117 protein-coding genes, 1 other RNA gene, 1 pseudogene and 1 riboswitch (1 of these 120 running past the window's edge) are annotated in these 110,039 nt (G+C 74.6%); of the genes and pseudogenes, 64 read left to right on the forward strand and 55 right to left on the reverse strand.

All coding sequences use genetic code 11. The annotated features are described in order from the left end of the window. Positions 1 to 50 carry the 3' end of a Uma2 family endonuclease gene (locus EV188_RS19375; RefSeq protein WP_208114285.1) on the forward strand. The gene continues 508 nt to the left of window position 1, outside the view, so 50 of the gene's 558 nt are visible here — the last part of the coding sequence; its start codon lies beyond the left edge, outside the window; its stop codon occupies positions 48 to 50. Position 51: 1 nt separating this feature from the next. Here EV188_RS19375 and EV188_RS19380 read toward each other — a convergent pair whose 3' ends face one another. Further along, a complete protein-coding gene (locus tag EV188_RS19380) occupies positions 52 to 3,135 on the reverse strand; it encodes a bifunctional [glutamine synthetase] adenylyltransferase/[glutamine synthetase]-adenylyl-L-tyrosine phosphorylase (RefSeq protein WP_133827936.1) in 3,084 nt (1,027 codons plus the stop codon). Between the two features lie 57 nt (positions 3,136 to 3,192). Between EV188_RS19380 and EV188_RS19385 the strand changes: the two genes are divergently transcribed. Continuing rightward, complete coding sequence (locus EV188_RS19385; protein ID WP_133827937.1) at positions 3,193 to 3,399, forward strand: DUF4177 domain-containing protein; 207 nt, start codon at positions 3,193 to 3,195, stop codon at positions 3,397 to 3,399. Here EV188_RS19385 and EV188_RS19390 read toward each other — a convergent pair. Continuing rightward, on the reverse strand, positions 3,396 to 4,739 hold the full coding sequence (locus EV188_RS19390; RefSeq protein WP_133827938.1) for a glutamine synthetase family protein: 1,344 nt from the start codon (positions 4,737 to 4,739) through the stop codon (positions 3,396 to 3,398). The genes EV188_RS19385 and EV188_RS19390 overlap by 4 nt on opposite strands. 59 nt (positions 4,740 to 4,798) lie before the next feature. Beyond that, a complete protein-coding gene (locus EV188_RS19395; protein ID WP_208114286.1) occupies positions 4,799 to 6,391 on the reverse strand; it encodes an alpha/beta hydrolase in 1,593 nt (530 codons plus the stop codon). A 213-nt stretch (positions 6,392 to 6,604) separates the two neighbouring features. On the opposite strand from EV188_RS19395, the gene panB reads away from it, so the two are divergent. Next, on the forward strand, positions 6,605 to 7,441 hold the full coding sequence (gene panB / locus EV188_RS19400) for a 3-methyl-2-oxobutanoate hydroxymethyltransferase (RefSeq protein ID WP_133827939.1): 837 nt from the start codon (positions 6,605 to 6,607) through the stop codon (positions 7,439 to 7,441). Between the two features lie 50 nt (positions 7,442 to 7,491). On the opposite strand, the gene EV188_RS19405 is transcribed toward panB, so the two are convergent. Both EV188_RS19405 and EV188_RS19410 read right to left on the reverse strand, forming a co-directional pair. After that, complete coding sequence (locus tag EV188_RS19405) at positions 7,492 to 8,316, reverse strand: alpha/beta fold hydrolase (protein WP_133827940.1); 825 nt, start codon at positions 8,314 to 8,316, stop codon at positions 7,492 to 7,494. A 62-nt stretch (positions 8,317 to 8,378) separates the two neighbouring features. Beyond that, a complete protein-coding gene (locus EV188_RS19410; RefSeq protein WP_166659972.1) occupies positions 8,379 to 11,168 on the reverse strand; it encodes an ATP-binding protein in 2,790 nt (929 codons plus the stop codon). Positions 11,169 to 11,193: 25 nt separating this feature from the next. On the opposite strand from EV188_RS19410, the gene EV188_RS19415 reads away from it, so the two are divergent. Then, complete coding sequence (locus EV188_RS19415; protein WP_133827942.1) at positions 11,194 to 11,532, forward strand: DUF3140 domain-containing protein; 339 nt, start codon at positions 11,194 to 11,196, stop codon at positions 11,530 to 11,532. 60 nt (positions 11,533 to 11,592) lie between these two features. Here the strand turns inward: EV188_RS19415 and npdG are convergent, their stop codons facing one another. Then, the gene (npdG, locus tag EV188_RS19420; RefSeq protein WP_243741836.1) at positions 11,593 to 12,294 is read right to left on the reverse strand and encodes an NADPH-dependent F420 reductase; all 702 of its coding nucleotides are present in this window, start codon (positions 12,292 to 12,294) and stop codon (positions 11,593 to 11,595) included. A gap of 50 nt (positions 12,295 to 12,344) precedes the next feature. After that, positions 12,345 to 13,295, reverse strand: coding sequence for an alpha/beta hydrolase (locus EV188_RS19425; RefSeq protein WP_133827943.1), 951 nt, complete (start codon positions 13,293 to 13,295; stop codon positions 12,345 to 12,347). A gap of 271 nt (positions 13,296 to 13,566) precedes the next feature. Between EV188_RS19425 and EV188_RS19430 the strand changes: the two genes are divergently transcribed. Beyond that, positions 13,567 to 13,872, forward strand: coding sequence for a hypothetical protein (locus tag EV188_RS19430; protein ID WP_133827944.1), 306 nt, complete (start codon positions 13,567 to 13,569; stop codon positions 13,870 to 13,872). A 116-nt stretch (positions 13,873 to 13,988) separates the two neighbouring features. Here the strand turns inward: EV188_RS19430 and EV188_RS19435 are convergent, their stop codons facing one another. Further along, complete coding sequence (locus EV188_RS19435) at positions 13,989 to 14,726, reverse strand: hypothetical protein (RefSeq protein ID WP_133827945.1); 738 nt, start codon at positions 14,724 to 14,726, stop codon at positions 13,989 to 13,991. Positions 14,727 to 15,046: 320 nt separating this feature from the next. On the opposite strand from EV188_RS19435, the gene EV188_RS19440 reads away from it, so the two are divergent. From EV188_RS19440 to EV188_RS19455, 4 genes are all read left to right on the forward strand, one after another. Continuing rightward, entirely contained in the window at positions 15,047 to 16,174 is a 1,128-nt protein-coding gene (locus tag EV188_RS19440; RefSeq protein WP_133827946.1) for an alpha/beta fold hydrolase, read from the forward strand. 97 nt (positions 16,175 to 16,271) lie between these two features. Next, positions 16,272 to 16,721 (forward strand): DUF6918 family protein, encoded by a 450-nt coding sequence (locus tag EV188_RS19445; RefSeq protein ID WP_133827947.1) that lies wholly within the window; start codon positions 16,272 to 16,274, stop codon positions 16,719 to 16,721. Between the two features lie 93 nt (positions 16,722 to 16,814). Then, positions 16,815 to 17,111, forward strand: coding sequence for an EthD family reductase (locus EV188_RS19450; protein ID WP_133827948.1), 297 nt, complete (start codon positions 16,815 to 16,817; stop codon positions 17,109 to 17,111). A gap of 75 nt (positions 17,112 to 17,186) precedes the next feature. Next, positions 17,187 to 17,819, forward strand: a complete 633-nt coding sequence (locus EV188_RS19455) for a class I SAM-dependent methyltransferase (protein WP_133827949.1) — start codon at positions 17,187 to 17,189, stop codon at positions 17,817 to 17,819. Between the two features lies 1 nt (position 17,820). On the opposite strand, the gene EV188_RS19460 is transcribed toward EV188_RS19455, so the two are convergent. Beyond that, a complete protein-coding gene (locus EV188_RS19460) occupies positions 17,821 to 18,486 on the reverse strand; it encodes a biliverdin-producing heme oxygenase (RefSeq protein WP_133827950.1) in 666 nt (221 codons plus the stop codon). Positions 18,487 to 18,712: 226 nt separating this feature from the next. On the opposite strand from EV188_RS19460, the gene EV188_RS19465 reads away from it, so the two are divergent. Continuing rightward, entirely contained in the window at positions 18,713 to 19,000 is a 288-nt protein-coding gene (locus tag EV188_RS19465) for a putative quinol monooxygenase (RefSeq protein WP_133827951.1), read from the forward strand. Between the two features lie 279 nt (positions 19,001 to 19,279). On the opposite strand, the gene EV188_RS19470 is transcribed toward EV188_RS19465, so the two are convergent. Continuing rightward, complete coding sequence (locus tag EV188_RS19470) at positions 19,280 to 19,729, reverse strand: MarR family winged helix-turn-helix transcriptional regulator (protein WP_208114287.1); 450 nt, start codon at positions 19,727 to 19,729, stop codon at positions 19,280 to 19,282. 136 nt (positions 19,730 to 19,865) lie between these two features. Between EV188_RS19470 and EV188_RS19475 the strand changes: the two genes are divergently transcribed. Both EV188_RS19475 and EV188_RS19480 read left to right on the forward strand, forming a co-directional pair. Continuing rightward, positions 19,866 to 20,045, forward strand: a complete 180-nt coding sequence (locus EV188_RS19475) for a hypothetical protein (RefSeq protein WP_133827953.1) — start codon at positions 19,866 to 19,868, stop codon at positions 20,043 to 20,045. Positions 20,046 to 20,086: 41 nt separating this feature from the next. Beyond that, positions 20,087 to 20,578: a pyridoxamine 5'-phosphate oxidase family protein gene (locus EV188_RS19480; protein ID WP_133827954.1), complete on the forward strand. Its 492-nt coding sequence runs from the start codon at positions 20,087 to 20,089 to the stop codon at positions 20,576 to 20,578. Between the two features lie 2 nt (positions 20,579 to 20,580). On the opposite strand, the gene EV188_RS19485 is transcribed toward EV188_RS19480, so the two are convergent. Next, positions 20,581 to 21,441 carry a polysaccharide deacetylase family protein gene (locus EV188_RS19485; protein ID WP_208114288.1) on the reverse strand — a complete coding sequence of 287 codons (861 nt, stop codon included), beginning with the start codon at positions 21,439 to 21,441 and terminating at the stop codon, positions 20,581 to 20,583. A gap of 109 nt (positions 21,442 to 21,550) precedes the next feature. Here EV188_RS19485 and EV188_RS19490 point away from each other — a divergent pair, with 109 nt between their 5' ends. The 3 genes from EV188_RS19490 to EV188_RS19500 are packed head-to-tail and all read left to right on the forward strand — an operon-like array spanning position 21,551 to position 22,653. After that, the gene (locus EV188_RS19490) at positions 21,551 to 21,907 is read left to right on the forward strand and encodes a peptidase associated/transthyretin-like domain-containing protein (protein WP_243741837.1); all 357 of its coding nucleotides are present in this window, start codon (positions 21,551 to 21,553) and stop codon (positions 21,905 to 21,907) included. A gap of 39 nt (positions 21,908 to 21,946) precedes the next feature. Further along, positions 21,947 to 22,414 (forward strand): DUF2975 domain-containing protein, encoded by a 468-nt coding sequence (locus tag EV188_RS19495; protein WP_133827955.1) that lies wholly within the window; start codon positions 21,947 to 21,949, stop codon positions 22,412 to 22,414. Further along, positions 22,411 to 22,653, forward strand: a complete 243-nt coding sequence (locus EV188_RS19500) for a helix-turn-helix domain-containing protein (RefSeq protein ID WP_133828090.1) — start codon at positions 22,411 to 22,413, stop codon at positions 22,651 to 22,653. The genes EV188_RS19495 and EV188_RS19500 overlap by 4 nt, the downstream gene beginning before the upstream one ends. On the opposite strand, the gene EV188_RS19505 is transcribed toward EV188_RS19500, so the two are convergent. Continuing rightward, positions 22,650 to 23,450 (reverse strand): GntR family transcriptional regulator, encoded by an 801-nt coding sequence (locus EV188_RS19505; protein WP_166659973.1) that lies wholly within the window; start codon positions 23,448 to 23,450, stop codon positions 22,650 to 22,652. The two genes, EV188_RS19500 and EV188_RS19505, sit on opposite strands and share 4 nt — an antisense overlap. A 186-nt stretch (positions 23,451 to 23,636) precedes the next feature. Here EV188_RS19505 and EV188_RS19510 point away from each other — a divergent pair, with 186 nt between their 5' ends. Together EV188_RS19510 and EV188_RS19515 are read left to right on the forward strand one after the other, a co-directional pair. After that, on the forward strand, positions 23,637 to 25,172 hold the full coding sequence (locus tag EV188_RS19510) for an APC family permease (protein ID WP_133827957.1): 1,536 nt from the start codon (positions 23,637 to 23,639) through the stop codon (positions 25,170 to 25,172). Beyond that, on the forward strand, positions 25,156 to 26,286 hold the full coding sequence (locus EV188_RS19515) for an agmatinase family protein (RefSeq protein ID WP_166659974.1): 1,131 nt from the start codon (positions 25,156 to 25,158) through the stop codon (positions 26,284 to 26,286). Before EV188_RS19510 ends, EV188_RS19515 begins: the two co-directional genes overlap by 17 nt. A gap of 7 nt (positions 26,287 to 26,293) precedes the next feature. On the opposite strand, the gene EV188_RS19520 is transcribed toward EV188_RS19515, so the two are convergent. The 3 genes from EV188_RS19520 to EV188_RS19530 form a co-directional block, all read right to left on the reverse strand. Beyond that, entirely contained in the window at positions 26,294 to 26,608 is a 315-nt protein-coding gene (locus EV188_RS19520) for a DMT family transporter (protein WP_133827958.1), read from the reverse strand. A gap of 12 nt (positions 26,609 to 26,620) precedes the next feature. Further along, positions 26,621 to 26,691, reverse strand: a riboswitch (guanidine-III (ykkC-III) riboswitch). A 61-nt stretch (positions 26,692 to 26,752) separates the two neighbouring features. Further along, on the reverse strand, positions 26,753 to 27,106 hold the full coding sequence (locus EV188_RS19525; RefSeq protein ID WP_133827959.1) for a VOC family protein: 354 nt from the start codon (positions 27,104 to 27,106) through the stop codon (positions 26,753 to 26,755). A gap of 70 nt (positions 27,107 to 27,176) precedes the next feature. Then, positions 27,177 to 27,437 carry an RNA-binding protein gene (locus tag EV188_RS19530; RefSeq protein ID WP_133827960.1) on the reverse strand — a complete coding sequence of 87 codons (261 nt, stop codon included), beginning with the start codon at positions 27,435 to 27,437 and terminating at the stop codon, positions 27,177 to 27,179. A gap of 132 nt (positions 27,438 to 27,569) precedes the next feature. On the opposite strand from EV188_RS19530, the gene EV188_RS19535 reads away from it, so the two are divergent. Beyond that, positions 27,570 to 28,211, forward strand: coding sequence for a TIGR03085 family metal-binding protein (locus tag EV188_RS19535; RefSeq protein WP_133827961.1), 642 nt, complete (start codon positions 27,570 to 27,572; stop codon positions 28,209 to 28,211). A 4-nt stretch (positions 28,212 to 28,215) separates the two neighbouring features. Here EV188_RS19535 and EV188_RS19540 read toward each other — a convergent pair whose 3' ends face one another. Together EV188_RS19540 and EV188_RS19545 are read right to left on the reverse strand one after the other, a co-directional pair. Then, complete coding sequence (locus tag EV188_RS19540) at positions 28,216 to 29,373, reverse strand: FAD-dependent monooxygenase (RefSeq protein WP_133828092.1); 1,158 nt, start codon at positions 29,371 to 29,373, stop codon at positions 28,216 to 28,218. Between the two features lie 81 nt (positions 29,374 to 29,454). Then, a complete protein-coding gene (locus EV188_RS19545; RefSeq protein WP_133827962.1) occupies positions 29,455 to 30,048 on the reverse strand; it encodes a mycothiol transferase in 594 nt (197 codons plus the stop codon). A 33-nt stretch (positions 30,049 to 30,081) separates the two neighbouring features. On the opposite strand from EV188_RS19545, the gene EV188_RS19550 reads away from it, so the two are divergent. Continuing rightward, a complete protein-coding gene (locus EV188_RS19550; protein ID WP_208114289.1) occupies positions 30,082 to 30,561 on the forward strand; it encodes a tautomerase family protein in 480 nt (159 codons plus the stop codon). Positions 30,562 to 30,600: 39 nt separating this feature from the next. On the opposite strand, the gene rnpB is transcribed toward EV188_RS19550, so the two are convergent. Further along, an RNA gene (gene rnpB, locus EV188_RS19555) (RNase P RNA component class A) lies at positions 30,601 to 31,003 on the reverse strand. Positions 31,004 to 31,051: 48 nt separating this feature from the next. Between rnpB and EV188_RS19560 the strand changes: the two genes are divergently transcribed. Then, the gene (locus tag EV188_RS19560) at positions 31,052 to 31,810 is read left to right on the forward strand and encodes a sulfite exporter TauE/SafE family protein (protein ID WP_133827964.1); all 759 of its coding nucleotides are present in this window, start codon (positions 31,052 to 31,054) and stop codon (positions 31,808 to 31,810) included. Further along, entirely contained in the window at positions 31,807 to 33,042 is a 1,236-nt protein-coding gene (locus EV188_RS19565) for an SLC13 family permease (RefSeq protein ID WP_166659975.1), read from the forward strand. Before EV188_RS19560 ends, EV188_RS19565 begins: the two co-directional genes overlap by 4 nt. 9 nt (positions 33,043 to 33,051) lie before the next feature. Here the strand turns inward: EV188_RS19565 and EV188_RS19570 are convergent, their stop codons facing one another. The 3 genes from EV188_RS19570 to EV188_RS19580 all read right to left on the reverse strand — a co-directional run bounded on the left by EV188_RS19570 (position 33,052) and on the right by EV188_RS19580 (position 34,928). Beyond that, the gene (locus EV188_RS19570; protein WP_133827966.1) at positions 33,052 to 33,453 is read right to left on the reverse strand and encodes a nuclear transport factor 2 family protein; all 402 of its coding nucleotides are present in this window, start codon (positions 33,451 to 33,453) and stop codon (positions 33,052 to 33,054) included. Positions 33,454 to 33,607: 154 nt separating this feature from the next. Next, a complete protein-coding gene (locus tag EV188_RS19575; RefSeq protein ID WP_133827967.1) occupies positions 33,608 to 34,003 on the reverse strand; it encodes a nuclear transport factor 2 family protein in 396 nt (131 codons plus the stop codon). 73 nt (positions 34,004 to 34,076) lie between these two features. Beyond that, on the reverse strand, positions 34,077 to 34,928 hold the full coding sequence (locus tag EV188_RS19580; protein WP_243741839.1) for a helix-turn-helix domain-containing protein: 852 nt from the start codon (positions 34,926 to 34,928) through the stop codon (positions 34,077 to 34,079). 101 nt (positions 34,929 to 35,029) lie between these two features. Here EV188_RS19580 and EV188_RS19585 point away from each other — a divergent pair, with 101 nt between their 5' ends. Both EV188_RS19585 and EV188_RS19590 read left to right on the forward strand, forming a co-directional pair. Beyond that, positions 35,030 to 35,881 (forward strand): oxidoreductase, encoded by an 852-nt coding sequence (locus EV188_RS19585; RefSeq protein WP_133827969.1) that lies wholly within the window; start codon positions 35,030 to 35,032, stop codon positions 35,879 to 35,881. Positions 35,882 to 35,937: 56 nt separating this feature from the next. Then, positions 35,938 to 37,056 (forward strand): DUF2332 domain-containing protein, encoded by a 1,119-nt coding sequence (locus EV188_RS19590; protein WP_166659976.1) that lies wholly within the window; start codon positions 35,938 to 35,940, stop codon positions 37,054 to 37,056. On the opposite strand, the gene EV188_RS19595 is transcribed toward EV188_RS19590, so the two are convergent. Continuing rightward, a complete protein-coding gene (locus EV188_RS19595; RefSeq protein ID WP_133827971.1) occupies positions 36,962 to 38,278 on the reverse strand; it encodes an MFS transporter in 1,317 nt (438 codons plus the stop codon). The two genes, EV188_RS19590 and EV188_RS19595, sit on opposite strands and share 95 nt — an antisense overlap. A 158-nt stretch (positions 38,279 to 38,436) precedes the next feature. Here EV188_RS19595 and EV188_RS19600 point away from each other — a divergent pair, with 158 nt between their 5' ends. After that, positions 38,437 to 39,189, forward strand: coding sequence for a helix-turn-helix domain-containing protein (locus EV188_RS19600; RefSeq protein ID WP_133827972.1), 753 nt, complete (start codon positions 38,437 to 38,439; stop codon positions 39,187 to 39,189). Here the strand turns inward: EV188_RS19600 and EV188_RS19605 are convergent. From EV188_RS19605 to EV188_RS19615, 3 genes are read right to left on the reverse strand one after another with little or no spacing between them, the layout of a single operon-like run. Next, positions 39,175 to 39,840: a histidine phosphatase family protein gene (locus tag EV188_RS19605; RefSeq protein ID WP_133827973.1), complete on the reverse strand. Its 666-nt coding sequence runs from the start codon at positions 39,838 to 39,840 to the stop codon at positions 39,175 to 39,177. The genes EV188_RS19600 and EV188_RS19605 overlap by 15 nt on opposite strands. Next, positions 39,837 to 40,577, reverse strand: coding sequence for a zinc ribbon domain-containing protein (locus EV188_RS19610; RefSeq protein ID WP_133827974.1), 741 nt, complete (start codon positions 40,575 to 40,577; stop codon positions 39,837 to 39,839). The genes EV188_RS19605 and EV188_RS19610 overlap by 4 nt, the downstream gene beginning before the upstream one ends. Beyond that, positions 40,574 to 41,410 carry a Nif3-like dinuclear metal center hexameric protein gene (locus tag EV188_RS19615; protein WP_133827975.1) on the reverse strand — a complete coding sequence of 279 codons (837 nt, stop codon included), beginning with the start codon at positions 41,408 to 41,410 and terminating at the stop codon, positions 40,574 to 40,576. Before EV188_RS19615 ends, EV188_RS19610 begins: the two co-directional genes overlap by 4 nt. Positions 41,411 to 41,653: 243 nt before the next feature. Here EV188_RS19615 and EV188_RS19620 point away from each other — a divergent pair, with 243 nt between their 5' ends. From EV188_RS19620 to EV188_RS19635, 4 genes are all read left to right on the forward strand, one after another. Next, positions 41,654 to 42,118 carry a hypothetical protein gene (locus EV188_RS19620; RefSeq protein WP_133827976.1) on the forward strand — a complete coding sequence of 155 codons (465 nt, stop codon included), beginning with the start codon at positions 41,654 to 41,656 and terminating at the stop codon, positions 42,116 to 42,118. A 75-nt stretch (positions 42,119 to 42,193) separates the two neighbouring features. Continuing rightward, complete coding sequence (locus EV188_RS19625) at positions 42,194 to 42,655, forward strand: low molecular weight protein-tyrosine-phosphatase (RefSeq protein WP_133827977.1); 462 nt, start codon at positions 42,194 to 42,196, stop codon at positions 42,653 to 42,655. Positions 42,656 to 42,699: 44 nt separating this feature from the next. Continuing rightward, the gene (locus tag EV188_RS19630) at positions 42,700 to 43,449 is read left to right on the forward strand and encodes a fructosamine kinase family protein (RefSeq protein WP_133828093.1); all 750 of its coding nucleotides are present in this window, start codon (positions 42,700 to 42,702) and stop codon (positions 43,447 to 43,449) included. Positions 43,450 to 43,458: 9 nt separating this feature from the next. Beyond that, positions 43,459 to 44,301 carry an SURF1 family cytochrome oxidase biogenesis protein gene (locus EV188_RS19635; protein WP_133827978.1) on the forward strand — a complete coding sequence of 281 codons (843 nt, stop codon included), beginning with the start codon at positions 43,459 to 43,461 and terminating at the stop codon, positions 44,299 to 44,301. A 45-nt stretch (positions 44,302 to 44,346) separates the two neighbouring features. Here the strand turns inward: EV188_RS19635 and EV188_RS19640 are convergent, their stop codons facing one another. Beyond that, positions 44,347 to 45,354, reverse strand: coding sequence for a cobalamin biosynthesis protein (locus tag EV188_RS19640; protein WP_424922937.1), 1,008 nt, complete (start codon positions 45,352 to 45,354; stop codon positions 44,347 to 44,349). 51 nt (positions 45,355 to 45,405) lie between these two features. Between EV188_RS19640 and tenA the strand changes: the two genes are divergently transcribed. Beyond that, entirely contained in the window at positions 45,406 to 46,062 is a 657-nt protein-coding gene (tenA, locus tag EV188_RS19645) for a thiaminase II (protein ID WP_133827979.1), read from the forward strand. Here tenA and EV188_RS19650 read toward each other — a convergent pair. Together EV188_RS19650 and EV188_RS19655 are read right to left on the reverse strand one after the other, a co-directional pair. Continuing rightward, a complete protein-coding gene (locus EV188_RS19650; protein WP_133827980.1) occupies positions 46,059 to 46,379 on the reverse strand; it encodes a hypothetical protein in 321 nt (106 codons plus the stop codon). The two genes, tenA and EV188_RS19650, sit on opposite strands and share 4 nt — an antisense overlap. A 29-nt stretch (positions 46,380 to 46,408) precedes the next feature. After that, a complete protein-coding gene (locus EV188_RS19655) occupies positions 46,409 to 46,756 on the reverse strand; it encodes a hypothetical protein (RefSeq protein WP_133827981.1) in 348 nt (115 codons plus the stop codon). A 126-nt stretch (positions 46,757 to 46,882) separates the two neighbouring features. Here EV188_RS19655 and EV188_RS19660 point away from each other — a divergent pair, with 126 nt between their 5' ends. The 4 genes from EV188_RS19660 (at position 46,883) to EV188_RS19675 (ending at position 51,117) form a co-directional block, all read left to right on the forward strand. Then, a complete protein-coding gene (locus tag EV188_RS19660; RefSeq protein ID WP_133827982.1) occupies positions 46,883 to 47,122 on the forward strand; it encodes a hypothetical protein in 240 nt (79 codons plus the stop codon). A gap of 46 nt (positions 47,123 to 47,168) precedes the next feature. Then, positions 47,169 to 47,708 (forward strand): GNAT family N-acetyltransferase, encoded by a 540-nt coding sequence (locus EV188_RS19665; protein ID WP_208114290.1) that lies wholly within the window; start codon positions 47,169 to 47,171, stop codon positions 47,706 to 47,708. A gap of 511 nt (positions 47,709 to 48,219) precedes the next feature. After that, positions 48,220 to 49,635 carry an MFS transporter gene (locus EV188_RS19670; protein ID WP_133827983.1) on the forward strand — a complete coding sequence of 472 codons (1,416 nt, stop codon included), beginning with the start codon at positions 48,220 to 48,222 and terminating at the stop codon, positions 49,633 to 49,635. A gap of 57 nt (positions 49,636 to 49,692) precedes the next feature. Next, entirely contained in the window at positions 49,693 to 51,117 is a 1,425-nt protein-coding gene (locus EV188_RS19675; RefSeq protein ID WP_133827984.1) for a glucose-6-phosphate dehydrogenase, read from the forward strand. Positions 51,118 to 51,164: 47 nt separating this feature from the next. On the opposite strand, the gene EV188_RS19680 is transcribed toward EV188_RS19675, so the two are convergent. Together EV188_RS19680 and EV188_RS19685 are read right to left on the reverse strand one after the other, a co-directional pair. Beyond that, on the reverse strand, positions 51,165 to 51,932 hold the full coding sequence (locus EV188_RS19680; RefSeq protein ID WP_133827985.1) for a bestrophin-like domain: 768 nt from the start codon (positions 51,930 to 51,932) through the stop codon (positions 51,165 to 51,167). Between the two features lie 60 nt (positions 51,933 to 51,992). Further along, positions 51,993 to 54,368 (reverse strand): xanthine dehydrogenase family protein molybdopterin-binding subunit, encoded by a 2,376-nt coding sequence (locus tag EV188_RS19685; protein ID WP_133827986.1) that lies wholly within the window; start codon positions 54,366 to 54,368, stop codon positions 51,993 to 51,995. 140 nt (positions 54,369 to 54,508) lie between these two features. Here EV188_RS19685 and EV188_RS19690 point away from each other — a divergent pair, with 140 nt between their 5' ends. Further along, positions 54,509 to 55,417: an SCO6745 family protein gene (locus tag EV188_RS19690; protein WP_133827987.1), complete on the forward strand. Its 909-nt coding sequence runs from the start codon at positions 54,509 to 54,511 to the stop codon at positions 55,415 to 55,417. Position 55,418: 1 nt separating this feature from the next. Here EV188_RS19690 and EV188_RS19695 read toward each other — a convergent pair whose 3' ends face one another. Both EV188_RS19695 and EV188_RS19700 read right to left on the reverse strand, forming a co-directional pair. Then, positions 55,419 to 57,464 carry an NAD(+) synthase gene (locus tag EV188_RS19695; RefSeq protein ID WP_133827988.1) on the reverse strand — a complete coding sequence of 682 codons (2,046 nt, stop codon included), beginning with the start codon at positions 57,462 to 57,464 and terminating at the stop codon, positions 55,419 to 55,421. A gap of 67 nt (positions 57,465 to 57,531) precedes the next feature. Then, positions 57,532 to 57,825, reverse strand: coding sequence for a PspC domain-containing protein (locus EV188_RS19700; protein ID WP_133827989.1), 294 nt, complete (start codon positions 57,823 to 57,825; stop codon positions 57,532 to 57,534). 278 nt (positions 57,826 to 58,103) lie between these two features. Here EV188_RS19700 and EV188_RS19705 point away from each other — a divergent pair, with 278 nt between their 5' ends. The 4 genes from EV188_RS19705 (at position 58,104) to EV188_RS31780 (ending at position 60,817) form a co-directional block, all read left to right on the forward strand. Further along, positions 58,104 to 58,559, forward strand: coding sequence for a hypothetical protein (locus tag EV188_RS19705; protein WP_133827990.1), 456 nt, complete (start codon positions 58,104 to 58,106; stop codon positions 58,557 to 58,559). Next, on the forward strand, positions 58,559 to 60,058 hold the full coding sequence (locus EV188_RS19710; protein ID WP_133827991.1) for a multicopper oxidase family protein: 1,500 nt from the start codon (positions 58,559 to 58,561) through the stop codon (positions 60,056 to 60,058). Before EV188_RS19705 ends, EV188_RS19710 begins: the two co-directional genes overlap by 1 nt. Positions 60,059 to 60,132: 74 nt before the next feature. Continuing rightward, positions 60,133 to 60,468 carry a hypothetical protein gene (locus tag EV188_RS19715; RefSeq protein ID WP_133827992.1) on the forward strand — a complete coding sequence of 112 codons (336 nt, stop codon included), beginning with the start codon at positions 60,133 to 60,135 and terminating at the stop codon, positions 60,466 to 60,468. A gap of 205 nt (positions 60,469 to 60,673) precedes the next feature. Further along, positions 60,674 to 60,817, forward strand: coding sequence for a hypothetical protein (locus EV188_RS31780; protein WP_166659977.1), 144 nt, complete (start codon positions 60,674 to 60,676; stop codon positions 60,815 to 60,817). Between the two features lie 12 nt (positions 60,818 to 60,829). On the opposite strand, the gene EV188_RS19720 is transcribed toward EV188_RS31780, so the two are convergent. Then, positions 60,830 to 62,368: a serine/threonine-protein kinase gene (locus EV188_RS19720; protein ID WP_166659978.1), complete on the reverse strand. Its 1,539-nt coding sequence runs from the start codon at positions 62,366 to 62,368 to the stop codon at positions 60,830 to 60,832. Positions 62,369 to 62,657: 289 nt separating this feature from the next. Between EV188_RS19720 and EV188_RS19725 the strand changes: the two genes are divergently transcribed. Continuing rightward, entirely contained in the window at positions 62,658 to 63,842 is a 1,185-nt protein-coding gene (locus EV188_RS19725) for a fatty acid desaturase family protein (protein ID WP_133827994.1), read from the forward strand. 4 nt (positions 63,843 to 63,846) lie between these two features. Here the strand turns inward: EV188_RS19725 and EV188_RS19730 are convergent, their stop codons facing one another. Further along, on the reverse strand, positions 63,847 to 64,866 hold the full coding sequence (locus tag EV188_RS19730; RefSeq protein WP_133827995.1) for an NAD-dependent formate dehydrogenase: 1,020 nt from the start codon (positions 64,864 to 64,866) through the stop codon (positions 63,847 to 63,849). 67 nt (positions 64,867 to 64,933) lie between these two features. Further along, positions 64,934 to 65,446: a hypothetical protein gene (locus EV188_RS31785; protein WP_166659979.1), complete on the reverse strand. Its 513-nt coding sequence runs from the start codon at positions 65,444 to 65,446 to the stop codon at positions 64,934 to 64,936. A gap of 200 nt (positions 65,447 to 65,646) precedes the next feature. On the opposite strand from EV188_RS31785, the gene EV188_RS19740 reads away from it, so the two are divergent. From EV188_RS19740 to EV188_RS19760, 5 genes are all read left to right on the forward strand, one after another. Then, positions 65,647 to 67,611, forward strand: coding sequence for a molybdopterin oxidoreductase family protein (locus EV188_RS19740; protein ID WP_133827996.1), 1,965 nt, complete (start codon positions 65,647 to 65,649; stop codon positions 67,609 to 67,611). Positions 67,612 to 67,614: 3 nt separating this feature from the next. Further along, entirely contained in the window at positions 67,615 to 69,546 is a 1,932-nt protein-coding gene (locus EV188_RS19745) for an NAD(P)H-dependent oxidoreductase subunit E (protein ID WP_133827997.1), read from the forward strand. Further along, complete coding sequence (locus EV188_RS19750; protein ID WP_243741841.1) at positions 69,543 to 70,721, forward strand: 2Fe-2S iron-sulfur cluster-binding protein; 1,179 nt, start codon at positions 69,543 to 69,545, stop codon at positions 70,719 to 70,721. Before EV188_RS19745 ends, EV188_RS19750 begins: the two co-directional genes overlap by 4 nt. A 143-nt stretch (positions 70,722 to 70,864) precedes the next feature. Then, positions 70,865 to 71,089, forward strand: coding sequence for a hypothetical protein (locus EV188_RS19755; RefSeq protein ID WP_133827998.1), 225 nt, complete (start codon positions 70,865 to 70,867; stop codon positions 71,087 to 71,089). Beyond that, positions 71,086 to 71,502 (forward strand): hypothetical protein, encoded by a 417-nt coding sequence (locus EV188_RS19760; RefSeq protein WP_133827999.1) that lies wholly within the window; start codon positions 71,086 to 71,088, stop codon positions 71,500 to 71,502. Before EV188_RS19755 ends, EV188_RS19760 begins: the two co-directional genes overlap by 4 nt. Here the strand turns inward: EV188_RS19760 and EV188_RS19765 are convergent, their stop codons facing one another. Continuing rightward, the gene (locus tag EV188_RS19765) at positions 71,503 to 72,150 is read right to left on the reverse strand and encodes a hypothetical protein (RefSeq protein ID WP_133828000.1); all 648 of its coding nucleotides are present in this window, start codon (positions 72,148 to 72,150) and stop codon (positions 71,503 to 71,505) included. Positions 72,151 to 72,225: 75 nt separating this feature from the next. Then, positions 72,226 to 73,194, reverse strand: coding sequence for a ferritin-like domain-containing protein (locus EV188_RS19770; RefSeq protein ID WP_208114291.1), 969 nt, complete (start codon positions 73,192 to 73,194; stop codon positions 72,226 to 72,228). A gap of 216 nt (positions 73,195 to 73,410) precedes the next feature. On the opposite strand from EV188_RS19770, the gene EV188_RS19775 reads away from it, so the two are divergent. Beyond that, on the forward strand, positions 73,411 to 74,112 hold the full coding sequence (locus EV188_RS19775) for a DUF4383 domain-containing protein (protein ID WP_133828001.1): 702 nt from the start codon (positions 73,411 to 73,413) through the stop codon (positions 74,110 to 74,112). 3 nt (positions 74,113 to 74,115) lie between these two features. Here the strand turns inward: EV188_RS19775 and EV188_RS19780 are convergent, their stop codons facing one another. Both EV188_RS19780 and EV188_RS19785 read right to left on the reverse strand, forming a co-directional pair. Further along, positions 74,116 to 75,045 (reverse strand): DUF389 domain-containing protein, encoded by a 930-nt coding sequence (locus EV188_RS19780; RefSeq protein WP_133828002.1) that lies wholly within the window; start codon positions 75,043 to 75,045, stop codon positions 74,116 to 74,118. 9 nt (positions 75,046 to 75,054) lie between these two features. Beyond that, on the reverse strand, positions 75,055 to 75,807 hold the full coding sequence (locus EV188_RS19785; protein ID WP_133828003.1) for a HemK2/MTQ2 family protein methyltransferase: 753 nt from the start codon (positions 75,805 to 75,807) through the stop codon (positions 75,055 to 75,057). A 254-nt stretch (positions 75,808 to 76,061) separates the two neighbouring features. On the opposite strand from EV188_RS19785, the gene EV188_RS19790 reads away from it, so the two are divergent. Then, complete coding sequence (locus EV188_RS19790) at positions 76,062 to 77,048, forward strand: iron-containing redox enzyme family protein (protein ID WP_133828098.1); 987 nt, start codon at positions 76,062 to 76,064, stop codon at positions 77,046 to 77,048. On the opposite strand, the gene EV188_RS19795 is transcribed toward EV188_RS19790, so the two are convergent. The 6 genes from EV188_RS19795 to EV188_RS31790 are packed head-to-tail and all read right to left on the reverse strand — an operon-like array spanning position 76,979 to position 81,338. Next, positions 76,979 to 77,251 carry a CDGSH iron-sulfur domain-containing protein gene (locus EV188_RS19795; protein WP_133828004.1) on the reverse strand — a complete coding sequence of 91 codons (273 nt, stop codon included), beginning with the start codon at positions 77,249 to 77,251 and terminating at the stop codon, positions 76,979 to 76,981. The two genes, EV188_RS19790 and EV188_RS19795, sit on opposite strands and share 70 nt — an antisense overlap. 9 nt (positions 77,252 to 77,260) lie before the next feature. Next, complete coding sequence (locus tag EV188_RS19800; protein WP_133828005.1) at positions 77,261 to 77,998, reverse strand: alpha/beta fold hydrolase; 738 nt, start codon at positions 77,996 to 77,998, stop codon at positions 77,261 to 77,263. 53 nt (positions 77,999 to 78,051) lie between these two features. Beyond that, the gene (locus tag EV188_RS19805) at positions 78,052 to 79,053 is read right to left on the reverse strand and encodes a LacI family DNA-binding transcriptional regulator (protein WP_243741842.1); all 1,002 of its coding nucleotides are present in this window, start codon (positions 79,051 to 79,053) and stop codon (positions 78,052 to 78,054) included. A 10-nt stretch (positions 79,054 to 79,063) separates the two neighbouring features. Further along, positions 79,064 to 80,221: a galactokinase gene (gene galK, locus EV188_RS19810; protein WP_133828006.1), complete on the reverse strand. Its 1,158-nt coding sequence runs from the start codon at positions 80,219 to 80,221 to the stop codon at positions 79,064 to 79,066. Then, a complete protein-coding gene (gene galT, locus EV188_RS19815) occupies positions 80,218 to 81,204 on the reverse strand; it encodes a galactose-1-phosphate uridylyltransferase (protein ID WP_133828007.1) in 987 nt (328 codons plus the stop codon). Before galT ends, galK begins: the two co-directional genes overlap by 4 nt. Further along, positions 81,201 to 81,338 carry a hypothetical protein gene (locus tag EV188_RS31790; RefSeq protein WP_166659980.1) on the reverse strand — a complete coding sequence of 46 codons (138 nt, stop codon included), beginning with the start codon at positions 81,336 to 81,338 and terminating at the stop codon, positions 81,201 to 81,203. Before EV188_RS31790 ends, galT begins: the two co-directional genes overlap by 4 nt. Before the next feature lie 93 nt (positions 81,339 to 81,431). On the opposite strand from EV188_RS31790, the gene EV188_RS19820 reads away from it, so the two are divergent. Together EV188_RS19820 and EV188_RS19825 are read left to right on the forward strand one after the other, a co-directional pair. Then, complete coding sequence (locus EV188_RS19820) at positions 81,432 to 83,093, forward strand: sodium:solute symporter family protein (protein WP_133828008.1); 1,662 nt, start codon at positions 81,432 to 81,434, stop codon at positions 83,091 to 83,093. A 10-nt stretch (positions 83,094 to 83,103) separates the two neighbouring features. Next, positions 83,104 to 83,382 (forward strand): hypothetical protein, encoded by a 279-nt coding sequence (locus EV188_RS19825; protein ID WP_243741843.1) that lies wholly within the window; start codon positions 83,104 to 83,106, stop codon positions 83,380 to 83,382. A gap of 1 nt (position 83,383) precedes the next feature. Here EV188_RS19825 and EV188_RS19830 read toward each other — a convergent pair whose 3' ends face one another. Beyond that, a complete protein-coding gene (locus EV188_RS19830) occupies positions 83,384 to 83,746 on the reverse strand; it encodes a VOC family protein (RefSeq protein ID WP_243741844.1) in 363 nt (120 codons plus the stop codon). A 423-nt stretch (positions 83,747 to 84,169) separates the two neighbouring features. Further along, a complete protein-coding gene (locus EV188_RS19835) occupies positions 84,170 to 84,571 on the reverse strand; it encodes a PadR family transcriptional regulator (RefSeq protein WP_133828010.1) in 402 nt (133 codons plus the stop codon). A gap of 85 nt (positions 84,572 to 84,656) precedes the next feature. On the opposite strand from EV188_RS19835, the gene EV188_RS19840 reads away from it, so the two are divergent. After that, positions 84,657 to 84,962, forward strand: a complete 306-nt coding sequence (locus EV188_RS19840) for an NIPSNAP family protein (protein ID WP_133828100.1) — start codon at positions 84,657 to 84,659, stop codon at positions 84,960 to 84,962. An 18-nt stretch (positions 84,963 to 84,980) separates the two neighbouring features. Beyond that, the gene (locus tag EV188_RS19845; RefSeq protein WP_133828011.1) at positions 84,981 to 85,457 is read left to right on the forward strand and encodes a YbaK/EbsC family protein; all 477 of its coding nucleotides are present in this window, start codon (positions 84,981 to 84,983) and stop codon (positions 85,455 to 85,457) included. A gap of 9 nt (positions 85,458 to 85,466) precedes the next feature. Here EV188_RS19845 and EV188_RS19850 read toward each other — a convergent pair whose 3' ends face one another. From EV188_RS19850 to EV188_RS19855, 3 genes and pseudogenes are all read right to left on the reverse strand, one after another. Beyond that, positions 85,467 to 86,105 (reverse strand): hypothetical protein, encoded by a 639-nt coding sequence (locus EV188_RS19850; RefSeq protein WP_133828012.1) that lies wholly within the window; start codon positions 86,103 to 86,105, stop codon positions 85,467 to 85,469. A 67-nt stretch (positions 86,106 to 86,172) separates the two neighbouring features. After that, the gene (locus EV188_RS33105) at positions 86,173 to 86,409 is read right to left on the reverse strand and encodes a carboxypeptidase-like regulatory domain-containing protein (protein ID WP_424922942.1); all 237 of its coding nucleotides are present in this window, start codon (positions 86,407 to 86,409) and stop codon (positions 86,173 to 86,175) included. Positions 86,410 to 86,478: 69 nt separating this feature from the next. Beyond that, positions 86,479 to 87,921 (reverse strand): annotated as a pseudogene (locus EV188_RS19855) (MDR family MFS transporter); the annotation flags it as partial. Positions 87,922 to 88,051: 130 nt separating this feature from the next. Here EV188_RS19855 and EV188_RS19860 point away from each other — a divergent pair. From EV188_RS19860 to EV188_RS19875, 4 genes are all read left to right on the forward strand, one after another. After that, positions 88,052 to 88,942: an aminoglycoside phosphotransferase family protein gene (locus EV188_RS19860; RefSeq protein ID WP_208114292.1), complete on the forward strand. Its 891-nt coding sequence runs from the start codon at positions 88,052 to 88,054 to the stop codon at positions 88,940 to 88,942. Between the two features lie 81 nt (positions 88,943 to 89,023). Beyond that, positions 89,024 to 89,764, forward strand: a complete 741-nt coding sequence (locus EV188_RS19865) for an SDR family oxidoreductase (protein WP_133828013.1) — start codon at positions 89,024 to 89,026, stop codon at positions 89,762 to 89,764. Next, on the forward strand, positions 89,761 to 90,360 hold the full coding sequence (locus EV188_RS19870) for a TetR-like C-terminal domain-containing protein (protein ID WP_243741845.1): 600 nt from the start codon (positions 89,761 to 89,763) through the stop codon (positions 90,358 to 90,360). The genes EV188_RS19865 and EV188_RS19870 overlap by 4 nt, the downstream gene beginning before the upstream one ends. A 151-nt stretch (positions 90,361 to 90,511) precedes the next feature. Next, entirely contained in the window at positions 90,512 to 90,694 is a 183-nt protein-coding gene (locus EV188_RS19875; protein WP_133828015.1) for a hypothetical protein, read from the forward strand. Between the two features lie 59 nt (positions 90,695 to 90,753). Here EV188_RS19875 and EV188_RS19880 read toward each other — a convergent pair whose 3' ends face one another. Then, positions 90,754 to 92,532 carry an ABC transporter ATP-binding protein gene (locus EV188_RS19880; protein WP_279536759.1) on the reverse strand — a complete coding sequence of 593 codons (1,779 nt, stop codon included), beginning with the start codon at positions 92,530 to 92,532 and terminating at the stop codon, positions 90,754 to 90,756. An 89-nt stretch (positions 92,533 to 92,621) separates the two neighbouring features. Here EV188_RS19880 and EV188_RS19885 point away from each other — a divergent pair, with 89 nt between their 5' ends. After that, positions 92,622 to 93,035, forward strand: a complete 414-nt coding sequence (locus tag EV188_RS19885) for a MarR family winged helix-turn-helix transcriptional regulator (RefSeq protein WP_133828017.1) — start codon at positions 92,622 to 92,624, stop codon at positions 93,033 to 93,035. 1 nt (position 93,036) lies between these two features. Here EV188_RS19885 and EV188_RS19890 read toward each other — a convergent pair whose 3' ends face one another. Next, a complete protein-coding gene (locus EV188_RS19890) occupies positions 93,037 to 93,906 on the reverse strand; it encodes an alpha/beta fold hydrolase (protein WP_243741846.1) in 870 nt (289 codons plus the stop codon). Positions 93,907 to 93,970: 64 nt separating this feature from the next. Next, positions 93,971 to 94,444: a MarR family winged helix-turn-helix transcriptional regulator gene (locus EV188_RS19895; protein ID WP_133828018.1), complete on the reverse strand. Its 474-nt coding sequence runs from the start codon at positions 94,442 to 94,444 to the stop codon at positions 93,971 to 93,973. Between the two features lie 77 nt (positions 94,445 to 94,521). Here EV188_RS19895 and EV188_RS19900 point away from each other — a divergent pair, with 77 nt between their 5' ends. Continuing rightward, complete coding sequence (locus tag EV188_RS19900) at positions 94,522 to 94,914, forward strand: DUF5313 family protein (RefSeq protein ID WP_341770778.1); 393 nt, start codon at positions 94,522 to 94,524, stop codon at positions 94,912 to 94,914. Here the strand turns inward: EV188_RS19900 and EV188_RS19905 are convergent. After that, positions 94,893 to 96,410 (reverse strand): MFS transporter, encoded by a 1,518-nt coding sequence (locus EV188_RS19905; RefSeq protein WP_243741847.1) that lies wholly within the window; start codon positions 96,408 to 96,410, stop codon positions 94,893 to 94,895. The genes EV188_RS19900 and EV188_RS19905 overlap by 22 nt on opposite strands. A 140-nt stretch (positions 96,411 to 96,550) precedes the next feature. Here EV188_RS19905 and EV188_RS19910 point away from each other — a divergent pair, with 140 nt between their 5' ends. The 3 genes from EV188_RS19910 (at position 96,551) to EV188_RS19920 (ending at position 97,949) form a co-directional block, all read left to right on the forward strand. Beyond that, positions 96,551 to 97,021 carry a DUF7144 family membrane protein gene (locus tag EV188_RS19910; RefSeq protein ID WP_133828021.1) on the forward strand — a complete coding sequence of 157 codons (471 nt, stop codon included), beginning with the start codon at positions 96,551 to 96,553 and terminating at the stop codon, positions 97,019 to 97,021. A 74-nt stretch (positions 97,022 to 97,095) separates the two neighbouring features. After that, complete coding sequence (locus EV188_RS19915; protein WP_133828022.1) at positions 97,096 to 97,659, forward strand: potassium channel family protein; 564 nt, start codon at positions 97,096 to 97,098, stop codon at positions 97,657 to 97,659. Next, a complete protein-coding gene (locus EV188_RS19920; protein ID WP_133828023.1) occupies positions 97,656 to 97,949 on the forward strand; it encodes a hypothetical protein in 294 nt (97 codons plus the stop codon). Before EV188_RS19915 ends, EV188_RS19920 begins: the two co-directional genes overlap by 4 nt. 6 nt (positions 97,950 to 97,955) lie before the next feature. Here EV188_RS19920 and EV188_RS19925 read toward each other — a convergent pair whose 3' ends face one another. Further along, positions 97,956 to 98,174 carry a hypothetical protein gene (locus EV188_RS19925; protein WP_133828024.1) on the reverse strand — a complete coding sequence of 73 codons (219 nt, stop codon included), beginning with the start codon at positions 98,172 to 98,174 and terminating at the stop codon, positions 97,956 to 97,958. Positions 98,175 to 98,310: 136 nt separating this feature from the next. On the opposite strand from EV188_RS19925, the gene EV188_RS19930 reads away from it, so the two are divergent. The 5 genes from EV188_RS19930 (at position 98,311) to EV188_RS19950 (ending at position 110,031) form a co-directional block, all read left to right on the forward strand. Beyond that, complete coding sequence (locus tag EV188_RS19930; RefSeq protein WP_133828025.1) at positions 98,311 to 100,680, forward strand: arylsulfatase; 2,370 nt, start codon at positions 98,311 to 98,313, stop codon at positions 100,678 to 100,680. Positions 100,681 to 100,884: 204 nt separating this feature from the next. Next, positions 100,885 to 103,434: a helix-turn-helix transcriptional regulator gene (locus EV188_RS19935; protein ID WP_133828026.1), complete on the forward strand. Its 2,550-nt coding sequence runs from the start codon at positions 100,885 to 100,887 to the stop codon at positions 103,432 to 103,434. Then, positions 103,431 to 104,678 carry an MFS transporter gene (locus EV188_RS19940; protein WP_133828027.1) on the forward strand — a complete coding sequence of 416 codons (1,248 nt, stop codon included), beginning with the start codon at positions 103,431 to 103,433 and terminating at the stop codon, positions 104,676 to 104,678. The genes EV188_RS19935 and EV188_RS19940 overlap by 4 nt, the downstream gene beginning before the upstream one ends. A gap of 4 nt (positions 104,679 to 104,682) precedes the next feature. After that, entirely contained in the window at positions 104,683 to 107,409 is a 2,727-nt protein-coding gene (locus EV188_RS19945) for a helix-turn-helix transcriptional regulator (protein WP_133828028.1), read from the forward strand. Positions 107,410 to 107,499: 90 nt separating this feature from the next. After that, positions 107,500 to 110,031, forward strand: a complete 2,532-nt coding sequence (locus EV188_RS19950) for a winged helix-turn-helix domain-containing protein (RefSeq protein ID WP_133828029.1) — start codon at positions 107,500 to 107,502, stop codon at positions 110,029 to 110,031. Positions 110,032 to 110,039 lie beyond the last annotated feature (8 nt).

Consider the following 110,039-nt stretch of genomic DNA (forward strand, 5'->3'; position numbering starts at 1 on the left):
TCGACCGGCCCTACCCGGTGACGATCGACCTCGCGGCTCTCGCCCGATGACTCAGTCGACCAGGTAGAAGATCCGGTCGACGACGGCGCGGGCGCGGCGGGTGAGGCGGCGGTACTCGTCGAGGAACTCGCCGGGGTCGTCGTCCGGGTCGCGGCCGAGCGCCGAGGCGACGGCGACGAGGTCGCGGCCGGAGTGCGGGACCTCGTCGGTGGGTCGGCCGCGCACGAGGGTCGCCGCGCCGCGGGCGTGGGTGGCCATCGTCCAGCCGGCGGCGAGCTCGTCGGCGTCGCCGGGCTCGACCAGCCCCGCCTTGGCCGCGGCGGCGAGCGCCTCGAGCGTCGAGGGCGTGCGCAGCGACGGGACCGCGCCGGCGTGCTGGAGCTGGATCAGCTGCACGGTCCACTCGACGTCGGAGAGCCCGCCGGTGCCGAGCTTGGTGTGCAGGGCCTTGTCGGCACGCCGCGGCATCCGCTCGTTGTCGACGCGCGCCTTGATCCGCCGGATCTCGCGGGCCTTCTCGTCGGGCAGGCCGTCGGCGGGGTACCGGTAGGGGTCGATGACCTCGACGAACGCGGCGCCGAGGGCCTCGTCGCCCGCGACCGGCCGCGCGCGCAGCAGCGCCTGGAACTCCCAGGTGTCGGCGAGCTTGGCGTAGTACTGCCGGTACGAGTCGAGGGTCCGCACGAGCGGGCCGCTCTTGCCCTCCGGACGCAGCTTGGTGTCGACCTCGAGCGGCGGGTCCGGGCTCGGCGCCCCGAGCGCGGACACGGTCGCCTCGGCGACGGCCTTCGCGTACCGGACGGCCTCCGCGTCGTCGACGCCCTCGGCCGGCTCGCAGACGAACAGCACGTCGGCGTCCGACGAGTAGCCCAGCTCGGCGCCGCCGAGGCGCCCCATCCCGATCACGGCGATCGTGGCGGGCGCCGCACCGTCCCCGACCTGCCCGCGCGCGGCGGCGTCCAGGGCGGCCTGCAGCACCGCGACCCAGATGCTCGACAGCGCCGCGCACACCGCCGACACGTCGAGCAGCCCGAGCAGGTCGGCGCACGCGATGCGCACCAGCTCGATGCGGCGCATGGAACGCCCGACCTGGCCCGCCGAATCGGGGTCGGTGTGCCGGGCGACGGCGCGGCGCAGCGAGGCCGCGACGTCCTCGGGGCGGCGGGCGACGAGCTCGGCGTTCGGCCCGTCGCCGGCGAGCAGCCGCAGCACCTCGGGGGTCCGCGGCATCATCTCGGCGACCCAGCGCGAGGTGCCCAGCACCCGCATGAGGCGCTCGGCGGCCACGCCCTCGTCGCGCAGGAAGCCCAGGAACCACGGCGTCTCGGCGAGCGCCTCGGACACCTTGCGGTAGCCGAGCAGCCCGTGGTCGGGGTCGGCGGAGTGCCCGAGCTCGTCGAGCAGCACCGGCAGCAGCGCCCGCTGGATGCGGCTGGCGCGGCTGACCCCGCTGGTCAGGGCCTGCAGGTGCCCGAGCGCGCCCTGCGGCGAGGTCCAGCCCAGCGCCTTGAGCCGCCGCATGGCCGACTCGGAGGTGAGCACCAGGTCCTCGCCCGGGACGCGGGCCACCGACTCGAGCAGCGGGCGGTAGAAGAGCTTCTCGTGCAGGCGGCGCACGCGCACCGTGTGCCGCGAGCGCTCGTGCTGCAGCACGCCCACCGCGTCGCGCGAGCCGTCGGCGCGCAGCTTCGCGGCGCGGGCGAGCCAGCGCAGGCCCGCCGTGTCGTCGTCGGGTGGGAAGAGGTGGGTGCGGCGCATCTTCTGCAGCTGCACGCGGTGCTCGAGCAGGCGCAGGAAGCGGTAGGACGCGGCGAGGTTGGCGGCGTCGTCGCGCCCGACGTAGCCGCCGTCGGCGAGGGCGGCCAGCGCCTCGAGAGTGTTCTGGCTGCGGATCGTCTCGTCGCCGCGGCCGTGGACCATCTGCAGCAGCTGCACGGCGAACTCGACGTCGCGCAGACCGCCCTTGCCGAGCTTGAGCTCGCGGTCGGCGTGCTCGACGCGGATGTGGTCGACGACCCGGCGGCGCATCGCCCGGACGTCGGCGACGAAGTCGTCGCGGTCGGCGGCGCTCCACACCATGGGCGCGAGCGCCTCGCAGTACTCGCGGGCCAGGTCCTCGTCGCCGGCCACCGGGCGGGCCTTGAGCAGCGCCTGGAACTCCCAGGTCTTCGCCCAGCGCTCGTAGTAGGAGACGTGCCCGTCGAGCGTGCGGACGAGCGCGCCCTGCCGGCCCTCGGGCCGCAGGTTGGCGTCGACCTCGAGGAACGCCTCGGTGGCGACCCGCATCATCGTCGAGGCGAGCCGGGTCGCGATGTCGGTCGGGCCCTCGGCCACGAAGATGACGTCGATGTCGCTGACGTAGTTGAGCTCGCGGCCGCCGCACTTGCCCATGCCGATCACCGCGAGCCGGCACGGCAGCGGGTCGTCGGGCTCGCGCCCGTCCTTGGTGCCCAGCGCGTCCGCGATCGTCGCGTCCGCGACGGCGAGCGAGGCCCGCAGACCGGCCGCGGCCAGGTCGGCGAGCTGCGCGGCGACGACCTCGACGGGGACGACGGGCAGGTCGGGCTCGCACACCGACTGCAGGTCCGACGCCGCGACCAGGAGCACCTCGTCGCGGTAGGCCAGGCGCAGCACCCCGATCCCGGCCGGCTCGAGCACCGTGGCCCGCGGGTGGTCGGTCGTCGCCCCGACGGCCTCGAGCAGCGTGCGCGTCCGGTCGTCGAGGTCGGGCAGCTCGGAGGCGTCGTACGTGCGGCCCGGCGTGCTCTGGCTGCGCAGCGTGCGCCAGCGCTCGGGGTGGGCGACGAGGTGGTCGCCGAGCGCGGTCGAGCCCCCGAGGACGCCGAACAGGCGCCCGCGCAGGCCCTGGTCGGTGCGCAGGGCCTCGACGAGCGCGGGCCACTCGTCCTCGCCGAGCGCCTCGCGCAGCCGCTCGATCGCCAGCAGCGCGAGGTCCGGGTCGGGGCTGCGCGCCAGCGCCCAGACGGTCAGCTCGGCGTCGCGCACCGGGGCGTCGCCGTCCCAGAACCCGAGCGCGGCCATCCGGGGGCCGGCGTCGGGGTCGGTGAGCCCGAGCCGCGCCGGCGCGCGTCCCGTCCGGTCGCGCCGTGGGCTCCCCGTCGCCGACTCGGTCATGCCCCGAGGATTCCAGCTCGCCGGTCGTCCGGCGCGCCCGCTGGCAGGATCGGGGACATGCAGCAGCGCTTCGAGTACAAGGTCGTGCAGCTCCGCGAGAGCCTCATGGGCGGCAAGCTCTCCGACGCCAAGCTCGAGAAGGTCCTCAACGGCGAGGCCGCCGACGGCTGGCAGCTCCGGACGATCACGTCCGCCGACGTCAAGGGCCGCGTGGGCCCGGGCGGCGTCGACGGCCTGCTGGTCACGTTCGAGCGGCCGGTCTAGAGGGTCGGCAGGTACGTCGCCAGCTCGTAGGGGGTGACGTTGCGGCGGTACGCGTCCCACTCCGCGCGCTTGTTGCGCAGGAAGAAGTCGAAGACGTGCTCGCCGAGGATCTCGGCCATGAGCTCCGAGCGCTCCATCGCCGCGAGCGCGCCGTCGAGGTTCTGGGGCAGCGCCTCGTAGCCCATCGCGCGGCGCTCGTTCTCCGAGAGCATCCAGACGTTGTCCTCGGCGGCCGGCGGCAGCTCGTAGCCCTCGGCGACGCCCTGCAGGCCGGCGCCGAGGATCACCGCGTAGGCCAGGTACGGGTTGGCCGCGGTGTCGATGGTGCGCACCTCGACGCGGCGCGATGCCGCCTTGCCCGGCGAGTACATCGGCACGCGGACCAGCGCCGAGCGGTTGGCGTGGCCCCAGCACACGGTGGTCGGGGCCTCGCCGCCGACGATGAGGCGCTTGTAGGAGTTGACGAACTGGTTCGTCACCGCGGAGATCTCGCGGGCGTGGCGCAGGATGCCCGCCACGAACGCCTTGCCGGTCTTCGAGAGCTCGTAGGGCTCGGCGGCGTCGTGGAAGGCGTTCTGGTCGCCCTCGAACAGGCTGATGTGGGTGTGCATCGCCGAGCCCGCGTGCTCGGTGAACGGCTTGGGCATGAAGGAGGCGCGCACCCCCTGGGTGATCGCGACCTCCTTGACGATGTAGCGGAAGGTCATGATGTTGTCCGCCATCGTCAGGGCGTCGGCGTAGCGCAGGTCGATCTCCTGCTGGCCGGGGCCGCCCTCGTGGTGGCTGAACTCCACCGAGATGCCCATCGCCTCGAGCGACTCGATCGCCCGGCGCCGGAAGTGCGGCGCGGCGTCGTGGCTGGCCTGGTCGAAGTAGCCGCCGGTGTCGGCGGGCATCGGCGGCGTGCCGTCGCCCGGCAGGTCGCGCAGCAGGTAGAACTCGATCTCCGGGTGCACGTAGCAGGTGAACCCCGCCTCGGCGGCCCGCGAGAGCCCGCGGCGCAGCACGTGGCGCGGGTCGGCCCACGACGGCGAGCCGTCGGGCATCGTGATGTCGCAGAACATCCGCGCCGAGTAGTGCCCGCCGCCCGCGGTCTCCCAGGGCAGCACCTGGAACGTCGACGGGTCGGGCTTGGCGACCATGTCCGACTCGTACACGCGGGCGAAGCCCTCGATCGCCGACCCGTCGAACCCGATGCCCTCGGCGAACGCGCCCTCGAGCTCCGCGGGCGCGACCGCCACCGACTTCAGGTAACCGAGCACGTCGGTGAACCACAGCCGCACGAAGCGGATGTCGCGTTCCTCCAGCGTGCGCAGGACGAACTCCTGCTGGCGATCCATGGCCCGACCCTAAGCGCGCCGTGTGACGCCCGGAAGACGGGGACCTGTCACACGATCACTCACGTCGCCGGGCACGTCGCGTTCGGCGGGGCCGGGGTCCCGTCGACGAGGTAGCGGGTCGCGATGTCGTCGACGCACTGCGAGTTCTGGAACACCGCGGTGTGCTCGTCGCCGACCTTGGTCAGCAGCGAGCCGTTCAGCGCGCGGGCCAGCTCGACGCCCGCCTGGTAGGGCGTGGCGGGGTCGCCGGTCGTCGAGACGACCAGCGGCGGCGCGAGGCCCGGGACCTGCGGGATGTGGGGCTGGCTGGTCGGCGGCACCGGCCAGAACGCGCAGCTGTCGCGGGCCGAGGACACGCCGCGCCCGCTGTCGAGGAACGGCGCCGCCTGGTTGTAGGCCTGGGCGCGGGCGAGCGACTCGGCCGGGTCGGTCACGCGCGGGTCGTCGACGCAGCGGATGGCCTCGAAGGCGTCCTGCGAGGAGGCGTAGGTGCCGTCCGGGTTCCGCTCGTAGTACTCGTCGGCCAGCGTCATCAGCTGGGCGCCCTGGCCCGCGCGCAGGTCGGCGAGCGCGCGGCTCAGGCGCGGCCAGTAGGCCTCGACGTAGAGCGCGTTGATCGTGCCCTGCTGGGCGTCGGCGTACGAGAGCACGCGCCCGCCGGCCAGCGGGAGGGGCGCGTCGATCAGGGGGCGCGTCAGCTGCTGGTACGCGGCCGTGGTCTGCGCCGGGTCCTGGCCCAGCGGGCAGTTCGGGCGGGTGGTGCAGTCGCGGGCGAAGGCGTCGAACGCGCCCTGGAAGCCGCGGCCCTGCTCGACCAGCTCGGTCGTCGGGTCCTGGTCCGGGTCGAGCGCGCCGTCGAGGATCATCGCCCGCACGTTGCGCGGGAACTCCTCGGCGTACGTCGAGCCGATCCGGGTGCCGTAGGAGTAGCCGAGATAGCTCAGCTGCGCGTCGCCGAGCGTCGCGCGCAGCACGTCCATGTCGCGGGCGACGTCGCGGGTGCCGACGTTCGCGAGCACGTCGACGCCGGTGCGCTGGGCACAGCGATCGACGGTCTGCCGCTCCTCGGCCTCGGTCTGCGCGACCCCGGCCGGCGACGCGTCGGTGTCGTCGTCGCGGCGGTCGGCGTCGCGCTCGGGCCCCTCGAGGCAGCGGATCGCGGGCTCGCTCGCCCCGACGCCGCGGGGGTCGAAGCCGACGACGTCGAAGCGGCGCCCGACCTCGGTCTGGGCGAGCGACGTCGACAGGTACGCGGCGGTCTGGATGCCCGAGGCACCCGGACCACCCGGGTTGATCACCAGCGACCCGATCCGCTGCGGCGACGCCGGCGCCGCGTGGCGCAGCACCGCGATCGTGCCCGTGCGCCCGTCGGGCTGCGCGTAGTCGAGCGGGACCTCCATCCGCGCGCACTGCAGCGCGGGGTCCGCGTAGATCTGGCGGTCCTCGGGGGTGGCCGCGAACGGCGCGCACGGTCCCCAGGCCAGCTGCTGGCCGTAGAAGCGCTCGAGCCCCGGCGGGGCGCTGGCGGCCGGGTCGGGCACCGCGACCCCCGGCACGACCTGCGCGCACGCCCCGAGCACGACGGCCGCCGCCCCGAGAGCGGCGGCGATCAGGGTGGTGCTGCGACGGCGTCGGAGGAGAGTGGCGCGCACGGCGGCCACCTTCCCACGGGCGTCGTGATCGTCCGGTGACGGGCTCGTGGGTCCAGGCGCGACGGACCGCGTCGCTCGTCGCCGTGACGATCGCTGTGAGGCTGGTCCCAGCGGGCGGCCGTCGCCCTCGCGCGGTGACACCGTTGGCGCATCCACCCCGACGACCCGGGGACCCGCCGCTCTCGGTGGGCCTCGAGGCAAGGACGGACGACGATGACGTCACCCCAGGGCACCCCGGCACGCCCGAAGCGCACCCGCGTGCACCACCTCCAGGAGATGAAGGCCCGCGGCGAGCGCTGGGCCATGCTCACCGCGTACGACGTGAACACCGCGCGGATCTTCGACGAGGCGGGGGTCCCCGTCCTCCTCGTCGGCGACTCGGCCGGCAACACCGTGCTCGGCTACGACACGACGGTGCCGGTGACCACCGAGGAGCTGCTGATCCTCACCCGCGCCGTGGTCCGCGGCGCCCCGCACGCCCTCGTGGTCGCCGACCTCCCGTTCGGGAGCTACCAGGTCTCGGTCGAGCAGGCCGTCGGCACCGCCGTCGAGTTCATGAAGGCTGGCGGCGCCCACGCGGTGAAGCTGGAGGGCGGCGCGCACTACGCCGACCGCATCAGGGCGATCGTCGACGCCGGCATCCCGGTGATGGCGCACCTGGGCTTCACCCCGCAGAGCGAGCACGCCCTCGGCGGCTACCGGGTGCAGGGCCGCGGCGAGGACGCCGCCGAGAAGCTCCTCGCCGACGCCCGCGCCGTCACCGAGGCCGGGGCCTTCGCGGTCGTGCTGGAGATGGTCCCGGCGCACGTGGCCAAGCGGGTCACCGCGGACATCGCCGTCCCGACCGTCGGGATCGGCGCGGGCCCGGAGTGCGACGCCCAGGTGCTGGTGTGGACGGACATGGTCGGGCTCTCCGACCCGGCCCGGCGCACCCCGAAGTTCGTCAAGCGCTACGCCGACATGGGCTCGGTCCTCGCGGACGCAGCGGGCAGCTACGTCCGCGAGGTGCGCGACGGCGTCTTCCCGGGGCCCGAGCACAGCTTCGACTGATGGCCTCCGGCCACGTGAGTGATCTGGGTCGCCGGAGCGACCCAGGACACTCACATGGCGGCAGCCACCAGCCGCGCCACGGCGGCCGGGTCCTCGAGCGTCATGGCGTGCCCGACGCCGGGCAGGGCGACCAGCTCGGCGCCGGGGATCCACGCGGCGAGCGCCGTCGTGGTCTCCTCGTGCGCCTTGGTGGCGGGGCTGTCCCCGTAGACCAGCGTCGTCGGGGCCGTGACGCGCACGGCGATCGTCTCGTCGATCGGCCACTCCATCGCGGCGACGACCTCGTCGGTGAGGAAGAAGCGCGAGTCGTGGAACAGCCGGTCCAACGCGTCGCCGCCGAGCCGCTCCCGGACGAGGTCCGCCCAGTGCGGGCCGCAGACGCCGGCCATGAACGTCTCGGTCGCGCCCCGGATGTCCCCGGCCTGGGCCGCGCCGACGGCCGGTCCGACCGCCGTGCGCACGAGCTCCTCCGCCGACGGCCCGGCCGGGCTGGGCGCCGGCTCGAGCAGCACGAGACGTTCGACGGCCTCGGGCGCGTCGATCGCGCCCTGCAGCGCCATGCTGGCGCTCGACGAGTGCCCGACCCAGGTGGCCCGGTCGATCCCGATCTCGCGGAGCAGGGTGCGGGCGTGCCGGGCGTGGTCGGCGAAGGTCACGTGGCCCTCGGGCGTCGAGCTCCCGCCGTAGCCGGCGCGCTGGATCTCGACGAGGCGCACCCCGTCGAGGGCGGGTTCGTGGAACACCGGGGAGAACCACTCCCCGAAGCCCCCGGCGTGCATGAGCAGGACCGGCGCGCCGGTGCCCCGCTCGCGGTAGCTCAGTCGGACGTCGCCGACGTCGACGGTGCCCGTGGTGATGTTCTCGGTGGTGGTCATGTCCGGAACGGTGCCGTGCGGACGGCGTGACCGACTCCGTGCGGCACACGGATCCAGCCGGCTCAGCCCGGGAGCCGTCTCCGCAAGTCACCCCGGCTCGCCGCGCCGGTCTTGGCGAGCAGGTTGCCGACGTGGGTCTCGACGGTGCGCCGGGACAGGACCAGGCGGGCGGCGATCTCCGGGTTCGCGAGGCCTTCGCCGACCAGACGCAGCACCTCCATCTCGCGCCCGGTGACGCCGAGCGCGCGCAGGTCCGGCGGGACGTCCGTGGTGTCCCGCTGCGGGCGCGGGACCACCGCCCCGAGCGCGCGCAGGCGCTCGCGGCACCACCCCGAGAACCGCACCTCGTCCGTGCCGGCCGCCCAGGCCAGCGCCTCGTGCAGGACGGGGACGGGGTCGCCGAGGACGCTGTGCTCGAGCAGATAGCAGCGCAGCAGGTGCCGGAAGAACGGCCGGTGGCGCAGCAGCGCGTCCCCGGCGGCGAGGTCCGGGCCGGGGTCCCCGCCCTCCTCCGCGGCGGCGATCGCGTCGCAGAAGTGCAGCGCCGCGCGGTTGAGGCTCTGGACCAGCACGTCGGAGCCCCGCAGCTCCTCGCGGGGACCGGCGTCGTGGGGCGCGGTGGCCGTCCGCAGCAGCGCCCGCTCGCCCCACGACGGCGTCGGGTTCGCGCCCTCCGCGCGGCGCAGGACGTCGATGGCCTCGTCGTAGGCCGGCAGGGCACCGGGGGTGTCGCCGGCGAGCCACCGGTCGTGGGCCCGGGCGAGGGCGCCGGCGCTCTCGACGTGCACGGGGTTCGCCGAGAGCGCCGTCGCCTCCGCCAGGAGCCCCTCGACCTCGTCGACGCGGCCCTCGAACACCCGTCCGCGGGCCACGAAGCCCAGCGCGTGCCCCTGCGGACCGCGCAGCCCGAGACGGCGGGCCCGCTCCGCGCACCGCTCGCCCTGCACCGCGCCCGCGACCGGCCCCACGCGCCCGTTGTCGACCGCCACCAGCTGCAGCTCGAGCATCACCGCGGTGCCGACCATGCCCGCCTCCATCGCGAGCTCCCGGGCCCGGCGCAGGGACCCGCCGTCACCGGTGCCGAACAGGTCGGCCACGCCGAGCTCGGAGAGCGCGCGGATGCGCCACGCCGTCAGGCCCTCCTGCTCGGCGATCTGCGCGGCGCGGCGGAACGCGGCGGCCGACCGCTCCGGGTCCGCGCGGCGCCGGGCCCGCCCGACGACCTCCAGGGCCTCGCAGGCGGCCTCCGGGTGGTCCGTGGTCTCGACCGCGGGCTCGGCGAGCCGCAGCGCCTCGGTGACCTCGCCCAGGCCGAGCGCGACGTGCGCGGCGAGCGCGAGCACGCGCGGGTCGGCGTCGTCGCCGGCGCGGGCGAGGAAGCCGCGGGCCTCGTCGAACCGTTCGGCCGCCACGCACGCGCGGGCCAGGGCCGTGGCGAGCGGGATGCGCCACGGCCCCGCGGCGCCGAGCAGCGGCTCGCCCACCGCCAGCGCCTCGTCGGTACGCGCCGCGAGGGCGAGCACCTCGACGCGCTCGAGCGCGACCGGCACGCGGTGGGCGTCGCCCGCGAGCGCCGTGGCCTGCTCGAGGACGGCGAGGGCGGCGGCGGGCGCGCCGGCCGCCCGGTGCTCGCGGGCGTGCCGCAGCAGGAGGGCGGCCGCGCGGTCGGGGTCGCCGCCGCGGGCGTGCAGCTCGGCGACCCGGGCGAGCGACGGGCCGGCGAGGTCGGGGCGGTCGAGCGCCTGCGCGGCCCGGGCGGCGAGCACCGCGCGCTCCGGGCCGGTGAGCCCGGCGAGGACCGCGTCCTGGGTCAGCGCGTGGCGCCAGCGCAGGGCGCCGTCGGCCCCGGCGACGAGCAGGCGCGCGTCGACGGCGCGCCGCAACGCCCCCGCGGCCGTGGCGGCGTCGACCGCCGCGGCGGTGGGCAGCAGGTCCCACGGCAGGTCGCGGCCGAGCAGGGCCGCCACCCGCACGACGTCCCGGTCGGCGGGCTCGAGGGCGGCGACGCGGTCGGCGACGGCGTCCGCGAACGCCTCGGGCACCTCGGTCGGCAGCGGGCCCGCCGGCTCCCAGTGACCGTCCCGCCACGCGATCGCGCCCGACTCCGCGAGGCGGGCGGCCAGCTCCTCCACGAGCAGCGGCAGGCCCTCGGCCGCGCCGACGACGTGCTCGCGGACCGCGGGCGCCATCGCGTCGCCGACGACCGCCTCCGCCAGGCGCGCGGCGGCGTCGTCGGCGAGGCGGCCCAGCTCGACCGCCGCGACCCCCTTCGCCCGGCGCAGCGGCGCGAGCCCCGCGGGCGGGTGCTCGTCGGAGCGCATCGAGCCGAGCACCCGGACCCCGGTGCCGTCGAGGCGGCCGGCGAGGTACTCGAGGACGGCGAGGGTGTCGCGGTCGGCCCAGTGCAGGTCGTCGAGCACCACGACCGCGCGGCCCTCCCCCGCGATCACCCCCAGGAGCTCGCCGACCGCCTCGCCGAGGACCAGGACGGGGTCGACGAGATGGGGCCCGGCGCCGGGCGTGCCCGCGGTCCACGCCGGCAGGAGGCGGGCGAGCACGGGAGCGAAGGCCGCGACGCGCTCGTCGCGCGCGAGCGCCGGGTCGGCGGCCGGGGCGAGCGCCTCCGCGAGCGGACGGAAGGCGCCGCCGCCGGGGACGGCGTGGCCGCGCAGGACGCGTGCGCCGGACCGTCCGGCCCGGTCGGCGACCTCGTCGAGCAACCGGGTCTTCCCGCTGCCGGCCTCCCCGGCGAGCAGCGTGACCCCGCCGCCGTCCGCCAGCGCCGCGGCCACCAGCGCGCCGAGCTCGTCGTCGCGCCCGACGAGTGGTGCGCTCCCCGGACCTGCCTGCACCGGGTCAGCGTGGGTAACCGGCCCCATGGCCGACAAGAGCACCGATCAGATCCGCTCCGAGTTCGACGACGTCGTCAACATGGGCTCGAAGGAGCTGGAGGACTGGCTGGGCACCGACGAGTCGCGGTCGGTGGGGCAGTCGTCGGGCGAAGGCGAGGAGTCGACCGGCCACTACATGGGCCGGCGCATCGTCGAGATCCTGGAGAAGAACAAGGGCGACCTCGACGACGACGACCTCGCCGCCATGAAGAAGGTCCACGGCTACGTCGAGCGGCACCTCCAGCAGAAGCCCTCGAAGGAGGAGCTGAAGACCTCGACGTGGCGCTACTCGCTCATGAACTGGGGCCACGACCCCCTGAAGTGAGGGCCTGCGGCCTCGTGAGTGATCTGGGTCGCCGTGACGACCCGGATCACTCACATGGCGTCAGCCATCCAGGTCGGTGATCTTGATGCCGGCGTGCACCTTGTAGCGGCGGTTGATCGCGATGAGGTTCGCGGTCAGGCATTCCACCTGGTAGGCGTTGCGCAGCCGCCCGCCGTAGACGCCGCGGACGCCGGGGATGACGTCGGCGAGGGCGCGCACGACGTCGGTGGCCTCGCGGTCGTCGCCGAGCACGAGCACGTCGCAGTCGACCTGCGGCTGCTCGAGGTCGGCGAGCAGGACCGCCGAGACGTTGTGGAACGCCGCGGTCACCCGGGTCTCGGGCAGGAGCTGCTCGGCCTGCTGCGCGACGCTGCCCTCCTCGACGGGCAGCGGGTACGGGCCCTTCTTGTCGAACCCGATCGGGTTGACGCAGTCGATCAGGATCTTGCCCTTGAGCGGCTCGGCGAGGGCCGTGAGCGTCTCGGCGTGCGACTCCCACGGGATCGCGGCGAGCACGATGTCGGCCTCGGCCGCGCAGGTGGCGTTGTCGGTGCCGCGGACGTGGTCGACGCCGGTGGCGCTGCAGTACTCCTGCGCGGAGTTCTCGGCGCGCTCGGCGGCGCGCGAGCCGATGATCACCTTGATGCCGGCGGCGGCCCAGCGCAGCGCCAGCCCCTTGCCCTGGTTGCCGGTGCCGCCCAGGACCCCGACCGTCCACGCGGTCGGGTCGATGGGCTGTTCCGACGAGGACGGTGCACTCACGGGGTCGCTCCCTGGCGCGGACGGTCAGATCGGACCGGTTCCTACCACGGTCAGCGGGCGATCAGCTCGGCGAGCTCGGCGTGCAGCGCGCTCACCGCGGCGTCGGCGGCGGGCACCGCGGCGGTGAACGCGTAGAACCCGTGCACCAGCGCCGGGTGCTCCCGCCGGCGAGCGTCCACCTCGGCGGCGACGAGGGCGTCGGCGAACGCGTGCCCCGCGTCACGCAGGGGGTCGTAGCCGGCCGTGGCCACGATCGTCGGCGGGAACCCGGCCAGCGACGGCGCCCGCAGCGGCGAGAGCCGGACGTCGCCGCGCGGGTCGTGGCCCGCGAGGTAGTGCTTCGAGCAGGCCTTCACGTCGGCGGCCGTGAGCCAGTGGCCCTCGGCGTTCTCGGCCACCGAGGGGTAGCGGCCCTCGAAGTCCGGCGGCGGGTAGACGAGCAGGCTGGCGGCCGGCGGTCGTCCCTCGTCGCGCAGGGTCAGGGCGGTGACGGCCGCGAGGTTGGCGCCGGCGCTGTCGCCGACGAGGGCGTACCGGGCGCCGTCCGCGGTGAGCGCCCGCACGGCGGCGAGCGTGTCCTCGAGCGGCCCCGGGAACGGGTGCTCGGGCGCGGGCCGGTAGTCGACGGCGGTGACGACGGCGCCGAGGTCGTCGGCGAGCCGGGCGGCCACCGTGTCGTAGGCGTCGCCGTCCCCGAGCACCCAGCCGCCCCCGTGGACGAACACGACGACGGCGTCGGTCGCCGGGGCCGACGGGCGGTGCACCCGGACCGGGACCCCGCCGGCCTCGCCCAGCTCCGGCGCGCGGGGCGGGAGGCCCGCGGCGTCGATCATCTGGGCGGCGAAGCGGGCGCGCGCCGCGGCGACGCCGTCGGTCGTCCCGGGCGTCGTGCCGGCGAACATCGCGGGCTCCTCGGCCCACCGGTCGAGCAGCGCGCGCACGTCCGCATCGAGGGGTGCGCGGAGCGTGTCCGCGTCGTCGCCGTCGGGTACGCCGTTCATCGTTGTCACCCTAGGATGCGGCCGAGGTTCACCTACTCAGGGCACTGCCGCCATCCGGGTGACGCGAGGATGATGGAAGGCGACGACGGGGACCCGCCGTTGCCGAATCGATACACAACGGCGGGGAACCTTCCGGGCCGCACAGGCGTCATCCCGGTGTCGATCCCCGCGACGCCTCCGGAGCTCTCCGGCCCACCCGGCCGCGAGCCCCGGCGCGGCTCCCCGACGCGCCCCGCTGGACCCTCACGACCCCGAAGGACCGACGCTCGCGATGGCTCTCCCCTGGCCGAACACCGCCCCGACCCTCCCCCGCCCCGTCCCCACGGCGCCGCGCCCGGCGCCCGCCGGCGTCGTGGGCCGCGTCAGCTCCGCCGCGCGCCGGAGCCCGCGCCTCGCCCGCCTCGGCGCGTTCGCGACGAACCCGCTGACGGCGCTCGTCGTGATGCTCCTCGGCCTCGCGCTGCTGTTCGTCGTGCCGCTGGTCGGGCTGCCCTTCGTGGCCGTCGTCGTGCTGCCGGCGGTCATCTACCACCTGCGCCCCGAGCACCGCACCGCGCTGCGTCGCCCCCTGGGCTGACCGGCACACACGGGTCCCGCACCGACGGCCCCGCCCCCCGCGAGGGGAGCGGGGCCGTCGGCCATTCTTGGGGAGCCGCCGGGGAGCCCGCCGGGGAGCCGCCGGAGAGCTCGGGCTCAGCCGCCGCCGGACGGGGTCGTGGTCCCGCCCGTCGGCTCGGGCGACGACGAGGACGGCGACTCGCTCGGGGGTTCGGGCGACGACGAGGGCGACTCGCTCGGGGTCTCGCTCGGGGTCTCGCTCGGAGTCCCGGACGACGTCGGGGTGCTCGACGGCGTGGACGCGGGGGGCGAGCTCGTGCCGGACGACCCGGTCGAGGTGGTCGGGCGTCCGGTCGAGGTCCCCGGCGAGGCCGGCCGGCCGGCCCCGCGGGCCGGGGGCGCCGCGCGCGGGCCGGGGTCGGGAGCGACGGCGACCAGCCCAGGTGCCGGACCGGTCGGCGCCGGACCCGTCGGCGCCGGACCCCCGGGCGCCGGGGCGGCGGCGGGCGACGGCAACGGCTGCTGGTCCGCGCGCAGGGCGAGGTCGGCGACGGTCGGGGCGATCGTCGTGGAGGACGGGAGCGCGGGCCCGGCCGCCGCCGGCGCGACGGCCCAGGGCAGCGGGGTGTCCCGCTCGGCGACCGCGCCGGGCATCCCGAGAGCGGTCGAGGCCTGGGTGGTCGTCTGGTACACCGCCGTCGTCAGCGAGGCCGCGCCCATGATCCCGACGCCCAGGCCGGCCGCGACCCGAAAGAGCCGGGCCCGACGCTCGGCCCGCGGGAGCGGCGGCGGGTCGCAGGGGGTCTCGGGGACGGGCTGCGGGGCCTGCGCGGTCTCCCCGGTCACGGCCGAGGTGGGCTCCCACAGGCTCACGGCGCGTTCTCTCCTCGTCCTCGGCGACCTCGACGTGCTGCACCCCCCACCACGGGCCGGGGGTGCGCCACGCCGCCCCGGGCGAAGATCCCGGGGCGGCGCCACCCGGTCCAACGCGCCGGTCGTGTGACGGTGGTTCTGACGATCGGGCGGACCCGTCGCGGCCCGGACGGCGCAACGGGCTGCGCCCCGGATCGAGGCCGGAGCTGCGGGAACGCCGTCGGACACCCGATCCGGGAGTCACCCGGAGTGAGGATGCGTCACGACGCGTGAGTGACGGCGTGGCGTCGCGGCGGCTCGGACGGCCCTAACATCGGCGCGTGACCGCCGAGCCGCAGCCCGAGGACGAGCCCCGCGGCGCGCTGCCCACCCTGGCCGGGCTCGCCGGCGTGCCCGCCCACACCGCCGCCCGGGCGTGGGGCAACGTGCGGGACTGGGCGACCCACGGCCACCTCGCCGACACCACCCGCATGCCCCGGCTGCCGGTCCACCACGGCGACGGCTACACGGTGCACCGCTACGAGCCGACCGCGCCGGTCGATCCCGACCTCGCGCCGCTGCTGCTCGTCCCGCCGCTCGGGGCGCCGGACTTCGCCTTCGACCTGCGCCGCGGGGCGAGCCTCGTCGAGGACCTCCTCGCCACGGGTCGCGAGATCTTCATCGTCACCTACGACGCCTCGGGCCGGGCGGCGGGCCGGCGGGGCCTCGAGCTGTGGGTCGACGAGATCGTCCCGGCGGCCCTGTACGCGATCGCCGACCGGCACGGGGACAGCCCCGTACACCTCGCCGGCTGGAGCCTGGGCGGGCTGTTCACGCTGCTCGCGGCGGCGAGCCACATCTCGGGGGCGCCGATCCGCTCGGTGACGGCGTTCGCCTCGCCCGTCGACGTCTCCGCGGTCCCGTTGGTGGCGCCGTTCCGGTCGGTCGCCGAGTACACGGGCGGGCGGGTCTTCTCGGCCGCGTACCGGACGCTCGGCTCGTTCCCCGCGACCGCGGTGAAGTGGGCGTTCCAGCTGACCAGCGTGGAGCGCTACCTGACCAAACCGGTGACCCTGGCGACGCACCTCGACGACCGCGAGCTGCTCGAGCAGATCGAGGCCGTCGACCTGCTCATGGCCAACATGACCGCCTACCCCGGGCGGGCGTTCGGGCAGATCTACCACCACGTGGTCCGCTCCAACGACCTCGCGGAGGACCGCCTGCGCCTCGCCGGGCGACCCGTGCGGCTGGCCGACGTGGACGTCCCGGTGCTCCTGGTCGCCGGCGCCGACGACGTCATCGCGCCCGTCGCCGCCGTCGAGCGCGCGACCGCCCTGCTCACGTCCTGCCCCGACCTGCGCTTCGTCGTCCGGCCCGGCGGGCACCTCGGCGTCCTGGCCGGGCGCCGGGCCCGCGAGAACTCCTGGCACGACCTCCAGGAGTTCATGCGCGCCCACGACGACGCCTGAACCACACGCGTGTCGTTCACCCTCCCCTGCCGGAGATCCCGCCCCGGGGCTCCCGTACGGTCGGCGCCGCTCCCCTGCTCCCCGAGGAAGGACACCGATGGCTGAGACGCTCAAGGCTCGCCTTCTCGACTCCGACCGTCGCAGCGCCGTCGTCGACGACCTGCAGGGCCTCGTCGACTCCGAGGTCGCGAACAAGAGCGGCCTGTCCGGCGGCGTGGTGAAGACCGGCTACGCCGGCGTGAAGAAGGTCAAGCCGGGCATCATCCGCGAGGCGCTCGACAAGATGCTCGACGAGTTCGTCGAGCAGCTCGAGCCCTTCTGGGCCACCTACACCACCGAGGCCGCCGGCGACTTCGGCACCTTCCTCGGCACCCGCCCGCAGGAGGCCTCCGAGGCCCTCCTCGCGGTCACCGACCGCCGCGCCGAGCGCAGCAGCCGCGCCGCGATCACCTCGATCTACAGCAAGCTGCGCCCCAAGGCGCAGGACAACGTCATCGAGGCCCTGCCCGGCCTCGGCGCCGTGATCGAGAAGCACGCGCGCGCCTGAGCCCTTCCCGCTCCCCCACACGCCGGCCCCGGCGCCACGGACTGTGCGAACAGACCGTGGCTCCGGGGCCGTCGTTCGTGATGGGGTGACCTGATGCACATCGTCACGGTCCTCTACGGCCACCCGACCGACCCCGCCGCGTTCGACGAGTACTACGAGAAGACCCACGCCCCGCTCGCCGCCCCCATCCCCGGCGTCCGGAGCTTCACCTACCGGCACTGCGCGTCGCTCGACGGGAACCCGCCGCCGTACTACCTCATCGCCGAGCTGTCCTTCGACTCGATGGAGTCCCTGCAGGACGGGATGGGCTCCGCGGAGGGCCAGGCGGCCGCGGCCGACGTGCCGAACTTCGCCAGCGGCGGCGCGACGATGTTCGTCGCACACGACTGACCTGGCCCTTGACCTCGACCGAGGTCGAGGGCGGAGGCTCGTGACAGCGACGATCACGAGCCTCCGGAGGTCCTCATGGCCACCCCCGCACCGTCCCGCTTCCAGGACGCCTACCTCACCGGCGAGCCCCCGTGGATCATCGGTGAGCCCCAACCCGCCGTGCGCGCCGCCGAGGCCGAGGGCCTGATCCGGGGCCGCGTGCTCGACCTCGGCTGCGGCACCGGCGAGCACACCGTGCTGCTCGCCGAGCGCGGCTACGACGTCGTCGGTGCCGACTCCGCCCCGGCCGCCCTCGAGCGCGCCCGCGCCGTCGCCGCGGCCCACGGTGTCGACGCGAGCTTCGTCGTCGCCGACGCGATGGACCCCGCGGACCTGCGCGGGTTCGACACCGTCCTCGACAGCGCCCTGTTCCACATCTTCGACGGCGACGACCAGGCCCGGTACGCCGACGCCCTGCGCGACGTCGTCGTGGACGGCGGCCGCGTCGTCCTGCTCGGCCTGGCCCCCGGTCCCGCGTTCGGTCCCGAGGTCAGCGACGACGAGATGCGCGCGGCGTTCACCCGGCCCGGGTGGGCGCTGGACGAGCTGCGCGAGAGCACCTACCGCGGGCGGGTGCCCGACGAGGAGCAGGCCGAGAAGCTCCGGGTGCCCGTCGGCGGGCACGTGGACCTGCCGGCGTGGCTCGCGGTGGCCCGCCGGGTGTCGTGACTCAGGCCGCGAGGTGCTCCGGCGGCACCGTGTCCGCCAGCTCGTGGAGCATCGCGATGTTCAGCTCGAAGGCGTGGCACGCCTCGTCGGCGATCCGGGCGCGCTCGACCTCGTCCCACGGGGCGGCGTCGAGCAGCCCCCGGTAGCGGGCCCGGAACGGCGGGACCGGGCCGAGAGCGGCGAAGTCGTAGAACCGCGCGCCGTCGCCGGTGACGCCGTAGGTGCGCTCGAGCAGCACCCGCACGACCTGGCCGCCGGCGATGTCGCCGAGGTAGCGCGTGTAGTGGTGCGCGACCCAGCCGCCGGGCCAGTCGTCGACGGTCTCGCGGATCCGCGCGACGTAGGCGGCCGTCGTGGGCAGGGGTTCGACGTCGCCGGCCCGGTCGCCGCCGCGGAGGAACGCGAGGTCGGCGGCGATCGCGTCGCGCCGGCGCAGGGCGTCGACCGCGAACCCGCCGACCACCGGGTGGTCCGCGAGCCGGTCGGCGCCGTCCTCGAGCGCGCTGTAGATGTGCCAGTACTGGACCACGAGCGTCGCGTAGTCCTCGAGCGCGAGGCGCCCGCCCAGCAGGGCGTCCATGTACGCCGAATGATGCGCCCGCTCGTGGGCCGCCGCGGTGGCCCGGCGCAGGGACTGGGAGAAGGGCAGGTGCTCGCTCACGGTCACGGGTCCGCCTCCGGGTGCTGCCGGGTGTCGCCGGTCTCCGGGACGACAGTAGGGTCCGTGCGCCGGTAAGGCTACCCTCAGTTCGATCGCGCAGCGTGTCTGCGGGGCGGCGGCCGAGCCGCCGGCGGTGACGGTCGACCCGGCCCGGGCGCGCGACGATCAACCGGATCGTGCGCGACACCTAGTCCTGATATCGTATCGCTGACTTCAACCGAAGGAGCGAATCGTGGTCATCGTCGCCGGGCACCTGCAGGTCGATCCCGCCGAGCGTGAGCGCTACCTGGCCGGATGCGTCGCCGTCGTCGAGCAGGCCCGCGCCGCGGAGGGCTGTCTCGACTTCGCGATCAGCGCCGACCTCCTCGACGCCGGCCGGATCAACGTCTTCGAGCGCTGGGCGTCACAGGAGGCCGTCGAGGCCTTCCGTGGCAGCGGGCCGAGCGACGAGCAGGGCGCGGCGATGCTGTCGGCGGACGTCGCCGAGTTCGACGTCGCCGACGTGCGCAGCCTGACCTGAGGACGGTGCGGCAGGGCGTGTCGGACGAAACCGAGACCGCGGATCGCGACCCGGTCGAGGCGGGCAACTCTTCGGTGAGGATGCGTCGATTTCTGAAGCGTTTCCGCGGGAGCGAGGACGCCCCTGCGGAGCGCGACCGACGCGGGCCATCGCTGACGCTTCCACCGAGTCGACCGACGAGACATAGGCCGAAGATCGCGTCGAGACCGACCGTCCGACTCGACGCGATCATGCCCGTAGGTCGGCCGGGACCCTCGGCTGCGGAGTCGGCGCACGCCCCTAGCGTGCCGCCCCGTCGAGCGATCCGTAGGCGCGCGCGAAGCCCTCGGCCCCGAGCAGCAGGGCCTCGCGCTCCTCACGACCCATGGCCTCGGTGACGCGCTCCAGCGCGCGGGCGCGGGCGTCGGCGAGACCGGACAGGACCGCGCGGCCGGCCGCGGTGAGGTCGAGCCACGTCGCGCGCCGGTTGTCCGGAGCGACCTCCCGCGTGATCAGGCCCGCGGCGGTGAGACGGTCGCTGATCCGGCTCGCCGTGGAGGGCGGCACGCCGAGCGCCTCCCCCAGCGCGGTCACCTTGGCGCCCCCGAGGTGATCGAGCGACTGCAGCGCCCGCAGGTCGGACGGCGAGACGTCCTCCTCCATGGCGCTGAGGACGCCGACGCTCAGCTCGAGCAGGCCGCGCAGCGCGAGCTCCAGGCGATCGGCGAAGGGCTCCGCGGGCTCACCCATGGCGCACATGGTCGCACCCCGCGCTCCCCGGACCGGTGCAGATCGCGGTGTCGCGGGCGCCCCGGCAGCGCTATGCTGCGCGAAGCACGTCGTGCACAACGCACGAACTGTGCTCGAGTACAGGAGCGTGGGGATCATGCGTTCCACGAAGGCGCATGCTGCGACCGCCGTCCCGACCGTGCCCGCCGCGATGCAGGCACTGCTGCACGAACGGCTCCGCGAGGCCACCGAACCCGCCGACCGCCGCCGCGAGAACATGCCCGCGGCGCTGCAGGCCCGCGACAACCTCCGGCGGCGGTTCGACGACGAGGGCTGAGACGGCCCGGATTGTCAGGGGTCGCCTCTACGGTCCGGTCCATGGCTCTCTGGACCGACTTCGCCGCCGCCGCGCCCCGGATCGCCGAGGTCTTCACCCGCCGCCACGCCGTCACGGGCAACCTCTGCATGCTCGGGACGCTGCGCCCCGACGGCTTCCCGCGCATCAGCCCGATGGAGCCGCGGTTCCTCGAGGGCGACCTGTGGCTGGTGGGCATGCCGAGCACCGCGAAGTTCGAGGACCTGCGGGCCGACCCGCGATTCGCGCTGCACACCGCGACGGTCGACACCCAGGTCTCCGACGGAGACGCCAAGCTCTGGGGCCGGGTCGAGGACGTCCGCGACGAGGCGCTGCACCAGCGCTTCGCCGAGGCGGTGTTCGAGGACATCGGGCTCGACCTGCGGGGCCAGGAGTTCGAGCAGTTCTACCGGGCGGACATCGTCGGGGCGGCCTCGGTGGCCGTCGGCGACGAGCACATGGACGTCACCACCTGGCGCGAGGGCGCCGCGGAGAAGGTCGTCCGCAAGCACTGACCTCAGCTCGGGAAGACGAACTGGTAGCCCTGCTCCTGGAGCCACGGCAGGAGCTCGCGCACGGCGGCGACCGTCTGGTCACGCGGGCCGCCCCCGTCGTGGAAGAGCACGATCGCGCCGGGGTGCAGGCCCTGCTTGACGCTGTTCACGATCGCGGCGGACCCGGGCTGGGTCCAGTCCAGGGTGTCCACCGACCAGCCCAGGGGCCGCATGCCGGTCTGGGCCGCGACCTGGTCGAGCGCCGGGGTCCACGCCCCCTCGGGAGCGCGGAAGTAGTCGATCGTGGCCGGCGGGTGCACGGCGTTGGCGATCGTGGTCCTGCTGGTGTCGAGCTGACGGCTCATGAGGTCGTGAGGGTTCTGCCCGACGGTCGCGTCGTGGGTCATCGTGTGATCGCAGAGGCGGTGGCCCTCGGCGATGATCCGCTGCATCAGCTCGGGGTGGGCGACCGACTGGTTCCCGATCGTGCAGAACGTGGCCTTGACGTTGTACTCGGCGAGGAGGTCGAGCACCTGCGGCGTGTACTGCGGGGTCGGCCCGTCGTCGAAGGTCAGCGCGACGGCGGGGCGGTCGACGCTGGTGTCGGTGACGGTCAGCAGCGACGAGGTGATCGCCGGCCGCGCCATGCCGGGCATGCCGAGCGCAGGGGCGTCGGCCGCCGACCGCACCGGCTTGCCGGCCGGACCCGTGGCCACCACCGGCGCGGGTCCGGTGGCCAGGACCTGGCGGGACCCCACGTCACTGAGCACCACGAACGTCACGCCGGTCATCAGCGCGATCGTCGTGAGGAGCCCGGCCCACCGATAGATGTACGGCGGGCTGACGATCTGGCGCAGGATGACGCGCTGCCGAGGGGTGAGCATCAGTCTCATTCATCCCATCCGTCACAGGAACCACACGCGTCACAGCGTTGGTCACCATAGAGGGTCGGTTCAGTGACTCGCGATAGACCCTCTACCTCTGATCGAGTGATTGTGGCTGCGGGCCGCCACCGAGCGAGCACGCACCGGGAGCATCACCGACGCCGGCAACGCGATCGCCACCTCGCAGGTCGCCCTGCCCGAGGACACCTGCCGGGCGGTGTACGCGCAGCCGGGGTACGAGCAGTCGGTCGCGAACCTCGCGGACGTGAGCCTGGCGAGCGACAGCGTCTTCGGCGACGACCGCGGCGCGAGCCAGCTCGCGACCGTCACCGGCGACGTCGCCCGCGGCTACACGGTCGCGCTGCCCGTGCGCATCGACCCGGCGACGGCCTCTGCGGCCGGTGGCCCCGGTAGCGGCGACGGTGCCCCGCCCGGCGCCCCGCCCGGCGGCCGTCCGCCCGGCTGAGCTATTGACCATCGATAGATATCGGTCGACCATCGACACATGAGTCCGGTCGTCATCGTCACGTTGCGCCTGCTGGTCGTGCTGATCGGGATCGGCGCCGTCGGCGGCCAGGTCGCCATCCTGGTGCCGCTGGTCATGGAGCTCGCCACGGCCGGGGTCCCGGCCTTCCTCGTGGTCTACGCCGTGCTCGGCGTCGCCGCGCTCGGCGCGCTGGAGGTCGGGCTGGTCGCCCTGTGGGTGCTGCTCGGGATGGTGCGCCGGGAGGCGATCTTCGACGACGGCGCGTTCCGCTGGGTCCGCGTCGTCACCGGCGCCGGCTTCGCCGCCGCGCTCCCCGTCGCGGCCGTGTGCGTGCACTACGGCGAGATCGACGATGCTCCCGGGCTCATCCTCATCGGCGGGGCGATCGGGGTCGGCGGCGCCGCCTACGTCCTGCTCATGCTCGTCATGCGCGGCCTGCTGGCGAACGCGACGGTGCTGCGCCGCGAGCTCGACGAGGTCGTCTGATGATCGTCGTCGACATCGACGTCATGCTCGCGCGCCGCAAGATGTCGGTCGCCGAGTTCGCCGACGCGGTGGGCATCACGCCGGCCAACGTCGCCGTGCTCAAGAACGGGCGCGCCAAGGCCGTCCGCTTCACCACCCTCGACGCCGTCTGCCGCGTGCTCGACTGCCAGCCCGGCGACGTCCTGCGCTTCGTCCCGGACGAGGAGACGAGCCCGGCCGCGCAGCCGGTCTCCTCCTAGCGACCGGGTCCGACGACGGCCTCGAGACCGCTCCCCCGGTCGGTCCCCGTGTCGAGGCGCAGCTGCACGACGTCGCCCCGGTACTCGACGCGGGCGACCTCGAACGGCCGGTCGCCCGACGCGGTCGACCGGTACTCCGTGCACAGCACCAGGAACACCGGCGTCCGGTGCGGGACGCCGAAGCGGTCGGCCTCGAACTGCCCGCACTGGCTGGTCTCGATGGACATCTGCGAGCGACCGAGGACGACGCCGTGGTCGGCGAGCGAGAGCCCCTCGGGCAGGTGGCGGCCGACGTGCAGGCGCTCCTCCAGCCAGCTCGCGTCCGTCCGGCGGAAGAACGAGTACGCGATCGCCAGGACCGTCTGCTCCAGCGTCACCAACGAGGTCACCCGCAGGACGTCCTCCTTGTCGGCGGCGTCCAGGCGCTCGCGGATGCTGCGCTCCACCGCCGGCACGCAGACGTCGAGGATGAGCACCGTCTCCGACGACCCGAGGCGGCGCGACAGACCACCGGCCCGCGACGCCCGCTTGGGCGGCGCGACGAACGTGCCGCGTCCGCGGACGCGCCGGATCTGGCGGTCGTCCTCGAGGATCGCGAGCGCCTGGCGGACGACGACACGGCTGACGCCGAAGTGCCGGGCGAACTCCGGCTCGGACGGCAGGGCGTCCCCGGGGCGCCAGGTCCCGGACTCGATGTGCTGCTTGAGCAGCTCCTGCAGTTGGTAGTACAGGGGCACGAAGCTCGTCCGGTCAAGCGCGCCCGCACCGCCCGGGATCTGCCCGCTCGACCTCGCCATCCTCGACTCCCCGCGGATCTCGGCTGATAGGACAACCTGACAAGAAGCTACCGGACAACCCATCCCTCAGACAGAGGTCAGGATGAGCATCTGTGCAGCTCACGGGCTTGAGGGAGCCTTGACACCCCCGTCGGACACCCCTCTACTGACGGCCCCACTTGTTCTAGCAACCGGACAGGACGGGCCATGGACGAGGCCACGACGCCGACCCGGCAGGGCACGACCTCGCACGCCGAGGACGACCGCCTGCTGAACGAGTTCGGCTACCGCCAGGAGCTCCCGCGCGTCCTGCGCTTCTGGACGAACTGGGCGCTCGGGTTCGCCTTCATCTCCCCGATCGTCGGCCTCTACACCGTCGTCGCCCTCGGCGCGCAGACGGCGGGGCCCGCCTGGGTGTGGGTGCTGCCGATCGTCCTGGTCGGCCAGCTCTTCGTCGCCCTGGTCTACGCCCACCTGGCGAGCCGGTGGCCGCTGGCCGGCGGCATCTACCAGTGGTCGCGTCGCCTGATCGGCCCCGCGTACGGGTGGTGGGCCGGCTGGATCTACATGTGGGCGCTCGTGCTCACGCTGTCCACCGTCGCCTACGGCGGCGGGTTCTTCCTCGGCCAGCTGCTCGGCTGGGAGGAGCCGACCACGGCGCAGAGCGTGCTGCTCGGCCTCATCGTCATGGCGATCTTCACCTCCGTGAACGCGGCGGGCCTGCACCTGCTGCGCTGGGTGGTCAACATCGGGATCGCCTGCGAGCTGGTGGCGAGCATCGGGATCGGCGTGGTCCTGATCTCGCTGTTCCGGGTGGAGCCGGTGAGCGTCCTCGTCGACACCTCCCTGACGCCCGACGGGGTCCCGTTCCTGCCCGCCTTCATCGCGGCGCTGGCCATCGGCGGCTGGGTGATCCTCGGGTTCGACGCCTGCGGCAGCGTCGCCGAGGAGACCCGCGAGCCGCGCCGTCAGGTGCCGCGCGCGATCGTCGTCTCGCTGATCACCGTCGGCGCGGTGGACATGCTCGCGGCCTGCGCACTGGTGCTCGCCCACCCCGACATCGGCGCCGTCATCAGCGGCGCGTCCGCCGACCCCGTCTCCGACGCGGTGGTGGCCGGCCTCGGCGAGTGGGCGGCCAAGCCCTTCCTGGTCGTCGTGGTGATCGCGTTCATCGCCTGCGGGATCGCCGTGCAGGCCACCGGCGTCCGGGTCGTCTGGTCCTACTCCCGCGACGGGATGCTGCCGCTCTCGCGGGTGTGGCGGCGGGTCTCCACCCGCAACCAGACGCCCCTCTACGCCGTCGCGCTGGTCGCCGTCCTCTCGGCGCTCGCCTTCGTCTACGCCAACGCCCTGACGGTGCTCGTCGCCTTCGCCACCGGCGCCTACTACGTCGGGTTCCTCGCCCCGGTGGTCGCCCTGCTCTACCTGCGCCTGCGCGGCCGGTGGCGGGGCGCGAAGGGCGAGCGCGGCGTCGGTACCGCCGGCCTGGTGATCAACATCGTCGCGGTGCTCTGGCTGACCTTCGAGCTGATCAACATCGCGTGGCCCCGCGATCTCGGGCTGCCGTGGTGGCAGACCTACGCGTTCCTCCTGGGGCTCGCGTGCTTCGGCGCGGTCGGGCTGGCGTACTTCCTCGTCAGCCGCCCCGACCGCCGGTTCGTCCAGGAGAGCGAGTCGATGGGACAGGTCGTCCCGGAGAGCACGACCGACGCGGGAAGGCCCCAGGATGACGGACAGCTCTGAGCAGACCCACGGCTTCGACCGCTCGACCCTGCAGGGGATGCAGGGGCTGCGGCGCCTCGCGCAGATCCCGGCGACGGCCCAGCACCGCGCCGTGCAGCAGGGTCTCGAGTACGGGCTCGAGGCCGCGGAGTCGGTCCAGGACCGGCGCATCAGCACGTTCTCGCGCGGCGCGCAGCCCGCGTTCGCCGGCATCAACACGTTCCTCAAGGCGCCCTACTGCGAGGACATCCGCGAGGTCGGCCGTTACGACGCCGCGGTCGTCGGGGTGCCGTTCGACATGGGCACGACCTACCGCTCGGGCTGCCGGTTCGGCCCGCAGGCGGTCCGCCGGATCTCCGCGGTCTACGACTCGTACAGCCTCGACCTCGGCGTCGACCTCGACGAGGAGCTCGCGCTCTGCGACGCCGGCGACGTCTTCGTCATCCCGTCCAACATCGAGAAGACGTTCGACCAGATCGACCGCGCGATCTCGCACGTCGTGTCCGAGGGCGTCTTCCCGGTGATCATCGGCGGCGACCACTCCATCGGCTACCCCGACGTGCGCGCCATCTCGAAGTACGTCGACGGCAACGTCGGGATCATCCACTTCGACCGGCACATCGACATCCAAGAGCGCGACATGGACGAGCGCATGCACACCACGCACTGGTTCCACGCGACGAACATCCCGAACGTGCCGCCGGAGAACCTCGTCCAGATCGGGATCGGGGGCTGGTACGGCTCGCGGCCCGGCCTCTCGGTCGCCTACGAGCGCGACACCACGGTGATGACCATCGGTGACGTGGAGAAGCTCGGCATCGACAAGGCCGTGGAGATCGCGCTCGAGGTGGCCTGGAAGGACGCCGCGGCGGTGTTCCTGTCCTTCGACATCGACTCCGTCGACGGCGGCATCGCGCCGGGCACCGGTTCCCCGGAGCCCGGCGGCCTGCTGCCGCGGGAGGCGCTGCGCGCGCTGCGCACGATCGCCAAGGAGGGTATCTGCGGGATGGAGGTCATCGAGATCTCCCCGCCCTACGACACCGCCGACTCGACCGCCCAGCTCGGCTGCCGCGCGATCATGGACGTGCTCGGCGTCCTCGTCGCCGAGGGAAAGCTGGGCACGCGGGCGCCGTGACGCCGGCTCAGGTGATGACCTTGAGCCCGACGACCCCGCCGACGATCGCGAGCAGGAACGCGACCTTCAGCGGGCTCACGGACTCCCCGCCGGTGGTCATCGCGTAGGCGACGGTCAGCACCGCGCCGATCCCGACCCACACCGCGTACGCCGTACCGGTGGGCAGGGAGCGCATCGCGACGGCGAGGCCGACCATGCTCAGCACCAGGCCGGCGACGAAGACGATCAGCGGGGCGGGACGGGAGAACCCGTCGACCTTCCCGAGCGCGGTCGCCCAGACCGCTTCGAGCACCCCGGAGACGACGAGCACGATCCACGCCATGACGGACCTCGCAAGGCTGCCGTCTTGTCGCGTTCTGGGTACGGCGCCGCTCGTCCAGGAACCCCGGTCGGCCGGGGCTCGTCACCATGATCGCAACGCGGGACGGGCCGGGCCAGGCGAGGGGATGGTGAGGCTGGTCTCCGGCTACTCCCGGTGCTGGAGGATGTTGAGCACGTTGCCGTCCGGGGCCCGGACGAAGAAGCGGCGCACACCCCAGGGCTCGGTGGTCAGCGGGTGCACGATCTCGAATCCGCGGCGGCGGGCCTCCTCGTAGGCCGCCTCCACGTCGTCGACCGCGATCGACGCCACCGGGTCCTCGGGGGCCGTCGCGTCGCGGGTGACGAGCTGGAGGTTCGCGCCGGACTCCGGCGACGACAGGCGGGTCACCCAGTCCATGCCGATGCTCTCGTCGCTCAGGCCGAGGTAGCCGGCGTAGAACTCCCGGGCCGCCGCGATGTCGGGCACGCGCAGGTCGGTGTGGATGCGGGTGACGCGCACGGCCCCAGTCTCGCGGCTCGCCGGCCGCCATGGCCAGCGCGAGGACGTGCGGGTGCCGGGCTGAGCTCCCTCAGGCCTCGGCCTGCACGGCGTAGACGTCGACCGACTCGAGGGCGATCGGGTCGTCGGCGCCGGGACCGGTGGACGAGATGTCCGCGGCGGCCTGCTCGGCGAGCTCCCGGGAGCTGTAGGTGAGCAGCGCGAAGCCCTGCGACTCGCCGTCGCCGTACCAGGTGCCCTTGACGAACCCGGGCCGCTGCTTGCTCATCGGCACGATGTGGTCGGTGAGGCTGCGGAGCGCCTCGTCGGCGCGGCCCGGCTTCAGGCTCACGGCAATGTGGATCACGTACATCGGTCACCCCCGAGGTCGACCCGGACGCCCCTGTGCGGCCCGGCGTCGTCACGGTCGCAGGCCCACGGCTCCGTCCTCCGCCTCCTGGCGGGAAGTACGTACGCTGCGTTGATGGCGGACCCGCCCTTCGACGCCGCCGAGCGGGCACGGCTCTGCGACCTCCTCGACGAGCTCGGCCCGGACGCGCCGACCATGCTCGGCGCTTGGACGACCCGCGACCTCGCCGCCCATCTCGTCCTGCGCGAGCACGACCTCCCGGCCGGCCCCGGCCTCGTCGTGCCCGGCGCGTGGGGCCGCTACGCGGAACGCCGGCGGGCGGCCCTGACCCGGCAGGACTTCGCCGCTCTCGTCGCGACGATCCGGTCCGGGCCGCCACCGGGCTTCTTCCGGCTCGGCTGGGTGCGCCGCTACCCGAACCTCAACGAGTTCTTCGTCCACCACGAGGACGTCCGCCGGGCGCGTGCCGACGACCCACGGGACCTCGGCGGCGCCCTGGACGACGCTCTGTGGCGCAACCTCGGGCAGGCACCGTGGGTCCTCGCGCGCCGCCTGCGCGGTGTCGGCCTGGTGCTCGAACGGGCGGGGACGGGACAGCGCCTCCGGGCTCGGCGGGGCGAGCCGTCGGTGCTGCTCCACGGGCCGCCCGGCGAGCTGCTGCTCTACCTGTTCGGCCGTCAGGACGCCGCGCACGTCGACGTGCACGGGCCCGCCGGCGCGATCGACGCCCTCCGGCGGACCCGTCTCGGGATGTAGGGGCCTACGCGCGGGAGTCCGGCACCCCGGCGTAGTCGGGCAGGTCGATGCCGTTGATCGCGCGCTCGATCACCGCCATGTCCCACTGGGAGGGATCCACGGTCGCCCCGGGGATCCGGCTCTCGGCGTTCCACCGGCCGATCGTCTGGTTCGCCTCGACGAACGAGCGCATGCGGTCCTCGTAGGCGGCGAAGCCGACCTTCGGGTCCCAGTCGGCGGCGGCCAGCTCCCCGGCCAGCAGGTACGCGGCGACCAGGGCCAGCCCGGTGCCCTGGCCCGACATCGGCGACGAGCTGAACGCCGCGTCCCCGATCAGCCCCACCCGTCCTGTCGACCAGTGGTCCATCGTCACCTGGGCGACCTGGTCGAGGTAGAAGTCCGGGGTGTCGTCGAGGTGGGCGAGGATCCGCGGGGCCCACCAGCCCATCCCGTCCATCCGCTCGCGCAGGAGGCGCTTCTGCGCCGCGACGTCGCGGTGGTCGAAGCCGACGTCGGGCGAGGGGAACGAGAACATCGCCATCGCCCGCGTCGCGTCGTGGATGGGCCGCAGGCCGGCCGAGCGCCCGGTGCCGGGCTCCTGGCAGTCGATCAGCCAGTCGTCCAGCTCGAACTCGTTGGGCACGCTGTAGAAGGCCAGCACGTGCCCGAGGTGGCGGACGAACTCCTCGTGCGGCCCGAAGACCATGGCCCGCAGGCCCGAGTGCAGCCCGTCCGCTCCGATCACCAGGTCGACGCGCCGGCGGTCGCCGCCCGCGAGGACGACGTCGACCCCGTCCGCGTCCTGGCTGATCTCGGCGATGCGGTCGCCGAAGACGTACTCGACGCCGTCGCGGGTGTCGTCGTGCAGGACCTGGGACAGGTCCCCGCGCAGGATCTCGATGTCCGAGATGAATCCGTCGCCACCGTCGTCCTCCGCGCGGAAGGTCTCGAGCACGTGCCCGTCGACGTCGACGGTGTACGCGCCGGCGGTCGGGGTGCGGGCCGCGCGCACCGGCGCGTCGAGGCCCATCCGGACGATGACGTCCTTGGCCACCCCGCGCGCGTCCACGGCCTGCCCGCCGGGCCGCAGCCCGGGGGCCCGCTCCACCACGGTCACCTCGGCCCCGCGCCGGTGCAGCCAGTGGGCCAGCGCCGGCCCCGCGATGCTTGCCCCCGCCACCAACACCCTGGTCCCGCTCACCGTGCCCCCTCGCCGTCGGACCACGGGATCGTAGGCGCGGAACCGGTCAGCGGGCCGTCTCCGTCACGCCAGGAGCGTGCCCGGCGCCGGACGGTAGGGCTGGAAGAAGTCGTTGGCGCCCGCCCCGTCGAGGGTGAGCACCAGCGCCGGCACCGCGACCCCGTCGATCTGCTCGCGCACGATGTCGGCGTGCCCCGCGTGCCGGGCGAACTCCTCGAGCAGGTGCACCAGGTAGTACCGCCGGTGGATCGGCCGGGCCTCGAAGACGCCGTGCCACGGCGCGGGCGGCGCCATGGCGTCGCCGGCCGGATCGGACGCGGCCACCGCGGTCAGCAGCTCGGCCCGCGACCGGTCGAAATCCTCGAGGATCGCGGCCACCGTCTCGTCGTCGCGCACGACGAAGCCGTCGGCGTACGCGGCGTAGGCCGCCTCGTCGATCGACTGCTCGGTGACGTCGGTGCGCACCTTCTCCAGGGCACCGCGCATGCCCTGGGCGGTGTGCTTGATGATCCCCCCGACCGACAGCCCGCTGCGGCACGGCGTCGCGCGCGCCTGCTCCTCGGTCAGACCGAACGCGGCGGCGCGGATGGCCGCGAGCTGCTGGTCGATGTAGTGGACCAGGCCGGTGGCCTCGTCGTGCTGAGCGGGTGCGTACATCGTGTGCCTCCCTGGCGACCGGATGACACGATCTTGCTGACCGAGGCGGTCAACTCCTGTCCGCCATCGAACAGGCGTCGCCACCCGATGCGAGGCCGAGGCCTACGATCGATCGCCGTGCCGTCGCTCCAGCTCGATGCCCCGCGCCGCTACGACGTCGCGACCAAGCAACTGTTGGCACAGTGCATGGGGCAGGTGTACGCGCGGATCATGCAGGTCCAGCCGCACATCATCACGGTGGCGATCCATGATCTCGGCGAGGGCGGGGTCTGGCGGTGCACCGGTGATCAGCCGCAGGAAGCGGCGCTCCTGATGTGCGACGTCCGCGCGGGTCGATCGAGCGAGACCCGCGCCGAGCTGGCTGAGGCCTTGATCGCCGTGTGCGGTGACGTCGGAGGCCTCGACCAGGACTCGGTGAAGGTCGAGTTCACCCAGCACCCGGGCGAGGACATGTACCACCGGCACCTCGGGGGCTTCAACCGCGACTGGACCGGCGACGAGACGACGCCCTGAGAACCGGATCCTCCCTCGAGGAGGTCACGGGGTGCGGGGCGGACGAGTCGGCCTGTAAGCCGGATCCTGTGCCCACGTCCCTCGCGGGAGCGTGGGTGGCGACCATCCATCTCGGCCCACCGTTGCCGGCGGGCTCCAGCGGTCTACCCGCAGGTCTCGGGCGGGCAGCCCTCGGACGACCTGCGCAGTGCCCCGCGAGCGGGGCACCTTCTTGACCTTGCTCCGGGTGGGGTTTACCGAGCCGTCCTGGTCGCCCAGGACGCTGGTGGTCTCTTACACCACCGTTTCACCCTGACCACCGAGCGGACCCGGTGGCGGTCTGTTCTCTGTGGCACTGTCCCGCGGGTCACCCCGGGTTGCTGTTGGCAACCACCCTGCCCTGTGGAGTCCGGACTTTCCTCGACGACCCTGGTGGGGCCGCCGCGGTCGCCCGGCCGACTCGTCCGCGCCGGCGAGCCTACCGGGGCCCGGACCGTTAGCGTCGCGCACCGTGTCGGACCCGTCGGTGCTCCAGATCGTGCTGCTCGCCGCCCTCGGGCTGCTGGCGGGCGCGGTCAACGCCGTCGCGGGCGGCGGGTCGCTGATCGTCTTCCCCGCCCTGCTCGCCGTGGGGATGCCGCCCCTGCCGGCGAACGTGACGAACTCCGTCGCGCAGTGGCCGGGCTACGCGGGCTCGACGGTCAACGCGCGCAACGAGCTGCGGGGCCAGCGCAGGCGCCTGATCTCCACAAGCATCGTCGCTGCGCTGGGCTCGGCGCTGGGCTGCGGGCTGCTGCTGATCCTCCCCCAGTCGGTGTTCGACGCCGTCGTGCCCGTGCTGGTGCTGCTCGCGAGCCTCACGCTCGGCGCGCAGCCCTGGATCAAGAAGTGGACGGGGCGCAGCGAGCGCACCGCCGACAACCCGAAGGTGCTGCTCCCGACGATCTTCGTCGCCGCGGTGTACGGCGGCTACTTCGGCGGCGCGCTGGGCGTCGTCCTCATCGCCGTGCTCTCGCTGCTCGCCCACGACACCCTGCAGCGGCTCAACGCCGTCAAGGTCCTGCTCTCGCTGGTCACGAGCACGGTCACCGTCATCCTCTTCGCGCTCTTCGCCCCCGTCGACTGGCTCGCCGTGCTCCTGCTCGCGCCGACCACGCTGATCGGCGGCTTCCTCGGCATGGCCGTCGCCAAGAAGATGCCCGACGGGGTGCTGCGCTGGAGCGTCGTCGTGCTCGGCGTCGCGGTGGCGATCTACCTGTTCCTGCGGTGACCGTCCTCGCGGTCGCGCTGCTCGCGGCTGTCCTCGTCGTCGCCGTCACCCGCCCGCGCGCGCTGCCCGAGGCGTCGGCCGCCGTGCCGGCGGCGGCCGTCGTGCTCCTGACCGGGCTGCTCGGGGTCCAGCAGGCCTGGGACGAGGTGCGGGAGCTCGGGCCGACGGTCGGCTTCCTCGCCGCGGTCCTGGTCCTCGCGCACCTCGCCGACGCCGAGGGCGTGTTCCGCTGGGCCGGCGGCCTGCTCGCCCACCACTCGCAGCACCGGCCGCGGCGCCTGTTCGTGCTGGTCGTCGTCGCCGCGCTGCTGACGACGACGGTCCTGAGCCTCGACGCGACCGTGGTGCTGCTGACCCCGGTCGTGCTCGACACCGCCCGGCGCCTCGGCGCGCGCCCGGCCCCGCACGCCTTCGCGTGCGCGCACCTGGCCAACAGCGGGTCGCTGCTGCTGCCCGTCGCCAACCTGACCAACCTGTTGGCCCTGCAGGCGAGCGGGCTGACGTTCCTCGGCTTCGCCGGGCTGATGCTGCTGCCGCAGCTCGCGGTGCTCGTCGTCGAGTACGCGGGGCTGCGGCTGACGTTCCGGCGTGACCTCGCCGTCCCCGCCGACCCCCGCGGCCCGGACGAGGAGGCACCGGTCCCCCGCGTCGCGCTCGCGGTCCTGGGCGCGACGCTGCTCGGGTTCGCGGTCGTGTCGCCGCTGGGCGTCGAGCCGGTGTGGGTGGCCGTGGCCGGTGCGGCCGTCCTGGCGGTCCGCACGCTCGTCACCCGCCGCACCCGCGTCCGCGACGTCGTCGGCGCGGCCTCCCCGTTGTTCTGCCTGTTCGTCCTGGCCCTCGGCGTGGTGGTCGCTGCGGTGACCCAGCAGGGGCTCGGCGACCTGGTCGCGGGCCTGCTCCCGGCGGGCACCTCGTTCGCCGCCCTGCTCGGGCTCGCCGTGATCGGGGCCGTGCTCGCGAACGTCGTCAACAACCTGCCGGCGACGCTGGTCCTGCTGGCCGCCCTCGGGCCGGCCCCGGCAGTCGGTGCCGTGCTCGCCGTGCTGATCGGCGTGAACGTCGGGCCGAACCTCACCCCGGTCGGCTCGCTCGCGACCCTGCTCTGGCGGCGCGTGCTCGCCGCCCGCGGCGTGCCCGCCCCGCTCGGGACGTTCACGGTCGCGGGGCTCGCGACGGTCCCGGCCTGCCTGCTCGCCGGGACCGGGGCGCTCGCCGTGGTGCTCTCGTGGTGAGGATCGGAGTCAGCGCGCGGCGGCGTTGAGCTGCTCGGAGTCGACGAACTGCTCCATGCGCTGGACCTGGCCCTCACGCACCTCCCAGACGTGGACCACACGCGCCGCCATGGCCCGGCTCGTGGCGCGGTAGGTCCCGCGGTAGGTGCAGATCCCCACGACGGTGTCGCCGTCGGCGAGCACGCGCTCCACGTCGCAGACGAACCCGTCCCAGTCGGTGCCGACGCGCGCGAAGATCCCCTCGAGCACGGCCTGCGGGCCCTCGTAGACACCGCCGTACGGCCCGCCCTGGGTCTCGATCCAGAGCACCTCGGGGGCGAGGGCATCGATGACGGCGGGGATGTCGCCCCGTCCGAAGGCCTCGTAGGCGCTGCGGATGAGGGCGACGTTGTCGGTGACGACGGTGCTCATGGCGGTTCCCTGGTCGGAGTGGGCTCGTAGAGCGAGCTTGCGCCGACCCGGGAGGTTCCGGCAGTTCGTAGACATACGTATCGACAGTCAGCGGCCGGCTCGCTGGCGACTCTGCTCTGGCGCGCTCGCCCTGGTGCTGTCGTGGTGAGACGACTCAGCTCAGCGCGGCGTTGAACGACTCGGTGTCCGCGATCTGCTCGAAGCGCACCGCGCGGCCGTCCCGCAGCTCCCACACGTGGGCGAAGCGCGACGTCATCGCCTTGCCGGTGGCGCGGCAGGTGGCCCGGTAGGTGCCGACGGCCACGACGACGTCCCCCTCGGAGACGAGGCGCTCGGTGTCGACGGTGAAGCCCTCCCACTCCTCACTGATCGGCACGAACACGCCGTCGAGGACGCCCTGCGGACCGCGGTACGTGCCGCGGATGCGCCCGGTGGACTCGTACCACTCGATCTCGGGGTCGAAGGCCCCGAGGACGGCGGGGACGTCGCCCCGGCCGAAGGCGTCGTAGATCCCGCGGACGACGGTCGCGGTGTCGGTGGTGGTGGTCATCCGGGGCTCCCCGTGCTCGATCCAGGCTCAGGAGAAGCCTGGAACCGTCCGGGGGCGGCGGACAGGGCGCGAACTACGTACTGGCGGTGGTCATCGCCTGTGTGCCCACCGTCGCGAGCAGGTCGAGGCGGCCGCGCGCGTCGGAGCCGGGCGCCGGGGTGAAGACGAGCAGGCGCAGGTCGTCCTCGGCGGTGGTCAGGGTGTCGCAGTCGACGACGACGTCGCCGACCTCGGGGTGCACGACCGTCTTGCGGCTCTGGTGGTGACCGGCGACGACACCGGAGTCCCACAGCGCGGCGAACTCCTCGCTCGCGGCGTAGAGGTCGCGGATCAGCGTCGCGAGGTCCGCGTCGTCGGGGTAGCGGCTGGTGCTGCCGCGCAGGTCCGCGACCATCGAGCGGACCAGCACCCCGCGCTCCTGCGCCGAGTGCTGCACGCGGGCGTTCGTGTGCCCCTCGGTGAACTGCTTCCACAGCGCGTTGCGCCCGCGGTCGGTCAGCCCGCTCGGGTCGCCCATGAGCGCGGCGTAGAGCGGGTTCCAGGAGATCAGCGTCCAGGTCGCGTCGAGGACGGCGACGGGGTGGTCGTGCAGCGCCTCGACGATGCGGCGCACGCCCGCGGGGACCCGGCGGGAGATGCGCCCGCGGTCGGGGGCGTGCCCGGCGAGGCGGAACAGGTGCGCCTGTTCGTGGTCGGACAGGCGCAGGGCGCGGGCGAGCGCGGCGCACACCTGCGCCGACGGCGTGCGGGTGCGGCCCTGCTCGAGGCGCACGACGTAGTCGATGGAGATGCCGGCGAGCAGCGCCAGCTCCTCGCGGCGCAGGCCCGGCGCACGCCGCGGCGCGTTGACGGCCATCCCGACGTCGGCGGGGTCGGTGCGGTCCCGCCAGGTCCGCAGCGCTGCCGCCAGCTCACCCGTGCTCACGGGTCCGATCATCCGCTCGCCCGGCCCTCGGTGGGGGGTACGGGATGTACCAGGACGATCCTTCGCTCCCCCGGGCGTCGCGGGCGGGTAACCCTGGGTCCATGACCACCTCCGAGCTGACCGACCGCCTCGCCCTGGCCGACGACCTCGTCCTGACCCGCATGGGCTACGGCACCATGCAGCTCGCCGGCCCCCACGTCATGGGGCCGCCCCGCGACCGCGACGAGGCCGTCGCCGTCCTGCGCGAGGCCGTCGACCGCGGCGTCACGCACATCGACACGTCCGACTACTACGGCCCCTTCATCGTCAACGAGATCCTCCGCGAGGCCCTGCACCCCTACCCGGCGGACGTCCGGATCGTCACCAAGGTCGGCTGCCGCCGCGGCGAGGACGGGTCGTGGAACCTCGACACCTCGCCCGACGAGCTCGTCCGCGAGGTGCACGAGAACCTCGGGCGGCTCGACGTCGAGGGCCTCGACGTCGTCAACCTGCGCGTCTCCGACGACCACTCCGAGTCCCTCGGGGAGGCCTTCCGCACGCTCGCCGACCTGCGCGAGCAGGGCCTGATCCGCCACCTCGGGGTCAGCAACGTCTCCCCCGAACAGCTCGCCGAGGCCCGCGCGATCGCGCCGGTGGTGTGCGTGCAGAACCATTACAACCTGGTGCACCGCACCGACGACGACCTCGTCGACCACTGCGCCGCCGAGGGCATCGCCTACACCTCGTTCTTCCCGCTCGGCGGGTTCTCGCCGCTGCAGTCCGACACGCTCGCCCGCGTCGCCGAGCGCGTGGGCGCGACGCCCCAGCAGACCGCCCTGGCGTGGCTGCTGCAGCGCTCGCCGACGATGCTGCTCATCCCCGGCACGTCGTCGCGCGCCCACCTGCGCGAGAACCTCGCGGCGGCCGACCTGGAGCTGCCCGCCGAGGCGGTCGCCGAGCTCGACACCATCTGAGTCGCCCGGGCCGGCCGCGTTGCGCGGCCGGCCCGCCGCTCGGCAAGCTCGCCTCCGTGACGGTTGCCGACGTGGAGACGCGCGCCCGGGTGCGCGAGCAGGCCCAGGGAGTCGCGGCGGGCTGGTCGGGCCCGGACACGCCCCCGAGCTGGGCGCTCACCGCCGAGCTCTTCCGCTCGATCGCCGACGAGCCCGACCTGCTCGAGCTCGCCGCGGCGATCCCGCTCGACCGCCTGCCGCCGCTGCTGCTCAGCGCTGCCCTGCGCGCCCTCGTCACGCGCCTCGCGCCCGCACCGCTCGCGGGGTACTTCCCGGTGCCGGGGTCCGGGCAGCCGCCGCTCGACGAAGGGTTCCGCCCCGCGCTGGTCGCCTTCGCCCGCGAGAACGCCGACGAGCTCGCCCGGCTGTGCGCCGAGCACCGGTACCAGATGAACGAGGTCGCCCGGAGCGCCGACGTCGTCGCCGTCCTGTCCCGCCTCGACCCGGACCGCCCGATCGCGCTCGTCGACCTCGGTACCGGCGCGGGGCTGGGGCTGCACCTCGACCGCTACCGCTACGACTTCGGCGGCCGCACCCTCGGTACGCCGGACGCCGCGCTCACCCTCGCCCCGGAGCTGCGCGGACGCCCCGCCCCCCTGCCGGCGCGGATGCCGGAGATCGCCGCTCGGCTCGGGGTCGACGTCGAGCCGCTCGACCTCGACGACGAGCGCGTGCGCGCCTGGCTCGCCGCCTGCATCCCCCCGGAGACCTCCGCCGTCGACCGCTTCGCCGCGGCGTCGGAGATCGCGCGGACGCACCCGGCGACGACGGTGCGCGCCGACCTCGTCGACGACCTGCCCGCGCTGTGCGCGCGGATGCCCGAGGACGCGCTGCTGGTGGTCGTCGACACCTACGTCACCGTCTTCCTCACCGACGAGCAGCGCGCCGGGTTCCGGCGCTCGCTGCTGGAGCTCGGCCGCGACGTCGAGTGGATCTCCGTGGACCCGCTCGTGCCGCTGGGCGCGGAGGGCCGCGAGAGCACGCAGTACCTGCGCGTCCCGCCCCGCGCGCTGGAGGCGACGCGGGGCGGGGTCACCGGTGTCATCGGGCACCTGTCGGTGCGTCGGGACGGGACGTCGTCCGGAGAAGTGCTGGGTCTGGCCCATCCGGGCGGGGCGTGGCTGGAGTGGCTCTGACGTCCAGCGCCCGGAACGCCGGCGCGACGAGCGCCAGCACCGCCGCGACGCCGACGAAGCCAGCGAGGACCAGCCCCGCGACCGGCAGCCCGGCGCCGGCCGCGACCGCCGCGAGCGGGGCGTTCGTCATCGCCGGCGCGGCGAGCGTGACCGTGTTCTGCGCGCCGAGAACGCGCCCGCGCATGACGTCGGGCGTGGCCTCCACGATGACCACGCCGAGGAGCGCCCCCGCCGGGGCGTAGGTGAGCCCGACGACCACCGCGCCGGCGAGCACCACCCACGGCGCGGCCATGCTGCCGACCGCGCCGAACCCGGCGAGCGTGCCGAGCATCCCGACGACGAACCACGTCCGCCGCGCCAGCCGCCCGGCGACGGCGGCGTAGAGCGCCGAGCCGGCGATGCTGCCGCCCGCGATCGCCGACAGCGTCAGCCCGGTGAGACCCGCGAGGCCCTCGCCCGTGAAGTAGGCGGGCATCAGGGTGCTCTGCAGGGCCCCGAGGACGGCGGCGAGCACCGACGTCAGCAGCGTCGCGCCCAGCACCAGGCGCTGGCGGGCGAGGAAGCGCCAGGCGTCGACGAGGTCGACCACGGCGCGCCGGACCGACGAGCCCGCCTGCCGCTCCCGGGCGGGCACCGCACCGGCGCGCGGGTCGATGACCAGCGCCGTCAGCGCGGCGAGCAGGCTCGTCGTGGCCGTCGCGAGCATGACCATCGGCGTCAGCCCGAGCACGGCGACGAGCAGCCCGCCGAGGCCGGGACCGGCGAGGATGAGCACGTTGCCGACCGTCTCGCGGGTGGCGACGAGCCTGTCCAGGGAGTCCGGCCCGAGGCGCGCGAGGGCCGGCAGCAGCGTCTCGCGCGCCGTCATGCCCGGCACGCGGATCACCGCGCCGAGCACGCCGAGCACCAGGAACCAGCCCATGGTGAGCCCGACGAGGGCGTCGACGACCGGCAGCGCGGCCACCGTGCCGGCGGCGAGCAGGTCGCCGGCGATCGAGACCCACCGGCGGTCGACGCGGTCGACGAGCAGCCCGGAGACGAGGCCGGCGATCGCGGCAGCGGTCGTCGTCGCCGTCGCGAGGACGCCGGCGGCGAGGACGTCGCCGGTCCGCGCGAGCACGATCAGCGGCAGCACGACCGACGCGATCCCCTGGCCGAGCAGCGAGAGCCCGTAGGAGACGAAGAAGATCGTGCTGCTGGCGCGGGTCCGGTCGCCCGTCATCTCGTTCCTCCCGTCGAGCCGTGACGGGACACAGCACGCACCCGGCCGTCGGGGCACACTCAAGATCGAGGGGACGTGACGCAGACCACTCTTGACCATGCCGTAGCGGCACGGTCTGCACTGTGCGGGTACGCCGCCGCGATCAGGAGGACGGACCCATGGGGTGGAGCACCCGCCAGCTCGCCGAGCTCACCGGGACGACGCTGCGGGCGGTGCGGCACTACCACGAGGTGGGGCTGCTGGAGGAGCCCGAGCGGCGCGCCAACGGCTACAAGCAGTACGGCGTGGCGCACCTCGTGCGGGTGCTGCGGATCAAGCGCCTGACCGACCTCGGGTTCTCGCTCGCGCAGATCCAGGAGATGGGCGACGCCGACGACCACCCCGAGCAGGCGCTGCGCACCCTCGACGCCGAGCTCGCCGAGACGATCGAGCGGCTGCAGCGCGCGCGGGTGGAGCTCGGCCTGATCCTCAACCAGGCGGTGCCGACCGACCTGCCGCCCGAGCTCGCCGCGGCCGCGAAGAACGTCAAGCTCTCCGACGCCGACCGGTCCTTCTCGGTGGTCATGAGCCGCGTGCTCGGGTCGCAGGGCCTGGAGGCGTACGCGGAGCTGCTCCAGGACAGTCCCCAGGACCCGTCGTTCCAGGAGTTCGACGACCTGCCCGTCGACGCCGACGAGGCCGCGCGCCAGGACCTCGCCGAGCGGATGGCCGGGCCCACCCGCGCGGTCCGCGTCGCCCACCCCGTGCCCGACATCGCGACCGACGGCCCGCTCGGGCGCAAGCGGGCCGGCGAGACCATCGGCACGGCGATGCGCGAGCTCTACTCCCGCGCGCAGATCGACGTCCTGGTCCGCCTGGAGGCCGAGATCAAGAAGCTCGAGGCGGCGGAGTCGGGGTCAGGCCAGGTATGACGTGTCGTTCACCAGCCGCACCGAGGCGCCGCCGTCGGGCCAGAACTCGACGACCGACAGGCACGCCAGGTCGAGGTGCAGCCGGTAGAGCAGCTGCGGGCCGGCGTCCAGGGCGCGGCGCAGGATCAGCTTGATCGGCGTGACGTGGCTGACGATCACCACGGTCTGCCCGGGGAAGCGGCCCAGGACGTCGTCGAGGGCGGCGTCCACGCGGCCGGCGACGAGGTCGAAGCTCTCGCCCCCGGGTGGGCTGACGGCGCTGTCGCCGAGCCAGGCGCGGTGGACCTCGGGGTCCTGCGCGGCGGCCTCGGAGAAGGTCAGGCCCTCCCAGGTGCCGAAGTCGGTCTCGGTGAGGCGCTCGTCGACGGTGACGCCGAGGCCGAGGACGCCCGCGACGGGCTCGGCGGTCTGACGGGCCCGCAGGAGCGGCGAGCTGATCACCGCTCGGATGTGGCTGTCGGCGGCGACGTGGCGGGCGGCGAGCGCGGTGGCCGCGGCCGCCGCCTGCTCGAGCCCCTCGCGGGTCAGCTCGGGGTTGCCGCGCCCCGAGTAGCGGCGCTCCACCGACAGCGGGCTCTGCCCGTGGCGCAGCAGCAGGACCCGCGTCGGTGCGGTGCTCCCGCGCCCGGTCCAGGAGCCGGCGGTGGTCATGCGGTCGCTCCCTTGGCCGTCCGGACCACGATCGCCCCGCACTGCTCGCAGCGCACCACGTCGTCGGGCGCCGCCGCGCCGACGTCGCGCAGCTCGCTGCGGTCCATCTCCAGGCGGCAGGCGCCGCAGCGGTTGCCGACCAGCTCCCCGGCCCCGGTGCCCGAGCGGGCCCGGAGCTGGTCGTAGAGCCCGACGAGGTCCGCGGGCAGGTCCTTGGCGAGCTCGGTCCGCTCGGCGCCCCGGCGCTCCTCGAGGACGTCGAGGTCGCCGAGCACGCCGTCGCGGCGCTCGACGGCGTCGGTCAGGGAGGTCTCGGCGGTGTCGAGCTCGGTCTGCTCGTGGGCGAGGTCGGTCTCGGCGGCGTCGAGGCGCTCCATGACCTCGAGCTGCTCGTCCTCCAGCACCCCGCGGCGGCGGGCGAGGGTGTCGAGCTCGTGGGAGAGGTCGGTCATCTGCTTGGCCGAGACGCTGCCGGAGTCCATGAGCCCGCGGTCGCGCTCCTCGCGCGTGCGGACCTGGTTGACCTCCTGCTCGAGCTTGGCGACCTCGCGGCCGAGGTCGCTGACCGACGTCTTCGCGCGCACGACCGCGTCGCGGTGGGCCCGCACCGTCGTCTCGGCCTCCTCCACCGCCGTCTGCTCGGGCAGCGTGCGCCGGCGGTGCTGGGCGCGGGCGAGCTCGGCGTCGAGCGCGGCCAGGTCGAGCAGGCGGCGCTGGGCGGTGGGGTCGGCCTTCATGGGATCAGGGCTCCTGACGGGGCACCGACGGTCCACGCGTCGGTGCGGATGGTCGACACGGTGATGTCCAGGTCGGGCGCGGCCCGGGCGAGCACGGCCGCGGCCTGCGCGCACCAGGGGTGCTCGGAGGCCCAGTGCGCGACGTCGACGAGGGCGGGGGCGCCGGGCTCGGCGAGGTGGTCGGTGGCGGGGTGGTGGCGCAGGTCGGCGGTGACGTAGACGTCGACCCCGGCCGCGCGGGCGAGGTGGAGCATCGAGTCGCCGGCGCCGCCGGAGAGGGCGACCCTGCTGATCATCGTCGCCGGGTCGCCGGCGGCGCGCACGCCCCACGCGGTCGCGGGGAGGGCGTGGGCGACCCTCGTCGCGAAGGCGTCCAGCGTCTCGGGCTGCTCCAGGGTGCCGATCCGTCCGATGCCGACCGTGCCGTCGTCCTCGGGCGCGAGGGGGCGCTCGACGGTGACGCCGAGCGCGTCGGCGAGGGCGTCGGACACCCCGGGGTTCGCGGCGTCGGCGTTGGTGTGCGCGGTGAACAGGGCCACGCCGCCGCGGATGAGCCGGTGGATCGCGGAGCCCTTCGGCGCCGTGGTGGCGACGGCGTGCACGCCGCGCAGCAGCAGGGGGTGGTGGGTGACGAGGAGATCCGTGCCGGTCTCCAGGGCCTCGTCGATGACCGCCGGCAGCGGGTCCACGGCGATCAGCACCCGGCGCACCGGCGCGGCCGGATCGCCGACCGAGAGCCCCACCGCGTCCCAGTCGTGCGCCAGCGCCGGCGGGTACGCGGCCTCGAGCGCGGCGACGGCGTCGGCGACGGTCGTCGTGGGGGCGGTGATCATGACCGCCCATTCTGCCCACCGGCGCGGTGGTGTCCCGGTGCGGGCGCGCGGGGTGCTGCAGCGAACGTGGCATTCGCTGCTTCTATGCGTTCGAAGTCCCCGTTCGCGGCGTCGGCGGGGCGTACCCCCGGTCGATCCGAGGGCGTACCCCTCGGCAGCGGGGGCATGCCCCCTCGTGGCCCGGACGACGCCGGATCAGCCTCGTGAGCAGGGGGAACACGCCGCCGTCGACGAGGGGGAACCATGACCACCACAGCACCCGACACGATCGTGACGAGGAGCCGGCGGGCGCTCGGTGTCGCGGCCGAACGCTGGTGGGCTCCGCTGCGCCGCGGCCCCGGTGCCGTGAGGCACTCCGTGGCCGGTCAGCGGCGCCACGCCATCCACGCGCGCTGGCGCGACGCCGTCGCGGAGATCGGCCTGTCGGAGCGGATGTACCTCTCCGGCCGCGTCCACCGCGTCGAACCGCGCATCACCCAGGTGGTCCTCGGCCGGTCGGAGCGCTTCACGATCCGGCTCGGGGCCGGCCAGACGTTCGACGACGTCGCGACCCACGGGAAGGCCATCGCGCGGGCGTTCGAGGTGCCCCGCATCCGCCTGACGGAGCTCGCCGACGACCTCCTCGAGATCGAGCTGCTGCCCTCCGCCGCCTCCGTGCCGGCACGCCCGACGGCGGCGATGCTGCGCCGGCCCGCGGTGGCCGCCTGACCGCAGCGAGGGACTCCCTCGCTGCGTCAGAGGCAGCGAGGGCGCCCCTCGCTCGTCGCGCGCCGCACCGGGATCATGGCGTCCGTGCACGTCGTCTTCGTCTGTTCGGGCAACATCTGCCGCTCGCCGGTCGCGGAGAAGGTGTTCCGCGCGCGGCTGGCCGACGCCGGTCTGACCGACGCGGTGACGGTCAGCAGCGCCGGGACCGGGGACTGGCACGTCGGCGAGCCGATGGACCGGCGCGCGGCGGCCACGTTGCGGGACCGGGGCTACGAGACGCGGCACCGCGCGCGTCAGATCGACCCCGACCTGCTCGCCGCGGACCTGCTCGTCGCCGCCACGCGGGACCACGCCCGCGACCTCGTCTCGGCGGGCGCCGACCCCGAGCGCGTCGTGCTGCTGCGCGCCTTCGACCCCGAGGCACCCGAGGGCGCCGAGGTGCCCGACCCGTACTACGGCGGCCCCGGCGGGTTCGACGAGGTGATGGACATGGTCGAGGCGGCGATGCCGGGGCTGGTCGCGCGGGTCGCGCCGTGACGTCGGTCGGGTCGCTGCTCGCCGGGACCGGCGGCGGCGTGCAGATGGCCACGCTCGACGACGGGACCGAGGTCGTCGTCAAGTCCGCGGAGCCGTCCGCGATCGCCGCCGAGGCCGCCGGGCTGCGCTGGCTCGCCGATCCCGGCACCGTGGGCGTGCCGGAGGTGCTCGGGGAGACCGAGGGCCGGATGGTGTCGACGCGCGTGCCGTCGGGTCGCGCCGACCGCGACGCCGCCGAGACGTTCGGGCGCGGGCTCGCCGCGCTGCACGCCGCCGGCGCATCCGCCTTCGGCGCACCACCGCCCGGCGGGCCGGTGCACGCGTGGATCGGCGAGGCGCGGATGGTCAACGAGACCGGCGAGCACTGGCCGTCGTGGTACGCCGAGCACCGCGTCCTCCCCCACGCCCGCCGGGCGCTGCGCGGCGACGACCTCGCCCTCGTCGAACGGGCCTGCGCGCGCTTCGACGACGTCGCCGGGCCGTCCGAGCCGCCGGCGCGCCTGCACGGGGACCTGTGGACGGGGAACGTGCTGTGGTCCGGCGGGCGGGGATGGGTGATCGACCCGGCCGCGCACGGCGGGCACCGCGAGACCGACCTCGCCATGCTCGCGCTCTTCGGCGCGCCCGAGCTGGAGACGATCCTCGCCGCGTACGACGAAGCCGCGCCGCTGGCCGACGGCTGGCGGGACCGCGTCGGGCTGCACCAGCTCTGGCCGCTGCTCGTGCACGCGGAGCTCTTCGGGGGCGGGTACGGCGACCGGGCGCTCACCGTCTGTTCGCGGATCGCGTCGTAACCTGGGCCCGTGCGGTTCCTGCTGAAACCCGGGTGGATCGCACTGACGCTCGTCGTGGCCGCGTTCGCCTTCGCCTGCTACTACCTGCTCGCGCCGTGGCAGTTCCACCGCAGCGACGAGCGCGACGGCGACAACGCCGCGCTGACCAGGGCGGTCGCGACGGCGCCGGTGCCGCGCGGCGAGCTCGTCGCCCCCGGCGCGGCACCCGGCGCGGACGTGGCGTGGCGCCAGGTCACCGTCGCCGGCACGTACCGCCCGGAGGGCCAGGTGCTCGTGCGCCTGCGCAGCATCGAGGGGCACCCGGCGAGCGAGGTCATGACCCCGCTGGTCACCAGCACCGGCGAGACCGTGCTCGTCGACCGCGGGTACGTGCGCACCGACGGGCAGGGCGCGCTGCCGCCGATCCCCGCGCCGCCCGGCGGGACCGTGACGGTCGCGGGCTACCAGCGCCTCGACGAGGGCGCGCCGACCCGTCCCGCGGTCGTCGCCGACGGGCAGCGCCAGGTGTACTCGGCGGACGCCGCCACGGTCGGTGCGGCGGGCGGGATCGCGACGAGCCCGGGCTACGTGCAGCTGCTCCCCGGCCAACCCGGGGTGATCACCGCCGTCCCGCTCCCCCCGCCGGACCCGAACCCGTCGTACTCGTACGCCTGGCAGTGGCTGATCTTCGGGCTGATGGCGATCGGGGCGTGGATCTACTTCGCGCGCCTGGAGTACCGCCGCGAGCACGGGCTCGAACCGCGGCCTCGCGACCGCCAGGACCCGCGCGACGCCGCCGACGGCACGCACTGGGACGCGCAGGCGCCGTCGCCGACCGAGGAGAAGCTGGCGGACCGCTACGGCCGACGGTAGAAGATCGAGGGGGATTTGACCCTGTCGGCGTGCGGCATTGGATTGTCAGCGTGGCTGCCACGCTGACACAGCCACGGCCAGGAGAGCCGTCGCGAGACCGACGGCGCGGGAGAGGCGGACGGCGCGCGGGAGGTCGGCGACCGCGGGCGGGCGGCCGTCGCCGAGCACCGGGCGGTCCTGGACGCCGTAGGGGTAGACGGTGCGCCCGCCGACTCGCAGGCCGAGCGCGCCCGCGAACGACGCCTCCACGGGGCCGGCGTTGGGGCTGGGGTGCGCGGGGGCGTCGCGGCGCCACGCCCGCCACGCGTCGCCGGGGCGCCCGCCGACCAGCGGCGCGCACGCGGCCGTGACCAGCGCCGACACGCGCGCCGGGACGACGCCCGCGACGTCGTCGGCGCGTGCCGAGGCCCAGCCGAAGTGCTCGTACCGCGCCGACCGGTGGCCCACCATCGCGTCCAGCGTGTTCACCGCCCGGTGTCCCAGCAGGCCCGGCACCCCGGCCACCGCGCCCCACACGAGCGGCGCGACGACGGCGTCGGCGGTGTTCTCGGCGATCGACTCGAGCGCCGCGCGCGCCAGCCCGTCGGGGTCGAGGGCCGAGGGGTCGCGCCCGCACAGGTGCGGCAGCCGCGCCCGGGCGGCGTCGACGTCGCCCGCCTGCAGGGACGTCGCCATCGCCGTGCCCTCGCCGGCCAGCGACGTCCCGCCGAGCACGGTCCACGTCGCCGCGGCGGTCAGCGCGGTGCGGGCGACGGGGTGCCTGACGCGCTCGGCGAGCACCCCCGCGCCCACCGCCCCGCCGACGAGCACCGCGGCGTACGCCAGGCCGGGCCCGCGCCGGTCGGCCCACCAGCGCCGCTCCAGCGCGCCTGCCACGGCGCCGAACGCCGCGACGGGGTGGCCGCGGCGGGGGTCGCCGAGCACGGCGTCGGCGAGCACGCCGAGCGCGAGCCCCGCGGCCCGGGCGAGCGGCCCGTTTCGGCGAGGGGCGCCCCTCGCCCGTCTCTCCGAGCGAAGGTGCCCTTCGCTCGGAACCCCGGAGGCCGCCAGCACCCCGCGATGATCTCACTGCGACATCGGATCGGGCCGTGACAGGGTGCTCGCGTGGGTTTCAGCGACGAGCTCTGGGACGCGGGCGCCGGGATCTACGACGCGGTGCGCGCGCACCCGTTCCTCACCGGCCTGTCCGACGGCACGCTGCCGCACGCGGCGTTCCGGCACTTCGTCGTGCAGGACGCCCACTACCTGCGCGGCTACGCGCGAGCCCTGGCGGTCCTCGCGGCGCGGGCGCCCACCGAGGCCGACACGGTGATGTTCGCCCAGCACGCCGCCGGCGCGATCGCCGCCGAGCAGGAGATGCACGCCGAGCTCGCCGACGCGCTCGGTACCGCGAGCGACGCCGACGTCCCCGTCGCCCCGACCACCACCGCGTACACCAGCTACCTGCTCGCCACGTGCCACGGCGGCTCGTTCGCCGAAGGGCTCGGGGCGGTCCTGCCCTGCTACTGGATCTACGCGCGGGTCGGCGAGGCGCTCCTCGCGGACTCCTCCCCCGACCCGCTCTACGCCCGCTGGATCGCGATGTACGGCGGCGACGAGTTCCAGGCGGTCGTCGATGCGGTGCTGGCCGTGACCGACCGCGTCGGGCCGACCCTCGGCGACAGCGAGCACGAGCGCGTCCGCGAGCACTACGTGACGACGTGCCGCTACGAGTGGATGTTCTGGGACGCCGCGTGGCGCCAGGAGCAGTGGCCGGTCTAGGCGGGTCGCCGCAGCACGAACCGCGTCTCCACGACGTGCGGCGCCGTCCCCGGCGCACGCCCGGGTGCGCTCGGGACGAGGGCACCCTGCGGGCCGGCGAGCGCGACGAGCTCCCAGCCCTGCTGACCGAGCCTGTTGAGCTGCTCGGCGTACACGCGCGCCCAGGCGACGCGGTAGGGCCGGTACTCCTCGAGGATCAGCTCGTCGGACGGCCCGATCGCGTAGATCTGCCACTCGGCGCCGGCCTCGCCCGCCGCGTCCTCGGACAGGCCGACCGCGGAGATCTCCAGCGTCGCGTACTCCCAGGCGCCGGCCACGTGCCGAGACTAGCCCGCCACCGGGGAGCTCAGGACGCGGTGCGCCGGTGCGTCGCGGCGCCCTCGCAGGCGACGCGTGCGGCCTCGCTGGCACGGGCGGTGCGCGCCGTGCGGGCCCGACGCAGCGCCGAGGTGCGTCCGGCCGTCGGCCCGCTGCGGGGGCGCTCGGCGCCCGCGGTGCCGAGGGTCGTCACGGTGCGCCCGGAGCCGCTCGGCGGCGCGTCGCCGGTGAGCAGGAACCCGGCGACCTTGGCCAGCAGCCCGCCCGCGATCAGCGCCGGTCCGAGCACCCAGCGGCCGGGCACCTCGAGCGCGATGACGGCGATCCCGGCCCCGATGAGGACCAGGCCGCCGAGGAGGAGGAGAGCGGACCGCACGAGGATGACTTTACGTGGTCGTCCGGGCCCCAACGGTCGGCCGATCGGGGCAATCAGGTCCGCATGGTGGCGGTGACGACCGCGGGCCGGGGTCGTAGGGTGTGCCGATCTCGCCAGGGAGGGCACATGGAGTTCGCTGTCCGGTACGTCAACGGTCCGCTGCAGGGCGTCGGGTCGATCACGCAGCCCGACAGCGCGGGCGAGGAGCCCCCGCTGCTCCAGCGCATCCCGCTGCCCAGCGAGGACCACGGCCTGCGTCGCACGGTCTCGGACATGGCCGGGGGCGGGCCGACCGCCATCTACGAGCGCACCGGCTACAACGAGCCCGCGGGCGAGTGGGAGTTCACGCTGCTGCGCGTGGAGTAGGTCGGACGGTCGTGGCGGGCCGGGGTGATGGTCCAGAATCGGGTGCGTGACCACGGATCCCGCCACCACCACCGGTGTGCTCCGTCCCGCCGCCGCGCAGGACGCGGAGCGGGTCGCGGCGATCTTCGCCGGCTACGTCCTGCAGTCGATCGCCACGTTCGTCGAGGAACCGCCCTCCGACGACCTCTGGCGCGAGCGCATCGTCGCCGCGGGCCCCACGCTGCCCTTCCTCGTCGCCGAGGTGGACGGTGAGATCGAGGGCTTCGCGTACGCCGCACGGTTCCGGCCGCACGCCGCGTACCGGTACACCGTCGAGGACTCGGTCTACATCGCCCCGGAGGCCGCCGGGCGCGGCCTGGGCTCGCTGCTGCTCGCGGGCCTGCTCGACGCGCTGCGCGGCACCGAGGTCCGCCAGGTCGTCGCCGTGATCGCCGCCCTCGCCGGCTCCCGCCACGACACCCCGTCGATCGTGCTGCACCGCCGTCAGGGCTTCGTCGAGGTCGGCCGGATGCCGTCGGTGGGCTACAAGAACGGGCAGTGGGCCGACACCGTGCTCATGCAGGCCGACCTGCGCCCCGACGGCTGAGCACGACCCCCGGGAACGACGACGGGCCGCCCCGCAGACGCGGGACGGCCCGTACGTGAGAGATCGGGGCTCAGGCCTCCACGGCCGCCGGACGGGCGACCCAGTGGCGCTGCGCGTGCCGGACGAGGGTGGCAGCCACCCCGACGCCCGCTCCCGCACTCACGATCATGCCCATGAACACTGCCGCCATGACGGCTCCTCCTCACCACGTGCACGCGCCGAGGCCGGCGACCGGGTCCGGATGACCCGACCGGTCCGCGTGCGCTTGCGAACCGTGGGCGCTGTCTGCGCCCACAGCGAGAGACGCATCGGGCCGGGGTGATGTTCCGTCGCGCCCCGGCCGCACGGCATGACTCCACTCACAGCAACCGCGCGCGTTCACCCTGTGTCCCCCGTCCGACTTCAGTAGTGTCCGACAAGCAAGCAGATGTAAACGGGCGTTAACGACTTTCGGGTCGTTTCCGTCAAATCGGACTCAACGCGATCCCGTCGGGGGCGAGGGGAGAACGACATGACGCAGACGGAAGCGGGTGACGGAGGCGGAGTGCCCGACGGCGTCACCGTCACCGACACCGCGACGATGAAGCGCGCCGTGGGCGCGGCGGCGGTCGGCAACATCACCGAGTGGTTCGACTTCGGCGTCTACGCCTACCTGGCGACGACGATCGAGGAGAACTTCTTCCCGCCGGACAACCCCACGCTCGCGCAGGTCGGCGTGTTCGCCGGGTTCGCGGTGTCGTTCCTCGTGCGGCCGCTCGGCGGGCTGTTCTTCGGTCCGCTCGGCGACCGGATCGGCCGGACCAAGGTCCTGTCGATCACGGTCATCATGATGGCGATCGGGACGTTCCTGCTCGGCTTCATCCCGCCCTACGAATCGATCGGCATCTGGGCGCCCATTCTCCTCGTGCTCTGCCGCGTCGTGCAGGGCTTCTCCACCGGCGGTGAGTACGCGGGCGCGATGACGTTCATCGCCGAGTACTCCCCCGACCGGCGCCGCGGTTTCTTCGGCAGTTTCCTGGAATGCGGGACGTTCATCGGCTACGCGCTCGGCGCGACCGTCGCGACCGTCATCCCGCTGGTCTCCACCGAGGAGTTCGCGTCGACCTGGGCCTGGCGCATCCCGTTCTTCATCGCCCTGCCGCTGGGCATCGTCGGTGTCTACCTGCGCGTGAAGCTCGAGGAGACCCCGTCGTTCCAGACGCTGCTCTCCGAGTCCGAGGAACGCGAGGGCCAACAGGCCTCGGCCGGGCTCAAGGAACTGTTCGGGACCTACTGGCCCGCGATGCTCGCCGCGGGCGGACTCGTCGTGGCCTGGAACATCCCGAACTACATGCTCACCAGCTACATGCCGACCTACCTCGAGGACAACGTCCAGGTCGTCGGCGGCACCGCGATCGACAGCACGACGTCGCAGTGGCTGCAGATCGCCGTCCTGTGGGTCGCGGTGTTCGTCATCCCGTTCCTGGGCCGCCTGTCGGACCGTGTCGGCCGCAAGCCGGTCCTGTGGGTCGGCTCGATCGGCACGGTCGTGCTCGCGTTCCCGATGATCCTGGTGCTCAAGAGCGGCTCGGTGCCGCTCGTCGGCATCGGCCTCGCCGTCATGGGCCTGCTGCTGATCCTCTTCTCGGCGACCTGCCCGTCGACGCTGCCGGCGCTGTTCCCGACCGAGATCCGCTACGGCGGGCTCGCGATCTCGTTCAACATCTTCGTGTCGGCCTTCGCCGGGACGACGTCGCTGATCATGACCGCGGTCGTGCTCGGGACGGGCTGGGCGTACTGGCCGGCGGTGTACCTGATCTTCGCCGGGGTCGTCGGCGCCGTCGTCCTCCTGTCGCTGCGGGAGACCGCGGGCAAGCCGCTGCCGGGTTCCAACCCGTCGGTGTCCACCGAGCAGGAGGCGCGCGAGCTGGTGGCCTCGCGTCGCTGAGCCACGACGGTGGGTCTCCGGGTGTCGGCCCCCACGGATGACGGGCACGATGCGCTGGTGCCCGAGTCATCAGAGGCCACACCCGGCCCCACCGTCTTCGTCCTGTTCGGCGCCACCGGCGACCTGGCCAAGCGCCTCGTGCTGCCGTCGTTCTTCCGGCTCGTGCAGGAGAAGCTCCTGCCCGACGACTGGCGCCTGATCGGCAACGGGCGCCGCACCAAGACCGACGACGAGTTCCGCGACGAGGTCCGCGAGGCCCTGGAGCAGTTCGGCGGCCTGACGCCCGAGGACGGGCCCTGGGACGAGTTCGCCGCGGGGCTGCGCTTCGCCGGCGGCGGGTTCACGGCCGACGACCCCGGCGAGCTGCTCGACCGGATCGCGGAGGCCCGCGGCGAGATCGGGCAGGACGCCCAGCTCGTCCACTACCTCGGGCTGCCGCCCACGACGTTCGGCGACTACACGCGCGCCCTCGGGGCGCAGGGCCTGGCCGAGGGCTCCCGGGTCGTCTACGAGAAGCCCTTCGGCACCTCGCTGGAGAGCTTCCGCGAGCTCGACCGGGTCGTGCACGAGGTCCTCGACGAGTCGCAGGTCTTCCGGATCGATCACTTCCTCGGCAAGGAGGCCACCCAGGAGCTGCGGGCCCTGCGCTTCGCCAACGGGCTCTTCGGCAGCTCCTGGGACCGCCACCACGTCGCCGCGGTGGAGATCGACGTCCCGGAGACCCTCGACGTCGCCGACCGCGCCGAGTTCTACGACGCCACCGGCGCCGTGCTCGACATGCTCGTCACGCACCTGTTCCAGGTGGCCGCCGAGGTCGCGATGGACCCGCCCCCGACCTTCCGCGCCGACGACGTCGCCGCCGCCCGCGACGAGGCCGTGCGGCACTTCCGCCCGCTGCAGCGCGACGAGGTGGTGCGCGGGCAGTTCGAGGGCTACCGCGACCTCGACCACGTCGCCGACGACTCCACCACCGAGACCTTCGTGGCCGCGCGGCTGTGGATCGACACCGACCGCTGGCGCGGCGTGCCGTTCCTGCTGCGCACCGGCAAGCGGATGGCCGAGAGCCACCAGAAGGTCAACCTGATCTTCCGGGACCCCCAGGACGGGCCGGTCGACGAGCGCGACCTGCCGACGCGCGGCAACGTGCTGTGCTTCGACCTCGCCGGCGACGGCGCGCTCGCCCTGTCGATGAACGTGAAGACTCCCGGGGCGTCGTCCGACCTCGGCACCACGTGGACCCAGATCCCGCTCGACACGCTGTCCGGCGGCGACCCGCTGCCGCCGTACGTGCGCCTGATCCACGACGTGCTCAGCGGCGACCGCGCGCTGTTCACTCGCCCCGACGGCCTCGAGGACGTCTGGATCGCCGCCGCCGAGGTGCTCGACGACCACCGGGCCCCCGAGCCCTACGCGCCGGGCTCCTGGGGCCCCGAGGCGGCCCTGCGCCTCGCCGACCCCGTCGGCTGGGTCCTCCCCGGCTGACCCCACGTGCGTGATCTTCTGAGCGATAGCTCAGAAGATCACGCACGTCAGGGGCGGACCTGCAGCAACAGGTCGGGGTCGATCGCGAAGTAGCCGGCGAACGGGGCCGCCTGGGCGCAGAGCAGCGTCAGGGCGAGCGCCATCGCCGTCGCGAGCAGCGCGAGGGACACCGCCGCGCGGCGCAGCCGGTCCGCGTGGATGCAGCCCATCGCCGCGAGCGTCGTGAGCGCGACGAGGTAGAGCGCCGTCAGCCGCAGCGGGTCGATCGCCGACCCGCTGAGCACGAGGCGGGTGCGCCGCGACTCCAGGGCCTGGTCGACCGCGGTCACGAGGCGGTCCTGGGCCACCCGCTGGCCCTCGGTCTGCACCGGCAGCGCCAGGACGATCGACTGCACGGCGACGAGCCGGGCGGGCGCGACCGTCAGCGTGGCGTCGCCGTCGGCCATCTCGGGCCACTCGTCGGCCACGTACTGGTCGATCTGCTCGGCCAGCAGCCGCTGCACGTCGGCGTGCTGGGCCGGGAACGCCCCCATCAGCAGATCCACGTCGCGCAGCGCGCTGGCCTCCCGGCTCACGGCCGCCGCGGCGTCGTCGCGGTCGGCCCACACGTCGGCGACGAGGAACCCGACGAGCAGGCCGAAGATCAGGCCCATCGGCGAGAGCAGGCCCGGGCTCAGCGGACCCAGGGACTCGCCATGGCCCGACCGGCGCGCGAGCCAGAGCCCGGCGAGGACCAGCGCCGCGGCCAGGTAGACCGCGGCGAAGACCGTCACCACCAACAGCGGCAGCGGGGCGTGCCCCAACCACGCGACCATCGCCGCAGACTATGTGAGCGGAATTCCCGGTCATAGCCGGGAATTCCGCTCACATGTCGGTCAGTGCTGCGGGCCCGGCTCGCCCGCGTACTCGGGGCCGGCGGACGGGCGGTTGGCCGGGTCGCCGCCCGCGGCGCCCTGGATCGCCCGCCACACCGTCTCCGGGGTCAGCGGCATGTCGACGTGCTTGACGCCGAGGTGCGACAGCGCGTCGACGACGGCGTTGTGCACGGCCGGCGTCGAGCCGATCGTCCCGGACTCGCCGATGCCCTTGGCGCCGAGCGGGTTGAGCGGGGTCGGCGTCTCGGTGTTGGTGGCCTCGTAGGAGATGAGGTCCGCGGCCGAGGGGATGACGTACGAGGCGAGGTTGCCGGAGGTCGGGTTGCCGTCCTCGTCGTAGGTGACGCGCTCGTAGAGGGCCTGCGAGATGCCCTGCGCGATGCCGCCGTGCTGCTGCCCGGTGACGAGCATCGGGTTGAGGATGCGGCCGCAGTCGTCGACGGCGATGTGGCGGCGCAGCTTCACCATGCCGGTGTCGAGGTCGACGTCGACGACCGAGATGTGCGAGCCGAACGGGAAGCTCGACTGGCCCTGGGTGAAGTCGAGCTCCTCGAGCAGCTGCTTGCCACCGACACCGGGGTCGTAGCCCGTGCCGTCCTCGGACGCCGTCGCCACCTGCGCCCAGGTGACCTGGGTGTCGGCGATGCCCTTGACGCCGAAGCCGCCGGAGACGTGCTCGATGTCGTCGGGCGAGGCCTCCAGCATGTGGGCGGCGATCTCGCGGGCCCGCGACACGAGCTGCTCGGAGGCCGTCCAGATCGCGCTGCCGCCGGTCTGCAGCGACCGCGAGCCCGCGGTGCCCGCCCCGCGGGCCACCAGCTCGGTGTCGGACTGGACGAGGCGGACCTTGTCCATCGGCACGTCGAGGATCTGCGAGGCGATGTGGGTGAAGGCCGTCTCGTGGCCCTGGCCGTGGGCGCTGGTGCCGGCCTTGACGGTGAACGTGCCGTCCGGGTGGGCCTGCGCGGAGCCGAACTCCACGTCGAGGCCCAGCGGCGCGGTGACCTCGACGTAGGACGCCACGCCGATGCCCATCGCGGTCCGCGAGCCCGCGGCGCGCTTCTCCTTCTGCTCGGCGAGCAGGGCGTCGTAGCCCGCCGCCTGGCGGGCCGTGTCGAGCGCCTTGGCGTGCTCGGCGTTGTCGTACTGGGCGCCGGTGATGCTGGTCATCGGGAACTGGTCCGGCGTCAGGAAGTTCTTGCGCCGCATCTCCAGCGGGTCGACGCCGATCTCGTCGGCGGCGATGTCGATGATCCGCTCGAGCATCTGGGTGGCCTCGGGTCGCCCGGCGCCGCGGTAGGCGCCGATCTGCGTGGTGTTGGTGGCGACGGCCTTCCACGTGAAGTCGATCGCCGGGATCCGGTAGACGCCCTGGGCCATGAGCTGGGTCAGGCTCGGCAGGATCGTGCCGAGGACCGGGTAGGCGCCGGCGTCGCCGATCGCGGTGGCGCGCAGGCCGACGATCGTGCCGTCGGACTTCACGCCCATCTCGACGTACTGGACCTGGGCTCGCCCGTGGACCATCGAGAGCATGTTCTCGGAGCGGGTCTCGGTCCAGCGGACCGCGTGCCCGAGAGCGCGCGCGGCGGCGCCGACGATGCCCCACTCCTGGTAGGCGTGCATCTTCGGCCCGAAGCCGCCGCCGACGCGCGGGGCGATGACGTGGACGTTCGCGCCGTCGACGCCGAGGTCGCCCGCGAGGGCGTCCCGGGCGCCGTGCGGGCCCTGGCTCGACACGTACATCTTGATCTTGTCGCCGTCGCCGGGGATCGCCACGCAGGCGTTCGGCTCCATCGGCACGCCGGCGAGCTTCTGGTTGTAGAAGGTGTGCTTCACGACCGTGTCGGCGCTGTCGAAGATGCCCTCGACGGCCCCGGTGCCGTCGCCGGCGACCAGGTTCGATCCGAGGTCGTCGAACAGCTTCGGGGCGTCGTCGGCGAGCGCGGCCTCGATGTCGGTGACGGCGGGCAGCGGCTCGATGTCGGCGAAGACGGTCTCGGAGGCGTCCAGCGCCTGGCCGGCGGTCTCGGCGACGACGACCGCGACGATGTCGCCGACGAAGCGCACCTTGCCCCGCGCGAGGGCCGGGCGGTTCATCGCGTCCGGCACGACGCCGGGCAGGCCGGGACGGTCGTTGACGTTCAGCTCGCCGTCGACGTACACCGCGACGACGCCGGGCATCGAGCGCGCCTCGTCGGCGTCGATGCCGGTGATCGTCCCGTGCGCGATGGGCGAGCGGACGAAGACCGCGTGGTACGAGCCCTCGATCGGCAGGTCGCCGGTGTAGTCCTCGGCGCCCCGGATCAGGCCGTCGTCCTCGGTGCGCTTGACCGAGTTGCCGAAGATCGAGGTGGAACGGGTGGGGGTGATGGTCATTGCGAGGGTCCTCCAGTGGTGCCCGTGCCGGGAGGGTCAGAAGATCAGACCGTCGCCCGCGCGTCGAGTCGGCATTCGGCCCACCGGAACCCTTCCGTCAACCTGGACGTGAGCCCGGTCACCGGCAACGATTGTGCACCATGGACTTCGACGAGGCCCGTTCTGTGTTCTGCCGACCACGGACGGCGCCGGTCGTCGACCCCCGCACCGAGGCCACGCCCGCCCGCCGCCTCCGGGACGCGGTCGAACCGCTCGCGATGGTGACGGTGTGGAGCGACGCGGCCGCGAAGGAGAGCGGCGACGCCGGCCTCGACTTCCTGGGCGGTTACGTCGGCGGGCGCGCGTCGGTGCTCGGGGACGTCGAGGGGACGGTCGTCGCCGCGGCGTTCGCGGTGTTCGAGCCCGGCCTCGTCGGCGGGCTGTGGGACCAGGCGCGGGCGGCGTGCCCGGTCGCCGACCTGCGCGGGATGCGTGAGCGCGCCGGCACCGCCGCCCTGCGCGCGGTGCTCGCCGACGTCCGCGAGGCCGAGGTCGACGCCGTCGTCGAGCCGCTGCGGGTCGCGCTCGACCCCGTCGACGTCATGGGGCGCCCGCTCTCCGCGGGGATGAGCGCGCTGCCCTGGCCGCGGGACGCGTACGGGCGCCTGTGGCACGCGACCACGCTGCTGCGCGAGCACCGCGGCGACTCCCACGTCGCCGCCTGCGTCGCCGCGGGCCTCGACGGCATCGAGTCGAACGTGCTCACCGAGCTGTGGGTCGGCTTCGACCTGCTGGAGTACACCTCGACGCGCGGCTGGTCGCCCGAGGCCATGGACGCCGCGCTCGCCCGCCTGCGCGCGCGGGGTCTGGTGGACGGCGACGCCCTGTCCGCCGAGGGCGCCCGCTTCCGCGACGGGGTCGAGGCGGCCACCGACCTCGCCCAGCAGCCCCTCGTCGACGCCCTGGGCGACGACGTCGACCGCCTCGTCGACACCCTCGGCTCCTGGTCCGAGGCCGTCGTGGCCCGCGGCTGGTTCCCGCCCGACCCGTACAAGCGCGCGGCGGGGTAGGTCAGGACTCCGGGACGCAGCGCTCGATCTCGTCGAGCCAGATCGTCGCCGACGAGTCCGACGGCGCGCGCCAGTCGCCGCGCGGCGAGAGCGACCCGCCGGCGACGACCTTCGGCCCGTTCGGCATCGCCGAGCGCTTGAACTGCGCGAACCCGAAGAACCGCTGGGCGAAGACCTGGAGCCAGCGCCGGATCTCGGCGAGGTCGTAGGCGCGGCGGTCGTCCTCGGGGTAGCCGGGCGGCCACACGCCGGCCTCGAGGTCGCGCCACGCGTGCCACGACAGGAACGCGATCCGCGACGGCGTGAAGCCGTGGCGCAGGAACCAGTACAGGTTGAAGTCCTGCAGGTCGTACGGCCCGATCTTCTGCTCGCTGGACTGGATCTCCTGGTCCGGGTCGGCGGGCACGAGCTCGGGGCTGATCTCCGTGTCGAGCACGTCGGCCAGCACGGTGCCGACCTCGTCCTCGAACTGCTGCGAGCTGATCACCCAGCGGATGAGGTGCTGGATCAGCGTCTTCGGCACGCCGGTGTTGACCGTGTAGTGCGACATCTGGTCGCCGACGCCGTACGTCGACCACCCCAGCGCCGCCTCGGAGAGGTCGCCGGTGCCGAGCACGATGCCGCCGCGCTGGTTGGCGGCGCGGAAGAGGTAGTCGGTGCGCAGGCCCGCCTGGACGTTCTCGAACGTGACGTCGTACTGCGGCTCGCCCTGCGAGAACGGGTGCCCGAGGTTCGCCAGCATGAGCCGCGCGGTCTCGGTGATGTCGATCGTCTCGAACGTGACGCCCAGGGCCTCGGACAGGCGCTCGGCGTTGGACTTGGTCCGCTCGCCGGTGGCGAAGCCGGGCAGCGTGAACGCGAGGATGTCCGAGCGCGGGCGCCCGGCCCGGTCCATGGCGCGGGCCGCGACGATCAGCGCGTGGGTGGAGTCGAGCCCGCCCGAGACGCCGATGACGACCTTGGCGTCACCGATGGCGCGCAGGCGCTGGAGCAGGCCCGCGACCTGGATGTTGTAGGCCTCGAAGCAGTCCTGCTCGAGGCGCGCCGGGTCGGCGGGCACGAACGGGAAGCGCTCGACTTCCCGGCGGAACCCGATGTCGCCCGCCGGCGGGTCGAGGGTGAAGTCGACCGTGCGGAACGACAGCTCGTGGCGCCGGCGGTTGTCGTCGAACGTGCCCATCCGCAGCCGCTCGGAGCGGAGCAGGCGCAGGTCGACGTCCGCGAGCGCGTGCTGCTCCCCCGCCGGGAAGCGCTCGGTCTCGGCGAGCAGCGTGCCGTTCTCGTGGATGCTCGTCTGGCCGTCCCACGAGACCTCCGTGGTCGACTCGCCGTCGCCCGCCGCGGCGTAGACGTACGCGGCCGAGCAGCGCGCCGACGCCGACTTCGCGAGCAGCTGGCGGTCGTCGGCGCGCCCGACGGTGATCGGGCTGCCGGAGAGGTTCGCCAGCACCGTCGCCCCGGCCAGCGCCGCCCCGGCGCTCGGCGGGATCGGGACGAACATGTCCTCGCAGACCTCGACGTGCAGCACGAGGCCCTCGACGTCGGTCGCGGCGAAGAGCAGGTCCGAGCCGAACGGGACGTCCTCGCCGAGCAGGCGGGTGGTGCCGCCCTCCTCGCCGGCGCCGGCCGCGAGCTGGCGGGGCTCGTAGAACTCGCGGTAGTTCGGCAGGTAGGTCTTGGGGACGACGCCGAGGACGCGCCCGCGGTGCACGACGACCGCGCAGTTGTACGCGCGGTTCCGGTGGCGCAGCGGGGCGCCGACCACGAGCACCGGGGTCAGGTCCGCCGACGCGCCGACCACCTCGCCCAGGGCGTCGACGACGCTGTCGAGCAGCGTGTCCTGCAGGAGCAGGTCCTCGATCGAGTACCCGGACAGCGTCAGCTCGGGGAACACGACGAGGCCGGCGCCGTCGTCGTGGCACTCGCGGGCCACGGCCAGGAGCGAGGCCGCGTTGGCCGACGGGTCGGCGATCGTCGTGCGGATCGTGGCGGCCGCCACGCGCACGAAGCCCTGGTGGTACACCGACGTGAAGGGCGGGGTGGGCATCTGCTGGCTTCCTCCGGGGCGGGACGACGCGGGCGAGCGTAGATCGCCCGCCCGCCCGCCGCGGAGGTCACACGGTGCTCGCGGGCGGGTCCTGCGGCACGCCCGGCGTCGGCGTGCGGTCGGACCCCTCCTCGGGCACCAGCGCCCAGGCGGCCAGGTAGGCGATCAGACCCACGAGGTGCCCGAACACGGCCAGGAGTACCGCGAGGACGCGGACGAGGGTGACGTCGAGGCCCGTCCGGGCGGCGATGCCACCGCAGACGCCGGCGATCCAGCGGTCCTCGACGCTGCGCCGGAAGCCGAACGACAGGCGCGAGGACAGCGGGGCGGCGGGGGTGGGGCTGTTCTCCGGTGTGGTCATACCGCAAGAGCCTGCCGCCGCGCGCCGACCCCGCCCTACGGGTCGGCCCCGGGTTCGACCCTGGTCCGCACCCCGAGACCGGGCAGGGCCGGTACGGCCGGGGTCCCTGTGACGGAACGTCACTTCTCGCTCCTTCGCTTCGGCTTAGTCATTCTTTCGGACTAGTCATTACCGGCTGTGATGACTTAATGTGACCGCCACCACTGGAGTTCCGGTGGACCACCACGAAGTGCGGGAGCTCCGGCTGGTCCGGCCGGTCCCGCGGGAAGGGGTCGGCCGTGCGTACGACCTATCGGGTTCTGGCCTGGATCCTCGCCGTCGAGGTGGTCGTCCAGGCCGCGGCGATCGCGTGGGCCCTCTTCGGCCTGACCACCTGGATCGAGAGCGGCGGCGTGCTCGACGCGGCCGCCATCCAGGCGGAGCCCCAGTTCGACGGGGTCGTCGGCTTCATGGTCCACGGCATGAACGGCACGATCATCGTGCCGGCCGTGGCGCTCCTGCTGCTCATCGTCTCGTTCTTCGCGAAGCTCACCCGCGGCGTGGCGTTCGCGGCGGCCCTGTTCCTCATGGTCGTGGCGCAGGTCCTGCTCGGGATGTTCGCGCACGCGATCCCGTCGCTCGGCATGCTCCACGGCGCGCTCGCCCTCGCCATCCTCGTCACCGCCGTGATGTCGGCGCGGCTCACCTCGGCCCCGCGGGCCGTCGAGCAGCCCACCACCACCGCGGCCGTCTGATGCTGCGGGCGCGGCGACGGACCTGGCGCACGAAGGGCACCGGCGCGCGGCGCCGGACCCTGGTCGCCGTCGTCGCCGCGCTCGTGGTGCTCGTCCCGATCGCCTGGATGTGGACCGACAGCCTCGTGCCCTCGACGTACTCGGTCGAGGAGATGGGCACGCCCGACGTCGGCGGCGGCCCGGTCGGGATGGACCACGCCGGCCACGCGGGCATGCCGATGGGCCCCTCGGTCGACCAGCTCCGCGAGCCCCCGGGCCCCGCGGACGTCGACCTCACCCTCGTCGCCCGCGCCGGGCGCGTGACGCTGCCGTCGGGCCGGGTGGTCGACGGCTTCACGCTCAACGGCACGACGCCCGGGCCGGAGATCCGCGCGGTGCAGGGCCAGATGGTGGCGGTGCGCCTCGTCAACGAGAACGTCGCCGAGGGCGTCACCCTGCACTGGCACGGTTACGACGTCCCCGCGGGCGACGACGGCGTGGCCGGCGTGACCCAGGACGCCGTGGGCGTCGGCGGGTCCTTCGTCTACCGGTTCCGCGCCGACCAGGCGGGCACGTTCTGGTACCACTCGCACCAGGTCGCGGACCCGCAGGTCAAGGGCGGGCTCTTCGGCGCGCTCGTGGTCACGCCGCGCGCCGGGCTCGGCGACACGGCCGACCTCACGGCGCTGACCCACCTGTACGCGGGCCGGCGCACGGTCAACGGGCTCGAGGGCGACGTCCCGGCCGTCGGCGCCCCGGGCCAGCGGGTGCGAGTCCGGGTCGTCAACACCGACAACGGGCCGGTCCAGGTCTGGGTCGGCGGGGCGCCGTACCGCCTGGTCGCCATCGACGGCGACGACGTCGACGGGCCCACGCCGTCGACCGACTCGCTCTCGGTCACCGCCGGCGGGCGCGCCGACCTGGAGATCGACCTCCCCGCGGACGGCGCGGGCGTGCGGGTCGAGCTGGGCGGCGCCTCGGCCGTCACCTACGGGAGGCCGCTGCCCCCGACCCCGCGGCCGGCCGCCGAGCTCGACCCGCTGCACTACGGCACCCCCGCGGCCCTGCCCTTCGACCCGGCCGCGGCGGACCGGACCTTCGACTACGTCATCGGCCGGCGCCTCGGGTTCCTCGACGGCACGCCCGGGCTGTGGTGGACCGTCAACGGCCACCTGTGGCCCGACGTGCCGATGTACGTGGTCCGCGAGGGCGACGTCGTCCGGATGCACATCGACAACGCGAGCGGCGAGCTGCACCCGATGCACCTGCACGGGCACCACGCGGTGGTGCTCGCCCGTGACGGCGTCCCGTCCACCGGCAGCCCCTGGTGGACCGACAGCATCGACGTGCAGGACGGGCACACCGTCGACATCGCGTTCGTGGCCGACAACCCCGGGCTGTGGATGGACCACTGCCACAACCTCGCCCATCCCGGCGAGGGCCTCGTCGCCCACCTCATGTACGAGGGCGTGACGACGCCCTACCGCGTGGGTGGCGACCCCCACAACACCCCGGAGTGACCGCACCCTCCGCGCGCGGGGATACTCGTCGGTAACCGATGCGGCCCGTCGTGGGCCGCCGGAGGTGACCCCCGATGACCGCGCCGACCGCGCCGACAGCCCCCACCGCTCCCCTGGCTCCCTGGCTGCTCTCCCACGCGACCGCGTGCGCGGAGGCCGTCGCCACGGCGCTCGACCTGCTCGACGCCGACGAGGTCGAGACGATCCCCCACGCGGGCGACGACGGCTTCACGCTGCGGGTCCTGGCCGACCCGCCGCGTGCCGTGCGGGCGCTGCGCTGGTCGGCGGTCGAGGGGTGGGCCGTCACGGCGGACGCGGGACTGCGCCGGACGCCGCGCTGGCGCCCGCTCGGGCTGCCCGCCGACGCCGAGCCCGTGGTGCTCTGCGAGGTGCTGCGCGGCGGCTCCTGACCGCACGGGCCCACGCCGGTGCGGGCCCCTCGTCCGCACCGGCGGTCCCCTCCTCGGAACGTACCGGGCGGTCCGGTCGTCGTGAAGGTCGACACCGCACGTCGCGGGTGGACGTACGCACAATGACGTACAGCGCTCGCCCGGTGTCCGGTCGTAACCTCGGCGCTCGACGTCCCCGCCACCGGGGACGCCCGGGGGAGGCGTCATGCGCGACCGCACGGACGATCGGCTGATCCAGGAACCGCGCATCCGGCGCATCGTGCGCCCGCGTCCGAGCACTCCACCGTCCGACGACCGCGCCGTGCCGACGCCCCGGGTGCCCGCGCGCGACGAGCGTCCGGAGGACTGATCCGGCGACCGGTCAGCGGTCGTGGCCGCGGGCGCGCCCCCTGCCGTGCCCGTTGCCGTTGCCCCGGTCGTCGTCCCCGCCGCCGGCGCGGGCCTGGGCGGCCCGCCAGCGCTCGAAGAACTTCTCCCACTGCGCCGCGCGCTCCGCGGAGGCGTCGCGCGAGCGTCGCGTGGACGTCGACCGGGTCGACGACGCGACCTCCTCGACGTCGTCCGCCGAGGCCGAGCGCGTCGCGCGCGCGGGCGTGGTGGTCGACGGGATGACCGGCGGCCCGGCGACCGGGACCGGCATCGGCGCGGGGGGCGCCGCGGTGCCCGGCGAGGCGACCGGCGTCGGGTCGGACGTGCCGGTCGACGCGGCCACGATCCCGGCCGCGCCGAGCACGCCGACGAGACCGGCGCCGACGGCCGCGACCCGCCGCGTGGGGCGCCCGAGCCGCGTCGCGCGCGCCGGCCGGCCCGCGCCCGTGTCGACGGGCGTCACGGCCCGGGTCGCACCCCGCGCGCGGCCGTGGGGGGCCGCGGCGCTCGCGCTCGTCCGGCCGGGGAGCAGGAGCGGGCCGGTGCGGGCCTCGTCCGCGTCGGGATCCGGAGCACCGGGGTCGGGCGTGGGCGGACCCACCGCGAGCAGGTCGGACCCGACGGCCGCGGTCGCCGCGGGCGCCGGCGTCGCAGCGCGGACCTCGTAGCCCGGGTCGTGGCCCGCGAGCATCCGGGCGGCGCGGGCCGCGTCGGGCCGGCGGGCGGGGTCGTGGTCGAGCAGGGCCCGCAGCACCGGGGTCAGGTCGCCCGCGCGCCGGGCCGGCGCGACGACGCCCGTGGCGACGCGCGAGAGCACCTCGAGCGCGTTGCCCCCGTCGCCGGCGGGCGGGGCGCCCTCGAGCGCGGCGTAGAGCGTGGCGCCGAGGGAGAACACGTCGGCGGCCGCGGTCGCCGGGCCGCCGCGGGCGAGCTCGGGCGCCATGTAGTGCGGCGTGCCGGCGACGAGCTGGTCGGCGGTGGCGGGGTCGGTGTCGACGACCGCGATGCCGAAGTCGGTGACGGTCACCGTGTCGCCGGCGCCGATCATGACGTTGGCGGGCTTGACGTCGCGGTGGACGATCCCGCGCTCGTGCATCGCGGCGAGGCCCTCGGCGATCTGGGCCCCGATGGCGGCGACGCGCACCGGCGGCAGCGAGCCCTCGCGGTCGAGGAGGTCGGCCAGCGACGGGGCCGCGACGTACTCCATGACCAGGCAGACCTCGCCGTCGAGGTCTGTCATGTCGAAGATCGCGGCGAGGCGCGGGTGGTGCAGGCGCGCGGCCACACGGCCCTCGCGGTGGGCGCGGTCGCGGATCTGGCGGGCGCGCTGGGCGTCGAGGGCCCGCGCCCCGTGCAGCCGCTTGATCGCGACGTCGCGGTCGAGCAGCTCGTCGTGGGCCCGCCAGACGGACCCCGAGCCACCGCGCCCGACGGGCGCGACGAGGAGGTAGCGCCCGGCCACGAGGCGTCCGGGCTCGATGGTGGCCCGAGCGTCGCCGAGGGCGTTCGGCACCGAGGTCGGCGTCGACATACCCCTCCCTTCTGCTCCGTGACCGCCTATCGCGGGCCGTGACCATTCCGTTACCGAATTCTGCACGGCGTCGTCCGGACCCCCCGATCGGGTGGCACGCATCCTCACCCGGCCCCGCTCGGTGCCCGCACCCGACCCGCCTGACGGGTGGTGTGACGGGCGCCATCGCGCGCCCGGTGCCCAGCACCACACCGGTCACGGGGTCCGTTCGCGGCTCGTGCTCGGTACCGTCGGTACCGCGTACTTCAGGTACCGACCGACTCCCCCCGACGCGGAAAGGAACCCCGTCATGGCCATCTCGGACATCAAGGAGTTCACGCACCTGAGCGAGGCCGACGTCGCGGCCATCGGGCGTGAGTTCGACGCGATCCGCCGCGAGGTCGAGGCCTCGCGCGGCGAGGACGACGCCGCCTACATCCGGGGCGTGGTGCGCCTGCAGCGCCGCCTCGAGATCGGCGGGCGCGTCGCGCTCGTCGGCAGCGTCCTGCCGCCGCTCTGGATCGCCGGCACCGCCGCCCTGGCCGCCTCCAAGATCATCGAGAACATGGAGATCGGCCACAACGTCATGCACGGCCAGTGGGACTGGATGAACGACCCCGAGATCCACTCGGCCCAGTGGGAGTGGGACAACGTCTGCCCGGCCGAGCAGTGGAAGCACTCCCACAACTACCTGCACCACACCTATACGAACGTGATCGGCAAGGACAAGGACGTCGGGTACGAGATCCTGCGGGTCTCCTCCGACCAGCCGTGGCACCCCTACTACCTGGGCCAGCCGCTCTACAACGCGCTGCTGATGTTCCTGTTCCAGTGGGGCGTCGCGCTGCACGACCTCGACATCGAGGGCGCGGCGAAGATGGACGCCGACCCCGAGGAGATGAAGGCCAAGCTGCGCCAGATCGGGCGCAAGGCCGGCAAGCAGGCGCTCAAGGACTACGTGTTCTTCCCGGCGCTGTCCGGTCCGTTCTTCCCGGCGACGATCGCCGCGAACGCGACGGCCAACCTCATCCGCAACGTGTGGTCCTACGCGATCATCTTCTGCGGCCACTTCCCGGACGGCGCCGAGGTGTTCACCGAGGAGGAGCTCGAGGGCGAGACCTGGGGCGAGTGGTACCTGCGCCAGCTGCTCGGCTCGGCGAACTTCTCCGGCGGGAAGCTCATGCACCTCATGAGCGGCAACCTCGGCTACCAGATCGAGCACCACCTCTTCCCCGACCTGCCGTCGAACCGCTACCCGGAGATCGCGGAGAAGGTGCGCGACATCTGCGAGCGCTGGGACCTGCCGTACACGACCGGCCCGTTCCCGCGGCAGTTCTGGCAGTCGACGCGCTCCATCTGGAAGCTCTCGCTGCCGGTGGCGGGCGAGCTCAAGCGCTTCGTGGACCGCCTCGTCGGGCGCGAGAAGCCGGCGCCGGTGGCCGACGTCCCGGCTCCCCGCGCGGAGACCCGCGCCGAGGAGCCGGTCGCGGCGTGACCCGTCAGGCGGCCGGGTCCACGACGAGGAAGTCGTCGGGGACCCGGCGTCCGTCGAGGTGGGCGTCGAGCATCTCCCGGACACCCTCGGCGATCCGGTCCTGCGCCTCGAGCGTCATGCCCGAGCAGTGGATGGTCATGGCCTCGGAGCCCTCGGGCAGCGAGCGCCAGGGGTGGTCGGCCGGCGCGGGCTGGGGGTACCAGGTGTCGCCGGCGTAGCCCGCGAGGTGCCCCGACCCGAGTGCCTCGACCAGCGCGTCCCGGTCGACGATCGCCCCGCGGGCGGTGTTGACCAGCCACGACCCCGGCTTCATCGCCGCGAGTCGCTCAGGGCCGAACAGGGCCTGGCTACCCTCCATGAGCGGCAGCGCCAGGCAGACCACGTCGGATTCGCGCACGAGCGTGTCGAGCCGGGCGTAGCGCACGCCGAGGGTCTCCTCGTCGGCCGGCGAACGCCGGTGGTTGGCGTAGTAGAGCATCCGGACGTCGAAGCCCTTGAGCCGCAGCGCGGTCCGGGCGCCGATGGCGCCGAGCCCGACGATGCCGACGGTCTTGCCCTCGAGGTCGTGCGACGCCCCGGCGACCCCGGCGACGTCCCACCCGCCCTCGCGGGCGTCCGTGTGGGCCGGCACGAAGTTCCGCACCAGCGCGAGGATCTGGAGCACGTTGTGCTCGGCGACGCTGACGACGTTGCTGCCGGTCACCTCGGCGACCGTGACGCCGTGCTGCTTCGCGGTCTCGGGGTCGGTGTGGTCGGAGCCGACGCCCGCGGTGATCACCAGCTCGAGGTTCGACGCCTTCGACAGCCGATCGGCGTCGAGGTAGACCGGCCAGAAGGGCGTCGTGATCAGCACCTCGGCGTCGGAGAGCTCCTCGTCGAGACCCGCACCGGTGTCGGTGGTGGTGACGAGCTCGTGGCCGCGCTCGGTGAGGAACTCCTGCAGCCCGAGGGCGTTGTCGGCACTGGCCGGGACGTCGCGGCCGGCGGCGTCGGACGGCGGGTAGGACACGTAGACGACCTTCATCCGGTCGGCTACCCGGCCCCCGCCGCCGCGGACACCGGGTGTGACGTCAGCCGGGAGCCGGCCCCCGTCAGCGCAGGGCCCGGATCCTGTCCAGCACCGTCTTGCGGTTCTTGGTCCGCCGCTCGTAGGCGTCGACCTTGCCGAGGTCGGTGGCCGAGAGACCGTCGAGCTTCGCGACCACGTCACCGACGTTGAGGTCGTCGTAACCCTCGATCGGCAGGTCGTCCTCGACCGACACCGCGCCCTTGGCCTCGCCCTCGGCCGCGGCGACGCCGGGCACGTCGCGCGCCCGGTCCGCGGCGGCGCCCGCCGCGCCCCCGAGCCCCGAGCCGAGCCGCTGCAGCAGCGCCGGGAACGCCTCCGCCAGCTCGCGGGTGAACTGCGCCTGGGCGCGGGCGAACGCCTGGACCCACTCGGCGGTGCGGTTGCCCGCCGCCTCCTCGGCCTGGGCGACGTTCTCGAGGAGCTCCTTGTAGGCGCGCAGCGACTCCTCGCCGCCCTCGCGCGCCCGGCTCACGATCTGCTCGTTCAGGCTCCGGACCTGCTCCACCACCTGCTCGACCCGCGGGTTGCCCGCCATGGCTCCTCCTCGATGAGTGTGTGTCTCCCGTTACCCGCAACCCCGCGCCGCCGAACAGGGGTACGGACAGGACCTTCCGGACGCCGCACCACAGCTCAGGAAACTTTGTTTCCCACGGCGAAATCCCGGTGTGACGTCTCTCCCAACGGCACCTACGATGGTGACGACGGCGACACCCCGTCGGGTTGGGAGTAGCGGAGATGCCACGTCGCAAGCCACGTCACGTCCGTCTGACCGAGCCGCTGGTCCGTGAGAACGGTGAGCTCCGGCCGGCGAGCTGGGACGAGGCGCTCGAACGCGCCGCCGCGGGCCTGCGCGGCGTGCCGTCCGACGCGTTCGGCATGTTCAGCTGCTCGAAGGCCACCAACGAGATGAACTACACCGCGCAGAAGTTCTCGCGGGTGGTGATGGGCAGCAACAACGTCGACAGCTGCAACCGCACTTGACACGCTCCCAGTGTCGTCGGTCTGACGACGGTGTTCGGTGCCGGCGGCGGCACCTCCGCCTACGTGGAGGCGGAACACGCCGACCTGCTCGTGCTGTGGGGCTCCAACGCGCGTGAGACCCACCCGATCTTCTTCCACCACGTGCTGCAGGGCCTGCGCAACGGCGCCCGGATGTACTCGGTCGACCCGCGGCACACCTCGACCGCCCACTGGGCGGACTCGTGGCTCGGCCTCGACGTCGGCACGGACATCGCGCTGGCCAACGCGATCGGCCGCGAGATCATCCACGCGGGGCTGGTGAACCACGCGTTCGTCGACCGGTCGACCACCGGCTTCGACGACTACGTCGCGGCCGTCGAGCCCTACACGCTCGAGCACGCCGAGCAGATCACCGGCGTGCCGGCCGCGTCGATCAAGGAGCTGGCGCACGCCTACGCGCGGGCCGACCGCGCGCAGATCTGCTGGACGCTCGGCATCACCGAGCACCACAACGCCGCCGACTACGTGTTCGCGCTGATCAACCTCGCGCTGCTCACCGGGCACGTCGGCCGCTACGGCTCGGGCCTGGTGCCGCTGCGCGGGCAGAACAACGTGCAGGGCGGCGGCGACATGGGCTCGATCCCGGCCAAGCTGCCCGGCGGCTACGACCTCGGTGACGAGGAGGCCCGCCACCGCTTCGAGACGGCCTGGTCGACGCCCGAGCACCCGGTGACGGTGAACCCCGAGCCGGGCATGCACCTCTCGCAGATGTTCGAGGCGATGGAGCGTGGCGAGCTGCGCGCGCTGTACTGCATCGGCGAGAACCCCGCCGAGTCCGAGGCCAACGCCCTGCACGCGCGGCACATGCTCGAGAGCCTCGACTGCCTGATCGTGCAGGACATCTTCCGCACGGCCACCGCCGAGCTCGCCGACGTGGTGTTCCCGGCGACGGCCGACTGGTGCGAGTACGAGGGCACGGTCACCAACTCCGAGCGGCGCGTCCAGCGCGTCCGCAAGGCGATCGACCCGCCGGGGCAGGCGCGCCCGGACACCCACATCATCAGCGCCCTGGCCACGGCGCTCGGTCACGACTGGGGCGAGCCCACGGCCGAGGAGGTCTGGGACGAGCTGCGCTCGGTCTCGCTGAACTGGCACGCGGGCATGAGCTACGCGCGCCTCGACGCGCTCGGCGGCCTCCAGTGGCCGTGCCCGTCGGAGGACCACCCGGGCACGCCGCTGATGCACGCCCGGCTGTGGGCCGACGACCCCGCCGACCGGGGCCGTCCGGCGCCGTTCATGCCGGTCGAGCACGTCGCGCCCGTCGACGTCCTCGACGAGGACTTCCCCATCCGCCTGACCACCGTGCGGGTGCTCGACGCCTACAACTCCGGGGTGCAGACCGGCGGGTACTCCTCGCCGATGCGCCGCCGCGAGTCGCTGCGCATCGACGCCGACGACGCCGCCCGCCTCGGCATCGCCGACGGCGAGCGGGTCCGCGTGGTCTCGCGGCGCGGTGCCGTCGAGGCGCCGATCGCCGTGGATCCGTCATTGCGCCCGGGGCTGGCGTCGTTCACGCCCCACTTCACCGAGGAGGTGGACGTCAACGTGCTGACCAACGACGCCTGGGACCCGAAATCGGGGACCTCGGAGTTCAAGGCCACCGCGATCCGGGTCGAGAAGCTGGACGTCCCGGCGACCGCCGAGACCGCCGCGCACCGCGTCCCGGTGGCGGGCAGCTGACGGATGGATCTGCACCTCTCGAAGGCCGAACCCAGCACGCTCGAGCAGGAGACGATCGACGCGGCGTTCGGCGACCTGGTCGGCCCGTCGAGCCGGGAGGACCGGCCGACGCGCTCGCACCACGCGGGCCACGACGCCCGCGCCCGCCGTCACCTGCTGCTGCCGGTGCTGCACGCCGTCCACGACGCCGTCGGCTGGATCTCCGAGGGCGCGCTCAACCACGTGGCGCGCACGCTCTCGGTGCCCCCGGCGGAGATCTACGGTGTCGCGACCTTCTACGCGATGTTCTCCGTCGAGCCCCGCGCGCCGCGCGTCGTGCACGTCTGCGACGACGTGGCCTGCGGACCGTACGGCGGCGAGGAGATCATCACCGAGCTCACCGACGCGCTGGGCCCGGAGGGCGTCGCCGACGCCGACACCGGCGAGGCCTGCTGGGTGCGCAGCCCCTGCCTCGGCCTGTGCGAGCGGGCGCCCGCGGTGCTCCACCAGCGCACCGGCGAGCCCGACCTCAGCCAGGCGCCGGCGACGCCGGACGCGGTGCTCGCGGCGGCGCGCTCGGTCGACCCGGGCACCGCCGACGCCGCCGACGAGGTCTTCGCCGACACCCGGGTCAGCGTCCCGCAGTCCGGCCGGGGCGCCCGCCTGCCCGGCGGGGAGCCGCTGCGGCTCCTGCGCCGCATCGGCGTCGTCGACCCCGAGAGCATCGACGACTACCGCGCCCACGGCGGCTACGGCGCGCTGCGCCGGGCCATCGAGTTCGGCCCGACGCGGGTGATCACCGAGCTCGAGGACTCCTCGCTCATGGGCCGCGGCGGCGCCGCGTTCCCGACGGGCGTGAAGTGGAAGGGCGTCGCCGGCGCGCCGGAGCACCCGCACTACCTCGTGTGCAACGCCGACGAGTCCGAGCCCGGCACGTTCAAGGACCGGGTGCTCATGGAGAGCGACCCGTTCGGGCTGATCGAGGCCATGACGATCGCCGGGTACGTGACGGGGTCGCGCACCGGCTACCTCTACATCCGCGGCGAGTACCCGCTGGCGACGCGCCGGCTGCTCGGCGCCGTCGAGTCCGCCCGCGCCCGCGGCTACCTCGGCGAGGACGTCATGGGCGAGGGCTTCGCCTTCGACATCGAGCTGCGCCGCGGCGCCGGGGCCTACATCTGCGGCGAGGAGACCGCGCTGCTCGAGTCGATCGAGGGCTTCCGCGGCGAGCCGCGCAACAAGCCGCCGTTCCCGAGCGTCAAGGGCCTGTTCGGCAAGCCGACTGCGATCAACAACGTCGAGACGCTCTACAACGTGCTCGGGGTCCTCGACATCGGCGGCCAGGCGTTCGCCGAGATCGGCGGCGGGCGCTCCACGGGCACCAAGCTGTTCTGCGTGGCCGGTGCCGTCGGCGCCCCCGGCGTGTACGAGGTCGAGTTCGGGACGACGCTGCGCCAGCTGCTCGACCTCGCGGGCGGCACCCGCGGCGACCTGCGCACCGTGCTGCTCGGCGGCGCCGCGGGCGGGTTCGTCATGCCCGAGAACCTCGACGTGCCGCTCACCCTCGAGGGCACGCGCGAGATCGGGGCGACGCTCGGGTCGGGCGTCGTGCTCGTGTTCGACTCCCACGCCGACCTCACCGGCACGCTCCGGCGGATCGCCGCGTTCTTCCGCGACGAGTCGTGCGGCCAGTGCGTGCCGTGCCGCGTCGGCACCGTGCGCCAGGAGGAGGTGCTCGCGCGCCTCGAGCGCGACGCCCCGCTCGGGTCCCGCGAGACCGAGCTCGCCCTGCTCGACGACCTGGCGCGCGTGATGCGGGACGCGTCGATCTGCGGTCTCGGCCAGACCGCGCCCGCGGCGATCACGTCCGCCCTCGACCTCGGGCTGCTCGATCGGCCCAGCCGGTCCCGGGAAAACGGACAGCACGCCGATAGGGGAAAGGTGCCCAGCGCATGACCACCACGGGCAAGGGACCGGTCGGGCCGGAGGGCGGCTCGACGGCCCCCGCGGACGAGCCGGTCGACGGGCCGACCGAGGCGTCGGGCGGCGCCGCCGTTGCCACGACGACGGAGGCGGGGCCGCCGCCGGGCGAGGGCCCCGACGGGGACACCGACGTCGCGGCGCCGGTCGGCCCCACCGTCGTCGACCCGGTGGCGACGGCCCGCGGCCCCGAGGAGCGCCTCGGGTCGGGCCCGGTGATGCTCGGGACGATCAAGCGCCGGGTGACGGTGAGCCTCGACGGCCGCGAGGTCCGCGTGCCCGAGGGCACGACGATCCTCGGGGCCCTGCACGAGGAGGGGACGCCGGAGCAGGCCGACACCCCGACGCTGTGCTGGGCGCCGAACATGGACCCGATCAACGCGTGCCGGGTCTGCGTGGTCGAGGTCGAGGGCTCGCGCACGCTGGTGCCGTCCTGCGCCCGCGCGTGCGAGGACGGCATGCAGGTCCGCACCGACTCCGACAAGGTCCGCCACAGCCGGCGGATGGTGCTCGAGCTGCTCGGGTCGTCGGTCGCGATGGACCGCGCGAGCGCCGACGTGCAGCGCTGGATGGACGAGTACGGCGTCGACACCGAGCGCTACGGGCCGTTCGCCGAGCCCGCCGCCGCGGGCGAGCGCGACCGCCGCCACGCGGGGCACCACCACGCCTCGGACGGAGCCACGGCGGCCACCGTCGCCCAGCCCGTCAAGGTCGACAACGACCTCTACGTGCGGGACTACTCGCGATGCATCATGTGCTACAAGTGCGTCAACGCCTGTGGCAGCGACGCGCAGTTCACGTTCGCGATCGCCGCGGCCGGGCGCGGGTTCGACGCCCGCATCGCCACCGAGTTCGACGCCCCGCTGCCCGAGTCGGCGTGCGTCTACTGCGGCAACTGCATCGGCGTGTGCCCGACCGGGGCGCTGGTGTCGCGGCGCGAGTACGAGCTGCGCGAGGCCGGCGACTGGCACCCCGAGGAGGAGACCGTCACGACGACGATCTGCTCGTTCTGCGGCGTCGGCTGCAACCTCGAGCTGCACGTCCAGCAGAACGAGATCGTCAACGTCACGAGCCCCGCGGACCACTCGGTGACCCACGGACACCTCTGCATCAAGGGGCGCTTCGGTTTCCAGCACGTGCAGAACTTCTGAGCCGTCCGGCCCCGTCACCCAGAGCGTCCGGCCGAACACGCGCGGCCATCGGTAGCCAAGGCCGTGGCGGACCTTCTGGATGGGGAACACGGCTGATGAGGTGTGCGCAACCGAGCGCACCCCGACGACGAGAGGAGTCCGCCGTGGCTGTGTCGCAGAACAAGAAGGACCGGACGGACGAGGTGGTGGCGGGCCTGCACCAGCTCGTCGCGGCCGGGCGGATCGAGGACGTCGAGGCGGTGCTGACCACGCTCGTCGAGAGCGAGCCGGCGGACGAGCCGTCCGTCGAGGAGCGCGAGACCCGTTCCTACGCCGAGGGCATGCGCGACGGTCTCGCGCTCGCCCGGCGGGCGCAGGAGCAGGCGTGACCACTGCGGCCACCGCCCCCGCCACCGCCCCCACCACGGCGGCCCCCGCGGCCGCGTCACAGCACGTCCCCACGAACGGCGAACGGCTCCAACGGATCGCGGTCGCCCTCATCGACCGGCTCGCCGCGGCGGCGGTCGACAAGGTCGACGAGCTCGCGGACCGTCTCCAGGACTTCGCACAGAACCCCGGCGGCATCGGGATGACCGCGATGGTGCAGGCCGGGCTGGCGAAGATGCAGGGCAAGAACCCGGTCTGGGCGGCCATCAAGGGCGCGGTGTCGGCGATGAGCACCACGACGAAGATCCTGCTCGGGCTGTTGCTGATCCTGGTGGCGGTGCTCTCTCCCGTCGCGATCCTCGTGCTCGCGATCGTGCTGATCATCGCCGGGATCGTCGGGGCGGTCAGCGGCTGATCAGGTGCCCTCGGTGGCCCCGGTCGACGCCGCCACCTGGGCCGGCTCGCCCGTCGGCTCCGGGGGCGAGCCCTGCGCGCCGGCCCCGGACTCGGTGACCTCGCCGGCCTGGTCGTGGGCGTGCTGCCGCGGGCGCACCGGCGGGCGCAGGCCCTCGTAGACGGCGGGCTGGATGTCCCAGGTGTTCCAGTAGTCGGCGCCGGGCAGGTCGGTGTAGCAGACGGTGACCTGGAAGTCCTCGCCGTCGAGGCCGTTCTTGCGCAGGAAGGTCATCTGGTCGTCGAGGTCGTCCCAGAAGCACGTGATGCGGGCGCCCGGCGAGAGCGACGTCAGGCCGATGGTGAACACCGGCAGCCCGGAGATCTCGACGCCGTCGGAACTCTCGATCGGTCGGGAGAACGTGAAGCTGATGTTCTTGGCCGGGCCCTGGCCGACGTTCTCGACGGCGAGGCTCAGCGCGCGGCTGGCGTGGTCGAACTCGTCGTGCACCGCGACGACGGGGCGGCCGCCGGCGAGGAACTCCTGGCGCACCTCGCGCACCGACTCGCGCGCGGCCCGCAGCTGGAACCAGATGACCACGATGAAGGCGGCGTAGAGCAGGGGCGAGAGCGTCTGCGCGACGCTGGCGATCACCTGGAGGGCGGACACGGTGCCTCCTGACGACACACGCCCGCGGGCCGCCGGCGCACCGGACGACCCGCGGGGCGTGGGGGGACGATCCGCTCAGCGGATGCCGACGAGCTCCTGGGCCAGCGCGGCGTGGCGCGTCTGGGCCGCGGAGACGACACCCGAGCGGTTCTTGTTCGCCTCTTCGTAGACGATGACCTTGTTCAGGTCTTCGATGTCGCTGAGCTGCTTGATCTTCGCGACGGCGTCGTTGACGCCGAGCGCATCGTAGTCGGTGATCGGCAGCTCGGAGGCGTGCAGCGCGCCGAGGCGCGTGCGGGCCTCGTGGAGGACCTGCGCCGCGTCGGTGGCGCCCTCACGGCGGCTGACGGTCTCGGCGCGGTCGAGCGCGGCGTCGCGGCCGGTGACCACGACGTCCCGGGCGTCCTCGCCGAACCGGACCGCACGCCCGGCGGTGTCGGTGACGACCGCACGGACCTGGTCACCGCCCTGCTGCAGGCGCGCCGCCCAGCGGCTGACCTGCTCACGGGCGAAGTTCACGGGCAGGCGGACGGCGCGCGTGGCACCGCCGACCACCATCTGGACCGGCGTCGGCTTCAGCGCCGGCGGGCCGCCCAGCGCGTGCTCGGCGAGCACGGTGGTCAGCCACTCGATGGTGGCGCTGTGGGCCTGCTCGAGCCGGTCGGCGAGCCTGCGGACACCGTTGTCCTTGGCCGCCTCGGCGAGCCCGCGCAGGTAGACCGCGCGGTCCCGCAGCTGGTGCTCGAGCGTGAGGTCGCCGAGCAGCGCCTCGTCGACCGGGCCGGCCTGCTCGACGGTGCTCTTCACGACGGCCCCGACGCGTCCCACCAGCGGCGAGACGATGTCGGCGACTCCGCCGAGGCGTTGCAGCTCGCGGGTGATCTCCTGCGTGCGGCGCTCGGCGTTCTGCGCGTTCTCGGTCAGCTCCTTGCGGACGGCCTCGGTCCGCGCCTGGGTGATGCGGATACGCGCGACCTGGGCCTCGGTCTGGGTCAGCTGCGCCATCGCGCGGAGCTGGGCGATCATGTGGGCCTGGGTGCTCACAGTTCTCCTCGTCGTCGAGTCGGAGACGAAGTACAGAGTGCGGGTCCGTGCCGGGTCACGACACGCCCATGACTGACATGCGGCGTCTCGGCAGGTCGCTCATGGGCTACCCGGGGGTAGGCGCCCACTATTCGTGCCGTCTCCGGATCGATCCGTGCGCTGCGACGTCGCCGGCGGCGGTTCCCCGACCACGCCGGATCGGGCACCCCCGACGCCATGACGCAGCCGACGAACCGCCACGGGGAACCACCGAACCCCGACACCACGGACACGCCCCGTCAGCACGACCAGGAGGGGCGCGCCCCGGGCCCGTACGCGCCGGCCGGCCGGGACGAGCAGGGCGACCCCGTCCCGTCGGTGCCCCACGAGGGACTGCTCGGCCGGATCGGCACGGCGCTCGTCGGCGGCGAGGCGGTGGTGCTGGCCGTCGTCGGGGTGGCGGGGCTGGTCACCAGCTGGGGCGCGGGCTTCACCGAGCAGGTCCCGGACACGGTGCTCGCCCTGCGCCTCAACCCCGCGCACAGCGTCCTGCTGCTGGTCACGGCCCTGCTGGGAGCGCTGAGCCTCACGAGCCGCACGCGCCTGCGGTTCTTCGCGGGCGGGCAGGCCGTCGTCTACCTGCTGCTGTTCGTCTTCGGGACGGCGTACGCCGTGAACACCGGCACCGCGACGTTCCTCGCGCTGAACACCCCCGACCACGTCCTCCACGGGGTCCTCGCGGTCCTCGGGTTCGTCGTCGTCATGATCACGAGCGCGCGGATCGTCGAGCCGCCGCCCGGGTCGCTGCCCTACCCCGGCGCGATCCCGCGCGACGACGGCCGGTACCCGGAGGAGGGCCCGACCCCGGCGTCGCCGGAGCCGAGCCGCGACTCGGGGCGCAACGCGGGCCGCACCGGGCCGCACCCGGACGAGCGCTGACGGTCAGGCGAGCGGGCGGCGATGCCCGTGGTGCAGGCGGTCCTTCACCAGCACGACGGCGCCGCCCAGGACGAGGACGAGCCCCATGTCGGCGGCCGTGCGCTGCAGGCCCTCGAGGGCGAGGGTCCCGTCGCCGGTGAGGATCCCGACGCCGAACAACGCCGCGGCCGGCACGAGCGCCAGCGCGATGAGGGCGCCCGCGAGGACGGCCTCGCGGAACGACGTGACGATGACGAGCCCGGCGAGCGCCCCGCCGGCCCCGACGAGCCAGTCGGCGGCCGTCGGGTCGACGACCATGTGCACGCCCTCGCTCGTGGCCAGCATCTCCGGCGTGCCCATGCCCAGCGCGCGCAGCAGGAGGAACGCGACGCCGCCCGACGCCGCCAGCACCAGGTAACCGACGACCACGGACACCAGGGCGCGGCGGATGCGGTGCAGGCTGCCGCGCAGGGCGGCGACGGCCAGCTTGGCGACCGGCTCGAACGCCGGGGCGACGATCGCCGACGCCGCCAGCGCGAGGGCCTGCGGCACGGGCGGCGAGACCAGGCCGGCGACCGCGATCGCGCCGCCGAGGGCCATGAGGGCGAGGTAGTTCGTGCTCATGCGGCCGTGGTGGCGCAGGGTGCGCTCGAACTCCTCCCACGGCGACTCGTCGGCGTCGTCCTCGACGGCGTCCTGCATACCGGTGGCCACGACGCTCTCGGTGCGCACGGTCGCGACGGTGATCGGCCCGTGCTCGCGGGCGCGCCCGACGCTCCCGAGCACGTCGTCGACGGAGCGGTTGAGCACGTGCAGGCTGAGGACGTCCCCGGGCGGCTTCACCGAGCCGTCCCGCTGGTGGGTCAGCGCGAGGACGCCGTCGTGGTGCTCGAGCTCCGCGACGAGGTCGTCGGCGGCCGCCGCGGGGACGGTGACGTCGATCTGGTGGTGCACGCCCGCCCCTCAGCCCGCGGCCGGACGCACGGCGCGCACGACGACGAGCTCCTCGGTGCGCTGGCCCGGGGTCGCGAGGCCCCGCCGGCAGAGCAGCTCGCTGCGGGCGGTCAGCACCGGGCCGTACGGGTGCTCGTGACGGGCGACGACCTCGGCGGACAGCCCGCGCGCCTGCAGCCGGCGCACGGTCAGGGCGGGGTCGTTGAACGCGGAGTGCACGACGAGCAGGCGCCCGCCGTCGGTGAGGACGTCGGGGGCCTCGTCGCACACGCGGTCGAGCACCGCGCGGCCGTCGCGGCCGCCGTCGAAGGCGCGGGCGAGCCCGTGCACCGGCAGGTCGTCGGTCGCGGCCGGCACGTAGGGCGGGTTGGACACGACGACGTCGAACCGCTCCCCCGCCACCGGCGCGGTGAGGTCACCGCGGCGCGTCCGGACCCGGCGGCCGTGCCGGGCGGCGTTGATGCGGGTCGACAGCAGGGCGCGCCGGGAGAGGTCGACGGCGGTGACCTCGGTGCACGGCACCCCCGCGGCGACGACCGACAGCGCGCCGGCGCCCGCGCCGAGCTCGAGGACCCGGCACGGCCTCTCGGCGCCGCAGCCGTGGTCGGTGAGCTCGGCGCGCAGCACGTCGGCGAGCAGCCAGGTGTCGCGCTGCACGGGGTAGACGCCGGGGACCCGGAACACGCGGTGGTGCGGGCGGATGTCGGGGCTCGTGCCCGGCGCGGTGGTCTGGTCCTGCGGCTCCGGCGCGACGGTCGTCATGCGGCTCCTCGGCTCGGCTCGGTGGTGGCGAGACGGGTCGCGGGCGCCGGCACTGTTCTCGACCTCGGCGTCGACCCAGGAGCAGGCGTTACCCGCCCGTCGCCGCTCCCGAGCCCGCCGCGCGGGGTCGCGGATCTCACGTGCGGGAGCGGCCGGATCGGGCGACCCGATCGGGTACCACCACGGCTTCCACCGGTCCCGTCCGTCCCGTCCACCCATCCAGCCCACCCAGCGAGGAGCGATCCGTGCCCGTCATGCCCCACGCCCGCGGCCCGATCTCGACCGCCGTGCTCGACGTCCTCGCCGGGCGTCGCGCCGCGGCCGACCTGCCGCACCGGCCCGACGGGGACCCGCTGGGCGACGACCTCCAGCTCGCCCTCTACTGCTGCTACGAGCTGCACTACCGCTCGTTCGACGGGGTCGCCGACGACCTCGAGTGGGACCCCGACCTGCTGCGCCTGCGCGGGCACCTCGAGGACCGGTTCCTCGCCGCGGTCCGGGCGGAGGTGCCGGGCGGCGACGACGTCGAGGCCGCGGTGGACGCGCTGCTCGTCGAGCCGACCGAGGGCACCGGACCGTCGTGGCACCTCGCCCGCGACGGCGAGCGCTGGCAGCTCGACGAGTACGTCGCGCACCGCTCGATCTACCACCTCAAGGAGGCCGACCCGCAGGCGTGGGTGATCCCGCGCCTCGACGGGGTGGCGGGGCGCGCGAAGGCGTCGCTGATGACGGTCGAGCACGACGAGTACGGCGCCGGGCGCCCCGAGCGGGTGCACGCGCGGATCTACAGCGAGATGATGGCGGGCCTCGGTCTCGACACCGGCTACGGCGCCTACCTGGACGTCGCGCCCGCGGCGACCCTCGCCACCGTCAACATCATGTCGCTGTTCGGCCTGCACCGGCGGTGGCGCGGCGCGTCGGTGGGCCAGTTCGCGCTCATCGAGATCACCTCACCGCCCGGGGCGGCCCGGCTGGTGTCGGCGATCGAGCGGCTCGGGCTGCCGAGCGAGGTCACCGCGTTCTACGCCGAGCACGTCGAGGCCGACGCCGTGCACGAGCAGCTGGTGCGCCGCGAGCTCATCGCGGGGCTGCTCGAGCGCGAGCCGGAGCTCGCCGCGGACGTCGTCCTGGGGATCCAGGCCTCGACGATGCTCGAGGACCGGCTCGCCGATCAGCTCGTGGCGGCCTGGTCGGCCGGGGAGTCGTCGCTGCTCACGGCCGCCCTGTCCCCCGCGGCTTGACTCCGGGCCGGGCGCTCCTTGCGCCGGTGGCTCGTGTCGCAGAACGGGTACCGCTTGGTCCGCCGGCACGCGCACAGCGCGACCACCGGGCGTTCGCTCGTCACCGTGGTGCCGTCGGGCAGTTCGAGCTCGACGGGTCCCTCGACGAGGAACGGTCCGCCCTCGGTCATCGTGACGCGGGTGGGGCGTGCGGGCTCGGCCATGGAGCGCGTCTACCCCGTCGACGCGTCCCGGCACACGCGGCGGGCGAGCGTCACGACGTGCCGGGCGAGCGCGGCGGGGTGGGTCAGCGGGACGTTGTGCGCCCCGTGGGGCACGGTCGCGACCTCGATGCCGGGCCGCGTCGCGGCCAGGGCGGCGAGCCAGCCGGACGGGGCGAGGTGGTCGCGCGGGCCGCGGACGATCAGCACCGGCACCGCGGTCGCCGCGAGCGTGGCGCGCAGGTCGCGGCGCCGGGCCGCGCGCAGGCCGCGGGCGAAGCCGGACAGCCGCGTCGTCGCGTAGGCGCGCAGCATCCCCGGCACCCGGCGCGGGTCCTCCCACACCACGGTGCGCAGCCAGCGCGCGACCAGGCGGCGGCGCGGTGACATGCGCGGGTCGGCGGTCGGCCCGACGAGGACCAGGCCGCGCACCGCGTGCGGGTGGCGCCGGCCGAGCTCCGCGACGACCTGGCAGCTCGCCGAGTGCCCGACCAGGACCAGCGGGCCGTCGGCGAGCAGGCCGTGCTCGGTCAGGCGGCGGGCGAGGTCGTCGGCGAGCGACTCCGGGTCGAGGGTGTCGCCGGGCGCCGCGCCGAGCCCGAGGGCCGGGAGGGCCACGACGGCCGTGGGCAGGGCGGCGCCCAGCTCGTCGACGAGGCCCCGGTACGACGAGGCGGTGAGGCCCAGGCCGGGCACGACCACCGTCTCGGTGCGGCCGGCGGCGGGCAGGACGACGGGCTGCGGGGGCATCAACGCGGCGTACCCGCCGCGGCGCCGGGCGGTCCCGTCGTGAGACCGAGCGCTCACCCCGAGCGGCGCACCACCAGCGTCGCGGGCAGGAGGCGGTCCTCGGGGCCCGGGGTGGCGCCGGTGTCGTCGCGCCGGGCCTTGATGACGCCGTCCAGGGTCTCGACGAGCGTGCGCCCCAGCTCGTACTTGTCGGTGTGCACCGTGGTCAGGGGCGGGTCGAGGTCGGCGGCGAGGGTCAGGTCGTCGTAGCCGACGACGGCGCAGTCGTCCGGGACGCGCCGGCCCCGCTCGCGCAGCGCGCGGATCGCGCCGACGGCCATGAGGTCGTTGAACGCGAAGAGCGCCGTGACCTCCGGGTGCTCGCCGAGCAGCTGGGCGGCCGCGGCGGCACCGCCGGTGATCGTCGGCGGGCCGGTGACGATCGGCGACCCGGGCGCGGCGGCGGCCGTGAAGGCGTGGCGGCGGACGTGGTCGACGCCGACGGCGCCGTCGAGCATGCCGAGGTGCCGGTGGCCCCGCGCGTGGAGGTGCTCGACGGCGAGGCGGGTGCCGGTGGCGAAGTCGGAGGACACGCTCGCGACCGTCGGGGCGGGCGCGCGCCGGTCGGCGACGACGAGGGGCAGGCGCCGGTGCAGCGCCACGAGCTCCTCGTCGCCGAGCGCCTCGAAGAACCCGATGACGCCCTCGGCGCCCCGCTCGAGGATCTCCCGCGAGGCGGCGGACTCCCGCCCGGCGTGGGCGTCGGTGTTGTGCACGACCACCGAGAACCCGTGGGCCGCGGCGGCGTCGAAGACCCCGCGCGCCACGGCCGGGAAGAAGGGGTTGGCGATGTCGGAGAGGATCAGCCCGAGCGTCCCCGCCCGCTGGGTGCGCATGCCGCGGGCGAACACGCTGGGGCGGTAGTCGAGCTCCTCGATGGTCGCGAGCACCCGGCGCCGGGTGCCCGCACTGATCTCGCCCTTGCCGTTCATCGCCCGCGACACGGTCTGGCGCGAGACGCCGGCGGCGCGGGCGACGTCGTCGATGGTCACCCGGACCGTCGGCTCCCCTTCCACCGCGTCGACCCTAGTGCCGCCCGGCCGGTGCCCACGCCTCACGACGCGCACCTCCGGCGGGGTGGACCTCGCGGATCACCGGCTCGGGGTGGCCGTCGTCGGCGGCGCGACGCACCACGGCCTCGCCGATCTCCTCGGCCGCCGTGCTCGGCGCGAGCACGAGCGCGCTGCCGCCGAACCCGCCGCCGACCAGGCGCGCGCCGAGCGCCCCGTGCTCCAGCGCGGTCCCGACGACCGCGTCGAGCGCGGGCACCGAGACCTCGAAGTCGTCGCGCAGCGAGGCGTGCGAGGCGGTCAGCTCCGGGCCGACCTCGGCGGGCCTGTGGCCGGTCAGCAGCTCGACCACCCGGTGCACGCGGGCCTGCTCGGTGACGACGTGGCGGGCTCTTCGCAGCATCGGGCCGTCCAGCTGCCCGAGCATGTCCGGTGTCGCGTCGCGCAGGGCCGGCACCCCGAGGGCCTCGGCCGCCGCGACGCAGGCGGCGCGGCGGTCGGCGTACCCGCCGTCGGCGAGGTCGTGGCGCACGCGGGTGTCGACGACGAGCGTGACCAGCCCGACCTCGTCGAGCCCGAGCACCACGTCCTGCCCCTCGAGCGTGCGGCAGTCGAGCAGCAGCGCCGCCCCGTCGCGGCACAGCAGGGACGCCGCCTGGTCCATGATCCCGACGGGCGCGCCGACGACGTCGTTCTCGGCGCGGCGCCCGGCGCGCGCCAGGGTGTGGCGGTCGAGGTCGCTGCCGGTCAGCTCGGCGACGGCCAGGGCGACGGCGCACTCCAGCGCCGCCGACGACGAGAGCCCCGAGCCGAGCGGGACGTCGCCGGCGACGACGAGGTCCCAGCCGTCGTCCCCGGGCAGTCCGGCCTCGCGCAGCGCCCACAGCGTGCCGAGGGCGTAGGCCGACCAGCCCCGGGCCCCGGGCAGCGCGTCGAGCGTCGTGGTGACCGCGTCGCCGGGCTCCTGCGCCGACCGCACCGTGACGACGTCGTCCGCGCGGCGCGCGGCGGCGACCCGGCAGTGGCGGTCGATGGCGAAGGGCAGCACGTGCCCCTCGTTGTGGTCGGTGTGCTCGCCGATGAGGTTCACGCGGCCCGGCGCCGAGAACACGCCCTCCGGGTCGTGGCCGACGGCGTCGCGGAAGGTCGCGGCGATGTCCTCGACGGGGCTCACGCCGGCACCTCCACGTCCGCGCAGGCCTCGCGGAGGCGCTGCGCCGCCAGCTCGGGGGCGACGTCGGTGAGGAACGCCCCGCCGAAGGTCTCCGACCCGGCCAGGTACTTGAGCTTGCCCCCGCCGCGGTGGGGCGGGCAGATCTCGAGGTGCAGGTGGGACACGTCGCGATCATGGCCGTCGGTGGGCGCGGCGTGGATGCCCAGCAGGTACGAGGTGCTGAAGCCGAAGAACCGGTCGTAGCCGGCGAGCACGCGGGCCAGGACACGGGCGAGGTCGGCCCTCGCTGCGGTGCTGGTCTCGGGCAGCGACGGGACGTGCTCGCGCGCCCAGACGTCGACCTCGTAGGGGAAGCGCGCCCAGGGCGGCACGCCGGCCACGAAGTGGTCGCCGGCGACGACCTCGCGGGGGCCGCCCGCCTCGGCCGCGACGACGTCGCAGAACACGCAGCGCCCGGTCGCGTCGTGGTGGCGGCGGCCGGCGGCGAGCTCGCGCGCGGGGCGCGGGGGCACGTCGGGGTAGGCGTAGATCTGCCCGTGGGGGTGGTGCAGCGTGACGCCGACCGCCTCGCCCTTGTTCTCGAACGGGAGCACGTAGCGCACGCGGGGGTCTCGGGCGAGGTCGGCGACCCGGCGGGCCCAGGTCTCGACGAGCAGGTGCACCCGCGCGACACCGACGTCGGCGAGCGTCGCGTCGTGGTCCTCGGTGAACACCACGACCTCGCAGTGCCCGTAGGCCGGCTCGACGGGCACGAGGTCGGTGCCGGCGATCTCCGGCTCGGGCGGGTCGGTCGACAGCGACGGGAAGCGGTTGTCGAACACGGCGACGTCGAAGTGCTCGCGCGGGATCTCGGTCGGCTCGTGACCGGGTCGCGTCGGGCACAGGGGGCAGGCCGCGGCCGACGGCTTGTACGTCCGGTCCTGGCGGTGCGTCGCGAACGTGACCCACTCGCCGTGGGTGGGGTCGTAGCGGCGCTCGCTCACGCGCTCTCCTCCCCCGCCGCCGCCCAGCGGAGGAAGCGGATCGTCCGGCCGTCGGCGAGCTGCTCGGTCTCCTCCTCGACGACCCTCTCGACCGTCGCGTCCTCGTGCGCGTTCGACGCTCCGTGCTCGCTCAACTACGCCTCCCCCTTGACGGCGGCCTCACGCCGGTATCAATCTCGTGAACCATCACGTTAACGTTCACGGCCGAGAAGTGACAGGGAGACGCAATGCTGCGGCTCGACTTGGGATGGCTGGACTACACGCTGCTGGCGGTCTACTTCGTGGTCGTCCTGGGCATCGGCGTCGTCGCACGACGCGCCGTCGGCACGAGCGCGGACTTCCTGCTCGCCGGCCGGTCGCTGCCCGCGTGGGTGACGGGCCTGGCGTTCGTCGCGGCCAACCTCGGCGCCACCGAGATCATCGGCATGGCGGCCAACGGCGCCCAGTACGGCGTCGCGACCGTGCACTACTACTGGATCGGCGCCATCCCGGCGATGGTCTTCCTGGGCATCGTGATGATGCCGTTCTACTACCGTTCGAAGGTCCGCTCGGTCCCCGAGTTCCTCAAGCTGCGCTACAACAACCAGACCCACGTGCTCAACGCGGTGGTGTTCGCGGTGGCCAGCGTGCTGATCGCCGGCGTCAACCTCTACGCCCTCGCGATCGTGCTCCAGGCCCTGCTCGGCTGGCCGTTGTGGGCGGGCATCCTCGCGTCCGCCGCGGTCGTGCTGATCTACATCGGCGCCGGCGGCCTCGGCAGCGCGATCTACGGCGAGGTCCTGCAGTTCTTCATCATCCTGGCCGGGCTGATCCCGCTCGCGATCGTCGCCGTCCGCTCGGTCGGCGGGTTCGCCGAGCTCGGGCGCCGGGTCGAGGCGTCGGCGCTCGGCCCGAACGGCCTGCACGCCTGGCAGGGCACGGGCGTCGGCGACGTCTCCAACCCCATCGGCGCGAACTGGATCGGGATCGTCCTGGGCCTCGGCTTCGTGCTCTCGTTCGGCTACTGGACGACGAACTTCGCCGAGATCCAGCGCGCCCTCTCGGCCAAGGACCGGTCGGCGTCGCAGCGCACGCCGCTGATCGCCGCCTTCCCGAAGATCTTCATCCCGGCCGTCACGATCATCCCGGGTCTCGTCGCGCTCGTCGCCATCCCGAACTTCGGCAACGACGACACCGGCGGGCTCGAGTACAACGACGCCATCCCCGCCCTCATGGGCCAGCTGCTGCCGCAGGGCGTGCTCGGCGTCGCGGTGACCGGCCTGTTCGCCTCGTTCATGGCCGGCGTCGCGGCCAACGTCAGCTCGCTGAACACCGTCGTCACCTACGACCTCGTCCAGCCCTACCTGGCCCGCGGTCGCTCCGACGCGTACTACCTGACGATGGGCCGGGCGGTCACCGCGGGCGGCGTGATCATCGCGGTGGGCACCGCGTTCCTCGCGGCCGGCTTCAACAACATCATGACCTACCTGCAGTCGCTCTTCGGGATCTTCAACGCCCCGATCTTCGCGACCTTCATCCTCGGCATGTTCTGGAAGCGGACCACCGGCTGGGGCGGCTTCTGGGGCCTGCTCTCCGGCGTCGTCGCCGGGACCGCGGTGTTCGTGCTGTCCAAGGCCGGCGTGCTGACCTTCGGCTCGGACATCGAGGTGACCTTCTACCAGGCCGGCGCCGCGTTCTTCGTCGACGCGGTCGTCACCGTCCTGGTCTCGATGTTCGGCCGCGCGCCGGCCCGGTCGCAGCTCGCCGGGATCGTCTACGGCGTCGCGGGCGCCGACGGCGTCGTGCCCACGCTGAAGCAGCCGCGCGAGGCCGTGTGGTGGCGGCGCCCGGTCCTGCTGGGCGGGATCGCGCTGGCCCTGACCGTCGTCCTCAACATCCTGTTCGCCTGAGGGAGTCCCGATGAGCACTGAAGGTGGCCCCGCCGTCACGAGCCGGATGGCGCGCCTGTTCGACGTCCGCTACGTCATCGGGGGCCTGCTGGGGTTCTACGGCGTCGTGCTGGTGATCCGCGGGCTCCTCGACGGCGCCGAGCAGCTCGCCCAGGCCGCGGGCTTCGCGGTGAACCTGTGGACCGGGATCGCGCTGGTCGTCGTCGCCGTCGCGTTCCTGGCGTGGGCGTCGCTGCGGCCGCTGGGGATCGAGGTCGACGAGGAGGAGCTCGCGGGTCCGTCGGCGTGAACTACTCGCCCGGCTCGAGGAACTCGAGCCGGTTGCCGAAGGGGTCGTGCGCGTAGAAGCGGCGGAAGCCCGGGAAGTCGCGGTCGCGGGTGACGTCCTGGCCGGCGTGTTCCAGCCGCCCGGCCAGGGCGTCGAGGTCGTCGACCATGATGCCGGGGTGCGCCTTGCGCGCGGGACGGAAGTCGTCCTCGACGCCGAGGTGCAGCTCCAGCCCGCCGGCGCGGAACCACGCCCCGCCGCGCGCGGCGAGCACCGGCGGCTTCTCGATCTCGGTCATCCCCAGGACGCCGACGAAGAACGCGCGCGCCCGGTCCTCCTGCCCGACGGGCATGGCGAGCTGCACGTGGTGGAGGCCGGTGAACACGGAGCCAGTGTGCGCGAGGGGCACGTTCCGCAGCTCGCGAGTCGCGCTGATCATGCGGAACGTGCCTGTCGAGTGCTCACGGGGGTCGCGGTGGAGATCACGGGCGTCGTGGTGCACCTCGTCGCCGCAACGAGGTGGATGACGTCGCCCCTGATGTCCGTGCCGACGCCCGGGCTCGCGTGGTGGGCGGTGCGGGTCCGTCGACCGGTGATCGCTCCGGGCGCTCCGCGGACCACGTGATACGGGGCGCACGGAGCACCTGAACGGATCATGCCGCCGGGGGCGGTCGCCGACCTGATCGTCGCGACCATCGCCTCCACGTCGGCCTCCGAGGCGCGCCGATGTGTGGCGCGCGGATCCAGGGCACGCCGATCCGGGCCGCGCCGGCGCTCGACGTCCTGGCGAGGGGCGCCCCTCGCCCGTCTATCCGCGCGAAGGTGCCCTTCGCTCAGCACGGGGGGCGGCCTCCTGGCTGCCGTCGGCCTCGCCACCGTCGGCGAGACGGTGCAGCGAGGTCGCGAAGGCGTCGGCGGCGCGGCGGCGGGCGGTCAGGGAGCGCGTGCCGACCTCGGTGAGTCGGTAGCGGCGGGGATCCCGGCTCGAGCGGACGACGAGGCGGTTGCGGGCGAGCCGGTGCAGCGTCGGCACGACCCGGGAGTACGGGAAGTCGAGGACGTCGCCGACCTGCCGACGGACGACGTCGGAGACCTCTTCCTGCCGCAGCGGCCTCTCGGCGAGGGCGGCGAGGACGAGCGCGTCCACCTGGCCGCGGTCGCGGATGCGGGCGCGCGGGGCGGAGGGGCGGCGGGGAGCCGTCGTGGTCATGACCAGCAGGGTTACCGACGACCCACCCTCCTGACACTCCTCCGTGGGGCCGAGCGCGTTCGCCCCGGCGGGGTACTCCCCCGCCGTGATCACCTGCGTCGTGCACTACGTCATCGATCCCGCGAAGACCGCCGACTTCGAGCGCTTCGCCACCCGCTGGATGGACCTCGTGGCGCGCCACGGCGGCGTCCACCACGGCTACTTCCTGCCCGCCGAGGGCGCCAGCGACGCCGCGCTCGCCCTCTTCAGCTTCCCCAGCCTCGCCGACTACGAGACCTACCGCGCCCGCTTCGGCGACGACCCTGAGTTCGTGGAGGCCGACCGCATCCGCGACGAGAGCGGGTGCGTCGTGCGGTACGACCGCACGTTCATGCGGCCGCTGCTGCCGTGATCGCTAACCTGCCCGCTCGTGACGACGGGCAGGGAAGCGGTGCGGCGCGCACTCGAGGACGCCGGCGCGCCACGGGAGATCCAGGTGTTCGAGACACCGGTCCCCTCGGCCGCGGCGGCCGCCGAGCAGCTGGGCTGCGAGGTCGGCGCCATCGCCAACAGCCTCGTCTTCACCGCCGGCGACGGGGTCGTGCTCGTGCTGGCGTCGGGCGCGCACCGCGTCGACCTCGGCCGGGTCGCCGCGCACCTCGACGTCGCCAAGCGCCGCGTCAAGCGCGCCGACCCCGACACCGTCGAGCGCGCGACGGGCCAGCGGGTGGGCGGCGTGGCGCCGGTCGGTCACCCGGCGCCGCTGACCTGCGTCGTCGACGTCGCGCTCACCGCCTTCCCGACGGTGTGGGCGGGCGCGGGTGACGAGCACTCGATGTTCCCGACGACCGCCGCCGAGCTCGTCGACCTGACCGGCGGGACCCTGCTCGAGGTCGCCGCCGGCTGACCCGGCGCCTCAGCCCCGCGCCGTCGCCTCGTGCGCCCCGTTCGCGTGCGCCTGCTGTTCCGCCTTCGCGCCGGCCTGCGCCTTCTGCGTGAAGGCCACCGCAGCCCAGATCAGCAGGCCCGGCACGACCCAGTTGAACACCAGGTCGACCGGGCGGCTCAGCACGCCGCCCCCGGAGCCCGGCGTGTCCAGCGCGCCCGCGACGACGTGGCTGACCGCCATGACGGCGATGGCGGCACCCCACACCGCGCTGATCCGGCGGTTGATCGCGCGGAAGCGGGGGCTGGTCCAGAACTCGCGGGGCACGCTCTCGCGGGCGTACTGCTCGGTGAACGGCATCACCGGCAGCGTCGCGAAGATCGTCACCGCCAGGATCACCGCCGCGAGCGCGCGCCCGTAGCCGGCCAGGAAGGCGTCCGACGCGGGCACGGCGAACGCGACGACGCCCAGCACGAGGAACACGACCGCGGCGACGACCTCGAGCAGCTTGGGCGACTCCCCGTGGCGTACCGACCGGATGATCAGGCCGACGGCGACCACCAGCGCCAGCAGGCACGCCACCCCGACCGCGCCCGCCCCGAGGCGGCTCGCCGCCAGGGTGAAGACGATCCACGGCACGAAGCCCGTCAGCACCTTGAGAAATGACATACAGTGATCATCGCCCGCCTTCGACGCCCCGATCATCGGCCGTTCGGGTGGCGGAAGGTCACGTTCTTCAGCGGGCAGTGAGCGTCAGCCGGAGGTCGTGGGCGCGGTCGTCGCCGTCGCGCACCTCGACCCGGCGGGCCTGGGGCGTGTGGCCGGGGGCGCTGACGATCACGAGCCACGTGCCGGCCCCGGGCACCGGGAGGCGGTAGCGGCCGTCGGTGGTCCCCGCGCGCCCGTGCTGGCGCCCGTCGGTGTCGACGAGCGTCACCACGGCCTCGGCCGGACCCTCGACGGTCCCGGCCACGACCGGACGGTCGTCGGTCGGCTCGACCGCGGGCTCGGGGACGGCCTCGGTGACCGCCTCGGTGACCGCCTCGGACGAGGCGGCCCCCCGGGAGCGCCCCCGCACGAACAGCGACGCCACGAGCGCCAGCACACCGAGACAGCCCGCGACGACGAACGCCGAGCGGATGCCCGCGGCGTCGGGGGCGCCGGCGGCGTTCGCGGCGCCGAGCGCGGCCACCGTGACGAAGACGGCGGTGCCGAAGGCACCCGCGACCTGCTGCAGCGTCGAGAGGATCGCGCTGCCGTGGGAGTAGAGCTTGTCCGGGAGGCTGCCGAGCGCCTCGGTCATCAAGGGCGTCATCATCAGGCCGAGGCCGGCCATGAGCAGGACGTGGATGCCGATCACCGCGGCGATCGACGAGCCGGCGCCGAGCGAGGCGAACAGCCACAGCGAGGTCGCCATCGCCACCGCGCCGGGGATCACGAGCGGCCGCGCGCCGTACCGGTCGAACAGCGCGCCGACCGGACGTCCGAGCGCACCGAGGACGAGCCCGCCGGGCAGTACCGCGAGCCCGCTGACGAACGTGCTCGTCCCCAGCACCGTCTGCAGGTACAGGGGCAGCAGGACCGCGGCGGCGCCGATGAGGCTCATGAACAGCGGGACGGACAGCAGGATCGCGACCGAGAACGCGCGCCGGGTGAACGGCCGCAGGTCGAGCAGCGCGCGGTCCCGGCGCTGCAGGCGCAGCTGGCGCCACACGAACACGACCAGGGCGACGACGCCGACGACGATCGGCACCCACGGCGGGACGGGGTGCTCGCCGCCGCCGGACTCCCCGATCGACGAGAGCCCGTAGAGCAGGCCGGCGAAGCCGACCGCGGACAGCAGCACCGAGAGCACGTCGAGCGGCACGCGCCGGGTCGCGGTCGGCAGGTGCATCCACCGGGCGCCGACGAGCAGCGCGGCCACCGACAGCGGCAGCACCAGCCAGAACATCCAGCGCCAGCCGAGGTACTCGAGGACCGCCCCGCCGATCGTCGGCCCGACCGCGGGCGCGACGGCGATGACGATCGTGATCGTGCCCATGGTGGCGCCGCGGCGTTCCGGCGGGACGAGGCGCATCACCGTCGTCATGAGCATCGGGATCATCACCGCGGTGCCGGCGGCCTGGACGACGCGGCCGACGAGCAGTACGGCGAATCCCGGGGCGAGCGCGCCGATCAGCGTGCCGAGGCTGAACAGGCTCAGCGAGATCAGGAAGATCGTGCGGGGCGTGAAGCGCTCGAGCAGGTAGCCGGTGGTCGGGATGACCACGGCCATCGTCAGCAGGAACCCGCTGGTCAGCCACTGGACGGTGGTGGTCGAGACGCCGAGGTCGACGGTCAGGTCCCGCAGCGCGACCGACAGGATCGTCTCGTTGAGGATCATGACGAACGCCGAGCCGACGAGGACCGCGAGCAGCAGACCACTACGCGGCGGTGCCTCCCGGGGCGCGGGCGGCGCGCTCGCGGGCGCGGCGGTGTCGGTCACGGGTCCTCCCCTGTCGGCGAACTTTCCTGTCACTCAGTGCCAAGTTACCCAGCCGATCCGGACATCCCGCTGAGACGTCGATCTCCGTCGACCCGGGAACTCGCTCGCGACCACCCGGGACGATGGGCGCGTGGACGACGCCCTCCCGCCGTCGCCGGCGACGATCCGTGCCCTGATCGACGAGCAGTTCCCGCACTGGGCCGGCCTGCCCCTCGACCCCGCCCCGATGGAGGGCGGCTCCGACAATCTCCTGTACCGCCTCGGTGACGACCTGGTGGTGCGGGTGCCGCGGCACCCGAACCCCCACGGCACGCGGGAGGACCACTGGCTGCGTCTGCTCGGCCGGGTCCTGCCGGTGCCGATCCCCGTCCCGCTCGTCGGCGGGACCTGCGGGCCGAACCGCCTCTCGTTCTGGACGATCAGCCGCCTCCTGCCCGGGGAGGACGCGACGACGGCGCCGATCCCCGACCACCACGCCGTCGCCCGCGACCTCGCCGCCGTCGTGCTCGCCCTGCGGTCGCTGCCGTGGCCCGGCCCCGAACCCGGACCGGAGAACGGCGGTCGCGGCGCCCCGCTCGCCACCCGCGACGAGGAGGTGCGCAATGCCCTCGCCGCCCTGCGTGCCGACCCCGAACCGGGGATCGACCTCGCGGGCGCCGCAGCGGTCTGGCGCGACGCCCTCGCGGCCCCGCCGCACGACGGCGCGCCGGTCTGGCTGCACGGCGACCTGCTGCCCGGCAACCTCCTCGTCCGCGACGGCCGCCTGAGTGCGGTGATCGACTGGGGCTGCCTCGCCGTCGGCGACCCGGCCGTCGATCTCCTCCCCGCCTGGACCCTCCTGTCCCCCGCCGCCCGTGCGACGTTCCGCGCGGCCCTCGACGTCGACGACGCGACCTGGCGCCGGGGTCGCGGCTGGGCCGTCTCGTTCGGCCTCGTCGCCCTGCCGTACCACCGGACCCGCACCCCGGGCCTGGCCCGCGTCGCGCACCGGGCGATCGTGACGGCGGTCTCCGACCTCTGACACCTCCACATATGGACGTAACGTTCTTTTCGTGCTTCTCTATGTGTACACAGCGTTCACATCGAGCACCCGGAGGGAACGATGAGCACGACCCCGGACACCCGCGCCGCCCTCGTCACCGGAGGGTCCGGCGGCATCGGCCGGGCGGTGGCGGAACGTCTCGCCGCCGACGGCACGGCGGTCGGCGTGCACTACGCGGGCAACAAGGCCCGCGCCGAGGAGGTCGTCGCTACGATCGACGCGGCCGGCGGGCGGGCGATCGCCGTCGGCGGCGACGTGGCGGAGCCCGCGGAGATGGCGGCCGCGTTCGACGCCGTGGAGGAGGCCTTCGGCGGCGTCGACGTCGTCGTCCACACCGCCGGGATCATGACCCTGGCCCCGATCGCCGAGCTCGACCTCGACGACCTCGACCGCATGCACCGCACCAACATCCGCGGCACCGTGGTGGTGGCCCAGCAGGCCGCCCGCCGCGTCCGGGCCGGCGGGGCGATCATCGCGTTCTCGACGTCGGTGACGCGGCTGTCGTTCCCGACCTACGGCGGCTACGTCGCCAGCAAGGGCGCCGTCGAGGCCCTCGTGCCGGTGCTCGCCCGCGAGATGCGCGGCCGCGACGTCACCGTCAACGCCGTCGCGCCCGGGCCGACGGCCACCCCGCTCTTCCTCGACGGCAAGAGCGACGAGCAGGTCGCCGGCCTGGCCAAGGCCGCCCCGCTCGAGCGCCTCGGGCAGCCCGAGGACATCGCCGAGGCCGTCGCGTTCCTCGCCGGGCCCGCCCGATGGGTGAACGGCCAGACCCTGTTCGCCAACGGCGGGCTGGCGTGACCGGACAGGACGGCCCGCGTCGCGGGCGGGGGCGGCGCCCGGCCGACGAGGTCCGCGGCGAGGTCCTCGCCGCCGCCGGGGACCTGCTGCTCGCCGAGGGCATGGCCGGCTTCACCTTCGAGCGGGTCTCCGCGATCTCGGGCGCGAGCCGGACCACGCTGCACAAGTGGTGGCCGTCGCGGGGCGCGCTCGCGCTCGAGGCGTACTTCCGCACCGTCGAGAGCACGCTCGCGTTCCCCGACACCGGCGACATCGCCGCCGACCTCACCGAGCAGGTGCGGGCGTTCGTCCGGCTGATGACGGAGACGCCGGCCGGGCGGGTGATCGCCGAGCTCATCGGCTCCGCCCAGACCGACCCGGAGCTGGCGGCGGCGTACCGCGAGAACTACTCGGCGCCGCGCCGGGCGCTGGCCGTCACGGCGGTCGAGGCAGCCCGTGATCGCGGCCAGGTCCGCGACGACGTGGACGCCGAGGCCGTGGTCGACCAGCTCTGGGGTGCCTGCTACCACCGACTGCTCATCCCCGACCAGCCGCTCACCGAGGACTTCGCGGGCACGCTGGTCGACCAGCTCGTGCACGGGATCGGACGCCGCTGAGACCCGATCGGGGCTCGGCGGCGGCCTGGTGACACCACTCGTTGACCCAGGCGTAGCATCGGTGGTGCGTCACTGGATCGATCCCGAACTCCTCGGACGGACCGGCCCGGCGACGTTCCCCGAACCACCCGCGACCCGAAGAAGGTTCGCCGTGACCGCCAGCACGACCCCGGAGTCCGAGGCCGACAGCGCCCTCGACACCGAGATCGCCGAGCTCCGCCAGATCCTCGACCGCCTCGACGGGCTGACCCACCAGGCCCGCACCCGGCTGCGCCGGATCGAGCAGCACCGCAACGGTGTCGACGCCCGGTGGATCGACCGCTCCCTGCGATAGACCCCGCACACCCGAGGCCCGCCCCGATCCGATCGGGGCGGGCCTTTTCGTGTCCGGGATCAGGCGGCCAGCGCCGCGTACCGCCCCTCGCGGTCGACGAGCTCGGCGTGGCTCCCGGTCTCGACGACGTGCCCGTGGTCGAGCACCGCGATGCGGTCGGCGTGGCGCACCGTCGAGAGCCGGTGGGCGATCGTCAGCGTCGTGCGGTGGCGCGCGAGGTCGTCGAGCGCGAGCTGCACGGCCCGCTCGGTCTCGGTGTCCAGGGCGCTGGTGGCCTCGTCGAGGACGAGGACGCGCGGGTCGCGCAGCAGCGTGCGGGCGATCGCGAGGCGCTGCTTCTCGCCGCCGGAGAACCGGTGGCCGCGGGCGCCGACGACGGTGTCGTAGCCGTCGGGCAGGGCGACGAGCATGTCGTGGATGCGCGCGGCGCGGGCTGCCGCCTCGATCTCCGCGTCGGTGGCCTCGGGCTTCGCGACCCGCAGGTTCTCGCGCACGGTGGTGTGCAGCAGGTAGGTCTCCTGGCTGACGACGCCGACGACGCGCGCGAGGTCGGCGAGGCGCATGTCGCGCAGGTCGACGCCGTCGATGGTGATCCGCCCGGCGTCGGGGTCGTGGAGGCGGGCGACCAGCGCGCCGAGCGTGGTCTTGCCCGACCCGGTCTCCCCCACCAGCGCGAGGGTCGTCCCGGCGGGGATCGTGAGGTCGACGCCGTCGACGGCGGGGCGGTCGCCGCCGGGGTGCGTGAAGGTGACGTCCTCGATCCGGACGTCGCCGCGGACGTCGCCCAGCTCGACGGGCTCCGCGGGGTCGGCGATGTCGACGGTCAGGTCCTGGTACTCGAAGATCCGTGAGAACAGGGCCAGCGAGCTGGCCACCTGCACGCCGACGTCGAGCAGACCCGACAGCGGCCGGAACACGCCCGCCTGCAGCGAGGTGAAGGCGACGAGCGTGCCGATCGAGAGCTGTCCGAGGGTCCACGGCAGCCCGGCGCCGAGGTAGATGAGGGCCGGGATCGCGGCGAAGACCACGCTCATCGTGGCCATGCGCCAGCGCCCGGCGAGCTGGGAGCGGATCTCGAGGTCGGTGAGGCGCGCCGAGGAGGCGGTGAAGCGGTCGACGAGGGCGGGGCCGGTGCCGAGCGTGCGGTGCAGCGCGGCGGCGTCGACCGAGAGGCCCTCCTCGATGGTGACGTTGAGGTCGGCGAGCTCGTTCTGCCGCTTCGCGGTCAGCTCGCGGCGCATCCGCGCGACCCGCCGGCTGATCAGCACGGCCGGCGGCAGGACGACGAGCGTGACGAGCGAGAGCTGCCAGGACAGCGCGACCATGGCGACGGCGGTCGCCACGACGGTGGTGAGGTTGGCGGCGATCGAGGTGGCGGTGGACGTGACCACGGTCTGCATCCCGCCGATGTCGTTGGTGATGCGCGACTGCACCTCGCCGGTGCGGGTGCGCGTGAAGAAGCCCAGCGACTGGCGCTGCAGGTGGGCGAAGACGTCGGTGCGCAGCCGGTGCATGACGCGCTGCCCGACGCCGGTGGAGATCCAGGTCTGGACGACGCCGAGCACCGAGGTGACGGCGGCGACGCCGATCATCCCGCCGGCCAGCCAGGCGAGCAGGGGCAGGTCACGCTGCGGGAGCGCGTCGTCGATGACGGCGCGCAGGAGGAAGGGCGACGCCATCGCGACGATCGACGACGCCACGATGACGGCGACGACGACCGCGAGCGGGCCGCGGTGGGGACGGAACAGGCGCGCGATGCGCCGCAGCGAGACGTGGCGGGCCTGCTCGGCCTCGAGCGCGCGCGTCTCGGGGGAGGGTGGTGGCGTGGGGCGGGGCAAGGGGCGCCTCCTGGCGGGGAGCGGGTGTCCGATTTGCTGAGGTATCCTCAACATGAGGCTACAACAGCAAGCGCCCTACGGTATTCCCCGTGGAGGAGGACGGCTCACTGGCCGACGCGTTCTGGCTGGTCGCGCGCCGGCTGCGTCACCAGTCGCGCGAGGCCCTCGCCCCGTGGGGCGTCTCGCTCTCCCAGCTGCGCGCGCTCGAGGTGCTGCTGCGCCACGGCCCGACGCGCTCGGGCGCGCTCGCCGAGCACCTGCGCATCGCGCCGCGCTCGGCCACCGAGGTCGTCGACGCCCTCGCCGAGCGCGGCCTCGTCGAGCGCCGGCCCGACCCCGCCGACCGCCGCGCCACCCAGGTCGCCGCCACCGACGCCGGCGCCGAGCTCGGCGCGGCGGTGCGGGCGACCCGCGCGGCGGAGGCCGACCGGGTGTTCGCCGCCCTCGACGACGACGAGCGCGCCGAGCTCGGGCGCCTGCTGCGCCGCCTGGTCGAGGAGTGACTCAGCCGCCGTCCAGGACCTCGCGCAGCTTCGCCGCGAACTCGTCGGGCTTGCCCGGCCAGCCGAACTCGCCGTCGAGGAACCCGCCGTGGTGGCCCGGGAAGATCGTGGCCTCCTGCCCGAGGGCCTTGGCGGTGCCGTGTCCGGTGCGCGCGGTGTAGGTGTCGCCGGTCTCCTCGCCCACCGCGACGACGACGCGCGTCGGCGCGGCGGTCAGGGCGTCGACGTCGAGCTCGTAGTCGATGACGGCCAGCGAGCTGTCGGAGAGCAGCGGGTCGTCGCGGGAGCCGTCGTCCTCGGTCGGCATCCCGAACATCGCGGGGTCCGGGGCCGGCTGCGTGAAGTACTCGTCGGTGAACTCGCCCTGCCACGACCCGAGCGCCATGAAGCCCGCCATCCCGTGCCCCCAGCCCTTCGCCTGGTAGGCCTCGCGGAACTGCTTGCTGGCGCGGTCGGCGGCCGCGGCGTCGGGCAGAACGCCGTTGATCGGCGGCTCGTGCGCCACGAGCGTGACGACGTCCTCGGGGTGGGCGGTCACGAGCTGCAGGCCGGTCACCGCTCCCCCGCTGCTGCCGAAGGCGTCGACCGGGCCGGTGCCGAGCGCGGTGATCAGCGCGTGCAGGTCCTCGGCCTGGGTCTGCGGCGTGTTGTCGGTGCGCCCGTCGCTGCGCGTGCTGCGCCCGAGCCCGCGCGGGTCGTAGGCGACGACCGTGCGGTCCGGGAACCGCGCCGCCAGGGCGCGGAAGCCGGAGGCGTCCATCGGCTGGCCGAACATCAGGATCACCGGACGCCCGTCGGCGGGCGGCAACGGGCCGTAGACGTCGTAGGCGATCTCGGCGCCGTCCACGGGGAGAACCTTCGTCTCGGCCACGACCCACTCCTTAGTACGAGAAGACAACCAACCAGTTGCAGTGTTGTTCTCAACCGAGAAGTTGTCAAGCACGACCCTGGGCTCGCCGGGCCGCACCGATGATCTCGGTGAGCGAGCCGTGCAGCGCCCGCAGCTCGGGCAGGTCCATGGCGAGGCGCTCGACGATCGCCGGCGGGATGCGCTCGGCCTCCTCGCGCAGCGCCACCCCGGCCGGCGTCAGCCGCACGGCCAGCGAGCGCTCGTCGCCGCGGTCGCGCCCGCGGGTGACGTAGCCGGCGGCCTCGAGGCGCTTGAGCAGCGGCGACAGCGTGCCGGGGTCGAGCTCGAGGCGGCGACCCAGCTCGCTGACCGACAACGGCGCCTCCTGCCAGAGCGCGAGCATGACGAGGTACTGCGGGTGGGTGAGGTTCATCGGCTCGAGCAGCGGCTTGTACACCGAGATCACCGTGCGCGCGGCGACCGCGAGCGCGAAGCACACCTGGTTCTCGAGGGCCAGCGGGTCGAGCTCCGCGAGGTCCACCGCGGCGGTGTCGTCCATCCCACGTCTCCTGTCGGCCGGGTCGACCCCATACTATTGGTGTGCAAACCATTGGCGCACCAAGCATGGAGGCTCGCGTGCGACGGCCGAACCCCCTGCAGTGGCTCTGGTACGCCTTCGGCGGCGGCCTGCCCGCGCGGTACGCGCCGTGGGTGCTGCACGACACGACCTGCCGTACCTGGTGGCTGCGCCATGTCCTGCGCGCCGTCGTGCAGATCGCCCCGTTCGCGATCGCCATCATCGTGTTCGTGCCGGGGCCGCTGTGGCTGCGGATGATGTGCGCGCTCGGCGGCGCGATCATGGGCCTGATCTTCTCGGTCAGCTACCTGCACGAGACCGCCGAGCACCGCCTGGTCAAGGCCGGCTACCCCCTCGGCACGGGCCCCGCGACCCGCGCGGCGCGCACGGCCGACAAGGACGCCGCCGCGGCCGAGCGCTACGCCGCCCGCTACCGGACGCCGCCGGCCTGAGGGGCCGGGCTCGGGGCGACCGGCACGGCGTCGTGCACCGGGAGCGAGACCGTGGTGGCCGCTGCCGCCGCGGCGAGCTGCACCGGGGTCGGCTTCGGCTTGCGTCCGGCCCGGCGGGCGAGCGGGATGCCGAGGGCGCTGACGACGACGAGCGCGATACAGGCCCGTGAGAACGCCGTGGCGAGCGAGTCGGAGGGCGTCGCGCCGGCGGCGGTCTGCGCGGTGTCCACCGACGTGTACAGCCCGGCGACGATCGCCGTGACCACCGCACCGCCGACGTAGCGCGCCATGTTCGAGATGCCGGAGGCGGCGCCGACCTGCGCGGGCGGGACCGACTCCGTCGCGGCGGAGGACGCCGGACCGTTGGACAGGCTCAGCCCCAGGGCGACGGCGAGCAGGCCCGGCAGGAACATGAGGTAGGTCCACCCGGCGCCGACGAAGGTCAGCAGGACGAAGCCGCCGGTGAGCAGGAGGAAGCCGAGGACCACCACGGGGCGGCCGCCGAACCGGTGGGCCAGCGGCGCCACGGCGGGCGCCGCGAGGACGACGACCAGCGCCACCGGGAGACACGCGAGCCCTGCCTCGAGGCTGCTCATCCCGAACGCCGCGGGGCTCTGGAAGTAGAGGCTGATCAGGAACGAGATCCCCGCGATCGCCCCCGCCCCGATGAGGATGGCGACCGTCGACACGACGAGCAGCAGGTTGCGCAGGAGCGCGAGGTCGATCAGGGGGGCGGTGACCCGCCGCTCGACGAGGACGAAGCCGACGACGGCGAGCACGGACACGGCGAGGCACCCGAGCGTCGCGGGCGAGGCCCAGCCCCACGTGCTGCCCTCGGTCACCGCGAAGATCAGCGGCGCGAGGATCGCCGCCACGAGGACGGTGCCGGCGAGGTCCACCGAGCGTGGGCGGTCCGGGTCGCGGGACTCCGGCACGGCGGCCATCACCCACGGGATGCACACCGCGGCGATGGCGGCGTCGAGCCAGAACAGGCCCTGCCATCCGGCCACCTCGTTGAGCACGCCGCCGAGGACCGGGCCCGCCGCGGCGCCCGCCGCCGACGCGGCCCCCCACAGCGTGACGGCCCGCATCCGCGCCGGCCCGTCGGTGGCGACCGACAGCAGGCTGAGCCCGGTCGCCAGGATCGCGGCGCCGGACGCCCCCTGGATCACGCGGCCGAGGACCACCATCTCGCCCGTCGGGGCGAGCGCGATCAGCGCGCAGGACGCGACGAACAGCGCGAGCCCGGACAGGAACAGCAGGCGCCGGCCGAAGACGTCGCCCAGCACGCCCGAGGTGACGATGGTGGCCGCGCCGACCAGCAGGTAGCCGGTGACGGCCCACTGCAGCAGGTCGATCGGGGCACCGAGGTCGGCGCTGATCGACGGCAGCAGGATGCTGACGGCCGAGGTGTTGGCGTTGACGACGAACGTCGACAGGCAGCTCGTCGCGAGCACGCTCCCCGCCCCGCGCGCCGCCGCCTTCGTGTCGGTCATGGGGCGAGCCTGCGCCCGAGCCCGGGCGTCGCGCCTCATCCACGGCGGGTGAGCAGGACTCATCCGGCTCGGGTGAGGTCCGCGGACGCCGGGAGCGGGAGCGTCCGTCATCACCGTTCGCCACGTGTCTGGAGGAGACCATGACCGAACAGCAGATCCCGTCACCGGTCTCGGGGTCGCCGATCACCCCGTCCCGGGCCAACGGGACATCCGCCCCGCCCCGCTCCGGCGCCTGGATGGGCTGGGTCCGTTTCGGCGGGGTGGTGATGACGATCATCGGCGGGTTCGCCGTGGTCGAGGGGTTCTTCGCGCTGTTCTCGCCGACCTACGTCACCCTGACCGGGGAAGCCGTCCTGCTGTTCGACCTGACCGCGTGGGGCTGGATCCACATCCTGCTGGGCGTGCTCGTGCTCGCGACCGGCCTCGGGCTGCTGAGCGGCGCCGGGGCGAGCTGGGCCCGGGGCGTCGGCATCGTCCTGCTCGCCCTCAACACGATCGTGCAGCTCGCGTTCCTGCCTGCCTACCCGCTCTGGTCGATCATCCTCATCATCCTCGACATCGTCGTCATCTACGCGCTGATGGTGACGTGGGGCGAGGAGTCCGAGTACTGACGCCGCGCGAGAGGTGCGCGGACGAGGCCCGCCCGGCCGACGGGCGGGCCTCGTTCGTGCCGGAGGGAGCCAGGGTGGCCACGGAGATCGACATGCCGTCGACACGACGGGTGGTCCTGGTCCTGGGCCGCTCGGTGGTCACGATCGCGCTGCTCGTGGTCGTGTACTTCCTCGCGCCGCTGGACCCCACCCAGGACACCTCGACGCTGATCCTGTTCCTTCTCGGCCTCGCCGCGCTCGTGGCGATGATCGTCTACCAGCTGCGCGCGATCGTGACGGCGCGCTACCCGGGCCTGCGGGCCGTCGAGGCGTTCGCCAGCGCGATCCCGCTGTTCCTCCTGCTGTTCGCCGCGACCTACACGGCGGTCTCGGCCGCCCGGCCCGACAACTTCAGCGAGGCCCTGACCCGGATCGACGCGCTCTACTTCACCGTGACCGTCTTCGCGACCGTCGGCTTCGGCGACATCACGCCGCTCAGCCAGGGGGCCCGGGTGCTGGTGACCATCCAGATGGTGGCCAACCTGCTCGTCCTCGGCCTGCTCGTGAACTCGATCCTCGAGGCGGTCCGGCGGGGCAAGTCGCGCAGGAACTCGGCCCCGGACCCCACCGCACCACCGACCGGCGAGGAGCCGTCATGACCGCCCCACCCGCGACGCCCCCGGACCCGACGACACCGGGGACGACGCCACCGGAGCAGCAGGCTCCTGGGAAGCCCGCGACCGGCTGGCACGTCGACGTGCCCCTCCTCGGCCCCGTGGGCTGGCCGCCGACCGGCAGCCTGGCGTTCGTCGTCGTCCTCGGCGGGCTCGCCGCCGTGGACGTCCTCGCCTGGCCCGTGGCGCTGGCCGTCGGCCTCGGCCACGTGCTCGCCCGCGACCACGACCACCGCCTGATCGCGGAGGTCGGCGAGGGTCTCGAGATCGCCTGAGCGCGCTCAGCTCTCCGGCGCCGCGGGGAGCGGGTGGGCGGACACGACCGTGAGCCCGAGCAGGCGCAGCTGCTCGAGGATGCCGTGCAGGTGCGCGTCGTCGATCACCGCGCCGCGCAGGACCGCGCCGGGACGGATCTCCCGGACCTCCATGTCGCAGAACGCCTCGCGGGCCTGCGCGGGCAGGCTCCCGTCGACACGGAACTCGTAGAACCGGTCCGTCATCAGAGGCCTCCCGGGGTCGTCGTCCCCAGCCTGCGGGCCGGACCGCATCCCGCCCTCACCCGCCGAGGGTGGCCCGGGGCCCGTTCATCCGGCCGGGGTGAGCCGGTGCGGCCGGTCGCGCACGACCGTCGGCGCCATGAGCGCACCCGACCGTCACGCCCGCGCGATGCTGCCCATCCCGGACCGGCCGGCGCCCGGGCTCACGACGTACGACGCCAAGGACCCCGACACCTCGTTCGCCCCGATCGAGCCGCTGCTGCCGCCGGCCGGTGCGCCGAACGTCGTCGTGGTCCTGCTCGACGACGTGGGCTTCGGGGCGTCCTCGACGTTCGGCGGCCCGTGCCGCACCCCCACCGCGGACCGGCTGGCCGCGCGCGGCCTGCGCTACCGGCGCTTCCACAGCACCGCCCTGTGTGCGCCCACCCGCCAGGCCCTGCTGACCGGCCGCAACCACCACTCGGTCGGCATGGGCAGCATCACCGAGACGGCCACCTCGGCCCCGGGCAACAGCTCGGTGCGGCCGAACACCAAGGCCCCGCTGGCGCTGACGCTCAAGCTCAACGGCTACTCGACCGCGCAGTTCGGCAAGTGCCACGAGGTGCCGGTGTGCCAGTCCTCGCCGATGGGCCCGTTCGACGCCTGGCCCTCCGGGGGCGGCGGGTTCGAGACGTTCTACGGGTTCATCGGCGGCGAGAACAACCAGTGGGAGCCCGCGCTCTACGACGGCACGACACCGGTCGAGCCGCCGGCGACGCCCGAGGAGGGCTACCACCTCACCGAGGACCTCGCCGACCGCGCCACCAGCTGGATGCGCCAGCAGAAGGCGCTCATGCCGCAGCGCCCGTTCTTCGTCTACTTCGCGCCAGGCGCGACCCACGCACCGCACCACGTGCCGCGGGAGTGGGCCGAGCGTTATCGCGGCGAGTTCGACGACGGGTGGGACGCGGCGCGCGAGCGCACGTTCGCGCGCCAGAAGGAGGCCGGGATCATCCCGCCGGAGGCCGGGCTGACCGCGCGGCACGACGAGATCCCGGCCTGGGACGACATGCCCGACGAGCTCAAGCCCGTGCTGGCGCGCCAGATGGAGGTCTACGCGGGCTTCCTCGAGCACACCGACCACCAGGTCGGACGCCTCGTCGACACCCTCGAGGACATGGGGATCCTCGACGACACGCTGATCTATTACATGATCGGCGACAACGGGGCGTCGTCGGAGGGCACCACGCAGGGCGCGTTCAACGAGATGGCCAACTTCAACGGGATGGCCGGTCTCGAGACCCCCGAGTTCCTGCTCGGCAAGATGGACGAGTTCGGGTCGCCCGAGTCGTACAACCACTACGCGGTGGGCTGGGCCTGGGCGATGAACACACCCTTCCAGTGGACCAAGCAGGTCGCCTCCCACTGGGGCGGCACCCGCAACGGCACGATCGTCCACTGGCCCCGCGGCACCTCGGACCCCGGCGGTCTGCGCTCGCAGTTCACCCACGTCATCGACGTGGCCCCGACGATCCTCGAGGCCGCCGGCATCCCCGAGCCCACGATGGTCAACGGCGTGCAGCAGTCGCCCATGGAGGGCACGAGCATGCTCTACACGTTCGGCGAGCCGGACGCGCCCGAACGCCACGAGCTGCAGTACTTCGAGATGTTCGGCAACCGCGGCATCTACCACAAGGGCTGGAGCGCGGTGACCAAGCACCGCACGCCCTGGCTGATGACGGGCCACGAGCCGCCGCCGTTCGACGAGGATGTCTGGGAGCTCTACGACGGCCACAGCGACTACAGCCAGGCCCGCGACCTCGCCGCCGACAAGCCCGAGGTCCTCGCGCGCCTGCAGCGGCTGTGGCTCATCGAGGCCACGAAGTACGGGGTGCTCCCGCTGGACGACCGCACCGCGGAGCGCATCGACCCGGCGATGGCGGGGCGGCCGACCCTCATCCAAGGGACTTCGCAGCTGTTCTTCCCCGGCATGGGCCGGCTCTCCGAGAACAGCGTCCTGTCGATCAAGAACCGGTCGTTCACGGTGACCGCTGAGGTCGACGTCCCCGTCGGCGGTGGGCGGGGCGTCGTCATCGCCCAGGGCGGGCGCTTCGGGGGCTGGGCGGTCTACCTGCACGAGGGCCGGTTGACCTTCTGCTACAACGTGCTCGGCATCCAGATCTTCACCGTCCGCGGTGACGAGCCGGTGGCGGGCGGGGTGCACCAGGTGCGGGCCGAGTTCGCCTACGACGGCGGCGGCCTCGCGAAGGGCGGGGACGTGACGCTCTGGGTCGACGGCGCCGCCGCCGGCTCCGGGCGCGTGGCGATGACCCAGCCGATGGTCTTCTCCGCCGACGAGACCACCGACATCGGGCGCGAGGAGGGCACGCCGGTCAGCCCCGACTACACCGGGCCGACCAGCCGCTTCACCGGCCGCATCCACTGGGTGCAGCTCGACGTCGGCGAGGACGACCACGACCACTACCTCGACCCCGAGGAACGGCTGCGGGTGGCGATCGCGCGGCAGTAGCGCACGATCCGTCGCGTCCAACCGGACCGGCCGTGACCAGCCGTTTCCGTCCCGTCGCCGATTACGCCGAACGACGGTGCGCCTGCCACCGCAGGCGCACCCGATCGAGGAGGTTGCCTGATTCCGGGAGGGGTCGAGAGATCCTATGGTGACGGTGGCCGCCGCCCTCCGCGACGGCGTGTGCAGCCACCCGAGGTCAAACACATGGCCCACGTCGCCCGGTCGAGGACCGGGCCCCCCGAGCTCCCGCCCGGCCACGTCCGGCGCGGGGCGCTGGAGGACGTCCTCGACCGGGGTGCCGACCGCGCCCTCGTGCTGCTCTCGGCGCCCCCGGGCTTCGGCAAGACCTCGCTGCTCGCCTCGTGGATCGGCGCCGACCACGGGCGCGCGACGGCCTGGGTGAGCCTGGAGCCCGAGGACCGCGATCCGCGCCGGCTGTGGAGCGCGGTCCTCGAGGCGCTGACGTCGCTGTCCGCGGTGCCGCCGTCCAGCAGGCTCCACCGCCTGGTGGTGTCCCGGTCGACGGTGGCGCCGGAGTTCCTCACCGAGCTCACCGAGGCGCTCGCGGCCCTGCCCACGCCGGTCCGGCTCGTGCTCGACGACGTCCAGCACCTCGCCGACCCGCTCTCGCGACAGGGGCTGGCGATGCTGCTGCGCGACGCCGGGCCGCTGTTCCGGCTCGTGCTCGCGGGGCGGCGGGACCCGCCGCTGCCGCTGCCGCGCCTGCGGATGGACGAGCGGGTCACCGAGCTGCGCGCCGGGCACCTGCAGTTCGCGCCCGACGAGTCGGCGGCGCTGCTGCACGCCTGCGGCCTGCACCTCGACGACGCGCAGGTCGCGGAGCTGCACGAGCGCACCGGGGGCTGGGTGGCCGGCCTGCGGCTCGCGGCGCTGTCGCTGCGCGACCACCCGCACCCCGAGCGCTTCCTCGAGGGGTTCTCGGGCGACGAACGACCGGTCGCCGACTACCTCGTCGACGAGGTCCTCGCCGGGCTCGCCGAGCCCCACCGCGAGGTGCTGCGCCGGATCAGCGTCGCCGCGCGGGTCCCGGCCGCGCTCGCCCCGCGGCTGACCGGGCGCACCGACGCCACCGAGGTGCTCGACGAGCTGGCCCGCGACACCGGTCTGGTCACGGGCAGCGGCGCGCCGGGCGACCCCTACCGGCTGCCCGAGCTGCTGCGCTCGCACCTCGTCGCCGACCTCGGCCGCCGCGGACCGGACCTCGTGGCCGGGCTCGACACGGTCGCGGCCGCCTGGTGGTCCGAGCAGGGCGAGCCGGTCGAGGCGCTCCGGCACGCCGCCCGCGCGGGCGACGGGGAGCTGCTCGCCGCGCTCGTCGGGCGCTGGGGGCCGTGGCTCGCCGGGCGGGGCGAGCACGCGGCGCTGGGGCGCGCGGTGAGCGCGGCGGACCGCGACGGGGCGCGCCCGGACGCCCGCCTCGCGACGGCCGCCGTCCACGGGCACCTCGCGCGCGGGGAGAGCGACGCGGCGCGGGACGCGCTGCGGCGGGCCCGGCGCGACCGCACCCCGGACCCCGACACCCGGGCCTTCCGCGCCGCGACCGAGCGGGTGCTGGGCCGCCGCCCGCCCGTCGACGACGAGCCCGTCCCCGCCGAGCCCGCCCTCGGGGCGCACGTGCGGGTCGGGCGCGGCGCGGCCGCCCTGCTCGCCGGCGAGGCGTCCCGCGCCCGCACCGAGCTCGGGGCCGGCCTCGCGCTGGCGCACCGGGCCGGCCTCGACGTCGTCGCGCACCGCGGCCGCGCCCTGCTCGCCGCCGCGCTGTGGGTCGCCGGCGACGTGCCGCGGGCCCTCGAGGCCGCCGAGCGCGTCGTCGGCGAGCCCGACGCCGACGGGCCGGGCGCGGCGCCGTGGACCGCGATCGCCGGGGCCGTCGCCGCCCATGCGGCCCTGCTGCGCGCCGACCCCGCGGCCGCCCGCGACACCACCGAGGACGCCCCGCCGACCACCCCGGCGGTGCGGTTCGCGCGGCGCAGCGCCCACGGCGGGGCCGTGTTCGACCTCGGCGAGGGCCCGGCGGGCCTGCTCGCGCTGCAGGCGGCCCGGACCGAGCTCGGCGACGCCGACGTGCCGGGCGCCCTCGCCGCCGCCGCGGCCCTCCTCGAGCACCGCGCGGCCCTCGAGCTCGGCCACACCACCGCGGCCGGCGCCGTCGCCGCCTGGCTCGCCGGGCGCCGGCCCGCGAGCCCCGCCCTCGCGCTGATGCGCGGGTGGGGCGCGGTGGCGGCCGGCGACCCCGCCGCGGCCCGCGAGGCGATCGCCCCCCTGCTCGCCCGGCGCCCGCGCCCGAGCCCGGACGCGCTCGACGTCGAGGCCTGGCTGCTGGAGAGCGCCGGGCGCCTCGCGCGCGACGACCGTCCCGGCGCCCGGGCCGCGGCCCGCCACGCGGTGGGCCTCGCCGAGCCGCTCGGGGCGCTGCGGCCCTTCGCCCACGCCGACGGCGGGGTGCGCGCGCTGCTGGTGGACGAGCTCGCGACCGGCGCGCCGCGCGCTGCGTTCGTCGCCCGGGCCCTGGCGGCAGGGGCGACCTCGCCGGGGGGCATCGCGCTGAGCGTCCGCGAGCACGACGTCCTCACCCGCCTGCCCTCGCTGGAGAGCCTCGACGAGATCGCGAGCGAGCTCGACGTCTCCATCAACACGATCAAGACCCACGTCCGCGCCCTCTACGGCAAGCTCGGCGTCACGACGCGCCGGGACGCGGTGCTCGTCGCGCACGAGCAGGGCCTGCTGGGATGAGCGCGCCTTCGCCCCGTGCCGTCCTCGCGCTGCTCACGGGCCTGATGCTCGTCGACTTCGCCGACCGGCAGGTCCTCGTGGCCGCGTTCCCGTACCTGCGCGCGGAGTGGGGGCTCGCCGACACCACGCTCGGCGCACTGGTCTCCGTCGTGACCCTGACCGTGGCGCTCGGCGCGCTGCCCGCCGCCTCGCTGGTGGACCGGTGGAGCCGGACGCGGGCCATCGCCCTCATGGGCACGGTCTGGAGCGCGGCGGCGGCCGCCTCGGCGTTCGCGCCCGGACCGGGGACGCTGCTCGCCGCCCGGATCGGGGTCGGCGCCGGCGAGGCGGGCTACGGACCGGCCGGTGGCGCGCTGCTCGCCACCCTGTTCCCGGCGCAGCGCCGGGCCGCCGTGCTCGGCGTGTTCCAGGCCGCCGGGCCGCTCGGGACCGTCGTGGGCATGCTGCTCGGCAGCGCGGTCGCGGCGCAGTGGGGCTGGCGGTGGGCCGTCGCCGTCATGGTCGTGCCGGGGCTGCTGCTCGCGCTCGCCGTGCTGCGGGTCCGCGACTACCCGACGGTGCGCACGGTCCCCCGCGGGCCCCGCGCCGTCGCCGGCGTCCTGCGCACGCGCACCGTCGTCGCGGCGGTCACCGGCATGGTGCTGCTGCTCGTCGTCGCGTCGTCGCTGTACACGTGGCTGCCGACCCACTTCGAGCGCGACCTCCACCTCGCCCCGGCGCAGGCCGGCGGGCTGGCCGCGGTCGTGATGCTCGCCGGCGTGGCCGGCACCGCGGGCGCCGGGCTGCTCACCGACCGCGCCGCCCGCCGCGACCCCGGCGCCCGGCTGCGGACGCCGGTCCTCGCGGGCCTCGCGACCACCGCCCTGCTCGTGCCGGCGTTCACGCTCGTGCCCGCCGGGCCGGGCCAGGTCGCCCTGGTGCTGCTCGGCGCGGCGGCCGTCACGGCGGCCGTCGGGCCCGCGGCGGCGGTCGTCGTGGACGTGACCCACCCCGGCGTGCGGGCCACCGCGTTCTCCGTGCTCGTCGTGGCCCAGAACCTCCTCGGGCTCACCGTCGGCCCGGTCCTCACCGGCGCCCTCGCCGACACCATCGGCCTCACCACCGCGTTCGCGCTCCTCGCCGCCCTCGGCGTCGTCGCGGCCGGCGCGTTCCTGGTGGCGGCGCGCGCGTACCCCGGCGACCGCGCGGCGGTCCTCGGTCCGGACGCCGTCCCCGCCGATCTCCGTCCGACGGGCGGGGGGTAGCGCCGTGGCCACCCGTCGCGCCACCTCGTCGGGCCCCGTCGTCGCGGGGCCGTGGCCCGCTGCCTCCACGGGGTCGACGGCCCCGGCCGCCCCTCCCCCGGCCGCGCCCCGTGCCGACGCCGAGCACGCCGTCCCGGTGGCCACGCACGTCGTCGGGCGCCCGCGGCTGCACGCCCAGCTCGACCGGGCCGTCGCCGACGCGGCGATGACCCTGGTCGTGGGGCCGGCCGGCTGGGGCAAGACGCTCCTCGTGAGCTCCTGGCTGGCCGCGGGCGCCGGGGGCCGCGAGGCCGCCTGGGTGACGCTCGGCGCCGGCCACGACGAGCCGCGGGCGTTCTGGGCCGCGCTCGCCCGCGCCGTCGGGTCGGCGGCGGGCCCGGCCACGGCCGCGGCGCTGCGCGGGCTCGACGGCCGCCTCGGCGGCGGCGCCGACCCGGACGAGCTGCCCGGCGCGTTCGCGCACGCGCTGCGCCAGGCGGAGCGGCCCGTGGTCCTCGTCCTCGACGACCTCCACGAGGTGTCCTCGCCCGCGGTGCACCGGGGGCTGCAGAGCCTGGTCGAGCGCCCCGTGCCCTCGCTCGCGCTCGTCGCCACCACGCGGCACGACCCGCCGTGGCCGCGGACCCGCCTGCTCATGGCCGGGCTGGTCGCGGAGGTCCGGCCCGACGACCTCGCCTTCCGCGACGACGAGGCCTCGGCGCTGTTCGCCCAGCTCGGGGTGGCCGCGCAGGGCGAGCACGTCCGGGAGATGGTGGCGCGGACCGGGGGCTGGGCGGCGGGCATGCGCCTCGCCGCGCTGGACCTCGCCACGCGCCCGGACGTCGACGCCGCGGTCGCCGCGTTCTCCGGCGACGCGCACAGCGTCTCGGGGTACCTGCTCGACGAGGTCCTCGGCCGCCAGCCCCCCGAGCTCGTGGCGTTCCTCGAGCGGATCAGCGTCGTCGACCTCGTGTGCGCCGACCTCGCCGACGCGATCACCGGGGGCGGCGACGGCGAGGCCCGCCTCGCCGAGCTCTCCGCGGCCCACCTGTTCGTCCAGGCGCTCGACCACCCCGGGCGCTGGTACCGGCTGCACCGCCTCGTGCTCGACGTCCTGCGCGCGCGCCCGGCGTCCCGTCGCGACCGCCGCGAGCGCCACCGCCGGGCCGCCGACTGGTTCCGGCACCGCGGGATGCCGCTCGAGGCGCTGCGCTCGGCGGTGCAGGGCGAGCTGTGGGCCCTCGCCGCCGAGGTCGTCGCCGCGCACCTCGCCGCGCTCGTCCTGCGCGGGTCCGCCGACGGGGTCATCCGGGTCCTCGGCGACATCCCGGAACCGGTCCTGCTCGAGCGCCCGGAGCTCGCGACCGCGCTCGCCGGCGCCCGCGTGGCCCTCGGCGACACGACCCAGGTCCCGGCCCTGCTCGCCGCCGCCCGGCGGGGCGCCGGCGCGCTCGGCGAGCGCCGCCGGCAGCGCCTCGAGGTCCACCACGCCCTCATCGAGGCCGCGCACGCCCGCGCCCGCGGCGACCTCGACGCCGTGGCGCTCGCCTACCGCCCGGTCACCCTCGACGTGGCCGCCCTCGACCGCTACGGCGTGCTCGACGCGGCGATCGTGCCGGCGGTCGTGCTGGCCAACCTCGGCACCGCGGAGCTGTGGACGGGGGACCTCGCCGCCGCCGACGGCCACCTGCGCGAGACCGCCGACGGCGCCGGCCCGGCGACGCTCCCCCGCGTCAACGCCGCCGCGCACCTCGCCCTGCTCTCCTGCGAGCGCGGCGAGCTGGACGCCGCGGAGCAGCGGGCCCGCGCGGTGATCGGGACCGCCGAGGAGGCGGGGTGGGCGCGCATGCCGCAGGTCGCCACCGCCTACCTGGCGATGGCCCGGGTGGCGATCGACCGCGGCGAGCCCGGTGCCGCCGAGCGCTGGCTCTCCCTGCTCGCCGAGGTCGAGGAGGTCGCGCCGGAGCCCCAGGTCCAGCTCGCCCGCGCGCTGACGCTCGCCGACCGCCAGGACGCCGCCGGCCACACGGAGGACGCCCTCGCCCGGCTACGGTCGGCGGACACCCGGGCGGGGTCGTGGACGCCGCCCCGCCCGCTGGCCGAGCAGTGGCGCCTGGGCGAGGCCGACCTCCTGGCGCGCTCCGGCAACCCCGACGCCGCGCGGGCGGTGGCCGGCCGCCTCGGCACGCCGCGCACCGACGGCGGCCGGGTCGCCGCCGCCCGACTGCTCGGCCACCTCGGGGACGACGGCGTCGAGGAGGCCCTGGGCGACACGGCGGCGAGCGCGCTCCCCCGGGTCCGGACGGGCGCCGGCGTGGTCGCGGCGCTCGCCGCCGAGCGCGCCGGCGCCCCGGAGCGCGCGGCGGCGCTGCTCGAGGACGCCCTGCTGACCGCCGCGCCCCACGCGCTGCGCCGCCCGTTCCTCGCCGAGCCGGCGCTCGCCGACGTCCTGCGGCGTCGGGTCGACCGGGGCAGCGGCGCCGTGGGCTTCGCGGTGGACCTCCTCGAGCGCCTCACCGGCACGCCCGCCGACCACGGCGCGCCCCGCCCGCCACTCGCCGAGCCCCTCACCGAGCGTGAGGCGACGATGCTGCGCTACCTCGCCAGCACCCTGTCGAACCCCGAGATCGCCGCCGAGCTCTACGTCTCGGTCAACACCGTGAAGTCCCACCAACGGGCCGTGTACCGCAAGCTCGGGGCGTCCGGTCGGCGGGAGGCGGTCCGCCGAGCGCGCGCCCTCGGATTGCTGTGAGTGGCCATGCTCGCGACCCGCTCACCCTCATCCGCCTCATCCTCGGCGAAGGACGCCGCCTCACCCGGGCACGCGCCACTCTCCGTGGTCATGGTCCGCATTCCCGCGAGCAGGACGGCCGTCCCGGCGCTGCCCGCCTGGCTGGTCCGGCGCCCGGCGCTGTGGCGGCGCCTCGAGTCCGCCCGGCCCGGCCAGCTGGTCGCGGTGATCGCGCCCGCCGGGTCGGGCAAGACCGTCCTGCTCGCCGAGTGGGCCCGCCACGGCGGGGGCCCGCCGACGGCGTGGGCCGGTCTCGACCGCGACGACGCCGACCCCGACCGGTTCTGGTCGGTGGTGCTCGCGGCCGTGCTCGCCACCGGCGCCGTCCCCGCCGGCAGCCCGCTGCACGAGCTGGCCGAGCGGGGCGCGACGGGTGAGGACCTCGCGGATGCCCTGCTCGAGGGGCTGGGCACGCTGCGTCCCGCGATCCGCCTCGTCCTCGACGACGTCCACGTCCTCACCGAGCGCCAGGCCGGGGTGCGCGCGCTGGCCCGGCTGGTGCGCCACCGGCCCGCGGGGGTGCACCTGGTGCTCGCGGCGCGCTCCGACCCCGCCGTCGGCCTGCCCCGGCTCCGCCTCGAGGACGGGCTGCGCGAGCTGCGCGCCGACGGCCTGCGGTTCTCCCTCGACGCCACCGCCGCGCTCGCCGAGGCCAGCGGGGTCGCGCTCGACGCCGACGACGTCGTCACCCTGCACCGGCGCACGGAGGGCTGGGCCGCCGGCCTGCGCCTCGCGGTGCTCGCGCTGCGCGGCGGCGAGGGGTCCGGGGAGTCGTTCCTCGCCCGCTTCTCCGGGGACGACCGGTCGGTCGCCGACTACCTCGGCGGCGAGCTCCTCGACGGCCTCGCCCCCGACGACCGCGAGCTGCTCGCCGACCTCAGCGTCTGCCGACGCCTCCCGGACGCCCTCGCGGTCACGTTGACCGGGCGCGCCGACGTCGCCCGGCGGCTGGAGGAGGTCGCGCACGGGATCGGCATGGTCGAGCGCGTCGGGCCCGACGAGCACCACGTCCACGCCCTCCTGCGCTCCCACCTGGTCGCCGACCTGGCCCGGCGGCGGCCCGAGCACTGCCGCCGCCAGCACGCCGCGGCCGCCCGGTGGTGGGCCGAGCACGACGAGCCCGCCCACGCCCTGCGCCACGCCGAGCGCGCCGAGGACCCAGCCCTGACCGCGGAGCTCCTGGGCCGGCTCGCCGTCCCGCTGCTGCTGCGCGGGGAGCTCCCCGCGCTGCGCCGGGCGCTGGGCACGGTCGGCCTTAGCGCCGTCGGCGCCGACCCGGGCCTCGCGCTCGCCGCCGCGCTCGTCCACCTCGAGGCGCGCGAGCTCCCGGCCGCCATGGCGCGGCTGCGCCTCGCGGCCCGGGCGTGGCCCGCGGCGCCCGCGCCGGACCTCGCCGCCCTGCGCGCGGCGGCCGAGCTGCTCGCCGGGACCGAGCCGGCGCACCCCGTCACGGCGCCCGAGGACCCGGGGCTCGCCGGCCTGCTGCACCTCGCCCGCGGCACCGCCCTGCTCGCGGCCTCCCCGGCCGACACCGCCACCGCCCGCGCCGAGCTGCACCGCGCGCTGGCCCCGGCCCGCGCCGGGCGGCTCGTCCGGCTCGAGGTCGCCACCTTCGCCGAGCTCGCCCTCGCCGCCGTCGTCGAGGGCGACCCGGGCGGGGTGACGGGGCCCGCCGAGGCCGCCCTGGAGACCGCGGGCCGCCCGGCGTGGACCGCGCGGACCGCGGCGCTGCTCGCCTGGTCGGACCTGCTGCGCGGCGACCCCGGCCGCGCCGCCGACCGGTGCGCGGGCGTCCTGGAGCTCCCCGACCGGCTCGCCCCCGCGGACCGCTACGCCCTGCGCGCGGTGCACGGCGCCGCCGTCGGCGACCTCGGCCGCCGCGGCGCCGGGCTCACCGAGGCCCGCGAGGCGCGGGTCGCGCTCGGCGACGCGCTGCTCCCGGCGCCGCTGGTCGGCGCGCTGGCGCTGCTCGAGCACCGCGCCGCGCTGCTGCTCGGCAACCTGCGCGTCGCGGGCGAGGTCACCGCCTGGCTGGCCGGGCGCGTCGGCGACACCGACGAGGGTGCCCTGATGCGGGCGTGCACCGAGGCCGCCACGGGCCGGTGGGAGGCCGCGCGCGCGGGCGTCGCCGCGCTGCGCCGCTCCGGCCGGGCGCCGGCGACGGTGCTCGTCGAGGCCGGGCTCCTCGACGCCGAGGCCGCGCTGCGCGCCGACGACACCGCCCGCGGCCGGGCCGCGCTCGACGCCGCCCTCACCGCCGCGCGCGACCGCGACCTCGTGCGCCCGTTCGCGCTCGCCGGCCCCCGGACCCGGGCGCTGCTGCGCGAGCACCCCGCGACGTCCGCCCGGGTCGCCGCCGCCTGCGCCGCGGTCACCGACGAGCCCGCGCCGCCGCTCAGCGAGCGCGAGCTGGTCATCCTCGCCCTGCTCCCGTCGCTGCTCGACGCCCCGACGATGGCCGACGAGCTCGTGGTCTCGGTCAACACCGTCAAGACCCAGATCCGCTCGATCTACGCGAAGCTCGGGGTGTCGTCCCGGCGGGGCGCGGTCACCGAGGCCCAGGAGCGCGGGCTGCTCGTCTGACGTTCCGG

The organism is Actinomycetospora succinea (genome assembly GCF_004363095.1).
GTDB classification, from domain to species: domain Bacteria; phylum Actinomycetota; class Actinomycetes; order Mycobacteriales; family Pseudonocardiaceae; genus Actinomycetospora; species Actinomycetospora succinea.

Bases quoted from the DNA above. Each gene is read 5' to 3' on its own strand.
- EV188_RS19380 (WP_133827936.1), bottom strand. From the start codon at position 3,135: ATGACCGAGTCGGCGACGGGGAGCCCACGGCGCGACCGGACGGGACGC.
- EV188_RS19385 (WP_133827937.1), top strand. From the start codon at position 3,193: ATGCAGCAGCGCTTCGAGTACAAGGTCGTGCAGCTCCGCGAGAGCCTC.
- EV188_RS19390 (WP_133827938.1), bottom strand. From the start codon at position 4,739: ATGGATCGCCAGCAGGAGTTCGTCCTGCGCACGCTGGAGGAACGCGAC.
- panB (WP_133827939.1), top strand. From the start codon at position 6,605: ATGACGTCACCCCAGGGCACCCCGGCACGCCCGAAGCGCACCCGCGTG.
- EV188_RS19405 (WP_133827940.1), bottom strand. From the start codon at position 8,316: ATGACCACCACCGAGAACATCACCACGGGCACCGTCGACGTCGGCGAC.
- EV188_RS19415 (WP_133827942.1), top strand. From the start codon at position 11,194: ATGGCCGACAAGAGCACCGATCAGATCCGCTCCGAGTTCGACGACGTC.
- EV188_RS19425 (WP_133827943.1), bottom strand. From the start codon at position 13,295: ATGAACGGCGTACCCGACGGCGACGACGCGGACACGCTCCGCGCACCC.
- EV188_RS19430 (WP_133827944.1), top strand. From the start codon at position 13,567: ATGGCTCTCCCCTGGCCGAACACCGCCCCGACCCTCCCCCGCCCCGTC.
- EV188_RS19445 (WP_133827947.1), top strand. From the start codon at position 16,272: ATGGCTGAGACGCTCAAGGCTCGCCTTCTCGACTCCGACCGTCGCAGC.
- EV188_RS19450 (WP_133827948.1), top strand. From the start codon at position 16,815: ATGCACATCGTCACGGTCCTCTACGGCCACCCGACCGACCCCGCCGCG.
- EV188_RS19455 (WP_133827949.1), top strand. From the start codon at position 17,187: ATGGCCACCCCCGCACCGTCCCGCTTCCAGGACGCCTACCTCACCGGC.
- EV188_RS19470 (WP_208114287.1), bottom strand. From the start codon at position 19,729: ATGGGTGAGCCCGCGGAGCCCTTCGCCGATCGCCTGGAGCTCGCGCTG.
- EV188_RS19475 (WP_133827953.1), top strand. From the start codon at position 19,866: ATGCGTTCCACGAAGGCGCATGCTGCGACCGCCGTCCCGACCGTGCCC.
- EV188_RS19480 (WP_133827954.1), top strand. From the start codon at position 20,087: ATGGCTCTCTGGACCGACTTCGCCGCCGCCGCGCCCCGGATCGCCGAG.
- EV188_RS19485 (WP_208114288.1), bottom strand. From the start codon at position 21,441: ATGCTCACCCCTCGGCAGCGCGTCATCCTGCGCCAGATCGTCAGCCCG.
- EV188_RS19495 (WP_133827955.1), top strand. From the start codon at position 21,947: ATGAGTCCGGTCGTCATCGTCACGTTGCGCCTGCTGGTCGTGCTGATC.
- EV188_RS19505 (WP_166659973.1), bottom strand. From the start codon at position 23,450: ATGGCGAGGTCGAGCGGGCAGATCCCGGGCGGTGCGGGCGCGCTTGAC.
- EV188_RS19510 (WP_133827957.1), top strand. From the start codon at position 23,637: ATGGACGAGGCCACGACGCCGACCCGGCAGGGCACGACCTCGCACGCC.
- EV188_RS19515 (WP_166659974.1), top strand. From the start codon at position 25,156: ATGACGGACAGCTCTGAGCAGACCCACGGCTTCGACCGCTCGACCCTG.
- EV188_RS19520 (WP_133827958.1), bottom strand. From the start codon at position 26,608: ATGGCGTGGATCGTGCTCGTCGTCTCCGGGGTGCTCGAAGCGGTCTGG.
- EV188_RS19535 (WP_133827961.1), top strand. From the start codon at position 27,570: ATGGCGGACCCGCCCTTCGACGCCGCCGAGCGGGCACGGCTCTGCGAC.
- EV188_RS19545 (WP_133827962.1), bottom strand. From the start codon at position 30,048: ATGTACGCACCCGCTCAGCACGACGAGGCCACCGGCCTGGTCCACTAC.
- EV188_RS19570 (WP_133827966.1), bottom strand. From the start codon at position 33,453: ATGAGCACCGTCGTCACCGACAACGTCGCCCTCATCCGCAGCGCCTAC.
- EV188_RS19575 (WP_133827967.1), bottom strand. From the start codon at position 34,003: ATGACCACCACCACCGACACCGCGACCGTCGTCCGCGGGATCTACGAC.
- EV188_RS19585 (WP_133827969.1), top strand. From the start codon at position 35,030: ATGACCACCTCCGAGCTGACCGACCGCCTCGCCCTGGCCGACGACCTC.
- EV188_RS19595 (WP_133827971.1), bottom strand. From the start codon at position 38,278: ATGACGGGCGACCGGACCCGCGCCAGCAGCACGATCTTCTTCGTCTCC.
- EV188_RS19600 (WP_133827972.1), top strand. From the start codon at position 38,437: ATGGGGTGGAGCACCCGCCAGCTCGCCGAGCTCACCGGGACGACGCTG.
- EV188_RS19605 (WP_133827973.1), bottom strand. From the start codon at position 39,840: ATGACCACCGCCGGCTCCTGGACCGGGCGCGGGAGCACCGCACCGACG.
- EV188_RS19610 (WP_133827974.1), bottom strand. From the start codon at position 40,577: ATGAAGGCCGACCCCACCGCCCAGCGCCGCCTGCTCGACCTGGCCGCG.
- EV188_RS19615 (WP_133827975.1), bottom strand. From the start codon at position 41,410: ATGATCACCGCCCCCACGACGACCGTCGCCGACGCCGTCGCCGCGCTC.
- EV188_RS19620 (WP_133827976.1), top strand. From the start codon at position 41,654: ATGACCACCACAGCACCCGACACGATCGTGACGAGGAGCCGGCGGGCG.
- EV188_RS19625 (WP_133827977.1), top strand. From the start codon at position 42,194: ATGGCGTCCGTGCACGTCGTCTTCGTCTGTTCGGGCAACATCTGCCGC.
- EV188_RS19630 (WP_133828093.1), top strand. From the start codon at position 42,700: ATGGCCACGCTCGACGACGGGACCGAGGTCGTCGTCAAGTCCGCGGAG.
- EV188_RS19660 (WP_133827982.1), top strand. From the start codon at position 46,883: ATGGAGTTCGCTGTCCGGTACGTCAACGGTCCGCTGCAGGGCGTCGGG.
- EV188_RS19670 (WP_133827983.1), top strand. From the start codon at position 48,220: ATGACGCAGACGGAAGCGGGTGACGGAGGCGGAGTGCCCGACGGCGTC.
- EV188_RS19680 (WP_133827985.1), bottom strand. From the start codon at position 51,932: ATGGTCGCGTGGTTGGGGCACGCCCCGCTGCCGCTGTTGGTGGTGACG.
- EV188_RS19685 (WP_133827986.1), bottom strand. From the start codon at position 54,368: ATGACCATCACCCCCACCCGTTCCACCTCGATCTTCGGCAACTCGGTC.
- EV188_RS19690 (WP_133827987.1), top strand. From the start codon at position 54,509: ATGGACTTCGACGAGGCCCGTTCTGTGTTCTGCCGACCACGGACGGCG.
- EV188_RS19695 (WP_133827988.1), bottom strand. From the start codon at position 57,464: ATGCCCACCCCGCCCTTCACGTCGGTGTACCACCAGGGCTTCGTGCGC.
- EV188_RS19700 (WP_133827989.1), bottom strand. From the start codon at position 57,825: ATGACCACACCGGAGAACAGCCCCACCCCCGCCGCCCCGCTGTCCTCG.
- EV188_RS19710 (WP_133827991.1), top strand. From the start codon at position 58,559: ATGCTGCGGGCGCGGCGACGGACCTGGCGCACGAAGGGCACCGGCGCG.
- EV188_RS19715 (WP_133827992.1), top strand. From the start codon at position 60,133: ATGACCGCGCCGACCGCGCCGACAGCCCCCACCGCTCCCCTGGCTCCC.
- EV188_RS31780 (WP_166659977.1), top strand. From the start codon at position 60,674: ATGCGCGACCGCACGGACGATCGGCTGATCCAGGAACCGCGCATCCGG.
- EV188_RS19720 (WP_166659978.1), bottom strand. From the start codon at position 62,368: ATGTCGACGCCGACCTCGGTGCCGAACGCCCTCGGCGACGCTCGGGCC.
- EV188_RS19725 (WP_133827994.1), top strand. From the start codon at position 62,658: ATGGCCATCTCGGACATCAAGGAGTTCACGCACCTGAGCGAGGCCGAC.
- EV188_RS19730 (WP_133827995.1), bottom strand. From the start codon at position 64,866: ATGAAGGTCGTCTACGTGTCCTACCCGCCGTCCGACGCCGCCGGCCGC.
- EV188_RS31785 (WP_166659979.1), bottom strand. From the start codon at position 65,446: ATGGCGGGCAACCCGCGGGTCGAGCAGGTGGTGGAGCAGGTCCGGAGC.
- EV188_RS19745 (WP_133827997.1), top strand. From the start codon at position 67,615: ATGGATCTGCACCTCTCGAAGGCCGAACCCAGCACGCTCGAGCAGGAG.
- EV188_RS19750 (WP_243741841.1), top strand. From the start codon at position 69,543: ATGACCACCACGGGCAAGGGACCGGTCGGGCCGGAGGGCGGCTCGACG.
- EV188_RS19775 (WP_133828001.1), top strand. From the start codon at position 73,411: ATGACGCAGCCGACGAACCGCCACGGGGAACCACCGAACCCCGACACC.
- EV188_RS19785 (WP_133828003.1), bottom strand. From the start codon at position 75,807: ATGACGACCGTCGCGCCGGAGCCGCAGGACCAGACCACCGCGCCGGGC.
- EV188_RS19790 (WP_133828098.1), top strand. From the start codon at position 76,062: ATGCCCCACGCCCGCGGCCCGATCTCGACCGCCGTGCTCGACGTCCTC.
- EV188_RS19795 (WP_133828004.1), bottom strand. From the start codon at position 77,251: ATGGCCGAGCCCGCACGCCCCACCCGCGTCACGATGACCGAGGGCGGA.
- EV188_RS19800 (WP_133828005.1), bottom strand. From the start codon at position 77,998: ATGCCCCCGCAGCCCGTCGTCCTGCCCGCCGCCGGCCGCACCGAGACG.
- EV188_RS19820 (WP_133828008.1), top strand. From the start codon at position 81,432: ATGCTGCGGCTCGACTTGGGATGGCTGGACTACACGCTGCTGGCGGTC.
- EV188_RS19825 (WP_243741843.1), top strand. From the start codon at position 83,104: ATGAGCACTGAAGGTGGCCCCGCCGTCACGAGCCGGATGGCGCGCCTG.
- EV188_RS19835 (WP_133828010.1), bottom strand. From the start codon at position 84,571: ATGACCACGACGGCTCCCCGCCGCCCCTCCGCCCCGCGCGCCCGCATC.
- EV188_RS19850 (WP_133828012.1), bottom strand. From the start codon at position 86,105: ATGTCATTTCTCAAGGTGCTGACGGGCTTCGTGCCGTGGATCGTCTTC.
- EV188_RS19865 (WP_133828013.1), top strand. From the start codon at position 89,024: ATGAGCACGACCCCGGACACCCGCGCCGCCCTCGTCACCGGAGGGTCC.
- EV188_RS19895 (WP_133828018.1), bottom strand. From the start codon at position 94,444: ATGGACGACACCGCCGCGGTGGACCTCGCGGAGCTCGACCCGCTGGCC.
- EV188_RS19905 (WP_243741847.1), bottom strand. From the start codon at position 96,410: ATGACCGACACGAAGGCGGCGGCGCGCGGGGCGGGGAGCGTGCTCGCG.
- EV188_RS19910 (WP_133828021.1), top strand. From the start codon at position 96,551: ATGACCGAACAGCAGATCCCGTCACCGGTCTCGGGGTCGCCGATCACC.
- EV188_RS19920 (WP_133828023.1), top strand. From the start codon at position 97,656: ATGACCGCCCCACCCGCGACGCCCCCGGACCCGACGACACCGGGGACG.
- EV188_RS19925 (WP_133828024.1), bottom strand. From the start codon at position 98,174: ATGACGGACCGGTTCTACGAGTTCCGTGTCGACGGGAGCCTGCCCGCG.
- EV188_RS19930 (WP_133828025.1), top strand. From the start codon at position 98,311: ATGAGCGCACCCGACCGTCACGCCCGCGCGATGCTGCCCATCCCGGAC.
- EV188_RS19935 (WP_133828026.1), top strand. From the start codon at position 100,885: ATGGCCCACGTCGCCCGGTCGAGGACCGGGCCCCCCGAGCTCCCGCCC.
- EV188_RS19940 (WP_133828027.1), top strand. From the start codon at position 103,431: ATGAGCGCGCCTTCGCCCCGTGCCGTCCTCGCGCTGCTCACGGGCCTG.
- EV188_RS19950 (WP_133828029.1), top strand. From the start codon at position 107,500: ATGGTCCGCATTCCCGCGAGCAGGACGGCCGTCCCGGCGCTGCCCGCC.